The sequence below is a fragment of the Kitasatospora hibisci genome (assembly GCF_043950205.1).
In the GTDB taxonomy this organism is placed as follows: Bacteria; Actinomycetota; Actinomycetes; order Streptomycetales; family Streptomycetaceae; genus Kitasatospora; species Kitasatospora hibisci.
In genome coordinates, this window is record NZ_CP171642.1 from 5,322,935 (window position 1) to 5,407,500 (window position 84,566).

An 84,566-nucleotide genomic window follows, 5' to 3' on the forward strand; every position below is an offset into this window, starting at 1 on the left:
ATGGCGGGGTGACCCCGGTGCCCCGTCCTGCCTCGCCCGCCGTGGTCGCACCGGTGCTGCGTCTCGACGGCCTCGGCTGGGCCGTCCGTGGAGTGCCGATCGTCGAGGACGTCTCCTTCTCGGTCGGGGAAGGCGAGTTCATCGCCTTCATCGGGCCCAACGGCGCCGGAAAGACCTCCCTGTTCAACCTGATCTCCGGCATCTGCCCGGCGACTGCCGGGAGCCTCGAACTCGACGGCGCCGACATCACCGCCGAGCCCGTCCACGCCCGGGCGCGCCGCGGGCTCGGACGGACCTTCCAGACCTCCTCGTTCTGGCCGGGGACGACCGTGGCGGGCCACGTCCGCCTGGCGGCGCAGGCTGCCGCCGGTCCACGGGCCTCGTACCGGATCTGGCGCCGCGCCGACCGCTACGCGGACCGGGTGGCCGAGACCCTGGCGCGTACCGAGCTCGCCCACCGGGCCGGCACCCCGGCGAGTGCGCTCTCCCACGGGGAGAAGCGCAAGCTCGAACTCGCCGTCCTGCTGGTCTCCGACCCGCGGCTCATCCTGCTGGACGAGCCGATGGCCGGGGTCAGCGCGGAGGAGGTACCGGCCCTCACCGAGCTGATCCGCTCGGTGCACCGGGACCTCGGCCGCACCGTCCTGATGGTCGAGCACCACATGGACGTCCTGCTCGGCCTGGCCGACCGCGTGGCCGTGATGCACCACGGCACGCTGCTCGCCCTGGACACTCCGGACGCGGTGATGGCGGACACCACCGTGCAGCAGGCCTACCTGGGCGAGGCGCTGTGAACGACTCCCTCCTGAACGACTCCCTCCTGAACGACTCCCTCCTGAACGCCGCCACCGCCAAGGGCGCCACCGTGAACGACTCGCCGGTCCGTGACACTGCCCTCCTTTCGGTCCGTGATCTGCGGGTGGTCGTCGACGGGCTGCACATCCTGCACGGGGTCGACCTCGACGTGGCGCCGACCGGGGTCACGGCACTCTTGGGACGCAACGGCGCCGGCAAGACCACCACCGTCAAGGCGGTGATGGGCCTCGTGCCGCGCACCGGAAGCGTCCGGTTCGCCGGTGCCGAACTGTCCAGCCTTCCCACGCATCTGGTGGTCCGCCAAGGCATCGGTTACGCCCCGGAGGACCGCGGGATCTTCGCCGGTCTCACGGTCGCCGAGAACCTGCGGCTCGCCGAGCGCGACCGAGGCGCCGAGCCGGACTACCGCCTCGTCCACGAGCTCTTTCCCGAACTCGAACAGCGGGCAGGCCAGTTGGCCGGGACCCTCTCGGGAGGCCAGCAGCAGATGGTGGCCATCGGCCGGACCCTGCTCAACCGGAACCGGCTGATCATCGCCGACGAGCCCACCAAGGGCCTGGCGCCGAGGATCGTCGCCGAGGTCGCCGACGTGCTGGCGAGGGCGGCCGAGGCCGTGCCCGTCCTCCTGGTCGAGCAGAACCTCGCCCTGGTCCGCCGGCTGGCCGGCACCTGCGCCGTCCTGTCCGACGGCCGCACCGCCCACCAGGGCGACACCGCCGAGCTGTTGGCCGACGAGGACGCCGCCCGCCGCCTGCTGGGCGTCGGCGGCCGCCGCCCCGGCCCTCCTGCCGTCACCGAGGAGGTGAACCCCTGATGGACACCGTCGTCCTCCTTTCCTGTACCGGACTCGGTCTGGGAGCGCTGTACTTCCTGGTGGCCTCCGGCCTGTCGTTGATCTTCGGGCTGATGGACGTGCTCAACTTCGCCCACGGCGCCCTGCTCTCCGTCGGCGCCTACGCGACCTGGTGGGCCGGCGCCGAGGCCGGCCTCTCCTTCTGGCTCGCCGTGCCGTTCGGCACGCTGGTCGGGACGGCCGCCGCCGTCCTCCTGGAGCTCTTCCTGATCCGGCCGCTCTACAGCCGGCCGCGGGACCAGATCCTCGCCACCGTCGGCGTCGGACTGGCCGTGCCCGCCCTCCTGATGGGCGTCTGGGGTGCGGACGCCCGCCCCTTCCCGCAGCCGGCCCTGCTCTCCGGCACCTGGCACGTGCTGGGCGCTACAGTCCCGGTCAACCGCTTCGTGCTGGTGGCCGCGGCCGTGCTGCTGCTGCTCGCTCTTCGGTTGTTCCTGGCCCGCACCCGCTACGGGCTGATCGTCCGGGCCGGCGTCGAGGACCGGGCGATGGTCACGGCGCTCGGCATCGACGTCCGCAGGGCGTTCACCCTCGTCTTCGCCATCGGCGGTGCCGCCGCCGCGCTCGGCGGGGCTCTCGGCGGCCTCTACTTCGGTTCGGTCAATCCCGGCCAGGGGACCGGGCTGCTCATCTTCGCCTTCGTCGTCGTCGTGATGGGCGGCACGGGCTCCGTCGCCGGCGCCGCCGTCGCCTCCGTGTGCGTCGGCCTGGTCCAGCAGTTCGCCAACTACTACACCACCGCGGGGCTCGGCGACCTCTCGGTCGTCGTCCTGCTGGCCGTCCTGCTCCTGGTGCGACCGCGCGGACTCACCGGGAGGCTCGCGTGAGCACCGACACCTCGGACACGAGCACCGGCGGCACCGCTGCCGACCGCACTGACGCAACCTCAGCACAGCGCACCGACAGCGAACCCGGAATTCGCCCCGTACGGGTGATCGAGGCGGGGATGTTCGCTCGAACTGGTGATTCATTGGCGCGGCGCTCGACATTCGTGCACGGATCACTACGCTGGTGGCCGATCGCCCTGCTGATCCTGCTCCTTGTCATCCCCTACAGCGCGCTTCCCGTCCCGGGACTGCTCGACGGACCGCTCGGCAGCCCGGGAAGCCTCCAACTCATCGCCCTGTGCCTGCTCTACGGGGCTCTCGCCACCGGTTACGACCTCCTGCTCGGGCGGGCCGGACTGCTCTCCTTCGGCCACGCGCTCTACTTCGCGACCGGCCTCTACTCCACCGACCTCGGCATGCTGGAGCTCGGACTGCCGTTCGCCGCGGCGGCCGTCTTCGGCGTCGCCTGTGCCGTCGCGCTGGCCCTGCTGCTGGGCTCGGTCAGCCTCCGCGTCACCGGCATCGGGTTCTCCATGGTCACCCTCGCCTTCGCCCAGGCCGGGTCGATCCTCGTCCAGCGCAACCCCGGCGGCATCACCGGCGGGGAGGAGGGCCGGTCGGCGCCGGCCGGGCGGCTGCCCTCCGCCCTCCTGGGCATCGAGAACACCGCGAACCTCTACTGGATCGCCGTCGCCTACCTGGTGCTCACCCTCGCCGCGGTGCACTGGGCCGTCGGCTCGCCGATCGGGCGGGTCTGGCAGGGCATCAAGGAGAACGAGCGCCGGGTGGAGGTGCTCGGACTCCGCCCGTACGGCTACAAGCTGGTCGCTTTCGTCCTCGCCGGAGCCCTCGCGGGGGTGGGCGGGGTGGTCTACCTCCTGCTGACCGGCGGCGCCACGCCCCAGGCCGCCACCTCCGACGCCACCCTCTCACTCCTGGTGATGGTCGTGCTCGGTGGTTCCGGCACACGCTGGGGTCCGCTGCTCGGCGGTGTCCTCTACACCTGGGCCGGCCACCGCCTCGGCGACCTCGCCAACTCCGCGTCCGTCGCCGACCTGCCCGCGGTCCTGCGGGTTCCGCTCTCCCAACCGCTGTTCCTGCTCGGCGGCCTCTTCGTCGCCGTCGTCTACCTGCTGCCCGGCGGTCTGGCCCGGCTGCCGGGCCGAATCCGCGCCGCCCGATCCGTCCGCTCGGCCCGGTCCGCCGGCCCGGCCGGTGCGGGCGTGCGTCCCACTGGAGGGAGTCCCGCGTGAGCAAGTCGTTCCCGCAGCCCGAGCGGCTGACGGTCCCCGTCCCCGGTGGGGACCTGGCCGTGTTCCGCTGGCCCGCCACAGTTCCGGCGGCGCCGACCGTCGTGGCGGTGCACGGCATCACCGCCAATGCCCTCGCCTGGTTCGAGGTGGTCCGCACGCTCGCGGGCCGGGCGACCCTGCTCGCGCCCGACCTGCGCGGGCGGGGGGCCAGCCGTGCGGTCGGCGGGCCGTACGGCCTGGCCCGGCACGCCGACGACGTGGCCGCCCTGATCACCGCGCTCGACCTGGGGCCGACGGTCGTGGCAGGGCACTCGATGGGTGCCTGGATCACCGCGTTGACCGCGGTCCGCCACCCCGGGCTGGTCAGCCGGGTGCTGCTGGTCGACGGCGCGGTCAGCTTCCCGCTGCCCGAGGGCGTCGGCGAGGAGGACGCGCTGGCCGCGGTGCTCGGCCCGGCCCTGGCCCGGTTGTCGATGACCTTCCCGGACCGTGCCGCCTACCGGGCGTTCTGGCGGCAGCACCCGGCCTTCGCCGCCGACTGGTCGGACGAGATCGACGCGTACACCCAGCGCGACCTCGTCGGCGTGGAACCCGAACTGCACTCCGCCTGCGTGCTGGAGGCGGTCCGGACCGACGGCGCCCAGGTGCTCCTGGACCGGGACGCGGCGACGGCCGTCCACCGGCTGCCCTGCCCCGGTGACCTGCTCTGGGCCGAGCGCGGGCTGTTCGACGAGCCGCAGGCACTCTACGACGAGCAGCGGATCGCGCGGGCGGGGCTCGATCCGGACCGGGTGGTCTCGGCCTCGCTGGTCCCGGACACCAACCACTACTCGATCCTCTGGGGCCGGACCGGAGCCGAGGCCGTGGTGCGGCGACTGCTCGCCGCCGCCGCCGTCACCGAGTAGTGGTCGGCCCGGTCGGGGCGCCGGCCGCCCGACCCGGGGCCGACACCCACCGGGCCGACACCCGCGGTCGGCACGGTGGCCGCGGCAGGTGCCGCCGGTGCGGTCGCAGCGGCCGGAGTCCGCCGTCTCAGCCGGCCGTGCCGAGGAAGGACTGCCACCCGCCGCTCGGCGCCTGTCCCACGTTCAGCGACCGCAGCTTGCGCAGGGCCGACTGGTCCTGCACCTCCAGCCAGTCGACCAGTTGCCGGAACGAGACCAGCCGGACCTCGGGCTTGTCCGCGATGGTCTTGAGGGTCTCCTCGACGGCGTCCATGTAGATGCCGCCGTTCCACTGCTCGAAGTGGTTGCCGATGAAGAACGGCGCCCGGTTGCCGTTGTAGGCGCGGTCGAACCCGGCGAGGTAGGAGTCCCGGGCCTGGGTGCGCCAGTCGTTGAACTTGGCCGGATCGCCCTTCGTGCTGCCGGACGACTGGTTGGCGAGGATGTTGTAGTCCATGGAGAGCACCTGGAAGGTGTGCCCGGGGAACGGGATGCTCTGCAGCGGGAAGTCCCAGATCTTGCCGTCCTGCACCTTCTGCGGCCAGATCTGCAGACCGCCGGAGGAACTGGCGTCGTACTTCCACCCCATCCTGACGGCGGTCGGCAGCAGTGCCTTCTGTCCCTCCAGGCACGGGGTGCGGCCGCCGATCAGCTCCTTCTTGTAGTCGAAGGGCAGCGGGTCGACGTCGGTGAAGCCGGTGTTGGTCCGCCACCGGGTGACGAACGAGATCGCCTGGTCGATCTCGCTCTGCCAGTCCTCCGGCGTCCACTTGTTGACGCCGTTGCCGTCCGAGCGGGTCGAGCAGAAGTGCCCGTTGAAGTGCGTGCCGATCTCGTGGCCGGCCAGCCAGGCCTGGCTGATCAGCTTGAGCGTGGCCTTGACCGCACCGTCCGAGAGGTAGGGGATGTCGGACGCGCCCACCGAGTGCTTCGGCGGGTGGTAGAGGTCCGATTTGCCCTTGGGCAGGGCGTAGATCCCGGAGAGGAAGAAGGTCATCGAGGCCTTGTGCTCCTCCGCCAGCTTGAGGAAGCGGGGGAACTGGCCGTCGTCGGTGCCGCCGGCACCGTCCCAGGAGAACACCACGAACTGCGGCGGCCGCTCGCCGGGCTTGAGCTTCTCCGGCTTGGGCTGCCTGGGCTGGGGGCCGGTGTCGGAGGTGGAGCCGTCGCCGATCGGAGGCCCCTTGGGTATGTCGGTGCTGGGGCTGGGAGTGCCCGGCTCACCGGTACCGGCGCCGGTGCCGCTGCCTCCCGAGCTCGGTGAGGTCCCGGAACCGGATCCGGCCGCCGAGCCACCGCTGGAACAGGACGCCACGGCACCGAGGGCCACGGTCGCGGCGGTGGCGCTGAGCACGGTCCTGCGCGAGATGCTGGTCATGGTCTCCCCTGGGTGCCGCGCTGGCCGGGTGTCGGCGGCGCCGAACGGCCCTACCGATCAAATCGGGCAACTGATGATTATTCCGTCAATAGGATGTCATGCGGATGTAGGGGCACCAAGGGTGCCCAGGTCCGCCTCAGTCAATACGCGGATCGGGAGTATTCGGGCTGCGGCAATCGGCGTTCTGTTGCCGTCCTGTGACGCTCGGCGGCTGTCGGCGTTTCACCTCGGCCGCCCACCGGCCCACCGGCCCGCCGACCGGTCGATCGCCGGCGGTCGTCAGGCGCTCGCCGCTCGCTCGCAGCCCGGTTGCCGGTCGCGCTGCCGGCGCGTCAGAGCGCGGCGAGCCGGCGGTTACGGCGGACGATCCGGGCGATGGCGGTGCTGACCGCCGTGGCGGCCGTGCAGGAGACCGCGAGGCTCAGCCAGGCGGTGTCGAACCAGTGGCTGTTGAGCCAGCCCAGGGTGACGATGTACGCGGCCCAGACCAGCGCCGCCACCGCCGACCAGCGCAGGAAGCGGTGCGGATGGCCGGGGGAGTGGCCGATGGCCAGGTCGAGGACCGTCCGGCCGGCGGGCACGAACCGTGCCACCACCACCATCGCGGCCGCCGCCCCGGTGGTGCGCTCGTTGAGCGCCTGCTGGACCCGCGCCACACTCGCCGCCAGCTTCGGGCGGTGTTCGAGGCGCCGCTGCACCGACGGGGCGCCGCGCCGGGCCAGCCGGAGCAGCAGCAGGTCGCCCAGGAACGACGCCAGCGCCACGCCGAGGCCGAGCAGCACCGGCGCGCCGCTCGTCTGCGACGTCTTGAGCACGGCCAGGATGACCAGCGTCCCACTGGGGATGAAGGGGAGGAACGCGTCCCCGAGGACGGCGCAGAGCGCCAGGGCGCAGATCCACGAGGATCCGATCACCGTCGCGATGTCCACGACCCTTACTCCCTCCAAGCTGCCCGGAGGAGCAGACGGCTGCAGGAGCCAACGCTAGCGCCTCGACTTTTCATGCCATGAAGCACCCCGGGTATGCGGCACCTCGCAATGGCGCAAGCCCCTGGGGCGGGGTTGCCGCTCCAGGGGCTCACGGGGATCGATCGGCGCTGGTCCAGCCCGATGACCTTGCTGGCGAGGCGAATCCGGTTGGCTGATCCGCTCTGGGGACCAGCCTGCCGGACGCCACCCGCAGATCGCGAGACCTGCGGCTGGCGACTTCCCGCGCTGGCGTGAAGTCGCCACGCGTATCCGTCCGCTGGCTCTGAGTCATCCGAAGGGTCGGTCGGGGGGCAGCTGCGCACCGGGGCGGACCGCCGAGAAAGGGCGAACTCCCGGGAACACCGGGAGTGATGGCGTGGTTGTCCTCCGTCGGCAGCCGCGACCCGGCCATCGGCGCGGTCGCTCACGGCTGCCGACAGGACCAACGACCACGCGAGCGACCAGGACTGCCAGGAGGGCGGACGGCATGACCACCGAGGAGCAGCAGAACAGCGGGCCCGAGCCGCAGGACACTACGGCGATACGCGGCGCCGTCCGCGGCACGGCGCCGGTACCGCTCTCCATCCTGGACCTGGCGACCGTCGGCGTCGGCTACACCCCGGCGGAGGCCCTCGCCGCGACCACCCGGCTCGCCCGCAGCGCCGAGGAGTGGGGCTACCACCGGTTCTGGGTCGCCGAGCACCACGGCATGCAGGGGGTCGCCAGCTCCAACCCGGCCGTCCTGCTGGCCCATCTCGGTGCCCACACCACGACGCTGCGGCTCGGCTCCGGCGGCGTCATGCTGCCCAACCACGCCCCGCTGACCATCGCCGAGCAGTTCGGCCTGCTGGAGGCCCTGCACCCCGGGCGCATCGACCTCGGGCTCGGCCGGGCCCCGGGGACGGACCCCGCGACCGCCCGCGCACTGCGGCGCGGCCTCGCCGAGGGCGCCGACGACTTCCCGCAGCAGCTCGCCGAGCTGACCCACTTCCTCGACGGCGACTTCCCGGGCGGCCATCCGTACGCGCGGCTGACGGCCGTCCCCCAGGGCGACGGGCGGCCCCCGATCTGGCTGCTCGGCTCCTCCGGCTTCAGCGCGCAGCTGGCCGGGCGGCTAGGCCTGCCGTTCGCGTTCGCGCACCACTTCAGCAGTGCCAACACCATCCCGGCGCTCGACCTCTACCGCTCCTCGTTCCGGCCCTCCGCGGTGCTCGACGAGCCCTACGCGCTGATCGGCGTGGGCGCCGTCGCGGCCGACGACGAGGCGGCCGCCCGTCGGCTGGCGCGCTCGGCGGCGCTCGGGATGCTCCGGGTGAGGCGCGGCAACCCGGCCCCGATCCCCACCCCCGAGGAGGCCGAGTCCTACCCGTACAGCCCGGTGGAGGCCGACTTCGTCTCCGACTGGATGGGCAACATGGTCATCGGTTCGCCCGGCGAGGTGGCCGACGGCCTGGAGGCCCTGCGCAAGCGGACCGGCGTGGACGAGCTGATGGTCACCTCGCACATCCACGGCCACGAGGCGCGGCACCGCTCGTACGGCCTGATCGCCGAGGCCTACGGGCTGACCGCCGGGGTCGCCACGGTCTGAGCCCGCGAACGGGCGGCCGGCCCGGGGCAACCGCTCCGGGCCGGTGGGGCGTCCCGCGCGGGCTGCCGCTACCGGCCCCGCGGCCCGAAGCGGTTCTCCCGGAGTATGGCCGCGACGCGCTCCGCCTCGCCGGGCCGGGCGAAGTACCAGCCCTGGGCGGTGTCGCAGCCGGTCAGCCGCAGCCGCTCGGCCTGGGCGGCGCTCTCGATGCCCTCGGCGGTGACGGTCAGGCCCAGGGTGTGGGCCAACTGCACCATGGCGCCCACGATCTGCTCGTCGGCGTCGCTGCGCCGGGAGCTGAGCGCGGCGAGTTCGGGCCGTCCCGCCGGAGCCGGGTCGCGGAACCCCTCGATGAAGGTGCCGTCCAGCTTCAGCACGTGCACCGGCAGGCGGGAGAGGTAGGCCAGGTTGGAGTAGCCGGTGCCGAAGTCGTCGATGGCGATCCGGACGCCCATGTCGGCGAGGGCCTGCAGTGCCTGGAGCGGGCGCCCGCCGGGGCCGAGCAGCGCGCTCTCGGTGATCTCCAGCTGCAGCAGCCGGGCCGGCAGACCGGTGACCTCAAGTGCCCGGGCCACGTCGGCGACGATGTCGGAGTCCCAGATCTGGCGGGCGGCCAGATTGACGCTCACGAAGGTCTCGGTGTCGGGGAACTCGGTCAGCCACCGCTTGGCCTGGCGGCAGGACTCCTCCAGGACCCACTTGCCGAGCGGCACGATCGCCCCGGACTCCTCGGCGAGCGGGATGAAGCGGTCCGGCGACAGCGTCCCGTAGCGGGGGTGGCGCCAGCGGACCAGGGCCTCCGCGCCGTGCACCGCCCCGTCGGCGAGCCCGACCAGCGGCTGGTACTCGATGGTGAACTCGCCGCGCTCCAGGGCCGGTCGGAGCGCGGTGGCGAGCAGCTGGCGGGTCAGCTGGTGGGCGCCGCGGTCCGGGTCGTAGAGGGTCCACCGGGCGCGGCCGTCCGCCTTCGACCAGTAGAGGGTCGCGTCGGCGTCCTTGACCAGGTCGGTCGGCGTGGTCTCGTGCACGGACCGCTCGACGACGCCGACGCTGGCCGTCACCACCAGCCGGTGCCCGGCCACGTCGAAGGGACGTTCCAGCGCCTCCAGGATCCGCGAGGCCAGCGCGGTGAGCTGGTCGCTGCCCTGACTGTCGGTCACCAGGACGGCGAACTCGTCGCCGCCCATCCGGGCCACCAGCCGGGCACCGGGCTCGGAGAAGCCGCGCTGCAGCCGGGTGGCGACGGCGATCAGCAGCTGGTCGCCGATGTGGTGGCCGAGCGTCTCGTTGATCGCCGCGAATCCGTCGAGGTCCAGGTAGCAGACGCCCACCCGGCGCTCGCCGGGCACGCCGCCCAGAGCCGCCGGCCCATCGGCGCCCGGCGGTACGCCCCGGTCCGGCCCGGCGCCGGCGGCCGCACCTTCGCCGGCGACCGCACCCGGGTCGCCCGTGACGTCGCCTCCGACCGGGCCGGCGATCGCGAGGCAGGCGGCGTCGAGGCGCTCGAAGAACAGCGTCCGGTTCGGCAGCCGGGTCAGCGGGTCGTGCAGGGCCTGGTACTCCAGGCGGTCGCCGAGCCGGCGCTGCTCGGTGATGTCCTCGACCATGGCGAGGGTGTAGAGCGGGTCGCCGGAGCCGTCCCGGATCAGCGAGATGGTCACCTTGCTCCAGACCGTGCGTCCCTCACGGTGTTTGAGCTGCTTCTCCACCCGCAGCCGTTCCCGCTTGCCGCGGACCAGTTCCGGGAAGAGCCGGTCCGGCATCCCGTCCGCGTCGACCACCTCGTGGATGTGCGTGCGGACGAGGTCGCCGGACGTGCAGCCGACCAGGGCGGCGAAGGCGGGGTTGACCTCGATGATCCGGTCGTCGGAGTCGATCAGGGCCATGCCGATGCCGGCGTCGCAGAATGCGGCCCGGAAGCGGGACTCACTGGCGCTCAGGGCGGCGAGCAGGCGGTCGGTCCCCTCGGCCGGCAGGCCTGGGCCGTCGGTCGGTCGGTGCGCGCCGGTCGCGAGCGGGGCGGAACAGGTCGGGCAGAGCAGGAGGTCGGTGCCGACCGCCCCGCCGGTCACGTCGACGGGTGCGACGGTGCCGTGGGTGCCGGGGAGGTCGAAGGCTCCGAGTCCGTCGCGCAGTCCGTCGCGGAGCGCGCCCTGGCCGTCGCGGGCACCACCGGCACCACGGGGATCACCGGCGCCGAGGGCACCGTCACGGCCGGGGGCACCGTCACGGCCGGGGGCACCGTCGACGTCATGCGAGTCGTCCAGGGCGAGAGCGGTGGTGCCGTCGGAGGTGGCGCCGCTGGCCGGACGGCGGAGCGCGGACAGCCGGTGGACGTGCTGGTGCGGTTCCTCGTGCCGCACGCCCGAGTGGTGTGCGTCGGCCCCCTCGTTCTGGCCCGGCACGGCATACTCCCGTCCGCTGCTGACGCTTGATGCTTGACGCTGGTCCGGCCGATCGCCCGCGACTGCTGCGGCCGGCTCCCGCACTCTGTCGAGGTCCTCGCAGTCCGGTGGCACGCTCGCGTGGAACGTCCGCGTGGGGATCCGCGTGAAGAACAGGGCGCTGCGGCCGATCATAGGACGCGACGGCAACGCGCGGTGACCGCCGCCAGGGTGATTCGCCCGCTTTCGGATCCTGTGCGGTGATACATGCAGACGCCCCCGGTACACATCACATGATGTGCGCCGGGGGCGTGTGCCTCTGCCGTGCGCCCTCGGGCGCTGGTCGAGCGCCGGGACGCTCCGAGTCCGGTCCCTGCTCGGGCCGACCGGACGGGGTGTCGGTCCGTCGGAGCGTCAGGCCAGCTTGGCCGTCAGGGTGATGGTCGTGCCGGTGAGGGCCTTGCTGACCGGGCAGTTCGCCTTGGCGTCCTCGGCGGCCTTCACGAAGCCGGCCTCGTCGAGGCCGGGCACGTCGCCGGTGACGGTCAGGTGGACGCCCGTGATGCCGGTCCCGGGCTGGAAGGTGACGTCGGCCTGGGTGTCCAGCCTGGCGGGCGGGTTGCCCGCGCCGGCCAGGGCGTGCGAGAGGGCCATCGAGAAGCACGAGGAGTGCGCGGCCGCGATGAGTTCCTCGGGGCTGGTCCTGCCGTTCGGCTCCTCGGCGCGGGACGCCCAGGTCACCGGGTACTCGCCGATGCCGGACGAGGCGAGGGTCACCTGGCCCTTGCCGTCGAGCAGGTTGCCTTCCCAGGCGGTGCGTGCGGTGCGGGTGGTTGCCACGATCGGTACCTCCATCACTGAGGGACAGCTGATTCGTCACTTCCGGCCATGCCGCGCACCAGCCTACGGGCAGACAGATGCCCCGGGCGGCACACCGGTCCGCGGGGTGTCCGGATCGTGGGACGGATGGGCCGAATGGTGCGGTTCTGCGACGTGTGCCCTGTTAGATTTGCGCGGGCCTGACCCCCGGCCCGCCGACGGCCGGGCGCCCATCACCAGAGAGCCGCGGAGCCGCCCCGATGACGGATCACCCCACGACCCCCGATACCGGATCGCTCGACGGGATCGACGAGGCCGTACGGGCCGAGCTGACCAGCCTGCGCGAGAGCATCGACAACATCGACGCCGCGGTGGTCCACATGCTCGCGGAGCGGTTCAAGGCGACCCAGCGGGTCGGCCGGCTCAAGGCCGAGCACAAGCTGCCCGCGGCGGACCCGGCGCGGGAGCGCGACCAGATCAGGCGGCTGCGGGAGCTGGCCGCCGGGGCGCACCTGGATCCGGTCTTCGCGGAGAGCTTCCTCAACTTCATCATCGCCGAGGTCATCCGGCACCACGAGAAGATCGCCAGCGACACCGTGACCGGTCGGAACGAGCCGGTCTGACTCCGCGCCGCCCCGGGTGGAAGATCGCTCCGGCGAGCCTCGGGCGACCGTCTCCCGACCTGTCGTAGCCGCGGGGCCGCCTGCCCCCCGCCCGCCGCTTCGGGCGCCGTCCCGCCGTCGGCGCGCCGGGCGGCCCGTGGCCCACGGTCCTGCCGCCCCGCTCGCCGGTCCGCCCCCGGTCGGCACCCGCCCGCCGCCGCTGCCCCGCCGCACCCCGGGTACACACCGGCTTCGCGCCCTTGTGCACACCGGCTTCGGCACCCGCTTCCGCGCCTGCCCCCACGCTCCCGGCCAGGCCCCGGCGGCGGTGGAGCTCCGCTGTGGCTCCGCCCGCCGTACCCTGGGTGGCATTGCCCAGAGCGCCGTCCCCCGACCGCCTCGCTCCCGCCCCCTTCCCCGCGGTGGTGTCGGCGGTCGTGTCGGCTGAGGGTAAATGCCCGATTTCGTGAGGCTTCGCCGGTGGCGTAGCGTGCAGGTTTCCCGGCCGGAGAGGTGGAGCAGCGACGATGGCGGTGAACCTGCCCGACACGCACAGTGATGCCGGGGTCGGTCCGGTCCCGGCTGCGGGCGTCGGTCACGGCGGCCGCGCAGCCGCCCGGCGGGCGCGCTCGCGGAAGGCGGGCAAGGCGGGCAAGGCGGAGACGGCCGGCCACGGTCCGGGCAGGGGTCTCAAGGCACGGCGGGCGGGGCGCCGCCAGCGACCGTGGTGGATCGAGATCCCCTTGATGGCGGCCGTCGGCCTGGTGGCCGCGCTGCTGATCAAGACGTGCCTGTTCCAGGTCTTCACCATCCCCTCGGGGTCGATGGAGAACACGCTGCGGATCGGCGACCGGGTCGGGGTGAACAAGCTCGCCCCGCTCACCGGCTGGGAGCCGGAGCCCGGCCAGCCGGTGGTGTTCAAGGACCCGGGCGACTGGCTGCCGCCGCAGCCGACCGACGGGAACCCGGTCACCCGCGCGCTGAGCTCCGCGCTCGGCTTCATCGGCCTGGTGCCGCCGAAGGACGACAACTACCTGGTGAAGCGGGTCATCGCGACCGGAGGCCAGACCGTCCAGTGCTCGGGCACCACGCTCACCGTCGACGGGGCGAAGGTGGACGAGCCGTACCTCCACCCCGGGGACGACTCCTGCGCGGGGCTGGACTTCGGCCCGGTGACCGTGCCCAAGGGCTACGTCTGGGTGGAGGGTGACCACCGGAGCGACTCCGCCGACTCCCGGTACCACCAGCGCGGGCCGGGCGGCGGCGCCGTGCCGGTGGACAACGTGGTCGGACCGGTCTCGGGCGTGGTGTGGCCGCTCAACCACCTCGACTGGTTCGGCTGGGTCGGTCGCTGACCCCGGGCCCGCCGCCCCCGGGCCCGGCCACCGCACGGTCCTCCGCGCCCGCCTGGCCGGCGGCCCGTGCCGACCGCGCGCCCAACGCCGTGGCCCCGGCGAGGTCCGCTGCGGTAGACCGGTCGTCCATCGACCGGACGTCGGCCACGTCACCGTCGGCCACGTCGCCGTCCGCCACGCCACCGTCCGCCCCAGCCCCGTGCGCCGACCCGGTGTCCTCGGGCGCGGCTCCGGGCTTGCCGGCCTGGGCCGCGAAAGCACCGGCCAGGACGAGCAGGCCGCCGGCCGTCTGCGGCAGGCCCAGGTGCTCGCCGAGCAGGATCCAGGCCAGGACGGTGGCGACCACCGCCTCCAGGTTGGCGACCACCCCGGCGACCGGGGGCGACAGGTGCCGGACGGCGATCACGCCGGTCAGGTAGGCGAGCACGGTCGCGATCAGGACCATCCAGGCGGCCGGGAGGAGCGCCGGGACGGAGTGCCCGTTCATCAGGACGTCGCCGCCGAGCACGCCCCAGTCGGCGGTCCAGGGGTGGGTGAACGCGGTCAGCAGGACCGCGCCGATCAGCAGGCCGTAGGTGCTCACGGCGAGGGGGTCGATCGGGCGCTCGCCCCGGCTCCCGGCGTCGGCCAGGACGAAGTAGCCCACCTGGCAGCAGGCCGCACCGAGGGCGAACACGACACCCAGGGCGTCGAAGCTCAGGCCGTTCCAGACCTCCACCACGCAGGCCAGACCGGCCACGGCCACACCGGCGCCGATCGCCGAGCCCCGGCTGATCGGCCTGCGCTGGACGAACCGCACGTAGCCGATGAGCAGCGGCGGTCCGAGGTACTCGATGAGCAGGGCGACGCCGACCGGGATCCGGGAGATGGCGGCGAAGTAGCAGGCCTGGACGCCGGCCACGGCGAGCAGGCCGAAACCCAGCAGCAGGCCGGGCCGCCGGAGCACCGCTTCGCGGTGGCGGTAGGCGAGGGGGAGCAGGACCACGGCGGCGCCGGTCACCCGGAGCCAGACCACGTGCAGCGGGGAGAGACCGGCCTCGATCAGCGGCTTGGCGGCGGTGCCGGAGCCGCCGAAGGCGAAGGCGGAGACCAGCGCCAGGGTGAGTCCGAGGGTCTTGGCCGACGGCCGGCCGAGTGGGGGGATTGAGCTGTGCACCGAGGCATTGTGACAGTCATGTCATCGGTTCGGTAAGGCGCCATTCCGTCATTTGGTCCTGCCTCCAACTGTGCGCGACGGCAGGTTCACGCACGCCCGCCGATCGGCTACGGGTCACCATCCCCGACGGCCACCTCGCCCACCCCGACGGGCCGCCGCCACCGCCCCACCGCCCCACCGCCCCCGGGCGGGCTACTGCCCGGCCACCGGGGCCGCGGCGCCGGAGCCGCCGCCCGAACCGGTGCCTCCCGTCGGCTGCGGCGCCGTGCTGGGCCCGGTCGTCGGGGCGGTGGTCGGCCCGGTGGTGGGAATCGGCGGCTTGGGAGGCCGGACCGTCGGCTGCGATGTGGGCTGGGAGCTGGGCTGGGCCGTCGGCTGCTGCGTGGGCCCGCCGCTCGCCCCGCCGTCGCCGGGTCGCGAGCCGTTCCGCCCGTTCGACGAACCGGGACCGCCCGGGCCGGACCGGGCGGAGCCGTCGCCGGAGTCGTTCGGCGAGGCGCCGGCTCCCGGCCCGTTGCCGGAGCCGCCCGGGGAAGCCGGTGCCGAGGCCGGCCCGGACGGGGCCGCCGGGCTGTCCGAGCCGCTCGACGGGGAGGCGTCCGACCAGGTGTCGACCCGGCGCGAGGGCGAGGCGAAGTCGGTGACCGGCCGGCCCTTCAGCGCGGCCTTCATGTAGCTGGTCCAGATCTGCGCCGGGTACTGGCCGCCCGCCGCGCCGTCGATGCCGCCGGTGCCGCTGAGGCTGACCTGGGCGCCGGTGCCCGGGTCCTGGCCGAACAGGGCGACCGAGGTCACCAGCTCGGGGGTGTACCCGACGAACCAGACCGACTTCTGGTCGTCGGTCGTCCCGGTCTTGCCGGCCGCCGGGCGGCCCAGGGCCTTCGCGCGCCAGCCGGTGCCGCCGGGGTCGCTCACCACGCCCTCCAGCATGGCGGTCACCCTCCGCGCGGTGTCCTCGCCGATCGCCCGGGTGGCCTTGTGGGCAGGCAGCTGGAGCGACTCGCCCTCGCGTTCCACCGACTGCACCAGCCAGGGGGTGATCTGCTTGCCGCCGTTGTCCAGCGTCGCGTAGACGCCGGCCAGGTCGAGGACGCTCGGGGTGGCGGTGCCGAGCGGGATGGACGGCAGTGGGTCGAGCCCGGGGGTGTCGCCGGGCAGGCCCAGCGCGACGGCGGTATCGCGCACCTTCTGGAGGCCGGTGTCCTGGGCGAGCTGGGCGAACGCCGAGTTCACCGACCAGTCGGTGGCCTGCTGCAGGGTGATCTGGCCGTAGCTCTTGTCGCCCTCGTTCGGCGGCGCGTACGCGGTGCCCTTGCCACCGCGGACCTTGCGGCCGCTGGTGCCGTCGTAGACCGTGCGCGGGGTGATGGTCTGGCCGGACTGGGTCTTGGCGTTGCTCTCCAGCGCCGCGGCCAGTGCGATGGCCTTGAAGGTGGAGCCGGCCTGGTAGTCCCGCCGGGTCGCGTTGTCGATGTAGTGCTTGGTGTAGTCGACGCCGCCGTAGAGGGCGACCACCGCACCGGTCTTCGGGTCGACGGAGACGGCGCCGGCCTGGGCGGCGGCGTCCTTCTTCCGCTTGTCCGGGTTCAGGGTGTCGTGGAGCTGGGCCTGGACGGCGTCCTGGAGGGCCGACTGGCGCCCCGGGTCGACGGTCAGCTTGATCGTGTAGCCGCCCTTGGCCAGCTCGGACTCGGTGATGATCCGGTTGGCGGTCAGGTACTCGGTGGCCGCGTTGACCAGGTAGCCGGCCTGGCCGGAGAGGCCCAGCTGGGCCTGCGGGTCCCGGACCTCGGGGAAGGCGGTGGCGGCCCGCTCCTCGGCGGAGAGCCAGCCCTCCTTCACCATGCCGTCCAGCACGTAGTTCCAGCGGTTGACCGCGTTCTGCTTGCCCGCCGGGGTCGCGGTCGCCACGTCGTAGGCGCTCGGCGCGTTCAGCAGGGCGGCCAGGTAGGCGCCCTGGGCGGGGGTGAGCGCGGACGCGTCGACGCCGAAGTACTGCTGGGCGGCCGCCTGGATGCCGTAGGCGCCGCGCCCGTAGTAGGAGGTGTTCAGGTAGCCCGAGAGGACGTCGTCCTTGGTCTCGGTGGCGTCCACCTTGATCGCGATGAAGAGTTCCTGCACCTTGCGGCTGATGGACTGCTTCTGGCTCAGGTACGTGTTCTTCACGTACTGCTGGGTGATGGTGGAGCCGCCCTGGGTGCCCTCGCCCTTGACCGTGTTGACGGCGGCACGGACCAGGCCCTGCACGTTGACGGCGCCCTCGTCGTAGAAGTTGCGGTCCTCGGCGGCCAGCGCGGCGTGCTGCGCGGCGGGGGAGACCTTGTCCAGCGGGACGTTCTGCCGGTTGGTCTGGCCGGTCCGGGCGATCACCGAGCCGTCCTGGTAGAGCCAGGTGTTGCTCTGCGCGGTCGCGGCGGCGTGCGCGTCCGGCACCTTCACCAGGGTGATCCCCAGGGCGAACAGGCCGATGCCGAGCAGCAACGCGGTGACGAGACCGGCCAGCGTCATCCGCCAGGTCGGGATCAGCCGGCGCCATCCGGTGCGCTTCGCGCGGCGGGGCCCGGTGCCGCCGGTCCCGTCGGCCGGGCTCGCGCCGGAGCGCTTCAGGCGGTTGACCGGGCGGAGGAGGGCGGACGGCATGCGACGGCCGTTCTGGGTGTCTCGGGACAAAACGGCGGCCTTTCCTGCGGGCGGACCGTGCGGCCTGCACAGCGGGGGACTTCGGCGGTCGGGATCGATCATCCCGTTTCCGGTCGTACAGCCCAAAACGCACCGATCGGGGCAGTTGGCTCCACCGGGGCGGCAAGCGAGACCGACATCACACACAAATCGGACGCGGAAGGGCAAAAAACTGGGGAGCCTCCCGCTACTGCGAGAGGCTCCCCAATGTCTGTGCGCCGCCAGGGACTCGAACCCCGGACCCGCTGATTAAGAGTCAGCTGCTCTAACCAACTGAGCTAGCGGCGCCTGCTGACCTGAAGAACAATACACGGTTCGGAGGGGTGGCCCGCACCATTGAGGCGTCCTGCAGGCTCGGAAGTCGCGCCGGACGCCCGTTTCCGCCCGGTTGGGGTGGAGTTTTCCGGCGGCTAGGGTGGGAAACGTGCCCGGCTCCGACCCCGCCGGCCGCCGGGCGGCCCGGCTCGCGGCCGCCGCTACGGGCGGGAGCCACCGGGTGGGCACCACCGGGCGGAGCGCGTGGGACGGGGACGACGGGAGCGGCGACACGAGACCGGCGCGACGGGGGCCGCGGACGGGACGGGTGAAGGAGTGGAACCTCGATGACCGGGCCGGGGGAGGCGGGGCAGGCAGGGCGCAGGGGCGCCGGCGAGCGGTCGGGCGCCGGGGGAACGCCGGCCGCGGTGGCGTTCCTGCACATCGGCGGCACGCCGCTGCACGTCCGGACCGAGGGCGGCGGCCCGGTCGTCCTGCTCGCCGGAGGGCTCGGCAGCAGCTGGTTCGACTGGGATCTCGTGGTCCCCTTCCTCACCCCTTACCGCACCGTGGTCCGCTTCGACCGGCCCGGCTACGGGCTGAGCGGCTCGGAGCCGGCCGACCGCCCCGGCCCGACCGTCGTCGGCGAGGCGGAGCGAATCCGGGCGGTGTTGGACGGGCTCGGGTTGAGCGGGCCCTGCACGGTGGTGGGCCACTCGCTGGCGGGCTTCCACGTCGAGGCCTTCGCCCGGTTGAACCCGGAGCGGACAGCCGGGCTGGTCCTGCTGGACGGCAGCGTCGAGTCGTCGCCGCGCCCCCGGTCGGCGCCGGAGCTGCGCGACCTGGCGGCCCGGACGGTCGCGGGCGTGGCGACGGCGCTGGCGGTGCCGTACCTCCTCGGGCCGACCGTGCGGCGGCTGGTCGCGCGGGCCGCTACGGTGCGCCGCGAGGACCTCGCCCCGCGACCGCTGGTCCGGCACTGCTACCGGACCGGGCGGGTCCTGCGCGCGGTGCTCCGGGAGAACGCCCGGTACCTGGACGTGGCCGCCGAGCTGGACGAGCTGCGCGGCGTGGTGCCGCTTCCGGAGGAGCTGCCGATCACCGTGCTCGCCGCCGACGACGGGTGCCGCACCCGCCGCACCGAGGAGTGGCTGGCCCGGCAGAGGGGGCTGGCCGCGCTGCTCGGGGCCGACTTCCGGACCACCGCCCCGGCGGGGCACCTGCTGATGTTCGACCGCCCGGACGCGGTGGCCTCGGCGATCCTCGACACCCGCTGAGCGCCGCCGGTACCGCGGCCGGCCGCCGCCCGGTCCCCCCGCCGCCTGGTTGTCCCCTGCCGGTCGCCCCCCGCCGGTGGACGCCTGCCGCCCTCCGCGGCTCAGGAGGCTGTGCTCGCCGACATCGCCGAGATCGCCCGCCGGACCGCGCGGGGGACCGGAAGCTCGTTGGCCAGCCGGCGCGCGGCGCGCCGGGTGGGGGCGCCGGCCGGGCCGGGGTAGAGCCGGCGGTGCAGTCCCGCCGCGAAGATCAGGCCGGCCAGCTGACGGTCCCGGTCGGCCGGCCGGCGGTCCCGATCGGCCTCGGCGGTGGCCGCCCCGACCGTACCGGAGCCCTCGCCGCCGGCGGACGAGGCGTCGGCAGGAGCCGCCTCGGCGGCGGGGGAGGAGGCGGGGGCGGCGGACGGTGCGGTCAGGGCCGACCCGGCGTCGTCGGAGGTCAGCGTGGCGGCCACCCGGGCGGCGATCTCCTGCCCGATCCCCGGCGGCACCGCCGTGTAGCGCCGGTACGGCAGACCGAGGAAGCTCCGTCGGTCGACGGTGAGGACACCGTCGGCGATCAGTCGGTCGAGGAACATCTGTTGTGTCGGTTTGCGCGGGATCCGGCGCATGGCCAGGTCGAGACCGAGCCGGTGCTTGCGCTTGCCGGCCTCCTCCAGCCGGGTGAGCACCCCGGCCGCGATCTCGTCCTGGGAGCCGAGGGGCTGGAAGCCGGTGATCCGCCGGCCGTCGACGGTGATCCCCCCGCTGAGCTGCAGTTCGGCGAGGACGCTGCCGGGGACGGCCCAGTAGAGGGAGGACTGCGGGATCCGGAGCCTGCCGCGCACCGGTTCGGCGCAGAGCAGCAGCAGCTCCTCAGGGAGCGAGCGAGTGTCGAGCGGTGCCATGGACGGGGAACCCCCAGCGGTCGCGGACGGGGCGCGTGAGGCCGCGCCGTCCGCGCAAACCTACCGTGGTCCGGAAACGCCGCCGGCCGCCCACCGGAGTGGACGGCCTGCGACCTTGCCATGTGCGCCGCCAGGGACTCGAACCCCGGACCCGCTGATTAAGAGTCAGCTGCTCTAACCAACTGAGCTAGCGGCGCCTGCTGACCTGGAAGACATTACACGGGGCCGGGCCGATCCGCCGAATCGCGACCGCGCGGGCACTCCCGGTGACCGGCGGTGCCGTTCCCGCAGCGGTCCGGCCCGGCCCGGGGCGCAACGGCCCGGGCCGGGCCGGTCACTCCGGGAAGTGGCACGCGGCCTGGTGGTCGGCGCCCGGCGCGGGCCCGGTCAAGCCAGGGGCCTCGTTCTCGCAGCGGACCCTGGGCCCGGCGTCGAGCCCGGCGTAGACGGGGCACCGGCTGCGGAAGCGGCAGCCGGTGTGCCGGACGGTGGGCGAGGGCGGGTCGCCGGCCAGCAGGATCCGGCTGCGGGCCCGCTCGGCGGCCGGGTCCGGGAGCGGGACGGCGGAGAGCAGCGCGCGCGTGTACGGGTGGCGCGGGCGGTCGAAGACGGCGGAGACCTCGCCCTGCTCGACGGTCCGGCCGAGGTACATCACGCTGACCCGGTCGGCGAGGTGCCGGATCACCGACAGGTCGTGCGAGACGAAGAGGTAGGAGAGGCCCAGCTCCGCCTTGAGCGACTGGAGCAGGTTGAGCACGCCCGCCTGGATGGAGACGTCCAGCGCGGAGACCGGCTCGTCCAGGACGAGCAGCTTCGGCCGGACGGCCAGTGCCCGGGCGATCGAGATCCGCTGCCGCTGCCCGCCGGAGAACTGGTGCGGGTAGCGGACGGCGTGGGCCGGGTCGAGGCCGACCTGCCGGAGCAGTTCGGGCACCCGGCGGGCGATCTCCTCCCGGGCGGCGCGCTGGGCGCGCAGTGGTTCGGCGACGATGTCGCCGACCGGCATCCGCGGGTCGAGGCTGGCCATCGGGTCCTGGAAGACGATCTGCAGCCGGGCGCGCATCCGGTGGGCATCGGCCCGGGAGAGCTGGGCGGTGTCCTGCCCGAGCAGTGCGATCCGGCCGGACTCGGGGGCGGCCAGCCGCAGCAGCTCGAACAGGGTGGTGGACTTGCCCGAGCCGGACTCGCCGACCAGGCCGAGCGTCTCGCCCTGCCGGATGTCCAGCTCGACGCCGTCCACCGCGTGGACCTCGCCGATCCGGCGCTTGAAGACGGTGCCCTTGAGCAGTGGGAAGGTCTTGGTCAGGCCGGTGACGGCGAGCACCGGCGCGCGTTCCTCGCGCGGCACGGCGACCGCGGCGGGCGGGACCGGCGGCACGGGGTACACCTCGCTCGGTGCGGGGCGCCGCTCGGCCAGCTCACCGGCCCGGACGCACGCCGCCAGATGCCGGCCCGAGCCCCCGGCCCCGTCCGGATCCGCGGTGCCGTGCGAGCCCACGGATCCGTCCGGACCCGCAGGCCCGCCCCGTCCTGCGATCGCATCCGTACCCCCGGCCCCGTCCGTACCCCCGACAGCCGCCGAACTCGCGGGCTCCGCGCCGCCCGTGAGCGCGGGTTCGGCCGTCCGGCACCGCTCCTCCACCAGCGGGCAGCGGGTTGCGAACGGGCAGCCGACCGGCAGCTCGGCCATCGGCGCCGGCACGCCCGGGATCGGGACGAGCGGTCCGCCCCGGCCGTCCAACCGCGGCACGGCGCCGATCAGTCCGAGCGTGTACGGGTGGCGGGGTGCGGTGAACAGCTCGTCCACGCCGGCCGTCTCGACCACGCGGCCCGCGTACATCACGGCGACCCGGTCGGCCATCCCGGCGATGACGCCGAGGTCGTGGCTGACCAGGACGAGCGCGGCGCCGGTCTCCCGCCGGGCGGTGCGCAGCACGTCGAGCACCTGCGCCTGGATGGTGACGTCCAGGGCGGTGGTGGGCTCGTCGGCGAGCAGGATGTCGGGGTCGTTGGCGATGGCCATGGCGATCATCGCACGCTGGCGCATGCCGCCGGAGAACTCGTGCGGGAAGCTGTCGAGCGCCCGCTCGGGTGCCGCGATGCCGACCAGGTCGAGCAGTTCGGCGGCGCGGGTGCGCGCGGCGGCCCGGTCGAGCGACTGGTGGATGCGCAGTGCCTCGACGATCTGGTCGCCGATCCGGTAGACGGGGGTGAAGGCGGAGAGCGGGTCCTGGAAGACCATGGCGACCCGGCGACCGCGGACGGCGGCGAGTTCGCGGCCGGGCAGGCCGACCAACTCGCGGCCGTCCAGCCGGACCGAGCCGCGCACCCGTGCGGTGCCGGGGAGCAGGCCCAGTACGGACAGTGCGGTGACGGACTTCCCTGAGCCGGACTCGCCGACGATGCCCAGGGTCTCGCCGCGCCGCAGCGTGAGGTCGACGCCGCGGACGGCGGGGACGGCGGTGCCGCGCGGGCCCGCGAAGTCGACCCGCAGATCGCGGACGTCGAGCAGCGGGGCCGTGGTCGGCGGGGTTTCGACGGCGGTCGTCACCGGCTGCCACCCTTTCTGCGGGCCGAACGGTCGATGCCGGGCGCACCGGCCGCCGTCGCCGAAGCCGCCGCACCGGCCGTCGCGGCCTGCGCCGAACCGGCGTCGCCCGCACCGTCCCTCGGTGCCCGCTTCCGCGTCCGACGGGGACCGCGGCGGGTGCGGGCCGCGTCGGCGGTGGGGTCGAGGGCGTCGCGCAGCCCGTCCCCGATCAGGTTGACCGCCAGGACGAAGAGCACCAGCAGCCCGGCGGCGAAGTAGAACAGCCACGGGAAGACCGGCGCGTCGTTGGTGCCGGCGGCGAGCAGCGTACCGAGCGAGACGTCGGGCGCCTTCACCCCGAAGCCGAAGTAGGACAGCGCGGTCTCGCTCATCACGGCGCCGCCGACGGCGATGGTGGCGTCGATGATGAGGAAGGACGCGACGTTCGGAAGGATGTGCCGGGTGATGATCCGCAGCGGTCGCACGCCCATGAACCGGGCCGCGCGGACGAATTCGCGGTCGCGCAGCGAGATGGTCATGGAGCGGACCACCCGGGCGGTGATCATCCAGTTGAAGAGGGCCAGCAGCAGGACGAAGGCGAGCCAGCCGGCGCCCTTCAGCCGGGGCGAGACGATGGTGATGACCAGGAAGCTCGGGAAGACCAGCATGAGGTCCACCACGAACATCAGGATGCGGTCGGTCCAGCCGCCGAAGTAGCCGGCGCAGGCTCCGAACAGTGAGGCCAGCACGGTCGAGAACAGCGCCACCAGCAGCCCGATGACCAGCGACTTCTGCAGTCCGCGGACGGTCTGCGCGAAGACGTCCTGGCCGACCCCGTTGGTGCCGAACCAGTGCGTGGTGGAGGGGGGTTGGCGCAACGCGCTGTAGTCCGGGGCGGCGTAGTCCCAGCGAGTGAGGTACGGGCCGCCGAAGGCGAGGACGAACAGCAGCAGCACGACGACGGCGCCGGCCACCGCCCAGCGGGCGGCGAGCAGACGGGTGAGGACGAGCCGGCCCCGGCCTGCCGCCTCGGGGGCGGGCCCGCCGGGGGCGGGGGCGGGTGGGGGCGCGGAGGGCTCCGCGGCGACGGCGGTCACGGCAGTCTCCTCCGGTCAGGACCGCACACGCGGGTCGAGGATGGCGTGCAGGGTGTCGGCGAGGAAGCCGGAGGCGAGGACGACCACCGCGGCGAACAGGTTGACGGCGACCACCGAGTTGACGTCCTGTTCGTTGATGGACTGGATGAACCACTCGCCCATGCCGTGCCAGCCGAAGATGGTCTCGGTGAAGGCGGCACCGGTGAAGATGCCGAGGAAGCTGTAGGCGAACATCGTCGACATCGGGATCACGGCCGTCCGCAGCCCGTGCCTGACCAGGGCGCGGCCGCGGGTGAGGCCCTTGGCCTCGGCGGTGCGCAGGTAGTCCGAGCCGAGCACGTCGAGCATGGTGCCGCGCTGGTAGCGGCTGTAGGTGGCGAGGCCGCCGAGGGCCAGCGAGAGGGTGGGGAGCAGCAGGTGCAGCGCCCAGTCGGCGAGGTGGGCGCCGATGCCGCCGGTCAGGCCGGGGGTCTCGTACCCGGTGAAGGGCACGACCTCGTGGCCGGCGACGTCCTTGGCTGCGATGGCGCCGTTCTTGAGGAACAGTGCCACCAGGAAGACCGGGGTGGAGAGCAGCACGAACGAGAATACGGTGAGCAGCCGGTCGGAGATGCGGTACTGGCGCACCGCACTCCAGGCGCCGGCCGCGACGCCGAGGGCCATGCCGAGCAGGCTGCCGAGAAGCAGCAGCCGCAGCGAGACCCAGACCCTGCGGCGGAAGTCGTCCGTCACGGGGGTGTCGTGGATGGTGCGGCCGAGGTCCCCGTGGAGCAGGTCGCCGGCCCAGCGGCCGAAGCGCTCGACGACGGGGGTGTGGTCGTTCAGGTTGAGGTCGTCGAGCTGCCGCTCGACCGATGCGGCGGCCGGGCGCGGCACCTTGGCCTCGAAGTAGGTACGGGGCCGGAGCGCGGTGGCGGAGAGGGCGTACGCCAGGAAGACGGCGACGACCAGCAGGACGGCGTAGTAGCTGAATCGTTTCGCCAGGTAGCGGAGCATCAGCGGCCGCCCGGGGTGGGGGCGGGCCCGACGCGTCTGGTGGGCATCGGTGGGTGGCCTTCGGTCGGTGGCCCGGTTCGGGCCGGGTGGCGGGAGGTGCAGGTCAGGAGTCTGGCACCGGCGCACGGCCGGGGTGTTGCGGCCGTGTTGCCGCCCGCTGCTTCTGGATCAGGCCTGAACTACTCCCCCTGGTACTGGATCTGATCGACTGTTACTTTCGCTCCTCGGGCACCGACTTGGCTGCCCACGTTCAAGCCTCGCCACACCTCGCGGCGCCCAACCCTTGTCGCATTCCAGATCTTCTGGGGGACCCTCATGGACGCATCCACCGTCAGGCCCGTCCGCCGTCTCGGCCGGGCCGCCATCCTCGTCCTCGCCGCCGCGCTGGCGGCGACCGCCTGCAGCTCGGGTGGCGGCTCGGCCGACAACGCGGTCAAGAGCGAGCCGCCGAGACAGGGTTCGATCGACATCAACGCCAAGCCGGTGGACCAGCTGAAGGACGGCGGCGAGGTCCGGTTCCCGCTGTACCAGTGGATCACCCAGTGGAACCCGTTCCAGGTCGACGGCCGCTACGGCGACGCGGTCGAGATCATGCGGGCGCTGGAGCCGGAGCTCTTCACCACCGACGAGGCGGGCGCCTTCAAGCCGGTCACCGACTACCTGCTGGGCGCCGAGGTCACCTCCACCTCGCCGCAGGTGGTCACCTACAAGCTCAACCCGAAGGCCAAGTGGTCGGACGGGAAGCCGCTCGGCTACCTGGACTTCAAGGCGGACTGGGAGGCCAGCAACGGCAGGAAGGACGGCTACAACATCGCCGACTCCGCCGGCTACGAGCTGATCTCGGCCGTGGAGCAGGGCGCGGATCCGGCCGAGGTCAAGGTGACCTTCTCGGAGCCGTACGCCGACTGGCAGAACCTGTTCCGCCCGCTGATCCCGGCGGCCGGGATCGCCACGGCGGACGACTTCAACAAGGGCTGGGTGGAGAAGATCCCGATCACCGCCGGAGCCCTGAAGGTGGGCACGGCGGACAAGACGGCGCAGACCCTCACGCTGGTCCCGGACCCGACCTGGTGGGGCGCGAAGCCCAAGGTCGAGAAGATCACCTTCCGGGTGATGTCGCAGTCGGCGACCACCCAGGCGTTCCTGAACAACGAGATCGACTTCGCCACGGCGGGCACCGCGACGGCGTACGGGCAGCTCAAGGACGCCAAGGACGCGGCGATCCGGAGCGCCAGTCCGTGGGACGAGGTGCACATCTCCTTCGGTGGCGGCGGGGCGCTGGCCGACCAGAGGGTGCGCCAGGCGCTCGGCAAGGCGCTGGACCGCTCCGCCCTGATCAAGATCGCAAACAACGGCGTGCCGGTGGAGTTCAAGCCGCTGGGCAACCACATCTTCATGCCCAACCAGACCGGCTACCAGGACAACTCCGGCGAGTGGGCCAAGTTCGACCTGGCCGCCGCCAGGGCGGCGCTGGACGAGGCGGGCTGGAAGGAGGCCGGCAGCGGGCAGCCGCGGACCAAGGACGGCCGGTCGCTGACCCTGCACTGGGTGTTCAGCGAGTCGTCCGCGCAGGCCCAGCTCGACCTCGCCACCGCGGCCCAGGCGATGTGGCTGGCGGCCGGTGTCAAGGTCGAGCTCGACAAGGTCCCGAGCAACGACTTCTTCACCAAGTACGTCAACCCGGGCAAGTTCGACATCGCGAGCTGGCGCAACACCGACTCGTTCCCGCTCTCCAGCAGCCTGCTCAACTTCCGCCTGCCGCAGGGCGACAACGTCTTCGGCAACTTCTCCAAGCTCGGCACGCCGGAGATCGACGACCTGCTCAAGAAGGCGGCCGGAACCACCGACCCGGTGGCGGCGGCGAAGCTGTACAACCAGGCGGACGCCAGGATCTGGGAGCTCGGGCACACCGTCGAGCTGTACCAGCGGCCGACGGTGGTGGCGGTCCGCAAGGGGCTGGCCAACTACGGCGCGTTCGGCCTGGCCGGCGTCGACTACGCAAAGGTCGGCTGGGAGAAGTGACCGGCGCCGGAGCGGCCCCGGCGGCTCGATCGTCCTCGGCGGCCGTCGCGTCCGCGTAGGCGGCGGAAGGCGCGGCACGGCAGGCGCTGGCGAGCAGCGCGGTGATCACGAGGCCGGTGGTGCGGACGCGGGGGAACGGCTCTGCCGCCCCCGCCGTCCCTGCCGCCGGCCTTGACCTTCCGCGTTGCCCGCAGGCCGCCCGTGTCGTGGGGTCGCTCCGGACCCACTCGCTTCCAACCGGGGAAGAATCTAGCGGGCGATCCCGGCCGCCGTGCCGTACGGCACGGGCGCGCCCGGAAACCCGTCCCGCTGTCACCCGGTTCGCGCACCCGGGCGTCAACTCTCGCTGACGGAAGGGCATATCGGTCGAAGACGGGCGCAGAATATCGGACCAAAAGGGAATGAAGGGCGCGTTTCGCCACCGCGCGCCGGTGCGTGCGCCCGGCCCGCGCCGCTGCCAGGATGCGCTGGACGGCGCAGCAGGCCGTCCGGCAGCCCGCCGTCCCGCAGCCCGGAGATCCGACCATGAGCAGCGAATCCGCCGCGGCCCCCCGGGGCCCGCATCCCGTCGACAGGCGCGCGGTGCGCCCGATGGTCCCGCGCAGCCGGGACGAGCCGCACCGGGCGGCCACGCCGCTGGAGCTGTTCTTCGACCTGTGCTTCGTGGTCGCGGTCGGCCAGGCCGGCCGCGAGCTGGCCCACGACCTCGCCGCCGGACACTACGGCGACGGGCTGCGGGGTTACGTCTTCGCGTTCTTCGCGATCTGGTGGGCCTGGATGAACTTCACCTGGTTCGCCTCGGCGTACGACTGTGACGACGTCCCCTACCGGGTCACCACGCTGGTGCAGATCGCCGGTGTGCTGATCCTCGCGGCCGGCGTGCCCAGGATGTTCGCCGACCAGGACCTGACGCTCTCGGTGGTCGGGTACGTGGTGATGCGCCTGGCCATGGTCACCCAGTGGCTGCGTGCGGCGGCCGGGGAGGAGGGCGCGGCGCGCGGGGTGGCCCTGCAGTACGCGGTGGGGATCACGCTCTGCCAGGTCGGCTGGGTCGTGGTGCTGCTGCTGCCGGAGTCGGTCCGGCCGTACGTGATCCCGCTCGGCATCCTGGCCGAGCTGTCCGTGCCGGTGATCGCCGAGCTGCGGCTGCGTACCAGCTGGCACCCGCACCACATCGCCGAGCGCTACGGCCTGTTCACCCTGATCGTGCTGGGTGAGACGGTGGCGGCGGCGACCGTCGCGGTGCAGTCGGCGGTGGACGAGCACGAGGGGCTCGGCCGGCTGCTGCCGGTCGCCGCCGGAGGTCTGCTGATCTGCTTCTCGGCCTGGTGGATCTACTTCGCCCGGGAGGTCCACCAGCACCTGCGCTCGAACCGGCAGGCCTTCCTCTGGGGCTACGGCCACTACGTGGTGTTCGGGTCGGCGGCGGCGATCGGCGCGGGGCTGGAGGTCGCGGTCGAGTCGGCGGTGCACAAGGCGCACATCTCCGAGACCGCCGCCACCGCGACGGTGACCGTGCCGACGGCGGTCTACCTGTTCACCGTCTGGCTGCTGCACGCCCGGCACGTCAAGACCGGCGTCGAGCAGGCGCTGCTGCCGATCGCCTCGCTGGCGGTGCTGGCGTGCACGGCGGCCGGCGGTTCGGGCGTCCTGGTGGCCGGCCTGGTGAGCGCGGCCACGGTGGCGGTGGGTGTCACGCTGCACGCCCGCGGCTGACCGGCGGTGGGGAGGGGCTCCCGCGGCTGCCCGTCGCGGGGGTCCTCCGGGGGGCCGGGTCCCAGCAGGTGCTGGAGGGCGTGGTCGTGGCGGGCCAGCCAGGCCCGGTAGGCCGGGTTGCCCCGGGCCAGGTCCAGGTAGGCGGCGCGCAGCTCGCCGTAGAGGACGTCCAGGGCGGGCGGGCTGAGCGCCCGCGGTCGCCAGGCGAGCAGCAACCGGACGGCCAGCGGGTCGCCGTGCACCGGCCGGACGACGGTGCCGGGTCCCGGTGTCGAGGTCGGCTGGCAGGGGCGGACGGCCTCTCCGGAGGCGACCAGTTCGGCGGCGGTGGCGTTGTCGCGCACCTGCACCACCCGGGGGTTGAGCCCGGCCGCGGTGAAGACCCGGCGCATCGCCGCGTACTCGTGGTCGGCGGTCGGGTCGACCATCCAGGTGTCCTCGGCGAGGTCGGCCAGGTGGACCACCGACCGGGCGGCGGCCGGGTGGCCGGCGGCCAGGGCGACGAACTGCGGCTCGCGGGCCAGCAGCACCCGGTGCTCGGCGCCGAGCGGCACCCGGAGCGGGAATCCCTCGCTCTCGTGCACGAAGGCCACGTCCAGTTGGTCGGCGGCGACCATTCGCAGCAGGGCGTCGGCGGAGATGTCGATGTGGATGGTGGTGTCCGTCTCCGGCAGCCGCTCGTGCACCCGGCGCAGCCAGGCCGCCACCGCCCGGCTGCCGACGCTGCCGATCCGCAGCCGGCGGGAGCGCTCGCCGCCGGCCGACTCGCGGGCCTCCTGCCGAGCGGCGGCGATCAGGGCGGTCATCTCGGTGATCACCGGCCGGGCCCGCGACAGCACCGAGTGGCCGAGCGTGGTCGGCCGGCTGCCGGTCTGCTCGCGGGTGAACAGCGGGCCGCCGACGGTGCGTTCGATCCGGCGCAGCTGGGTGGTGAGGGAGGGCTGGGTCATCCCGAGCTGCCGCGCGGCCTTGCGGAGGCTGCCGGTGTCGGCGATGGCGCACAGCACCCGCAGGTGTCTCACGTCGAGCTCCATTTCGGGAGCATAACGAGCGAATGGGTTGTTACGCCAGGGACATGACAGGCTGTCGGGCCGGTCCGGCGCCCCGCCGGACGGCGGGGATTGGTCCGCGCTATCGCCGGTTGACATCATCCGCCGGGCCGTCGACCTGACCGAAGCTCTGGGGCAGCAACCTTCATCCGATGCCCGCGGCCGGCCCCCACCGCCGCGGCGCACCCGCGAATCGGAGCCCCCACATGAAGCGCATCCCGCGGATGCTCTCCGCTGCCGTCGGTCTGGCGCTCGCCGCCGGACCGGTCGTGCTGCCCACCACGGCCTCGGCCGCGCCCGCCGACCCGTCCGCCGCCGCCCGGCACTACACCCCCTCGGTGTCGGCCCAGCGGAGCAGCGGGAAGGCCGACAACCAGGCCTTCTACGAGGCCGTCATGAAGTCGGCGCGGGCCAAGCAGGCCGCGGCGCCGTTCCTCAAGGCCGTCGTGGTGACCTACGACCCCGGCAACGCGCCGTCCTTCTCCGGGGAGATAGCCCGGGCCGCGCAGATCTGGAACGGCTCGGTCGCCAACGTGAAGCTCCGGGCAGGCTCCGACGCCGACTTCTCCTACTACGAGGGAGACGACCCGGGCAACGGCTCGTACGCGAGCACCGACGGGCACGGCCGCGGCTACATCTTCCTCGACTACACGCAGAACCAGGAGTACGACTCCCTGCGCGTCACGGCGCACGAGACCGGTCACGTCCTGGGCCTGCCGGACCACTACTCGGGCCCGTGCAGCGAGCTGATGTCCGGCGGCGGTCCCGGCCCGTCCTGCACCAACCCCTACCCGAACAGTGCCGAGCGCAGCCGGGTCAACTCCCTCTGGCGGTACGGCCTCGCGGGCTGACCCGCGCGCCGCTCCACTCCGCAGTACCGGTTCCCCTCTTCCCTCCGTCACCGCGGTCCCCCATGGCCGCGCCCCCGCGAACAGGAGCCCCACGTGAACCGCATCGCCCGCACGCTCTCCGCCGCCCTCGGCCTCGCCCTCGCCGCCGGCGTGGCCGTCCTGCCGACCGCCGCCGCGGCCGCCCCGGCCACCCAGGGCTACACCGCGAACGGCTACGCAGGCTCGGCCGCCGAGGACGCGGACAACCAGGCGTTCTACGAGGCCGTCATGAAGTCGGCGCTCGCCAAGCAGGCCGCGGCGCCGTTCCTCAAGGCCGTCGTGGTGACCTACGACGCCAGCAGCGCGCCGACCTTCCGCAACCAGATAGCCCAGAGCGCGCAGATCTGGAACGGCTCGGTCGGCAACGTCCAGCTGCGGTCCGGCACCAACGCCGACTTCCGCTACTACGAGGGCAACGACTCGCGTGGCTCGTACGCGAGCACCGACGGGCACGGCCGCGGCTACATCTTCCTCGACTACGCGCAGAACCGCCGGTACAACTCGACCCGGGTCACCGCCCACGAGACCGGGCACGTGCTCGGGCTGCCGGACCACTACTCGGGCCCCTGCAGCGAGCTGATGTCCGGCGGCGGCCCGGGCACCTCGTGCACCAACCCGTACCCGAACTCCGTGGAGCGCAGCCGGGTGAACTCCCTCTGGGCCCGCGGCTGATCCACCGTGACACCGGCCCGGCCGCTCCCTCCCCCCGGGGCGGCCGGGCCCCCGCCGTCCCCGCCTCATGAGCGGTGCGCTTGACGGGCGTGCGCTTCACGGGCGGCGCCACTTCATGAGCGGCCTGACCGTCGGTGCCGCGTGGGACCATCCGGGGCGAGGACCGTCCCCCGACCGCGAGGTGCCACCCGCCATGCCGCTCTCCGTCCCCGACCGCCTGGGCGACCTGCCGTACGCCCACCTGCTGACCCCGCACACCGGCCCGCTGCGCAGCGACGAGCGCTACGACACCGTGCACTTCGACGGCGGCGAGCACCGCGACGAGTCGGCTGCCGGCGCCGTCTTCCTGGAGTGCGCCTTCACCGGCGTCGCGCTCGACGGGGTCCGGCTGCGCCAGGCCCGCTTCACCGAGGTCTGGGCGCAGGCCGGCCGGTGGGTGGGCTGCGACCTCGCCGAGAGCGAATGGCAGGACAGCGCGTTCACCGGCGGTGTGCTGGCCGGCGTCGCGGCCCACGGCTCGGCGCTGCGCCGCACGGTCTTGCGCGGCTGCAAGCTGGAGGCGGTCAACCTGCGGGCCGCCGTCCTGCGCGACGTGGTCTTCGAGGACTGCCTGCTGCGGGACGTCGACTTCGGCGACGCCAGGCTCACCGACGTCTCCTTCCCCGGCTCGACCCTGGAGGAGGTCAGGCTGCGCGGCGCCAAGCTCTCCGGGGTCGACCTGCGCGGCGCCGCCCGGCTCGGTCTGCCCGACGGCCACCAGGGCCTGCGGGGCGCGGTCATCAGCTCCACCCAGCTCCTGGAGCTCGCTCCCCAGTTCGCCCACGCCCTGGGGATCACGGTGGAGGACTGAGGCACCGGCGTTCAGCCGGCCGTCGCTCGGTGACGGCGGGGCGAACAGTCCGCCAACCCTGCTCCGGCCCCCTGGTGGGGCCGTTCGGAGCGGGTGGATGATGCTGCGCGATCGATGGGCCCCAACTTGTGTGCACAACATCGCCAGTGAAGGGACGGGCTGGGCTGATGGCCGAGCTGAGTCGTAGGAAGTTCGTCGCGCTCTCCGGAGCGGCCGCGGCCGGCCTGGCCGTGGCCGGCACCACCGGTGCCGGTGCGGCGCCGGGCGCGCCCGAGTCCGCGCCGTCGGCGGCGCTGTCGCAGACCGGCACGATCACGGACGCGAAGCACATCGTGATCCTGATGCAGGAGAACCGCAGCTTCGACCACTACTTCGGCATGCTGCGCGGGGTGCGCGGCTTCGCCGACCGCAGCGCGATCCAGATCGCCGGCGGCTACAGCGTCTTCAACCAGCCCAACGGCCTGGGCCGCCAGTACCCGTGGCAGTTCAGTCTCACCAAGCCCGCCGGCGGGGCCGACCCGCAGCGGCTCGCGCAGTGCAACGGCGACCTCGCGCACGGCTGGAACGACCAGCACACCGCCTGGAACGGCGGCAAGCTGGACTCCTGGGTCCTCGCCAAGGGCAATGTGCGCACCCTGGGCTTCCTCACCCGCCAGGACATCCCGTTCCACTACGCGCTCGCCGAGAACTGGACCGTCTGCGACGCCTACTTCTGCTCCGTCATCGGCGCCACCGGCCCCAACCGCACCTACCACTGGTCCGGCCAGATCGACCCGGACGGCAAGGCGGGCGGCCCGGCGTACGACGGCGGCGACGAGAAGGGCCTGCGCTGGCAGACCTACGCCGAGGCGCTGGAGAACGCCGGCGTGAGCTGGAAGGTCTACCAGAACGCGGCCGACAACTACGGCGACAACGCGCTCGCCTACTTCACCCAGTTCGCCAACGCCCCGGCCGGCAGCCCGCTCGCCGTCAAGGGCACGGGCTCCGTCCCCAGGGTCACCGGCCGCACCCCGGACGACATCGTCGCCGCGATCAAGGCCGACGTGCTGAACGGCACCCTCCCGCAGGTCTCCTGGATCGTCCCCAACCAGGAGGTCTCCGAACACCCCTACGCCACCCCGGCCGACGGTGCGCACTTCGTCCACAACGTGATCGACGCGCTCAACGCCGACCCGGACGTCTTCGACTCCAGCATCCTCTTCCTCAACTACGACGAGAACGACGGCTTCTTCGACCACGTCCCGCCGCCGGCCGCCCCGGCCGGCACCCCCGGCGAGTTCTACGGCGGCAAGAACATCGGCCTGGGCTTCCGCGTCCCGATGATCGCCATCTCGCCCTGGAGCCGCGGCGGCTGGGTCAACTCCGAGGTCTTCGACCACACCTCGGTGCTGCGCTTCCTGGAGAGGTGGACGGCCGCCATCGGCAAGCCGGCCACCTGCCCCGACATCAGCGACTGGCGCCGCCGGGTCTGCGGCGACCTCACGGGCCTGTTCGACTTCGCCAACCCGGTGTACGGCCTCCCGGCGCTGCCCAACACCGACGCCACGATCGGCCTGTCGACCTGCGGCCCGCTGCCCAACCCGGCCCCGGTGGACAACAGGCTGCCCGTCCAGGAGGCCGGCACCCGCCCGGCCCGTGCCCTTCCCTACCAGCCCAACGCCAACCTGGACCGCCTGGAGTACGGCTCCGCCGGCGCGATCAAGGTCTGGCTGAAGATGGCCAACGAGGGGCCGCAGGCGCAGAGGTCGGCCCACTTCGCGGCCTACGCCAACGCCTACCGCAGCGGCGGCCCCTGGCAGTACACCGTCGACCCCGGCGGCAACCAGAGCGACTTCTTCAACTGCGGCCTCGGCTTCGGCAGCGGCCCGTACGACCTCTCCGTGGTCGGCCCCAACCGCTTCCTGCGCCGCTTCAGGGGAGACGCCAACAAGGCGGGGAGGAACGCCTCGGTCACCGCGAGCTACGCCGTAGAGCCGGGCACCGGCAAGCTCGCGGTGTACTTCAAGCTGGCCAACGCCGGCAGCACGCCGATGACCTTCACCATCGCCTCCGACAACTACCGCACCGACGGCCCCTGGACGTACCACGTGCCGGCCGGCGGCAGCGTCAGCGACTACTTCAACGCCGTCGCCTACACCAACGGCTGGTACGACTTCACCATCACGGTGGACGCCGACTCCAGCTGGTCGCAGCGGTTCACCGGGCACCTGGAGACCGGCGTGCCGAGCATCAGCGGCTGACACCCGCCGGGCGTGTCCCGGACGCCCGACGGCACCGCGGACGCAGGTGCACGGGGCCAGGACGGCCGTCCGTCACGGCAGGTGCCACTGGCGGCCCCGGGGGAACCACGGATCGTGGACCTCCCGGGGCCCGTCCGGCGTCAGCAGCGTGAGGGTCGGCGCCCCGCTCGCGTACTCGGCGAGCAGCACCGCCCCGTACCGGGTCTCCAGCTCCGCCTGCACCGGGACGGACAGCCGGTCGAGGGCCCGCCGCAGCATCAGCGCGTCCCGCCGGCTCACCGGCTGCGGAGCGCGCAGCACCAGCCGCAGCGGACTCAGCGGCCCGGTCACCGGGACGCCCGTGCCCAGCTCGTAGCCGACCGCGCCGATCGGCCCCCAGGCCAGCCGGTGCTCCGCGACCAGCCGCCCGGCCGCCGGCAGCGCCGCGAGCGCCGGGACCGCCGTCACCCGCCGGGACGGCAACAGCCCCTCCCGGCCGACCAACTGCTCCGGCCGCAGCGTTCGGGCCACCGCTGCCCGGGGCGCCAGCGCGTCCAACCGCCGGCCGCGCTCCGCTCCGCGCACCGTCACCGGCAGCCACTGCTCCGGCGCGGCCTCGACGTCCCGGGTGCAGCGCACCGGGGGCGGGGTGTCCGCCGGCCCGCCGAGCACGGCGGGCGCCCGGCCGACCGTCACCCACGGGTGCACCCGCAGCACCGAGCGGGCCCAGTCCGGCAGCTCGCCGCCGCCGACCGGCCGCAGAGAGCCGGGGCACTGCATCAGCAGCAGGTCGTGCGGGCCGGCCAACCGACCGCCGAGGGCGGCCAGCGGCCCGACCAGGCGGCGCGGACCGCCGTGGTGGTCCTCCGCGGTGCGGTGGGCGGGTGCGACGGTCACGGCAGGCCTCCAACGGTCACGGGGACTCCGGGGACGGCGCGGATCGACCGGCCGACGCATCCACCCTCCGCCGCCGGTCCGCCGCCCGCCACGGCCGTTGGACGCCCACCGCCCGGGACCTTGGGCCCGTCTTCGAACCCCCGCCGGCGGGGCGACGCGTCCCGCCCAGCGGATGCGCCGGGGGGACGCCGGTGTGAGAGTGGGGGCAGCCCGGAATTCGTCCGAGGAGGAGTCATGGGCATCTTCGACAGGTTCCGCCACAAGGCGCACCACGCCGACGAGGAGGCCAGGTCCTCCCTCGGCGGGAGCCACGAGCAGGACACCACCGCGATGACGGACGCCGCCCAGCGCGCCGCCCTCGCCCACGACGAGGCCGCCGACGCGTTCGGCGCCGAGGCCGAGAAGGCCCGGGAGGCCCGGGAGTCCGCGGACCTCACCGAGCGGCAGGCCGAGCAGCGTGCCCGGGAGGACATGACGGCCGAGGGCGACCCCTGGGACTGACCTCCACGCACATCGCACGGCGGCGGGCGCGTCCGGAACACGGACGCGCCCGCCGCCGTTGCCGCTCCGCGGCTGCGGCCCGCCGCCCGCGCCGCTCCGTTCACACGGCGGGCCGGTTCACCCCCGGAGCGGCCGCGCCCGTTGATCCGCCCGGCGGGCCGGTTCACCCGCGTGGCGGAAGCGGCGGCCGGCGCAGGTCCGGGCGCGGCGTGTCGTCCGGCGGCGGGACGGCGGCCGGGGCGTCCTCCAGCAGATCCAGCGCCAGCCGCACCGCGGTGACCAGCTCGGGGTGGAGTCCGCGGGCCCAGTCCCGCGGGCTGCGCAGCACGTGCACGTCCGGCTCCGCACCCTGGTTCTCCACCGACCAGCCGAGCCCGCCGGTGAACCAGGAGGCGTTCTTCGGCACCGAGATCTGCGTCCCGTCGCCGAGGGTGTGCCGTCCGGTCATGCCGACCACCCCGCCCCAGGTGCGGTTGCCCACCACCGGGCCCAGCCCGAGCAGCTTGATCGCGGTGATGATGACGTCGCCGTCCGAGCTGGTGGCCTCGTCGGCGAGGGCCACCACCGGCCCGCGTGGCGCGTCCCGGGGCCACCGGACCGGGTGCCGGCCCCGGCTGAAGTCCCAGGCCAGCACCCGCCGGGTGAGTTTCTCCAGGACCAGCTCGGACACGTTGCCCCCGGCGTTGCCGCGCACGTCCAGCACCAGCGCCGGCTTGTCGAGCTCGCGCCGGACGTCTCGGTTGAACTGCGCCCACCCGGAGCCGCCGAGGTCCGGGATGTGCAGGTAGCCGCACCGGCCGTCGCTGAACTCCCGGACCAGCGAGCGCCGTCTGACCACCCAGTCCTGGTAGCGGATGGGCCGCTCGTCGGTCAGCGGGGTCACCGTGATCCGGCGGATCGGCCCGTCCGGACCGCCGGTGCGCAGGGTGAGCTCGACGGTGGTGCCGCCGGTGCCGACCAGCAGCGGGGACGGGCCGCGGACCGGGTCCAGCGGGCGCCCGGCCACCGCCAGCAGCTCGTCCCCGTTCCGGACCCCGTGGGTGGCGAGCGGGGCGCGGGCCCGAGGGTCGGAGGACTCGCCGGGCAGGATGCGGTCGACCAGCCAGCGCCCGTCGGAGGTGCGGTGCGCGTTGGCGCCGAGCAGGCCGAGCGGCTGCTGCGCCGGTGACGGGCCCTCGCCACGCCGGGACGGGGTGACGTAGGCGTGCGAGGTGCCCAGCTCGCCGAGCAGTTCGCGGAGCAGGTCGGCGAAGTCGTCCGGGCTCGCGATCCGTGCCAGCAGCGGCTCGTACTGGGCCACCAGCGCCGGCCAGTCCAGGCCGGACATCCCGGCGTCCCAGAACTGGTCCCGGACGATCCGGGCCGCCTCGCGGTACGCCTGGCGCCACTCGGCGGCCGGGTGCACGGTGTGGGTGATCCGGCGCAGGTCCACACCGGTGGACGCGGAGGGCGCGGTGACCGGGACGATCCGCAGGGTGCCCGCCGAGTAGACGGCCACCGAGCCGCCGTCGCCGGAGACGGCGTAGCCGTCCAGCTTGTCGGCGAGCGTGCTGCGGCTGCCCCGGGCCAGGTCGAAGTACTCCAGTGACGGGCGGCCCGAGGTGTCGTCCGGATTGGTGAAGGTCTGGCCGAGGGTGCCGGAGATCGGCCAGCGCAGCCAGACCAGCCCGCCGCGCACGGCGTCGGTGGCCGAGTACTTGGAGGCGATCACCGGGAACGGGATCAGCCGGTCGCCGATGCCCTCGGGGTCGACCTCCACGGTGCCGTCGCCGCCGCCGTCGCCGCGCGGGGCGCCGTCCTCGGCTGAGGCGGAGAACGGCGAGGGGGTGTCGGCGGAGAGCGGGACGAGGTAGGGGCGGCAGCCGAGCGGGAACGAGAGGTCGCCGGTGTGCACGTCGTGGACCGGGTCGAAGCCGCGCCAGGAGAGGAAGGCCAGGTAGCGGCCGTCCCGGGTGAACACCGGCTGCTCGTCCTCGAACCGGCCGTCGGTGACGTCGGTGACCGGCGCGAGCCCGTCGGCGCGGGTGAGCCGGATCCGGCGCAGCGAACGGCCGGCCGCGGGCTGGGACCAGGCGATCCAGTGCGAGTCGGGGGAGAAGCGGGCGCTGGAGACGGGTCCGTGGCCGGAGGCGGCCAGTTCGCGCACGTCGCCGTCGGAGGTGGCGAGCAGCAGCAGCCGGCCGTCGGAGGTGGCGGCGGCCAGGTGGGCGCCGTCGGGGGAGGCGGTCAGCTCCAGGACCCGGCCGAGCCGGCCGGCCGCCAGCACCCGGTGCCCGTGCTGGGCCGGGGCGGCCCGGTGACCGGGCAGCGGGACGATCTCGACGGCGTCCTCGCCCTCGGCGTCGGTGATCCAGGCGGCCTCGCCGGTGTGGTCCAGCACCACCGGCAGCCGGGTGCGGACGCCCGGGGTGTCGGCGAGCACCCGCGCGGGGCCGTCGCGGTGGGTCAGCCAGTACTGGCTGCCGCGCACGGTGATCACCCCGGCGCGGCCGGTCTGGTCGCAGGCGAGGTCCTTGACGTGCGAGGCGGCGCTCACCGGGTACGGCCGCCGGCCGGCCCGCGCGCCGCCGAGCGGGACGCTCAGCCGGCGCGGGCCGGGGGCGTCCAGACTCTCCAGCAGCCAGAGGTCGCCGCCGTGCTGGTAGACGATCCGGGTGCCGTCGCCGGCGGCCTCGCGGGCGTAGTAGGAGGCGTGGTCGGTGTGCCGGCGCAGGTCGGTGCCGTCGGGGCGGCAGGAGTAGAGGTTGCCGATGCCCTCGTGGTCGGAGAGGAACGCGATCCGGTCGCCCTCGGCCGCGGTGACCGGCATGGGGGAGGCGAGGTGGCCCCGGTGGCCGGCCAGGATCCGCTCGCCGTCGACCCAGAGCCGTCCGAGGGCACCGCCCCGGTACCGCTTCCAGGCGGCGGGCTCGTGCGGGGCGGCGCCGGTGAGCAGCACGGTGTGCGAGCGGTTCACCTGGGCGTCCCCGACCGGGCCCCAGGGCATCCGGCGCCCGGGCGCGCCGTCCGGTGGCAGGGCGTGCGCCCAGGTGTAGTGGCCGAAGGGCTCGTGGAACGAGGTGACGGCGAGGAGCTCGCCGTCGGGCAGCCAGCCGCGCAGCCGGGTGTCCTGGCTGCCCCAGTGGCTCAGCCGGGTGGCCGCGCCGCCGTCGACCGGCGCGGTCCAGATCTCCGGGGCCGGGCTCTGCCAGGCGGTCCAGCCGAGGGTGCCGCCGTCGGGGGAGAGCCGGGGGTGGCTGACCCGGGTGCGGTCGCAGCTGACCCGCCAGGCGCGGCCGACGGTGCCGTCCGGGTCGAGCGGGGCCACCCAGACGTCGTCCTCGGCGGCGAACGCCAGCAGGTCCCCGCGCAGGTGGGGGTAGCGGAGGTAGCCGGGCGAGGTCACCCCTCCATGGTTCGACGGGGTGTCACGCCCGGCAACCGGACGCCGGGCGCGGACCGGCCGAGGCCGGTCCCGGCCATTGACACCGCACCGGCGGATCCACTTCAGTGGTCTAGTCCAACTAGGGTGCGCGGTCGGGCCGAACCCCCACTGGCGCGTACCTCCGGCGTGCCCTCGGACGTCCCCCACGATCCGCGCTTCCGCAGGAGCCCCCGCATGCGCAGAACACCCGTACCCGGCGCCTCGCCCGTCGGCGCCTCGCCCGCTCGCCACCGGCGCAGCCCCCGCACCCTGGTCGCCGCGGGCACCGCCTCGGCCGTCGCCGCCGCCACGGTGGTCGGCCTGACCCTCGGACTGGCGCCCGCCGCGTCGGCCGGGGAGTTCCTGGTCAACGGCGGCTTCGAGAGCGGCGTCCTGAACCCCTGGAGCTGCGGCGGCGCCGGCAGCGTCGTCACCGGCCAGGCCCACGGCGGCGGCCACGCTCTCGCCGGAGCGGCCTCGGCGAGCGACAACGCCCAGTGCACGCAGACCGTGACGGTCGCCCCCAGCACCACCTACACGCTCAGCGGGTGGGTGAAGGGCTCCTACGTCTACCTCGGGGTGACCGGCGGCGCCTCCACCTGGACGCCGGGCACCGGCGGCGCCTACCAGAAGCTCAGCGTCAGCTTCACCACCGGTGCCGCCCAGACCAGCGCCACCGTCTACACCCACGGCTGGTACGGCCAGGGCACGTACTACGCGGACGACCTCTCCCTGGACGGCCCGGGCGCGCCCTCGCCGACCGCCTCCCCGACCGCGACGGCGACCGCGACGGCGACCGCGTCCCCGAGCCCGACGGCCACGCCCACCGCGACGGCCACGCCCACCGCCACCCCCACCACGCCGCCGTCCGGCGGCCACGCCCTGGTCGGCTACCTGCACGCCAGCTTCGCCAACGGCGCCGGCTACACCCGGATGGCCGACGTCCCGGACTCCTGGGACTTCATCAACCTCTCCTTCGGCGAGCCGACCTCCGTCACCTCGGGCGACATCCGGTTCGACCGCTGCCCGGCCACCGAGTGCCCGACCGTGGAGTCCGACGCCGACTTCAAGGCCGCGATCGCCGCCAAGCGTGCCAGGGGCAAGAAGGTCCTGATCTCGATCGGCGGCCAGAACGGCCAGGTCCAGCTCACCACCACCGCCGCGCGCGACGCCTTCGTCGCCTCGGTCTCGGCGATCATCGACAAGTGGGGCCTGGACGGGCTCGACATCGACTTCGAGGGCCACTCGCTGTCCCTGCAGGCCGGCGACACCGACTTCAAGAACCCGACCAGCCCGGTCGTGGTCAACCTGATCTCCGCGCTCAGGACGCTCAAGGCCAAGTACGGGCCGGGCTTCGTCCTCACCATGGCGCCGGAGACCTTCTTCGTCCAGCTCGGCTACCAGTACTACGGTTCCGGCCCCTGGGGCGGCCAGGACCCGCGGGCCGGCGCCTACCTGCCGGTGATCCACGCGCTGCGCGACGACCTCACCCTGCTGCACGTCCAGGACTACAACTCCGGCTCCATCATGGGCCTGGACAACCAGTACCACTCGATGGGCGGGGCCGACTTCCACGTCGCGATGACCGACATGCTGCTCAAGGGCTTCCCGGTCGCGGGCAACACCGCCAACGTGTTCCCGCCGCTGCCCGCAGGCAAGGTCGCCATCGGCATGCCGGCCACCACCAACGCGGGGAACGGCTACGTCGCCCCGGCCGAGGTCGACAAGGCGCTGGACTGCCTGACCAGACTGGCCAACTGCGGGAGCTACGTGCCGAAGGCCGGCGCCCAGCCCGACCTGCGCGGGCTGATGACCTGGTCGATCAACTGGGACCAGTTCGGCGGCCGGGAGTTCTCCCGGAACTTCGACGGCTACTTCCGACGCTGACCGATCGCCGCCGACCGCTACCGGGCGGACCGCTGCACCGCCGACCGCTCCGCCGGGTGCCGGGTGCGTCCGGGGGCCTGGCCCCGGGTGCACCGTCCGGTACCCGGCGGAGCTCACACCCCGACGCGCACCGCCGCCAGGTACTCGGCGATGGCGTCCCGGTTGCGGGTGAGGCACTGGATCCGCCGCGTCATGCTGGTGAGCTCGTGCTCCAGGGTGGCGAGCATCTCCGGGGTGGCGTCCCCGAAGTGGATGGTCCGGGGCTTGCTCAGGCAGGGCAGGATCTGCTTGATGATCCTGGTCGGCAGCCCGGCGTCGAGCAGGCCCCGGATCTGCAGCACCCGGTCGACCGAGGGCTCGTCGTACGTGCGGTAGCCGTTGGCGCAGCGCTCGGAGAAGATCAGGCCCTGCTCCTCGTAGTAGCGCAGCAGCCGCCGGGACGTTCCGGTCCGCTCCGCAAGCTCCCCGATCTGCATGTGGCCCACCTCATCGCCGGTCGCGTACGGCCCTGACACCAGTGTGCGTTCCCGAGCATAGCCGCGGCGGCGGCACGGCGGCCCACGATCCGGGCAGCGCGGGAGCGGCGCTCCTGACGGTCTATCATCCGGTCATGGCAACCGCAGAGTTGATCCGCATCGTCTCCCGCTCCTCGCCGATGGCCCTGGCCCAGGTCGAACGGGTCCGCGCCGAGCTGGCCGCCCTGCACCCGGAGGTGCGGACGGAGGTGGTCCCGGTGACCACTTCGGGGGACCGCTGGATGGGCGACCTCGCGCGGCTCGGCGGCAAGGGCGCCTTCACCAAGGAGGTCGACGCGGCGCTGCTGGCCGGTGAGGCGGACCTCGCGGTGCACTGCCTCAAGGACGTGCCGGCCGACCGTCCGCTGCCCGCCGGCACCGTCTTCGCCGCCTACCTGCGCCGCGACGACATCCGCGACGCCCTCGTCCACCCGGGCGGCCTGACCCTGGGCGAGCTGCCGCCCGGCGCCCGGATCGGCACCTCCTCGGTCCGTCGCCGGGCCCAGCTCGCCGCCTCCCACCCGCACCTGGAGTGCGTGCCGATGCGCGGCAACGCCAACAGCAGGCTGGCCAAGCTGGCCGCCGGCGAGGCGGACGCCCTGCTGCTCGCGGTGTCCGGGTTGGAGCGGATCGGCGAGCCGGAGCGGATCACCGAGGTCCTCCCGCCGGAGACGATGTGCCCGCCCATCGGCGCCGGCATCCTCGCGCTGCAGTGCCGGGAGGACGACGCCGCCACCATCGAGGCGGTCGCCGGTCTCGGCGACCACCCCACCTGGCGCGAGGCGAGCGCCGAGCGGATGTTCCTGCACGTCCTGCAGGGCCACTGCAACTCGCCGATCGCCGGCTACGCCAAGGCCGAACCGGACGGTCGGCTCTCGCTGCGCGGCCGGGTCTTCTCCCCGGACGGCAAGCAGGTCCTGGACGCCCACGAGTGGGCCGGCTCGCTCACCCCGGAGGACCTCGGCACCGCGACCGCCCTGGCGCTGAAGCGGCAGGGGGCGTCCGAGCTGATCGCCGCCATCCCGCACTGAGGCCGCCGGAGCCTGTGCCGCCTCGGGGACAGTCCAGCCCGCGCCCGGGGCGGCGGGCCGTGCGGCCGCAGGGCCCGCCGCCCCGGGAACGCCGGAAGGCCCCTCGCTCTCGCGAAGGGCCTTCCGGCTGTCTGTGCGCCGCCAGGGACTCGAACCCCGGACCCGCTGATTAAGAGTCAGCTGCTCTAACCAACTGAGCTAGCGGCGCCTGCTGACGTGGAGAACATTACCTGGTCAGCAGCGGAAACACACAATCGGCCCGGCCGGCCCGTTCAGGGCGTGAGCACGACCTTGCCCCGGACGTGTCCGGTGCCGACCGTCCGGTGCGCGTCCGCGGCCCGCTCCAGCGGGAAGGCCGCGGCGATCTCCACCCGCAGCCCGCCCGCCTCCCAGAGCTCCACCAGCTCGGCCAGCCGGGCCGCCGACCGCTGCGCGCGCAGCTGCCGCAGGCCGAGCCGCGCGGCGGTGGCGTGGTCGGTGACGGTGCCGATCCGGTCCCGGTCGGCCACCAGTTCGACGGACGCCTCCAGCGCGCCGCGCCCGGCCGCGTCGAAGGCGGCGTCCACGCCCTGCGGCGCCACCGCCCGCACCCGCTCGACCAGCCCCTCGCCGTACGCCACCGGGACGGCGCCGAGCTCCCGCAGGTAGTCGTGGTTGCGCGCGCTCGCGGTGCCGATCACCGTGGCGCCCCAGGCGCGGGCCAGCTGGACGGCGGCCGTGCCGACCCCGCCGGAGGCGCCGTGCACCAGCACGGTGTCGCCGCGGCCCACCTTCAGCTCGGTCAGGGCGGTGTGCGCGGTCTGGCCGGAGGCGGAGAGCGCGCCGGCCTGCTCCCACGGCATCGCGGCCGGCTTGGCGACCAGGTGGGCGCCGTCCACGGTGACGAACTCGGCGTGGCTGTCGAGCAGGCGGAAGCCCAGCACCTCGTCGCCGACCTCCCAGCCGAAGCTGCCCGCCCCGAGCTGGTCGACCACCCCGGCGAACTCGTTGCCCGGCACCACCGGCGGCTTCAGCCGGGTGCCCGGAGGGCTCCAGCCCTCCCGGACGGCGAGGTCGGCGGGCTGCACCCCGGCCGCGCGGACCCGGACGCGCACCTCGCCCGGCCCGGCGGCGGGGGTGGGCACCTCGGCCACCCGCAGCACCTCGGGGCCGCCGAACCGGGGGACGGTGACTGCCTTCATCGACTTCCTGCCTGTCTGTCGGGCCGCTGATCGGTCCTTTCGATGATCAGACCTCAAGCGCGGTTGAGGTCAAGCGCCGTCCGGCGCGCTGCGACAGTCGGGTGCATTGTCAGATTTATCCTGAACGGCGGCCGGGGCCGTGCGCTCCGACCGCCCCGGACCGTCCGTCACCGAGAGGAACCTCCCGTGGGCCAGCTGCCCCTGCTCTTCCTGGTGCTGCTCGCCTCCGTGGTGACCATGCCGCTCGCCCGGCGGACCGGAGTGCCGCAACCCGTGCTGATGACCCTGCTCGGGATCGTCATGGCGCTCGTCCCGCAGATCCCGGACATCGCCCTCGACCCCGATCTGATCCTGCCGCTGGTCCTGCCGCCGCTGATCTTCGCCGTCGCGCGGCGCTCCTCGGTCCGCTACTTCCGGGCCAACGCCCGCTCGATCCTGCTGCTCGCGGTCGCCCTGGTGGTGGTCACCACCGCGGCGGTCGCCGGGGCCGTGCACTGGCTGCTGCCGGCCCTGCCGATCGCGGCCGCCGTCGCGGTCGGCGCTCTGGTCTCGCCCCCCGACCCGGTCGCCGCCGTCGCGGTGGCCGGCAGCGTCGGCCTGCCCCGCCGGCTGGTGGCGATCCTGGAGAGCGAAGGCCTGTTCAACGACGTCACCGCGATCGTGATCTACTCACTGGCCATCGAGGCGGTGGTCGGCGGCGACTTCACGGCCGAGAACGCGGTGCTGCGCTTCGTGCTCTCGGCCGTCGTCGCCGTCGTCATCGGCGTCGCGCTCGGCTGGGCCAACACCAAGATCGCCTCCTACCTGGAGGACCCGACCCAGCAGGTCGCGCTCAACCTGCTGGTCCCGTTCGCCGCCTACAGCCTGGCCGAGGAGATCCGCGGCTCCGGGGTGCTGGCCGTCGTGGTCTGCGGGCTCTACCTCGCCGAGCGGGCCGCGGACGCCGACGCCGTCTCGTACCGGCTGGTCGGCAACGCCTTCTGGGAGATCGTCGAGATCCTGATCACCGGCGTGGCCTTCGGCCTGATCGGGCTGGAGCTGGCCACCGTCCTCAAGGAGGCGGGCGACGGCTGGACCGCCATGATCGGCGACGCGGTGGCGGTCATCGGGGTCGTGGTCCTGGTCCGGCTGCTCTGGCTGCTCCCGGCCGGCTGGGTCTCCAGGAGACTGCGCGCGGGGGACGAGGAGGACACCCCCATCAGCTGGCAGGAGACCGTGGTGCTCTGGTGGTCCGGGATGCGCGGGGTGGCCACCGTCGCGCTGGCCCTGGCCGTCCCGCTCACCCTCGACTCCGGCGAGGCCTTCCCGGAGCGTGGCCGGCTGGTCTTCATCGCCTTCAGCGTCGTCCTGTTCACCCTGCTGGTCCAGGGCCTGACGCTGCCCTGGCTGGCCAAGCGGCTCCACCTGGACATCGACCACGACCGGCACGAGCAGGCCGTCCGCCAGCTCTGGTGGCGGGCCGCCAAGGCCGGGCTGGAGCGGCTGGGCGAACTGGAGCGGCTGGACCGGCTGCCCGCCGAGGTGGCCGACCGGCTGCGGGACCGTCAGCACGACCGGCTGGCCCGCCTCTGCCCGGAGAAGTACGCCGAGGAGGAGGCGGCCGAGGCGAAGCAGCGGCTCAGCCAGTGGCGGGCCGCGTACAGCGTCGAGCAGGAGATGATCGCCGCCTCCCGGCGCGAGATGCTGGCCGCCCGCAGCGAGGTCGGCGCCGACCCCGAGCTGGTCGACCAGGTGCTGCGGGGGCTCGACCTGCGCTCCGAGCGGAAGTGACGCGCCGTCGGTGCGGGGCGCCGGCCGCCGCCGACGGAGCGTCCGCGAACGGAATGTGCGCGGCTGGTCCCGACGTTGCATAGGCTGGCTCCGGGCAGGCCGTCAAAGGAGTCGGCGCACCACCCGTACCCGCTCGACCTCGCGAAACCCTCACCGCCTGGCCCTGCCGGTATCTGCACCCAGATGAATCGAGGAGCCACCGATGTCGGAGACCCGTGCCGACGCCCGTACCCCGCTGGACCGCACCCCGCAGTGGGCCGCCCTCGGCAAGCACCGGGAGGAGCTGGGCGACACGCACCTGCGCGAGCTGTTCGCCGCCGACCCGGAGCGCGGCCGGCGCTACACCCTCCAGGTCGGCGACCTGCACGTGGACTACGCCAAGCAGCTGGTCACGGACGAGACCCTGGCCCTGCTGCGCGAGCTCGCCGCGGCCACCGGCGTGGCCGAGCTGCGGGACGCCATGTTCCGCGGCGAGAAGATCAACAACACCGAGCACCGCGCCGTCCTCCACACTGCGCTGCGCGCCCCCCGCGGCGCCGTGATCGAGGTGGACGGCGAGAACGTCGTGCCGGCCGTCCACGCGGTCCTCGACAAGATGGCGGCCTTCGCCGAGCAGGTCCGCGGCGGCGAGTGGCGCGGCCACACCGGCAAGCGGATCCGCGCCGTCGTCAACATCGGCATCGGCGGCTCCGACCTCGGTCCCGCCATGGCCTACGAGGTGCTGCGCTCGTACACCGCCCGCGACCTCGACGTCCGGTTCGTGTCCAACGTGGACGGTGCCGACCTGCACGAGGCCGTCCGCGACCTCGACCCGGCCGAGACGCTGTTCATCGTCGCTTCCAAGACCTTCACCACGATCGAGACCATCACCAACGCGGTCTCCGCCCGCGACTGGCTGCTCGGTGGCCTCGGCGCCGGCAGCGAGGCGGTCGCCAAGCACTTCGTGGCGCTCTCCACCAACGCCGAGGGCGTCGCCGACTTCGGCATCGACACCGCCAACATGTTCGAGTTCTGGGACTGGGTGGGCGGCCGCTACTCGTACGACTCGGCGATCGGCCTCTCGCTGATGATCGCCATCGGCCCGGACGCCTTCCGCGAGATGCTGGACGGCTTCCACCTGGTGGACGAGCACTTCCGCACCGCGCCCCCGGAGCAGAACGTCCCGCTCCTGCTCGGCCTGCTCGGGGTCTGGTACGGCGCGTTCTTCGACGCCCAGGCGCACGCCGTGCTGCCGTACTCGCACTACCTGTCGAAGTTCACCGCCTATCTCCAGCAGCTGGACATGGAGTCCAACGGCAAGTCGGTGACCCGTGACGGCGCCCCGGTCACCTGGCAGACCGGTCCGGTGGTCTGGGGCACCCCCGGCACCAACGGCCAGCACGCCTACTACCAGCTGCTGCACCAGGGCACCAAGGTCGTCCCGGCCGACTTCATCGGCTTCGCCGAGCCGGTCGCCGACCTGCTGCCCGGCCTGGTCGCCCAGCACGACCTGCTGCTCGCCAACTTCTTCGCCCAGACCCAGGCGCTGGCGTTCGGCAAGACGCCGGAGGAGGTCGTCGCGGAGGGCGTGCCGGCCGAGCTGGTGCCGCACAAGACCTTCCGGGGCAACCACCCGACCACCACCATCCTGGCCGCCGAGCTGACGCCGTCGGTGCTCGGCCAGCTGGTCGCGCTGTACGAGCACAAGGTGTTCGTCCAGGGCGCGGTCTGGAACATCGACTCCTTCGACCAGTGGGGCGTCGAGCTCGGCAAGGTGCTCGCCAAGCGGATCGAGCCGGTGCTGCTGACCGGCGAGGGCGCCGACGCGCTGGACAGCTCCACGGCGGAGCTGGTCGCCCGCTACCGGGCGCTGCGCGGGCGCTGAGCCCGTTCGACGCGGGCCGTCCGCTCCGGCGGCGGCCCGCGCCGGCCCTTCCGCAGTGGTGTCCCGCGGGCCGTGCTCCGGACGGTCCCGGATCGTGCCGCTGCCGTCGGACGGGCCGGAGACGCCGGAAGGCCCTTCGCTCTCGCGAAGGGCCTTCCGGCTGTCTGTGCGCCGCCAGGGACTCGAACCCCGGACCCGCTGATTAAGAGTCAGCTGCTCTAACCAACTGAGCTAGCGGCGCCTGCTGACAGGGAAGACTCTAGCAGTGGCCCGGGGTGCAGCCAAAATCGAATACCCGGGGCCCGCGACGTCGGTCCCGGTCGGGTCCCGGTCGGGCTCAGCAGGACGGCACGGCCACCGGCTCGGCCCGGTCGGACGGCTCACGGGTGGCCCGGACGCAGGCCCAGAGCACCACCGAGGCGCCCGGCAGCCAGGGCTCCCGTTCCTCCGGTGCCACGATCCACCGGCCCGAGCCCAGACCGGGGGAGTCCGGGCTGTTCACCATCCGCTGGACCGGCGGGACGGTCACCGCGTCGCCCCGGCCGTGGCAGAGCAGCGGCGGGACGTCCCGGGCCCATTCCTCCCAGGCCAGCAGCCGGCGCAGCCGGGGCGCCGTGCCGGGCTGGACGAACAGCAGGGTGCGTCCCCGGTAGACCGCGACCGGGCCGCAGCCGGGCCCGGAGGTCCACAGCTCGTCCAGTACCCGGCGGCCGAACAGCGCCGGCATGCTGATCACGTCGAAGGCGCGCCCGCAGGGCAGCACCGAGGGCGCCCACGGACGCGACTCCCACAAGGCGCGCATACTGCGCGGGTACTCGCTGGCGGAGGCAAGCCAGGCCTCCCCGGCCACGGTGACGTACTCCACCGACTGATACGTCCAGATGTCCACGGACAGCAGCCTGCGGGGTCCGGGGCGCGGCAGGGAGGGAAAGCGCTGTTTGCCGGACAGCGCGCGGAGGAGCGGCGTACCCTGCCCCGCGCATATGCCAGTGGCGACGCCGACCGCCGGTGGGCGGGGGCGGTCAGTCGTCGTGGCGGCGCGGCTGGAGCAGGCCGCGGCCGTACTCGATCATCTTGGCCGCGTAGTCCGCGGTCCAGTCCGCCCGCTCCGCGATCTCGGTCTCGGAGAGCGCGTCGAACCGGCGGGTGTCCGCCAGCTGCGCGGCCGCGACCGCCTGGAAGTCGGTCGCCCGCTCGGCCGCCGCGCGGAAGGCCAGCGCCAACTCGGTGGAACGGCGCAGCAACTCCGCCGGGTCCTCGATCGACTCCAGGTCGAAGAAGCGTTCCGGCTCCGGCTCGGCGGCCTGCGGCTCGAACAGCAGCTGCGCGGGACGCCGGCGCGGGGCGGGCGCCTCGCCGGCACCTGCACCCGGCCCGGCCGGCGCGGTCGAACCGCTCGGGTCGGACGCCTGGGCGTGGGAGTCGGGCATGGACGGACACCTCCAGGTGGTCGGTGGGGCGGACGACGGCTCCAGGGGACACCGCCGCCCGGTCGTGGCCGTCGTCCATTGTCTCGCGGGCGCGGCCGGTAACGGAACGGTGCGCATCGGGGCGCTATTCCCGGCCGGTACGCCGGGGGCGTGCCCCGGACGCCGAGCCCGGCCCGCGGCGTCCGAGCCGGCGCCTGGAGTCGCACGTGGTGACGGGCGGTGGCTCCTCGTGCAGCCAGCCGGGGCCGGGCCCGCGGGCATCACCCCAGCCGGACGCGGTGTCCGGCGAGGTGCTGCAGCACCTGGTGATTGGCCTCCCAGCCGTCCGGGAACGCGACCGAGACGCCCAACTGCACCGGCTCGGTGGACGGGTGTTCGTCCAGCAGTTCGGCGATACCCGCCCGGGCCACCACGATGCAGGCGTGCCGGTGTCGGGAGGCGAGTACGCAGAGCCGACCCGTCTCCAGGTGGAAGGCGGTCGCATCCGGCCGCCCGGAGAGCGGGTGCAGCACCACCGTGACGTCGTACTCCCGCCCCTGCAGCCGGTTGGCGGTGTCCACCGTCACGGCCGGTCCGGCACTCGGATCGACCGGGACCCCGGCCCTGACCAGCGCGGCCCGGACGGCCGCCGCCTGGTCCCGGTGCGCGGTGCCGACCGCGATCCGCCCCGGGGTGAGCGGCGCCGCGCCCTGCTCGGAGTGGGCCGTCAGCCCGCGCTCCAGCAGGCGGCGGACGGTGGCGGCCACCGCGGCCACGGCCTGCGGATCGGTCCGGACGGTGTGCCGGGGCGGCAGCTCCAGCAGCGCCCAGCCGTGGTCGGCGGCCCGGTCGATCGCCGCGTCCAGCGCCGATCCGTCCGGCCGCACCGAGGCGGTGAGCCGCCGCTCTCCCGGGCCGGTGCCGGAGCGGAACGGCGTGAACGGGTAGAACGCGTCCGAGATCAGCGGTGCCGCGCTGGCCGGCAGCCGCCAGGAGACCGGCAGCCGGTGCGGCTCGATCTGCGGGTTGTGCGCGAGGAGCGTCACCACCGCGCTGCTGGACGGGTCGTACGACAGGCCGGCCCACTGCTCGGTGCCGACCACGGTGAACGGGTCCAGCTGGCCCGGGTCCCCGACGAACAGGGCCCGCTCGAAGAGCCGGGCCACCGCGAGCAGCGCGTCCGAGCGCATCTGGTACGCCTCGTCGACGATCGCGTGCCGCCACGGCGCCCCGGCCTTCACCCACTGCCACTTCGCCGCGGTCGAGATCACCACGTCCAGCTCGGCGAGGTCCGCCACCTTGTCGGAGGGCGTGACGTTGGCGTGCCGCAACACCTCGGGCCCCGGCCGGGAGTCGGCGGCGTGCAGCCGGCCGATCGTCAACTCCGGTGCCTTGGCGGCGAGCCGGTCGACCAGGTCGTCCACCTGGCCGTTGGTCTGGGCGACGATCATCAGCCGCTCGCCGGACTCGACCAGCTCCCGGGCGGCGCGCACCACCAGGGTCGACTTGCCGGCGCCCGGCGGGGAGTCCACCACCACACCGCGCGGCGCCCCGGGGGCCGGACGGACGGTGGCCTCCAGGATGCGGGCCACCGCGGCGTCGGCGGCCGCGCCGGGGGAGGGGACCCGGGTGGGGGCCGGGGACGGGGCCGCGCCGGGGCCCTGCTCGCTGCTCACTGCCGGATCACTCCCATTCCTCGAACACCGCCGACGCGGTGGCGGCCGGTCCCGCCACGGGCACGGCGGCCGGCGTCCCGGTACCGGGCGGCCCGCCGTGCGTCCACGGGGTGTCGTCCGGCTCGGGCAGCGGGGCGGACTGGCGGACCGTCAGCTCGAACAGGGTGAAGGTGACCGTCTCGCCCGGCTCGGGCAGGCTGCCCGGCTCCGGCTCCTTCTTCCGCCCCATGCCGGAGAGCACCCGCAGCGTGATGGTGCCCGCGGCCGCGTCGACGCCCGCGATCACCGCCTTCTGTGCGGTCGGGCTCCCCCCGTCCGGCCGGGGGGACGCCCAGACCCGGTGGGCCTCCCGGCCGAGGTCGGCGTGCGGCCGGTCGGCGGTGCGGAGCGTCACCAGTGGCCGCGGCTTGGGCGACCGGCCCGAGGTGTCGTAGTCCGGGACCACCTCGGTCACCACGCCCGCGAACGCCTCGCCGGCCAGGCGGTGCTCGGCCATCGCCAGCGGGTCGTCCAGCGCCTCCTGGACGTCCAGCCGGGCCTGCTCGCGCTCCCGCTGCGCCAGCTTCCGGGCCGCCGTCACGGCGTCGTCCTGCCGGGGTTGCGGCGGCTCGCCGGCGGCCAGCCGGTCCCGGTGACCGGTGTAGGACCAGCGGTCGCCGGTCCAGCGCTCCTCCAGGTGCCCGGCGGGCGGCAGGGCGCGCAGCAGGTCCAGGCCGGTCCAGACGTCCTGCCAGGTCGGCAGCAGGACCTCCGTCAGCTCGGCGCGGAGCAGGTCGACGGCGGCCCGGACGGCTGCCCGGGCCTGGTCGGCGGCCGCGGAGTCCGGCCGTCCGGCGTGCTGCTGCAGGGCCGCCACGGCGGCGTCGTAGCGGGTGATCGCCGGGCCGAGCACCAGCTCGTCGAAGCGCGGATCGGTGGCCGGACCGGCCGGCGGGTGGAGCAGCTGACCGCGGCCGTCCCGGGCGGACTCGGCGAGCCCGGCGGCCTCGGCGCCGGAGAGGCCGGGCGGCGGCGCGTGCCAGGCCAGCCGGGCGGCCAGGTGCTGGTCCTCCAGGTGGCTCTGCCCGGTCGCCCAGTGCCGGGCGAGCAGCCCGGTCATCGGCAGCAGCATGCTGGCCCCGGGGACCTGCGCCCGGTCGGTGAGGTGGGTCAGCCAGCGGCCGAGCAGCGGCACCCGGGCCGGCGCCGGGTACGGGCCCGGCTCGTCGTCCTCGACCGTGCGGCGGAACCTGGTCGAGCGGCCGATGAGCGCAAGGTGGTGCACGCCCCCGCTGTTCGGCACGATCAACTGGGGCGCGTCGGCGCAGAGCTCGCGGAGTACCTGGGCCTTCTCCCCGGTCTCCGGGTCCTTCTCGGAGCCCTCGATCTGCTCCACCTCGTCGCCGAAGGACTCCAGGTACGGCAGCAGGTCGGCGGCCAGCTCGGCCAGGAAGTCGAAGCGGAGCGTGCGGTTGAGCGGCTGCGGGACGACGTGCAGGCCGGGCGCGGACCGGTCGGTGCCGAGCATGACGGCCAGCGGCGCGCCCGCCTCGCCCGCCGCGGTCAGCGGGACGACCACCATCGGGCGGTCGGAGAGGTGGCGGTGCCGGACGGTGGCCAGCGGTTCGGCGCGGCCGCTGCGGACGGCCTCCAACCGGGCGAGGGTGCCGAGCAGGCTCATACCGCGGCCCCGGCGCCGACCGCCGCCTCGACGGGCGCGGGCGCGGGCGCTGCCGCGGGGGCGGGTGCCGCGGCGGTGCGGCCCAGCGCCTCGGCGCGGAGCGCGGCGGCGTACGCCAGCCGGGCGGCGGCCTCGTCGGCATCGGCCCGGGTGTCGTCGGCGTCGCCGCCGGGGGCGGGGGCCGGGCGGTCGGCGTCGGCGGACTCGGCCGCGGCGAGCGCCGCGGTCACCGTCCGGATGCTGCCCAGCTCGCCGCGCACACCCCGGCCGAGCTGCTCCACCCGGTCGTCGCACCGGGCCTGGGCACGGCAGTGGAAGCCCAGCTCGCACGAGGAGAGGCAATCCGGGCTGTACGAGGCGGGCACCGAGGCGACCGAGCTGGTCAGCTCCTCGGCGGACCGGGAGGGCGTGCCGTCCTCGTCGGCCGCGAGGTCGAAGCCGGTCCCGGGCGGCAGCGTCTCCAGCAGTCGGCCGATGCCGGTCATCCGGCTCAGCTGGCGGCGGGTGGTGGCCAGCTCCCGGCGGACGTCCACCGGCACCGCCGTCGGTCGGTTGCTGAAGTCCTTGGGGCAGACCAGCAGCACGCTCAGCCGCGGGCTGCCCGGCAGCCGCTGCTCGGTGTACGGGTCCGGGTCGACCTCCCGGCCGGCCGACGCGGCCGCCGTCTCCTGCAGCGCCAGGACGTAGACCGCGGCCTGGCGGGCGGCGGCGCCGACCTTGGCCGGGTCCGCGCTGCCGTCCAGCACCGGGAAGGACTTGATCTCGACCACCGTGCACCGCCCGCCGTGCACCACCACGGCGTCCGGCTCCAGGTACGCGGTGCTGCCGGCCACGGTGAGCCGCAGCAGCGGGTGGTCCAGCAGCGTCCAGGCCGCCGGGTCGGCGGCGGCCTCGGCCAGCGCGGCCGTCGTCCGCTCGGCCCGGACGGCCGGGCCGGAGCGGCGCAGCAGATCGGGCACGGTCAGCCGGGAGCCGCCCTCCGTCGGGAGGCCGAGGTGGCGCCGGAGCGGCTCCAGAAGCGCCGCGTAGCCGTCCTCCTTCAGCCGGGACTCGAAGATCACGCCGCGTGCGATGGCGAACGGCGACTGCCCGAACGGTGCGGGGCGGCCGAGCCGGGCGGCCAGGGCGGACTTGTCGACGCCGGCGGCGTCGAGCACGGCGCGGCGGTGGCAGCCCGGGTTGGCGGCGAGCGCGGCGAGGGCACGGGCGTTCAGGCTGCGCTGCGGGGCCGGACCGCGCAGCTCGGCGAGCCGTTGGGCGAGCGGCTCAGAGTGCCCGCTGGACGTGACGTTCGTCGAGACGTTCATGGTGCGGCCCAGTGTCGCATCCGGGTCCGACAATCCGGTCCGGCCCGGCGATTCGCGGCGATTCCGGGCCGTGCCGGGTTGCGCTCCGCCGTGGGGCTCCGGGGGCCGGGGCCCGGGATCGTGGCCGGTCGGTGTGTGGGGGATCATGGAGTACCGGTGCTCAATGGTGAGACCGCCCGTTGCCACCGCCCCGCCGCGAGGAGCCCCCATGCCCGCCCGAATCGTTCTCGTCCGCCACGGTGAGACCGAGTGGTCGGCCACCGGCCGCCACACCGGCCGAACCGACATCCCGCTGACCGGGGAGGGCCGCGCGATGGCCCGGGCGCTCGGCGCCCGGCTGGCCAAGGCGCCCTGGAACGGCCTGCCGGAGGCCGTGGTCCTCACCAGCCCGCTGGACCGCGCCAGGGAGACCTGCGCCCTGGCCGGCTTCGGCGACCGCGCCGTGGACCGCCCCGAGCTGCTGGAGTGGGACTACGGCCAGTACGAGGGCCGGACCGGCGCCGACATCCGCGCCACCGACCACCCGGGCTGGCTGATCTGGCGGGACGGCGTGCCCGGCGGCGAGAAGCTGTCCGACGTGGCCGCCCGGGTGGACGCCTTCCTCGCCGACCTCAACGACGAGCACGGTGTGCCCGAGGCCGACACCACCGTGATGCACTGCGCCGACCGCGACGTGGTGCTCTTCGCCCACGGCCACCTGCTGCGCATCCTGACCGCCCGCTGGCTCGGCCTGCCGCCGGAGTTCGCCCAGCGCTTCAAGCTCGGGACGGCCGCGCTCTGCGTGCTCTCCTGGGAGTACGGTGCCCCGGCGGTGGAGGTCTGGAACGACCTCAGCCACCTGGAGGGCCTGAAGCACTGACCCGCCGCGCCCTCCCGGGCGCTGCGGCGGACGCGCCGCCGGGGAGGGCGGGCCCGCCGGGACGCCCTCCCCGGCCGTGCCCGACCCCGGGCGTCCGTCGGCTCAGGCCGCGGCCGCCAGGTCGTACCGGACCAGGAAGCGGCCGACCTCCGGGACGTTCCGGTGTACGCGCAGCCGCTCGGCGGTGTCCGCCAGCATGCTGCGGATCCGGGCCGAACGGACCTCACCGAACAGCGCTACGGCGGCGTCGCCGTGGTGGGCCGCACCGGCCAGGTCCCCCCGGCCGAGCCGGTCGTGCGCCAACTCGGCCGTGTACAGCAGCCGGTTGCGGACGAAGTGCGGCTCCTGGAGCGCTATGGCCAGCCCGGCCTGCTCGCTCGCCCGGTCCCAGTCGCCGAGGGCCGACCAGCACTGGGACTGCAGTCCGGCGATCTCCGCCTCGCCGAAGAAGGACATCCACTCCGGGTCCGCCTCGGAGGGGCCGCGGTCGAACAGCGTGTACGCGCGGGACAGCGCCCGTTCGCAGGCGGTGCGGTCCTGCAGCAGCGCCCAGCCGCCGGCCTCGCGCATGGCCAGCAGCGCGAGCAACCGGTCGGAGTCGAGGTCGCGGGCGGCGGCCTGCCCGGCCTGGGCGGCGCGCAGCGCCTCGCGCGGCCGGCCGGCGTCCCGGGCCAGGAAGGCGCTGTTGCAGAAGACGTGTGCCTCCAGGGCGGCGTCGCCCGCCATCCGGGCGGTCGCCAGCGCCTCGGCGTAGAGCGAGCGGGCGTCCGCCGGCCGGTTCGAGTCGTGCGCCAACCAGCCCACCGAGATCGCCAGTTCACCGGCCCCGGCCTGGAGCCGGCGCTCGGTCTCGGGGCCGTACTCGCCGTCGTTGAGCATCAGGTACGCGGTGCGCAGCGACTGCCCGGCCTGCTCGAACAGGGCGTCGGCCCCGTGCGCGTCGTCCGCCAGCCGGATGTCCCGGACGGCCTGCTCGACGCCGAGCACCTCGGCCGTGCCGACCTTGCGCGGCGGCGGGACCGGCCCCGGCCGCCCGGGGACGAAGGCGGCGTCGGGCTCGAACAGCGCCGGTCGGGTGCCGAACCGGCCGGCCCCGGGCCCCGCTTGGGCCGGGATGAAGCCGCCCGCCGCCCTCGTGGCGGCGCCCGCACCCGGGGCGGGGCGGGCGGCGGGGGCGTCGACCGGGCGGTCGAGGCCGATCACGGTGGCCAGCGCGGCGGAGCCGCCGGCCAGCAACGTACGGCGACGCACGTCGTCGTTCTCCTCGTCGAGATGGTGCGGTCCGGCGGGCCCCCCGGGCGGCGCCGCGGGCCTCGGCGGCAGGGGCCCGTCCGGCGGGGGCGCCTCCGTGTACGGCGAGGCAGCGTACGGGGGCCGGGTGGAGAGCGGTGATCGGGGGGCTGGCACGGGCGGGAACGAAGGGTGGAGCGGGGGTGGTTCGGCTCCGGTGCCGTTCGCCGGACGTCGGCGGACGGCGGTGCGGGGGGAGAAGCCGAGGTCGGCCAGCGACCGGTCCGGCCACATGTGCCGGAAGACCCGCTCGTACGCGTAGTTGGGGCAGCGGATCTCGCCCGCCTCGACCCGTCCGACGTAGCGGGCGTCGCAGGAGACGTGCTCGCCGATCTCGCGGGCGGCCCGGCGCACGGCCACGGCGAACTCGCCCGGTGAGCGGTCGCCGCGCAGCGCGCGCATCACGGTGTTGGGCGACGGGCGGTTCGGCTCGGCCGGTGGGGTGGCTGCCATGGTGCGCTCCGTGGTCGTGCTCGGTGCTCGCTGCTCGGTGCTCGTGCGGGGTGGCGGGTCCGGATCGTGGACGGCTGTGGAGGGGCCCGGCCGGGGTGGGACGGACCACCGGGCTCGCCACAGACAGTACCCGGAGTCACCGAGGCGCTACGGCGAGTTTGTGGCTGATGTGATGACAATTCGGTGCAATCCGGGCATGATTGCCGGGATCTGCCATGAAATGCCATGCCTTGCTGTAAGTCGCCCCGTGGCCTGGGCCGCATCCTCGGCGTTGTCCTGATACGTGGAAGCCCCGCCCGCCCCGCCGTCGCCGCGGCGCCCCCGGCCCCCGGGCGGCGGTGCTTCCGACCGGACGAGGTGACAGGAGGGCCCGTGATGGCCGCCGGACTACCGCAGTACCGCCGCCTGGTCGCCGGGGGCGTGCTCGCCGACGCCGCGCCCGCCCTGTTGCCCGAACCGGCCGACGAGCGCGGGCCGGTCCGTGGCTCCGCCGCCGGCGGCCGCGCCCCGTGCGGCGGCGGCAGCACCCCGCTCCGGCGCATCGGCGCGGACGACGCCGGTGCCGGCGGCGTGGTCGTCGCCGGCTACGACACGGTCACCGTCGCCCTGCGGCACGGTCTGGAGACGGTCGACATCCTGCGGCTGCGCCGGGCCTGCGGCGTGGTGCTGCAGAGCCGCAACGGCAGCACCCTCTCCTTCTTCGTCCCGGCCGGCACTTCCGCCACCTGGCACCTGCCGGGCAGCTCCTGTACTGCCGGAGCGCTGCTGCTGCCCGCCGCCGACCCGCGCTGGGTGATGCCGCCCGCCGGGGCCGGCTGCGGCGCCCGCCCCACCGACGCCTGGGTCCTCCGGTCGGCGCTCTGTGAGGCCGCCTGCACCCTCACCGCCGGCGGCCTCGGCCCGTTCTGAGCCGCGGCCCCCGCGGCCCTCCGCCCCCGCCCGCAGACCGCCTCCCCCCGCTGCTCGGCCATCCCGGCCCGGCTCAGCTGCGGAACCCTCCCGCGCGGCGGCGATAATGGCCGGCATGGGACGCAGCAGCAGGGCCGGCAGCGGCAAGGACCGAAGCCGAACGGCGGCCGACCCGCAGCCGGCGGCCACCGGCCCCGGCGGCCGGACGCACGCCCAGGGGCCGCTCACCCGTCCCGTCGACTCCGGACTGGCCGAACTCCGCCCCGACCGCGACCGCCCCGCCGCCTGGTCGCTGCTGATCGACGGTGCGCCACAGTCGATGGTCGACCTCGCCGACCCGACCCACCTGGGATTCGAGTACCAGCGCCGGCTCGGCCACCTGATCGACCTGGCCGCCCCGCCCGGTCGCCCGCTCACCGTCCTGCACCTCGGCGGCGGCGCCCTGACCCTGGCCCGCTACGTCGCGGCCACCCGCCCGCGCTCCCGCCAGCAGGTGGCCGAGATCGACACCGCGCTCACCGCACTGGTGCGCACCGAGCTCCCGCTGGAGCGGAGCTGGCAGATCAAGGTGCGCGCCGCGGACGCCCGCAGCGTGCTGGAGCGGGCCCCCGAGGCCGGCGCCGACCTGGTGATCGCCGACGTCTTCTCCGGGGCCCGGGTGCCGGCCCACTGCACGACCGTCGAGTTCACCGCACTCGCCGCGCGGGCGCTGGCCCCCGGCGGCCGGTACGCGGTGAACATCGCCGACGGCGCGGGCCTGTCGTTCGCCCGCTCGCAGATCGCGACCCTCGGCGCGGTCTTCCCCGAGCTCTGCCTGCTGGCGGACCCGGCGGTGCTGCGCGGCAAGCGCTTCGGCAACCTGATCCTGGCCGCCGCGCACGCGCCGCTCCCGCTGGCCGAGCTGGGCCGCAAGGTGGCCACCGACGCCGCGCTCGGGCGGGTGGAGCACGGCCGTTCCCTGGCCGACTTCGCCGCCGGCGCCGCACCCGCCACGGACGCCACCGCATCCCCCTCGCCGTCCCCGCCCCCGGGCGCCTTTCTCTGACCGCACGGCGTCCGCGGCGCCGGTCCGACGGCGCTGGGCCGGTGCGGAAAAGCGCTTGGCCGCGGTCGGCGGGGCGTCGAGAATGGGCACTCCATCCGGAATGCGGACGGCCGTGACCGGCCGGGGGGACGTGCGATGAGGATCAGACCGGCTCGACCGGAGGAGGCGGCGCTGCTCAGCGCCATCGCCCTGCGTTCCAAGGCGTACTGGGGCTACGACGAGGCGTTCATGGCCGCCTGCCGGGAGGAGCTGACCCTGGACCCCGCCGCGGTCGAGCGGCGGCGGACGGCGGTGGCCGAGGCCGGCGGGCGGGTGCTGGGCTTCGTCACCCTCGTCGGGGCGCCCCCGCAGGGCGAGTTGGGCATGCTCTTCGTCGAGCCCGACAGCATCGGGCGGGGCGTGGGCCGTCGCCTCGTCGGCCACGTCCGCGAGCGGGCCGGGGTGCTCGGCTTCCGCCGCCTCACCATCGACGCCGATCCGAACGCCGAGCCGTTCTACCTCGCGATGGGCGCGACCCGGATCGGCACCACCCCGTCGGAATCGATACCGGGCCGCGAACTGCCGCTGCTCGCGCTGGAGATCGCGGCGGGCACGGGGGCCTGAACGGGCGGGGCCGCGGTCAGTGGCCGCGGGGCAGCCCGCGGTGCTTGCACATCGCGGCCCCGGTCAGCAGCAGCCCGGCCGCGATCGGGGCGAGGACGGCCGTCCCGGTGCCCGCGAGGCCGTGCCCGACCGGATCGGCGGCGACCACGGCCGGATCGACGGCGGCGAGGTTCTCGTGCGGTGCGGAACGCTCCGCGGCGGCGGCGCCGGGTACGCCGGTACCGCCCGGTCCGGACGGACCGGCGGTCGGACCCCGCCGCTCGGCACTTCCCTGGACGGGGGGTGGGGCGGCCGGGCCGTGCGGCCCCGCGGGCGGTGGCACGGGCCGTCCCGCGGCGGTGCCGGAACGGCCGGACGGCGCCACCGACTCCACGAATTCGCCCTCCCGGGCGGGGCCTGCCTGAGCGGTGCGGGCCTGCGCGGGCACGGCGCCGAGCAGCCCGGAGGCGATCGCGAACGCGTCCGGGACGGCGGCCGGCTGCCCGGGCAGCGGCAGGCCGCCCGCCATGATCCGGCCCTGGAGGACGTCGCCGACCCGCGCTCCGGCCGGGCCGGAGCCGGGGGTGGCGGCGGCCGCGGCGAGTCCGCCGAGCAGCCCGGGCGAGCCCGGTTCGCCGTCGCCGGCCGGCGCCCGGCCGGCGGCATGGGGCTGCCCGTGGGCCGATGCCCCGCCCCGGTCCCGGCCCGTGCGGTCGGAGTCCTCGCCCCCGCCGCCCGAGCCTTCGCCCGGTCCGTTCTCCCGTTCCCCGCCGGCGGGCCGCTCGGCTGACCCCTCGTCGGGGGCGCTGCCGCCGCCCAGGGTCCGGCCGACGGTGCGACTCACCGGCTCGGGCAGTGGTTCGGCGGTCGCGGCGAGCGCCCCCGGCGCCCCCAGCCACCAGACCTGGGCGAGGAGCGCTCCGCCGACCGCGACCGCCCGCCCCCGGGTCGGCCGCCGGCCGTCCGTGCGCCGCGTGAGGCCGACGCCGCGTCGGACGGGTTCCGGTGCCATGGTCGCGTGATTGGCTCGCACGTGAATCGAGAACGAGCGGACGGGCCGTGAGGTCACGGTGACCGTTACGGACAGTCATCGTCGCGAGCCGTGACCGCGCTCCCGACCGGCCGGCCCCAGGCCCGGACGCGCCCGGTGGTGGTCAGGAGTTGGGGCGCAGGGTCCAGATGACGGTCATGACGCCGGTCACGGCCCCGTCGGCACGGGTGATCTCGACCGTGACCGGGAACTCCGGGCGCTCGCCCTTGTCCAGCTCGGCGACGATGTCCGCGGCCGGGCGGCCCAGCACGGCCGTCGCGGTGACGGCGCCCATGGCCAGCTTCTTGTACGCGATCTCGGCGCTGACCGCGAGCGGCACCGCGCGTGAGAGCTGGTCGCCGAAGGCGCCCAGGACGATGCAGCCGCTCGCGGACTCGGCGAGGGTGAACATCGCGCCGGCGTGCGGGCCGCCGACGTGGTTGTGGTACTCGGGCTGGTCGGGCAGCCGCAGCACGGCGCGCTCCGGCGTGGTCTCCAGGTACTCCAGCTTGAGGGTGCGTGCCATCGGCACGGTCGAGTCCAGCAGCTGGCCGATCGAAGGTGTCGTCATGGCGGTCAGGTTACTAGCCGGTAGCTTCTAGCGGCAGACCCGCCGGCAGATCTCACACCCCGGATCCGCCTCGGCGGACGCGGCCAGCGGCTCCCTCCGGCCGCTTCCGTTGCGGTGGGGCGCCGGTTGCGGGTGGGGAAGACCCGGGGTGCGGAAGTCCCGGGGTGTGGAAGTCCCGGGCACGCGAAAACGCCTGAGGGCCGATCTCTTCCGAGATCGGCCCTCAGGCTCTGGGGTGAGTGACGGGACTCGAACCCGCGGCCACCTGGACCACAACCAGGTGCTCTACCAACTGAGCTACACCCACCATCTGTCCGGCCCGTTCCCGCTCCCGCGTTCCCGTTCCGACAGGAAGAACTCTACAGGATCCGAGAGGGTGCTCGCGCCAGGGTTTCGACCGGGCGTCCGTAGGCACCGTCCGGCGCGTTCCGGGGGCCCCGACCGGGGGCCGCCGGAACGCGCCGGGGAAGCCGGGTCAGTCCGTCGACGTCGGGGCCTGGTACTTCTCGGCGATCGCCCGGGAGGTGTCGGTGTCCGGACCGGGCTGGGGGACGAACACCGCCTCGCGGTAGTACCGCAGTTCGTCGATGCTCTCGCGGATGTCGGCGAGCGCCCGGTGGTTCCCGCCCTTCTGCGGGCTGTTGTAGTACGCCCTCGGGTACCAGCGGCGGGCCAGCTCCTTGATCGAGGAGACGTCCACGATCCGGTAGTGCAGGTGCCCCTCCAGGGCCGGCATGTCCCGGGTCAGGAAGCCGCGGTCCGTCGCCACCGAGTTCCCGCAGAGCGGCGTCCGCCCGGCCTCGGGCGCGTACTCGCGGACGTAGGCGAGGACGAGGGCCTCCGCCTCGGCGAGCGTGACGCCGTTCTCCAGCTCGTCGAGCAGGCCGGAGGAGGTGTGCATGGCGCGCACCACCTCGGGCATGTTGGCCAGTGCCTCGGCGGGCGGGCGGATGATGACGTCGACGCCCTCGCCGAGGACGTTCAGCTCCGAGTCCGTCACCAGCGCCGCGACCTCGACCAGGGCGTCCCGGTCGAGGTCGAGGCCTGTCATTTCACAGTCGATCCATACCAAACGGTCATTCACGCCACTCACCCTACGGCGCGATCGCGCGCCGCGGGCACCGGAGGAGTCGAGCGCGGCGCCGGGGCGCAGGCCTCGGCGGCACGCTCGCCCTGGCCGTGGCCGTCCGGCTCGTGCGACTCGCGGGCCGGGCCGGCCTGGCCGACCGGGTGGGACTGGTGGGCGTCCCGAGCGGCCCTGGTCTCGCGGCCCGGGTCCGGGGCCGCGGCCCGCCCGCCCTGCGGACGCACCTGGGGAGCCCGGGCCTGCCGGGCCCGGCCCTCCGCCGAACCGGTCGCAGGAGCCGGTACCCGGCCGGCGGGCGCACCGTGCCCGCGACCGCCACCCGGCCCGACACCGGGCACGCCGCTCCCGCCGGCCGGGCCGGAGTCGTCCGACGCCTGCTCGGCCGCGGCGCGGTGCCCCTGGCCCTGGCCGCGTGCACCGGGCTGGGGGTGGCCGTCCTCCGCGGCGGCGTGCTCCGCCGTACGCGCCGGACGCCCCGCCCCCGGACCGGCCTGCGGCGGGACCAGCGGCGACCGGACCGGACCCCGCCCCGCCCCGGGCTGCCCGGGGTGCGGCTGGTGCGGGTACGGCTGCGCGGCGCGGGCGTGGAACCCCTGTGCCACGGGCTGCCCGTGCTGGCCCGGGTGCCCGTGCTGCCCCTGGTGCCCGGAGCCGCCGGTCGCCGGGAACGCGGCCCCGGCCGACTGCCCGTGCTGCCCGAGCAGTGCCCCGCTCGCCGCTGCGGCCGCCGCAGCGGCGGCGTGCGCGCCGGCTGACTGCGCGGCGGCGCCCACCGGCCGGAGCTCGCCCGCGTGCACCGGAACCGGCGCGGGCGCGGCCGTGCCGGGCCGCCGGGCCCGGTAGCTGGTCCGGTAGGCCGCCGGCGAGACCCCGAGCTGGCGCCGGAAGTGCCCGCGCAGCGCGACCGGCGACCGGAAGCCGCAGCGGCGCGCGACGTCGTCCACCGACAGCTCCGAGGTCTCCAGCAGCCGCTGCGCCTGGAGCACCCGCTGGGTGATCAGCCACTGCAGGGGGGCACTGCCGGTCAACGTGCGGAACCGCCGGTCGAACGTGCGACGGCTCATGTAGGCGCGGGCCGCCAGCACCTCGACGTCGAACTGCTGGTTCAGGTTCTCCAGCGCCCAGGTGACCACCTCGGCCAGCGGGTCGTTGCCGATCTCCTCCGGTAAAGACTGGTCGATGTACTGGGCCTGTCCGCCGCCGCTGCGCCGGCTCGGCACCACCAGCCGGCGGGCCAGCGCGTTGGCGGCCTCGGCGCCGTGGTCGCTGCGCACCACGTGCAGGCAGAGGTCGATGCCGGCGGCCGTGCCGGCCGAGGTCAGCACGTCGCCGTCGTCGACGAAGAGCTCGCGCGGGTCGACGTGGACCCGCGGGTAGCGCTTGGCGAGGGTCGGTGCGTACATCCAGTGCGTGGTGGCCGGTCGGCCGTCCAGCAGGCCGGCGGCCGCGAGGACGAACGCGCCGGTGCAGAGGCCGATGATCCGGGCGCCCTCGTGGTGGGCCTTGCGCAGCGCGGTGATCGCCTCGACGGGAGGCGGCTGGGAGATCGAGCGCCAGGCCGGGACCACGATCGTCCCCGCCCGGGCCAGCGCCTCCAGCCCGTACGGCGCGGAGAGCGTGAGTCCGCCGGTGGTGGCGAGCGGTCCCTCCTCCCCGGCGCAGACCAGCAGGCGGTAGCGCGGGACCCCGGCGTCCTGCCGGTCGACCCCGAAGACGGAGAGCGGGATCGAGCTCTCGAAGATCGGTGCACCGCCGAAGATCAGCACGGCGACGGTCTCGCGCCGGCGCCGGCCGGACAGCTTCCGGGGCGCGGTGGCCATCACGGGCGCGGAGGTGCCGTTCGCCCCGTGGCCGGTGACGCCGTGGCCGGTGACGCCGTGGCCGCCCGGGGCGTGGCCGCCCGGGGTGTGGGAGGCCGGGGCGTGGCCGCTCGGGCTGTGGCCGTTGGCTCCGGCGGTGACGCCCTGGCTCGCCGCTCCGGCGGGGAGCCCGCCGGTGGGGGTGGGCGCCGGGCCGCCGGAGAACGCCGGGAACGCCGCGTCCGCCGCCGGCTGGCCGGGGGCCTGGCCGTACGGATGCCCCTGGCCGCCGTGCAACGGTCCGCCGTACACATGGCCGCCGTGCTGTCCGGCGTGCTGGCCGCCTGTGTGCGAAGCGGCGACATGGCCGGGAATCGACGGGCCGGCATGGCCGACCGCCGCTGCGCCCTGGTTCGTCACATGACTGACGGACAGTCGGCTGACGGTGCGTCCACCGTGTTCCGTCGCGGCCGAGTAGGCCGGCGATCCCGCCGCCGCGGACGGGGCGGTGGCCGGGGCGGACGGGGCCGGAGCGGCCGCAGGGCTGTACGAGGGGTACGGGGCGGCGCTGGAGCTGCCGGAGAGGCGGGTGTTGGCAGCGGCGGAGGCGGCGGCTCTCGCGGAACGACCCGCGATGCCGGCCGCCGGCTGGCCGCTGTCAGGACCCGCGTCGCTCCTGCTCACCCTGCTCAAGGCGCTCAAGCCCCCTCGGTGGTGTGGTGTGGTGGTGCGGCACTGCTAGCCAAGATCGAATCTATCGGGTGGACCGTTGCCGTTGTGACAAGTTCACCATCCGACGCTATGTCGACATGGCAATTTGGCGTGATGCATTCGATCACGAAGCGTGGCACCCGTCGACCCTTCTGGGAAGGGGGCCTGTGCAAGGGTGGCTGGTTGTCGCGGGACCGGTCCTGGGGCGTCAGGTTCCCGCGCGCCCGGTCGGCGGGTCTGGGCTGCGGCTTTGCCCAAGGCCGGGGGAGTCGCCCGAGATTGGCCGAATATCGACGGTGCACATGCGGGCGCACGGGCGGCGAAGCGTGCGCCTCCCTGGCTTCATCCGGCCAGTGCCGGGGCGGGTCGGCGACGGTCGACCGCCCGGCGCTAACGTCCAGCCGTGAAGACCATCAGCCGGCTCGAACAGGCCACCGACAACGCTGCCGAATTCTGGCTCGCCCAAGCCCGCGCCCATGGTTGGCAGCGGCTCGTCGACCCCCGATTCACCGCGGTCCGCTGCGCCCGCACCCCGGGGGACGCCCACCGCGTGGTGGTGACCCGTCCCGGCGGGGACAGAGTCGCACTGGAGGACGACGTGGCGGGCCTCGTCCGGGAGTGGGGCAGCATCGCCGTGACCGTGGAAGACCCTTACGGGATGCTGGACATGACCCGCCACGGACTCGGCCACGGCCGTGCGATGGCCGTGATGACCCGCGAGCCGGGCCCGCTGGAGAACCCGCGCTTCGGTGTGCAGGCGGCCGCTTCACCGCCTGACGGCAATTCACCGGCGCGGGCGGGGAGCGGATCGGTGGCTGCCGGCTCCGTGGCGTCCACCGGGAACGGCGGCGGCTGGTCCCTGACGGTCGATGAGGTGCTGGGCGCGGACGGCTTCGCCGAGGTGGAGCGCGCCGTGGTCGAGGGCTTCCCGATCGAGGCCCGCCAGCCCTGGACGCGCGGGGGGATGCTGCCGGAGGCGCTGCTGGACGAACCGGGCCTCCGGGCCTGGCTCGGCCGGATCGACGGTGCACCGGCGGGTGCCTGCCTGACCTACGACGACGGCCGGGCCACCGGGGTCTACTGGGTCGCGACGCTTCCCGAGCACCGCTCCCGAGGGGTGGGCCGTGCCGTCCTGGAGACCGCACTGGCCGGCGCCCACCCGGACCGCCCGGCGACCCTGGTCGCCACCGTGCTCGGCGAACCGCTCTACCGGAAGCTCGGTTTCACGGAGCAGGGTCGTACGCACTGGTGGACGCTGCTCGCGCCTGCGGTCGAATAGCGGACCGGGTGGCCGGTCGGGTCGCCGGTCGGGTCCGGTCGTCGGTGCGGTGGGCCCCGACCGTTCGGCCGTGGGCGGGCGGCGACCGCCGGAGGGGCGGTGGTTCCGGCCTCGACCGAGGCCCGGTCGGTCACCCGGTGCGACTCGCCTCAGGACCGGACGGCCGCCGCCCGGGCCGTGGCCTCGCCCGTGCCCTGCGGACCGGCCAGGGCCGGCCGCGGACCGAACCGGGCGGCCGGGGTCGCGAACAGCGTCCGAGCCGGGCGTTCGCCCGCCGGGCCCTCTGCGGTGCGGCGCCCGCCCCCCGGCAGGCCGATGCCCGTCCGTGGTTCCGCCGGGACGGACGGGAGGCCCGACGCGACCGCCAGACCGACTGCGCCCGTCAGGGCCACGGTGCCGGTCAGGGCCACCGTGTTGGAGGGGACCACCGTGGTGGACGGGCCGGCCGGGACCGGCAGGCCCGCGGCATCCGTGGAGCGCGCGCCGCCGGCCACGGCAAATCCACCGGACAGGTTTCGGACAGCGATCTCCGCCGTCGAGGCCGCGAGCCCGTTCCACGCCGTGCTCCCGGCATCGGGCGCATGCACGCCGTCCGGGGCGGATATCGGAAACTGTGCGCCGGGTCGCGCGCCGGGCCGCGCCGTCACCGCGCGGGCGCGGCCAGGGAGGGGTCCCGGAGTCGCGACCGAGGGGCGGCGCCGGGCGGCGCCGCCGGCCCGGATTCCGGGCCGAAGGCCCGGTGCGCCGCGGGCGGACAGCACCTGCCCGATCGCCTCCGGCAGCCCGGCCGCCTTCAGTGTCGGCCGGTATCCCGGCTCGGCCCAGGGCCGGCCGTGGTGCAGCCAGACACTGCGCAGCCCCGTGAGCTCCGCGCCCGCGATGTCGGCGGGGGCGTGGTCGCCGATCATCCAGGTGTCCGCCGTCCAGTCGCCGGTCGGCGCGATGCCGCATCGCTGGGCGGCGATCTCGAAGATCAGCGGGTCGGGCTTGACGCAGTCCGCCTCCTCCGAGATCACCCAGCCGTCGACGAGCGGCCCGAGGCCGGTCCGGCGGATCTTCTCCAGCTGCGGCCGTGTGCCGCCGTTGCTGACGATGCCGAGCGTCCAGCCCGCCTCGCGCGCCGCCCGCAGTGCGTCCACGTGCCGAGGCGGGCATTGGATGTGGGAGTTGATGCCACGCCGGTAGTGCGCCAGCAGTAATTCGAAGGATTCGTCCAAGCCGTAGCGGCGTCGGACGGCGGACAGTACCGTGCTGCGCGGCACGTAGCCGCCGCCGTCGATCGTGACGAACCAGTCGACGTCGCCGGGCGGCAGGTCTCGTTCGGCCAGAAGATCCTGAGCCCAGGCCCGGAAAGCGGCATCCCTGGGGAGCAGCGTGTTGTCGAGGTCGAGCAGGAGCAGGGGCATGCCGAGCATGGTGCCAGCGGGCATGGGTATGCATCTGGCAAATGCCAGAGGCCGTCGCGAACCGGCATGGAATGGCTGAAACCGGTAGCGGCTCGCACCTCCCGGACGCTCCGGCGACGGGTCCGGGGAGGCGGGTACGTCGTGCGGTCTCCGGCCGGTCGGACGGGTACGTCGTGCGGTCTCCGGCCGGACCGCCGCGCGGCAGCGCGCGGTGACGGGCGGCAACGGATCGTCGTCGATCAATGACAGTCCGGTCACGGTGTCCGGGGGGCCTGTTGCGCCGCCCGGTCCGCTCAGTCAAGCTCCAGAGAACCTCCTTTGCCAGAGGGGGCGCGACCGCGCACACGACGGGCGCACCGCCGCCGGCGGGCGCATCCTCCGTTCGCGGGAACAAGGGTGATCCGGGGCTCCGCAGCTGGGCTGAGCCTCTCGCCCGTCGTACTCTGAAAGGACTAGGTCACAAACGGTGGTGCTCGGCGCAGACCGACGTCGTCCCGTGGGCGGCCCTGCTGCCTGGGCAGCGTTGTCCTCTCCTGTCGGCCCATCTCCTGCGAAGAGCCTTGAGCCATGGCTGGTTTTGAGTCCTCCCGACCGGTTGAACCGGACGCGCCCCGGATCGGCGGCGCATCGGCCGGGGGAGACGACCGCCGGAGCGCGGACGGCGTCGAGGTCCGGCCTCCTGCGGTGGGCGCCGGCGCCCTCTCCCGTGCCCTCCGCAACATCGCGCGCCGCAGCCGCCCAGGCTCCCGCCAACGCCGCGAACAGCACCGGTCCGACCCTGTGGAGCCGGCCGTGAACGGACGCCTGGGGCCGGGCGCCGAGCGCCCGGGCGTCCCGGGGCTGTCCAGCGCAACCGGCGAGCCGACCGCGCAGGAGGCTGCCGCCCGTGCCTGCGACCCGGCCTTCCAACACGGTGTGGTGGTCGGTTTCGACGGCTCCCTGTCGAGCGAGCGCGCCCTTGCCTACGCGGTGGGCATGGCCCGTCGCTCGCAGTGCGGACTGGTGATCGTGCACGTCGCCAACCGCCTGCCCGCGACCGTCTGGGCGGGGTGCGAGCCCCCGGTCTTCGTGGACCTCCCCGACCACCGGACCGAGGTCCTCGGCCTGGAGCTCGCCTGTGCGGACTTCCTCGCCGGAGTCCCCTGGATCCTGGTCGAGCGGGGCGGTGACATCTGCCACGAGATCGAGGAGGTCGGCCGCGAGTACGCTGCCGACGCCATCGTGGTCGGCAGCACTCACGGCCTGCTCGGCAAGATCTTCGGATCGGTCTCCGGGCGGTTGGCCCGTCGCGCCAACCGCCCGGTGATCGTGATTCCCTGACGTTCCGTCCTGGCGGCGCGCTGCAGCTGCCGCCGGTTCCTCCCGGCCTCTCGCAGGCCCCCGTGCGCACCGACCGTGTCGGAGCGGTGCGCAGGAGGGCCCGCGGACGGGCGTGCTTCCGTGAGGAGGTGGGTGCGCGTCAGACGACGCCGAGCTCACGGGCGATGAGCATGCGCTGGACCTCCGAGGTGCCCTCCCCGATTTCGAGGATCTTGCAGTCGCGCCAGAAACGCGCCACCGGGAACTCGTTCATGAAGCCGTACCCGCCGTGGATCTGGGTCGCCTCGCGGGCGTTGTCGACGGCGGCCTCGGACGAGTACAGCTTCGCGATCGCGGCCTCCTTCTTGAACGGCTCGGCCTGCAGCAGCCGGGACGCGGCGTCCCGCCAGGCCAGGCGGGAGACGTGCGCGCGCATCTCCATGTCGGCGAGCTTGAACTGGATGGCCTGGTTGGCACCGATCGGCCGGCCGAAGGCGCGGCGCGTACCGGCGTAGCTGACGGACTGGTCGACGCACCCCTGGGCCAGGCCGGTGCCCAGGGCGGCGATGGCGATGCGGCCCTCGTCGAGGATCCGCAGGAACTGGGCGTAGCCGCGGCCGCGCTCGCCCAGCAGGTTGGCCGCGGGGACGCGGCAGTCGGTAAAGGACAGTTCGCGGGTGTCGGAGGCGTTCCACCCGACCTTCGAGTACTTCTTCGAGACCTGGAAGCCGGGGGTCCCGGTGGGCACGATGATGGACGAGATCTCGCGCTGCGGCGAGGAGAATTCGCCTCCTTCACCCGAACGAGCGATCGGTTCGGTGAGGGCGGTGACGGTCACCAGGCCGGTGATCTCGGTGCCCGAGTTGGTGATGAAGCACTTGGTGCCGTTGATGACCCACTCGTCGGTGTCCTCGTCGTACCGCGCCGTGGTGCGGGTCGCGCCGGCGTCGGAACCGCCCTCGGGCTCGGTCAGGCCGAACGCGCCGAGCAGTTCGCCGGAGGTGAGCCGCGGCAGCCACTCGCGCTTCTGCTCCTCCGTGCCGAAGCGGTAGATGGGCATCGCACCGAGCGAGACCGCGGCCTCCAGGGTGATCGCGACCGAGGAGTCGACGCGGGCGAGCTCCTCCAGGGCGAGGCAGAGGGCGAAGTAGTCGCCGCCCATGCCGCCGTACTCCTCCGGGAAGGGCAGGCCGAAGAGGCCCATCCGCCCCATCTCCCGCACGATCTCGTAGGGGAACTCGCCCTGCTCGTAGAACTCGCCGATCTTCGGTGCGACCACGTCCTGGGCGAACTCGGCGACGGTGCGCCGCAGTTCCTCGTACTCGCTGTTCAGCCGGTGGTCGAGCATGGTGATCCTCCTGTGGCCCCGGCGGGGTGGCCGCGGGCGTGAGCGGGGCGACCGCGCGTCCGCCCGACGGTGTGAGGGCGTGACGGCAGCACGGTCTGTTGAGAGTGACGGTCGGTTCCGTCGGTGTGTCGTCGGTGCCGGCCGGACGTGGTTCCGGCCGGCGCCGCGGGTCTGTGCGGGGCGGCGGCCACCGGGCGCCCGGGGGACGCCCGGTGCCGCCGGTCAGGCCCGGGCCGCGCCGAGCAGGGCCTGGACGGTACGGGAGGGGCTCGGCCGGCCGAGCCGCTGAGCCATCCAGCCGCTGGTCGCGACCAGGGCGCGGAGGTCGACCCCGGTCCGGATGCCGAGGCCGTGCAGCATCCAGACCAGGTCCTCGGTGGCCAGGTTCCCGGTGGCGCTCTTGGCGTAGGGGCAGCCGCCCAGACCGCCCGCGGAGGCGTCGACCGTGGTGACGCCGGCGCGCAGGGCGGCCAGGGTGTTGCTGAGCGCCTGGCCGTAGGTGTCGTGGAAGTGCACCGCGAGCCGCTCGGCCGGGACGCCCGCCCGGGCGAAGCCGTCCAGCAGGGCGGTGACCTGGCCCGGAGTGGCCACGCCGATGGTGTCGCCGAGGCTGAGCTCGAAGCAGCCCATCTCCAGCAGCCGGACCCCGAAGCCGACCACCTGGTCGATCGGGACCGGGCCCTCCCACGGGTCCCCGAAGCACATCGAGAGGTAGCCGCGGACCCGGATCCCGGCCTCCGCGGCGCGCGCCACGACCGGCCGGAACATCGCCATCGCCTCGTCCGCCGAGCGGTTGAGGTTGCGCCGGGCGAAGGTCTCGGTGGCGCTCGCGAACACCGCGATGTCGGCGGCGTGGTGGGCGAGCGCCCGGTCGAGGCCGCGCTCGTTGGGCACCAGCACCGGGAGCCGCAGCCCGGGGTGGCGGGCCGGCAGGTCGGCGAGCCGGGGCACCAGCTCCTCGGCGTCGGCGAGCTGGGGCACCCACTTCGGGTGGACGAAGCTGGTCGCCTCGACCGTGCCCAGGCCGGCGGCCGCGAGCCGGGCGATGAACTCGGCCTTGACCTCGACGGGGACGAGGCCGCTCTCGTTCTGCAGTCCGTCGCGCGGGCCGACCTCGTGGATCCGCACCTGCTCGGGCAGGCCCGGGTCGCGGACGGGGTCGGGCAGACCGAGGTCGAGCGCGTCGGGCTCGTGCGCGGGGGAGGCCGCGGGGGCGGTCACGACGCCACCCCGGCCGCGGCCGTCCGCTCGGCGGGGCCGTCCTCGTCCGGGGCGACCACGACCAGCAGCTCCTCCATGGCGACGGTGGCGCCGGCGGTGGCCCGCAGCTCGGTCACCGTGCCGTCGTGCGGGGCGGCGATCACGTGTTCCATCTTCATGGCCTCCAGGACGAGCAGGGGTTGGCCCCGGCGGACCTGCTCGCCGGCCGCCGTCTTCACGACCGTGACGGTGCCCGGCATCGGGGCGGTGAGCGCGCCGTGGTGGGCGGCGCCGGCGGCGGCGCTCTCGCCGACCGGGTCGTACGCGTGCAGCGGCCAGGCGTCGCCGTCGATGCCGAGCCAGGTGACCGGACCGCCCACCGGGTTGGGGGCGCCGTCGGCGGCCAGGGCGAAGGCGGTCTGCAGGCCGGCCGCGGTGAGGTGCAGGCGGTCGCCGGTGCGCACGGCGCGGGCGCGGTGGACCGGCCCGTCGCCGAGCCGGACCTCCACCTCGGGAGTGACGCCCGGCCGGTTGTCAGTGGGCTCCGCTACGTTGCCTGCAGTGATCGGACGGACGCTCACCGTCACCGGATCCTGGCCGGAGGCGCGGAGGCGGTGGGTGGTCCAGGCGGCGTCGCCCCCGAGGCGCCAGCCCGACGGAAGGGAGAAGGGGTCGGTCCAGCCGCCACCGTCGCTGGCGGGGGCGAGGTCGAGGTGCCGCGCGAGCGCGGCCGCGTAGTAGAGGAGGTGCGCCGGTGACGGAGTGTCGGCGGAACCGGCGGAACCGGCGGAACCGGCGGAATCGGCGGAACCGGCGGCGGAAGGAGTGACGGAAGGAGCGACGGAAGGAGTGACGGAAGCGGTGTCGGCGGTCCGGGCCGGGGAGTAGGCCGAGGCCAGCAGTGCGGGCTGCTGCTGGGCCGTCTGCTCCACCAGGCCGGTGTCGAGGCGGCCGGCGGCGACCTCGGGGTGTGCGAGCAGTCGCCGCAGGAAGCCGGTGTTGGTGGTCACGCCGAGGATCCGGGTGTCGGCCAGCGCGGCGCGGAGGCGGCGCAGCGCGGTCGGGCGGTCGGGCCCGTAGGCGATGACCTTGGCGAGCATCGGGTCGTAGGCGCTGGTGATGACGGACCCGGCGGTGACGCCGGAGTCCACCCGGATGCCTTCGCCCTGCGGTTCGTCGAGGACCAGGATGCGCCCGCCGGTGGGCAGGAAGTCCCGTTCCGGGTCCTCGGCGCAGATGCGGGCCTCGATGGCGTGGCCCAGGAAGGAGATGTCCGGCTGGGCGAAGGGCAGGCTCTCGCCGGCGGCGATCCGGACCTGCCACTCGACCAGGTCCAGCCGCTGGGGCTGGGCCGGGGCCGTCGCTGTGCCGGGGGGCGGGGCTGTGACGGCGACGGCGAGTTCGGTGACGGGGTGTTCCACCTGGAGGCGGGTGTTCATCTCCATGAAGAAGAAGTCCCGCACCCCCTCGGCGGGGTCGGGGGAGTCCGGGTCGATGCCGGGGACGATGAACTCCACGGTGCCGGCCCCGGTGTAGCCGCAGGACTCCGCGGCGCGCACGGCCGCGGCGCCCATCGCGGCCCGGGTCTCGGCGTTGAGCAGGACGGAGGGTGCCTCTTCGATCAGCTTCTGGTGGCGGCGCTGCAGGCTGCACTCGCGCTCGCCGAGGTGGACGGTGGTGCCGTGGGCGTCGGCCAGCACCTGCACCTCGATGTGGCGGGGCCGGTCGACCCAGCGCTCCAGCAGCAGGGTGTCGTCGCCGAAGGCGGTGCGGGCGACCCGCCGCGCGGCGGCGATCTCGGTGGGCAGCTCGGCCGGGTCGCGGACCAGGCGCATGCCCTTGCCGCCGCCGCCGGCGGACGGCTTGAGCAGGACCGGGTACCCGATCTCGGCGGCGGCCGCGACGAGTTCCTCGTCGGTCGGCGCGGTCGCCTGGCTGCCCGGGACCACCGGGACGCCGGCGGCGCGGACGGCCTCCTTGGCGTTGATCTTGTCACCCATCAGCTCGACCGCGGCGGGCGGAGGCCCGATGAAGACCAGGCCGGCGTCGGCGCAGGCGCGGGCGAAGGCCGCGTTCTCGGCGAGGAAGCCGTAGCCGGGGTGAACGGCCTGGGCGCCGGTGCGGCGGGCGGCGTCGAGGATCTGGTCGGTCCGCAGGTAGGTCTCGGCGGCCGAGCTGTCGCTGCGGTCGGCCGGTCCGAGCCGGACCGCGGTGTCGGCCTCGCGGACGTGGGGTGCGTCGGCGTCGGCGTCGCTGAACACGGCGACGGAGCGCACGCCGAGCCGCCGCAGGGTGCGGATCACCCGGAGGGCGATCTCGCCGCGGTTGGCGACCAGAACTGTGTCGAACATGGGAGGCGTTCCTCCGGGTCGAGGGGGCCGTACGAAGGAGGTGGTTGGGAGGGGCGGGGGCCGGGTGGCCGGGGCCGGGCGGGGCCGGCCCCGGTGCGGGTCACATCCGGAAGACGCCGTACGGGCCGGGTGCCGGGAGCGGGGCGTTGGCGCAGGCGGTGAGGGCGAGACCGACGACCGTGCGGGTGTCCATCGGGTCGATCACGCCGTCGTCCCAGAGCCGGGCGGTGGCGTAGTACGCGCTGCCCTGGCGCTCGTACTGCTCGCGGACCGGGCGCTTGAACTCCTCCTCGGCGGCGGTCGGCCACTCCTCGCCGTGCGCCTCCAACTGGTCGCGCCGGACGGTGGCCAGGACGGACGCGGCCTGCTCGCCGCCCATGACGGAGATCTTGGCGCCCGGCCACATCCAGAGGAAGCGGGGCGAGTAGGCGCGGCCGCACATCGAGTAGTTGCCGGCCCCGTACGAGCCGCCGATCACCACGGTCAGCTTCGGGACGCGGGTGCAGGCGACGGCGTTGACCATCTTGGCGCCGTGCTTGGCGATGCCGCCCGCCTCGTACTGCCGGCCGACCATGAACCCGGTGATGTTCTGCAGGAAGAGGAGGGGGATGCCGCGCTGGTCGCACAGCTCGATGAAGTGGGCGCCCTTGACGGCGGACTCGGAGAAGAGCACGCCGTTGTTGGCGACGATGCCGACCGGGTGGCCGTGGATCCGGGCGAAGCCGGTCACCAGGGTCGCGCCGTAGTCGGCCTTGAACTCGGCGAAGCGGCTGCCGTCGACCAGCCGGGCGATCACCTCCCGCACGTCGTACGGGGTGCGCGGGTCGACCGGGACGGCTCCGTAGAGGCCGGCCGGGTCGACCGCGGGCGGCTCGGCCGGTTCGAGCGGCCACGGCTTCGCCGGGCGCGGGCCGAGCCCGGCGACGATGGTGCGGACGATGGACAGCGCGTGGGCGTCGTCCTCGGCCAGGTGGTCGGTGACCCCGGAGGTCCGGGAGTGGAGCTCGCCGCCGCCCAGTTCCTCGGCGGTGACCACCTCGCCGGTGGCGGCCTTCACCAGGGGCGGTCCGCCGAGGAAGATCGTGCCCTGGTTGCGGACGATGACGGCCTGGTCGCTCATCGCGGGGACGTACGCGCCGCCCGCGGTGCACGAGCCGAGCACGGCGGCGATCTGCGGGATGCCCGCGGCGGAGAGCCGGGCCTGGTTGTAGAAGATCCGGCCGAAGTGGTCGCGGTCGGGGAAGACCTCGTCCTGCATCGGGAGGAAGGCGCCGCCGGAGTCCACCAGGTAGATGCAGGGCAGGCGGTTCTCCAGCGCGACCTCCTGGGCGCGCAGGTGCTTCTTCACCGTCATCGGGTAGTACGTGCCGCCCTTGACGGTGGCGTCGTTGGCGACGACGACCACCTCGCGTCCGGCGACCCGGCCGATGCCCGCGATGACGCCCGCCGCCGGGGCGGCGCCGTCGTACATCCCGTCGGCCGCGAGCGGGGCCAGTTCGAGGAAGGGGGACGCCGGGTCGAGCAGGGTGTCGACGCGGTCGCGCGGGAGTAGCTTGCCCCGGGAGGTGTGGCGGGCCCGGGCCTTGGCCCCGCCGCCGAGCGCGGCCGTGCCGAGCTTCTCGCGCAGCTCGGCGACCAGGGCCCGGTGGGCCTCGGTGTTGGCTCGGTAGGACTCGGAGCCCGGATCGACGGCGGTGCCGAGCCGGGGCGCGGGAGCCGCGGCCCCCGGCGCGACGGACCCGGCGACCGCGCCGCCCGGGCCGGAGACGCCCGCGCCGGGCGTGCTGCCGTTGACGCCGGTGGGTACGCCGGCGGTGGAGATGACCATTCCCAAGAGCTCCCTTGCCCTCGGCACCAGGTGGGTGGCAGAGCCGGGTGAGCCCGCGACCCCCAACGTTAATGAGCGTTAACTCGTGCCGCCCAGGTTAACGGTCGATAACCCGACTGTCTACGATGGGCAGCATGCCGAACGTCCCCGCCGCATCCGCGCTCCCACGCCGTGACCAGATCCGCAGGGAGGCGGCCCGGCTGTTCGCCGCCCGCGGCTTCCTCGGCGTCGGCGTCGACGAGATCGGCAAGGCCGTCGGCATCAGCGGGCCGGGCCTCTACCGGCACTTCGCCGGCAAGGACGCGATGCTCGCCGACCTGCTGATCGGGATCAGCGAGCGCCTGCTGGAGGAGGGACGCCGCCGGGCGGGCAACGGCGACGGCGCGGCCGAGGCGCTGGACGCGCTGATCGGCGGCCACGTCGAGTTCGCGCTCGACGACCGCGACCTGATCACCCTGCACGACCGCGAACTGCTGAACCTCAAGGAGGAGGACCGCCGCACGGTCCGCCGGCTCCAGCGCGGCTACCTCGAACTGTGGGTGGACGTGGTCCGGCGCGCCTACCCGGCGCTGGCCGAGTCCGCGGCCGAGCCGGTCGCCCGGGCCGCCGTGCACGCCGTCTTCGGGTTGATCAACTCGACCCCGCACAGCCTCGGCCCGAACCCCGCGCAGGACGACCGGGCCGCCGGCCTGCAGCGCGACGGCATGGCGGCACTGCTGCACAGCCTCGCCCACGGCGCCTTCTCGGCGGCGGCCGGCGCCGCTGCCTCGGGTGCCGGGGCCTCCGGCGCCGAGGTCGACGTCGCCGCCGACGCCGGGATCCCCGCCGACGCCGGGATCCCCGCCGACGCCGGCGACTGACCGGCCCGGGAGCCGGCCCTGGGTGGTTCCGCGGCGGGGCGGCGGCCCCGGGGCGGGCCTGGCCGGCGGCTGCGCCGGTGGCGGGTGGGCGCGGGGCGCATCGTCGTCCACCCTGGAAGTCGGCCGCTCCGGCGACGCGGCCGTGGCGGCGTGCGGTCGGGAATCACCGAGGGCCGTGGGCTGTTGGCTCCTCCGCCGGACCGGACGCCCGGCACGCTCTGGCCGGACGGTCCCCGGACAAAGCCATGGCGGCCACCCGACGGAATGGTTAGCATCCCTAAATATGCCTGAGACTCACGGATCTACGGTGGAGCTTTCCCCGAGCGGCACCCGAACCGGCGCCCAGGGCACCCCGGGCGAGCCGGCCGGCACCGATGCGCCGCGGGACGGCAGAGGCAGACCCGCGGGCGGTACGCCCGGCGGCCCGGTGCCCGGCGACGGCGCACCCGGCAGCGGCGGGCCGAAGGACGGCGGAGCCGACGGCCCGGGTTGGCTGCGGCGGCTGATCGGCTACTGCTGGCGGTCGCGGCGCAGCGTGCTGCTGGCCTTCGGCGCCTCCCTCGTCGGCATGGCCGTCACGGCCCTGGTCCCGCTGGTCACCAAGCTGATCATCGACGACGTCATCACCGCGCACACCCGGTCGCTGGCCCCGTGGGCGGTCGTCCTGCTGCTGGCGGCGGTGCTGGTGTTCGCCTGCACCCAGGTGCGCCGGTACTACGGCGGTCAGCTCGCCCTCGACGTCCAGCACGACATGCGCAGCGACCTGTTCCGCTCGCTCGGCCGGCTCGACGGCCACCGGCAGGACCGGCTGGACACCGGCCAGGTGGTCGGCCGCGCCACGTCCGACCTCCAGCTGATCAACGGCCTGCTGTCGATGCTGCCGATGATGACCGGCTACCTGCTGATGTTCGTCATGTCGCTGGCCGTGATGATCTGGCTCTCGCCGCCGCTCACCCTGATCGCGCTGGTCATGGGCCCGGCACTCTGGTGGGTCTCGGTACTGAGCCGCAAGCGCCTGTTCCCGTCCACCTGGGCCGCCCAGCAGGAGGCCGCGGCCGTCGCGGGCGTGGTCGACGAGGCGGTCGGCGGCGTGCGGGTGGTCAAGGGCTTCGGCCAGGAGGCCCAGGAGCTGGACAAGCTGGAGTCGGCGTCGCGCAACCTCTTCGCGGCCCGGCTGCGCTCGATCCGCCTGAACAGCCGCTACAACCCGGCGATGCAGGCGATCCCGGCGCTGGCCCAGGTCGCGGTGCTGGCGTTCGGCGGGTGGCTGGCCGTGGACGGCCGGGTCTCGCTCGGTACCTTCGTGGCCTTCTCCACCTACGTCGCCCAGATGACCGGCCCGGTCCGGATGCTGACCGTGGTGATCACCGTCGGCCAGCAGGCCAGGGCGGGCGTGGAGCGGGTGCTCCAGCTGATCGACGAGCGGCCGCTGGTGCAGGAGCACCCGGGCGCGGCGGTCCTCGACCTCGCCGGGGCCGCCCCCACCGGGTCCGACGCCACCGGCGCGTCCGCCGTGACCGGCGCGGCCACCGGCACCGGCGCTTCCGACCCGGCCCCGCGGGTGGTCGGCGCCCGCACCTCCGACGTGGCGCTGGAGTTCGACCGGGTCGAGTTCCGCTACGACCCCGAGCACCCGGCACCCGTGCTGCACGGGCTCGACCTGAAGCTCGCCCCCGGCGAGACCCTGGCCCTGGTCGGGGCGTCCGGTTCGGGCAAGTCGACGGTGGCGCAGCTCGTGCCGCGGTTCTACGACCCGGCGGCCGGTGCGGTCCGTCTCTACGGTCACGACCTGCGCGACCTCACCCTCGACTCGGTCCGGGCGGCCGTCGGCATCGTGCCCGAGGAGAGCTTCCTGTTCTCCGAGACCGTCCGCACCAACATCGCCTACGGGCGGCCCGACGCCACCGACGAGCAGGTCGTGGCGGCCGCCCGCGCGGCGCAGGCCGACGAGTTCGTCCGGCAGCTGCCCGACGGCTACGAGACCAAGGTCGGCGAGCAGGGCCTCACGCTCTCCGGCGGCCAGCGCCAGCGCATCGCCCTGGCCCGGGCCATCCTCACCGACCCGCGGATCCTGCTGCTCGACGACGCCACCTCGGCGGTCGACCCGCAGATCGAGGCGGAGATCCACGACGCGCTGCGGTCGGTCATGGCCGGCCGCACCACCCTGCTGATCGCCCACCGCCGCTCCACCCTCCAGCTCGCCGACCGGATCGCCGTCCTGGACCACGGCCGGCTGCTGGACATCGGGACGCACGAGGAGCTCGACGGCCGATGTCCGCAGTACCGGGCGCTGATATCCGACCACGAGACCGACCGCACCGGCGGCCGGGCCGTCCCCGGGGCGGTCACCGCCGGGACGCCGGTCGGCGCAGCCGCCAACGGTTCCACCGGCGGACCCTCCACCGGCGGACCCGCGACCGCCACCGCAGCCGTCACGGCGACCGGCGTCTCCAGGGCCACCCCGGCCACCACCACCGCCGAGCCGACCGCGCCGACGACCGGGAACGCCGCCGCCACCGCGGACGCCCCCACCCCGGAGCCCGCACCCGACCTGCCGACCGCGGCCCTGACCAAGGCGGCCCGCACCGCCGCCCCCGACCTGATCGCCAAGGTCGCCGCGCTCCCGCCGGCCACCGACACGCCCGCGATACCCCGTGCCGAGGCCGAGGCCGGCGACCCGGACTTCACCCTCCGCCGCCTGCTGCGTCCGTTCCGTCGTCCACTCGCCCTCGCCCTGCTGCTGGTCGCCCTCGACGCGGGCGCCAACCTGGTGCTGCCGGTCCTGATCCGGCACGGCATCGACGACGGTGTGAGCAAGGCGCTGATGTCGGGCGTGACCGTCGCCGCGCTGACCGCGCTGGTGGTCGTCCTGTTGGACTGGCTGGTGCAGAGCGCCGAGAACCGGGTCAGCGGCCGGACCGGCGAGCGCGTGCTCTACACCCTCCGGCTCAAGATCTTCAGCCACCTCAACCGGCTGGGCCTCGACTACTACGAGCGCGAGCTGTCCGGCCGGATCATGACCCGGATGACCACGGACCTGGACTCGCTGACGTCCTTCCTGCAGACCGGTGTCGTCACCGCCGTGGTCAGCCTGCTCACCTTCTTCGGCATCTTCGGCGCCCTGCTGGTCATCGACGCCGGCCTGGCCCTGGTGGTCTTCGCCGTGCTGCCGCTGCTGGTCGCCGCGACGCTGGTCTTCCGCAAGAAGTCCAAGGCCCAGTACGAGATCTCGCGCGACCTGATCAGCACGGTCAACGCCGACCTGCAGGAGAACGTCGCCGGCATGCGGATCGTCCAGGCCTTCCGCCGGCTGGACGCCAACACCGACCGCTTCGTCGCCCGGGGCATCGCCTACCGCGATGCCCGGGTCCGGGCACAGCTCTACATCTCGCTGTACTTCCCGTTCGTCCAGTTCCTCTCCAGCGTGGCCGCCGCGCTGGTGCTGATCGTGGGCGCCGAGCGGGTCGACTCGGGCACCCTGACGGTCGGAGCCCTGGTCGCCTACCTGCTCTACATCGACCTGTTCTTCGCCCCGGTGAACCAGCTCTCGCAGGTCTTCGACGGCTATCAGCAGGCGGCCGTCGGCCTGGGCCGGATCCGCGAGCTGCTGCGCACCCCGACCACGACGGCCGAGGCCGCCGACGCGGTGCCCGTGCGCGAGCGCCTCCGCGGCGAGATCGACTTCGAGGACGTCAGCTTCGCCTACAACGGCGGTGCCGACGGGGCCCCGGACGTGCTCACCGGCGTCACCCTGCACGTTCCCGCGGGGCAGACGGTGGCACTGGTCGGCGAGACGGGGGCCGGCAAGTCGACGCTGGTCAAGCTGGTCGCCCGGTTCTACGACGCGACCGCCGGCACCGTGCGGGTGGACGGCGTCGACCTGACCCGCTACGACCTGGCGCAGTACCGCCACCGGCTCGGCGTGGTGCCGCAGGAGGCGTACCTGTTCGCGGGCACGGTGCGCGAGGCGATCGCCTACGGGCGGCCCTCGGCCTCGGCGGCAGAGGTGGAGGAGGCGGCCCGCGCGGTCGGCGCGCACGACATGATCGTCAAGCTCTCGGGCGGCTACGACCACGAGGTCACCGGTCGCGGCAGGAACCTCTCGGCGGGGCAGCGCCAGCTGATCGCGCTGGCCCGGGCCGAGCTGGTCGATCCGGACGTCCTGTTGCTGGACGAGGCCACCGCGGCGCTGGACCTGGCCACCGAGGCGGCCGTCAACCACGCGTCCGACCGGCTCAGCGGCGGCCGCACCACCCTGGTGATCGCCCACCGACTCACCACCGCCGAGCGGGCCGACCGGGTCGTCGTCCTCGACCACGGCAAGGTGGTCGAGGACGGCACGCACACCGAGCTGCTCGCCCGGGGCGGCGTGTACGCGCGGCTCTGGCAGGCGTTCATCGCCGACGGTCACCCCGCCCCCGCACCGGTGGCGGCGCCGGTGGCGGGTTACTGACTTCAGCGCCGAGGTCGGTGGGCACCCCGAGGCGGGTCCGGTCACCCCGGTCGGGGCCCCGGACCCGCCCGCTCAGACGGCGAGCAGCGCGGAGAGCAGTCCGGTCACGTCGCCCCCGCGCGGCAGGCCGCTGACCTGTCCGTCGCCCACCTCCACCACCCGCCAGCCGGAGCCGTCGGCCCGGCTGGCGAGGTCGGTGGTGACGAAGCGGCAGCCCAGCGCGCGGACCGGCGGCCTGACGGCGGTGAGATCCGGCTCGGCGGACTGCTCCGGAGCGTCGGGGTGGGGTCCGACCAGGACGGGCTCGCCGTCCAGCCACCACACCCGGGCCTCGACCGTCCGGCCGTTCCCGCCGGCCCCTCTCGCCGCCGACGTGCCGCCCGCCGGCTCGCCGCCGCTCGGCCCGTGCGCGCCGACGACGCTGGTGCTGTCGACGGCGGTGTCGTCGGCCCGGGCGAACTCCTCGAAGCGGCGCAGCACCACCCCGCCCGCCAGGAAGTCGCCCTGCAGATCGACGAAGCGCGCCACGACCCGCCCGACCGCGGCCGGATCGGCCAACTCCGGGATGTAGCAGGCCTCGTCCCACTCGTCCTTGCGGGACTTCACGTAGTCCTTGACGATCGCCGGCCCGTGCCCGCCGAGCCGCGCCACGGCGGCCGCCAGTTGCTCGGGGCCGGGCCTCGCGGCCGTCGGGGCCAGCGGGATCCAGACGCTCTGCGGGGTGGCCCCCTCGAACACGCCGTACCAGCCGGGCAGTTCGTGCGCCGAGGCGTAAGCGGGGGCGCTGGTCAGCAGGCTGGCGCCGCGGCCGGCCAGCGTCCGGGCGAAGGCGGCGTAGTCGGCGGACGGCATCATCCAACCCCGGTACCAGACCGGGCCGCAGTCCCGCGGCACCCGCCGGACCGCGTCCTCAGCCTCCCCGGCGAGCAGGGCGTCGTGGTCGACGAGGTACTGCTCGCCGCCCAGCTCGCGCAGCGTCCGGGCCTCCCAGGCGAAGTGCGGGTCCGGTCGGCGGGGGTGGAGCGGGTCGGCCGGGAAGATGATTCCTGGTGCAGGCATGGGCGCCACGGTACGGGTGGGCGCGGTGAGCGGTGACCCCAACACCCGTGCGTCCGGAGGAATCCGGTCGACGCTCCGGAGGCGGCGCTGCGAGAGTGGCCCGATGCGAAACCTGTTGCGCACGAAGCGGACTCCCCGGCGGGCGGCCCGGACGGTGGTCCTCGACGAGAGCGGCTCCGTCTTCCTCCTCCGCTCCGACAACATCGAGGTCGGCGTGCACTGGACGATGCCCGGCGGCGGCATCGAGGCGGGCGAGACGCCGTGGGCCGGCGCGCGGCGCGAACTCTGGGAGGAGACCGGCTGGACCGACCTCGAACCCGGTCCGCTGCTCTGCACCTGGGAGCACGACTTCACCTGGCACGGCATCCGAGTCCGCCAGCACGAGCACATCTACCTGACCAGCGGTCCGCACCGGGGGCCGGTCGGAGACGTCAGTGCGGTGCACGCCGCCGACCTGATCCTGGACTGGCGCTGGTGGACACCGTCCGATCTCGCCGACCCGGACGCGGACGCGCTCTGGCCGCCCCGGCTCCCGGAGCTGCTGGCCGACGTCCGGGACGGCTGGCTCTCCGACCGGCGCGAACCGGTCCCCGTGCACCTCGGCTACGTCCCCAACGCCCCGGCGCCGACCGCCTGATCACCCGGTGCCGCTGCGGTGGGCCCCGCTACGGCGTCGGCCGCGGGCCGCGCCGGCCGGGTCGCCCGGCCGGTCCGGCCTGCCAACCGTGCAGGTCCAGCTCCCGGTCGTGCAGCGCATCGGGGTTGATCAGTACCGACAGCTGCGTGCCCGCCAGCCGGTCGAACCCCAGGCCGGTGGCGTGCAACAACTGCTCCGTGGGCACCGAGACGGCGATGGCGGGCCGCCACGCGGGCAGTACCACCAGGACGGTGCCGCGGCCGACCTTGACGAGTTCGGCCGTCACCCGGATCGCCCGACGCGCCTCGGGGAGGTTCGGCGTGCCGCCGATCAGGATGCCCAGCGGCGTCTCGGCACCCGCCGGCGCGGCGCTGCCTGCGGCGGGCCCGCCTGCACCACCGGCCCCGGCCCCCGGTCCCCTGCCTGCGGCGCCTGCCGCCCGGTCGACGGTCGCGTCTCCCGAGGCGGCCGTCGCGGCCGACGCCCACGTCGCCCCCGGCTCGCCGACGCCGGCGCGGCTCGCGGGTGCCGTCCCGGGGTGCATCCGGCGCAGCCGCCGGGAGGGCGAAGGCCTCCTGGTGGGGACCGCGCGCGGCTCCTCCTGCGCGGCGCGCAGGACGGGGACCGCCCGGTCCCGGGCGGGTTCGACGGGCGGCTGGAGGTGCACGAAACGGAGGGCGCCGTCGGCCGGCTCGCCACGGCCGCCGTCGTCCTCGTGGCCGGCGCTGCTGCGCGGCCGGGGCACGCTGTCCGCTCGGGCGGCACCGCCGTTCCCGTCGTCCGCCCCCGTGACCGAGCAGCGCCGGGCGGCCTCGCCGGCCGGGCCGGAGGCCGCGGACGTCGCCGCGGCGGCCGAAGGTACCGGGGGGGAACCCACGTCGGCGGGCGCGGACGGGCCGGGCGAGGGCAGCTCGGGAGCGGTCGCGGTGTGGTCGAGCGTGGTCATCGGCACGGGCCCTTCGCGGTGCGGTCCCGACGATCCTCCCGCACCGCGCGACCAGCTCCAAGCGGCTCTCCGCCAGGTGTGCGCCACACCACCGCTCCCTCCCTTCCTTTCGGACACCGCATTCTCCCCGGCCGCCGCCGAGGCGGTTCCCGGTCCGGCCGGAGTTCTCCCACGGCAGGACCCTGCGCGGGAAACTCCCTCCCTCGTCGCGGAGGATCGACGCTATGCTCGGCAGCATGAAGCGCTTCGCAGGTCTCAACTGGTGGCCGTCCTAGGACGGCCACCAGCCACGCCTGACCAGGGCCGTCCGGACGGACGGCCCTGACGCGTCTTCCGACGGAACGGGCCCGAGCCCCGGACGGCCGTGAACTCACCGCCGTACCGAGGAGAACCCCGTGACCGTCGCCACCACCGCCATCGCCGCCGAGATTCCCACCGCCACCGAGGCCACCGCATCCGCCGGCCTCGACGAACGGATCCGCCGCAGCCCGGGCGCCCACCGCGTCCTCACCGGTGACCGCCCCACCGGCCCGCTCCACCTCGGCCACTACTTCGGCACGCTGCAGAACCGGGTCCGCCTCCAGCGCCTCGGGGTCGAGATGTTCGTCGTGGTCGCCGACTACCAGGTGATCACCGACCGCGACATCGCCGACCGGCTCGCCGAGCACGCCGAGAACCTCGTCCTCGACTACCTCGCCACCGGTCTCGACCCCGACCGCGCCACGATCTTCGCCCACAGCGCAGTCCCCGCCCTCAACCAGCTGCTACTGCCCTTCCTCAGTCTGGTCAGCGTCTCCGAGCTGAGCCGCAACCCCACCGTCAAGGACGAGATCACCCACTCCCGCCAGGCCGCCGTCAGCGGGCTGATGTTCACCTACCCCGTCCACCAGGCCGCCGACATCCTCTTCTGCAAGGCGGACGCGGTCCCGGTCGGCCAGGACCAGCTGCCCCACCTCGAAGTCGCCCGCACCGTCGCCCGCCGCTTCAACGAGCGCTACCCGCACCCGGACGGCACAGCGGTCTTCCCCCACCCCGAGGGCCTGCTCTCCGCCGCCCCGCTGCTGCTCGGCACCGACGGCACCAAGATGAGCAAGAGCCGCGGCAACGCCGTCGCCCTCGCAGCCGACGAGGACACCACGGCCCGCCTGATCCGCTCCGCCAAGACCGACACCGAGCGCCGGATCAGCTACGACCCGGTCGCCCGCCCGGAGGTGTCGAGCCTCGTCCTGCTCGCCGCGCTCTGCCAGGACCGCCGACCGGAGGAGGTGGCCGAGGAGATCGGGGACGGCGGCGGCGCCGCGCTCAAGCGGACGGTGACCGAGGCCGTCAACGAACACCTCCGCCCGATCCGGGCACGCCGCGCCGAACTCGCCGCCGACCGCGGCTACGTCCGGCAGGTCCTGCGCGACGGTGCCGAGCGCGCCAACGCCGTGGCCGACGCCACGCTCGACGAGGTCAGGGCGGTGATGGGATCGGTCTGAAGAGCACGGGGCATACCTACTGCGGGCGGCACCCCAGACCGGGCACGGACCACTCCGGACCCCGGCGGTGCCCCGTTCCGCCGCAGCGCGCCCCTCGCCCCGTCGCACCCCACCCGGGCTCGTCGCGCCACCCGCACCCTGGAAGGATCCCGGCCATGGACCAGCACCCGACCTCGCCCGGCCGAGGGCTGACCCGCCCGCCGCACCTCCGCCCCGGGGATCACGTCACCGTGGTCGCCCCCAGTAGCCCCATCGACCCCCAGCGGCTCACCGCCGGGACCGAGATCCTGCGCTCCTGGGGGCTGCGGGTGACCGTCGCCCCACACGTCCTCGACATCCACCCCGTCCTCGGCCACCTCGCCGGCACCGACGCCGATCGCGCCGCCGACCTCCAGACCGCCTGGCTCGACCCGGCCGTCGACGCGGTGATCTGCGCCCGCGGCGGCTACGGCGTCCACCGCATGGTCGACCTGCTCGACTGGGACGCGATGCGCGAGGTCCCGCCCAAGGCGCTCGTCGGCTTCAGCGACGTCACCTCCCTGCACGAGGCCTTCGCCCAGCGGCTCGGCGTCGCCACCCTGCACGGTCCGATGAGCGCGGCCGCGTCCTTCCTCACCGACGGCCCGACCGCCGAGCACCTGCGGCGCACCCTCTTCGAGCCGGCAGCCACCACGGTCCTCACCTCGCCCACGGCCACCACGCTCGTGCCCGGGCGGGTCCGGGGCACCACCGCCGGGGGATGCCTCACCGTCCTCACCGCCGAACGCGGCACGCCCGCCGCCCGGCCCTCCTTCGCCGGAAGCATCCTGCTCCTGGAGGACGTCAACGAGCACCCGTACCAGCTCGACCGCCTCCTCACCCAGCTCCTGCGCTCCGGCGCCCTGGACGGCGTCGCCGGCA

Annotated in this window: 62 protein-coding genes, 5 tRNA genes and 2 pseudogenes (2 of these 69 running past the window's edge); 32 read left to right on the plus strand and 37 right to left on the minus strand. The window is 74.4% G+C overall.

Annotated features, from left to right (window positions below; translation table 11 throughout):
- From ACF9IK_RS23365 to ACF9IK_RS23390, 6 genes are all read left to right on the plus strand, one after another.
- Nucleotides 1-12, plus strand: partial view of a substrate-binding domain-containing protein gene (locus tag ACF9IK_RS23365; protein WP_395296071.1) — the final stretch only. It extends 1,263 nt beyond the left edge of the window; only the last 12 of its 1,275 coding nucleotides appear in the window; its start codon lies beyond the left edge, outside the window; it ends in the stop codon at nt 10-12.
- A gap of 5 nt (nt 13-17) precedes the next feature.
- Complete coding sequence (locus ACF9IK_RS23370) at nt 18-794, plus strand: ABC transporter ATP-binding protein (RefSeq protein ID WP_395296072.1); 777 nt, start codon at nt 18-20, stop codon at nt 792-794.
- 71 nt (nt 795-865) lie between these two features.
- The gene (locus tag ACF9IK_RS23375; RefSeq protein ID WP_395298662.1) at nt 866-1,630 is read left to right on the plus strand and encodes an ABC transporter ATP-binding protein; all 765 of its coding nucleotides are present in this window, start codon (nt 866-868) and stop codon (nt 1,628-1,630) included.
- Entirely contained in the window at nt 1,630-2,496 is an 867-nt protein-coding gene (locus ACF9IK_RS23380) for a branched-chain amino acid ABC transporter permease (RefSeq protein WP_395296073.1), read from the plus strand. The genes ACF9IK_RS23375 and ACF9IK_RS23380 overlap by 1 nt, the downstream gene beginning before the upstream one ends.
- Before the next feature lie 164 nt (nt 2,497-2,660).
- Entirely contained in the window at nt 2,661-3,749 is a 1,089-nt protein-coding gene (locus tag ACF9IK_RS23385; protein WP_395296074.1) for a branched-chain amino acid ABC transporter permease, read from the plus strand.
- On the plus strand, nt 3,746-4,654 hold the full coding sequence (locus tag ACF9IK_RS23390) for an alpha/beta hydrolase (protein WP_395296075.1): 909 nt from the start codon (nt 3,746-3,748) through the stop codon (nt 4,652-4,654). The genes ACF9IK_RS23385 and ACF9IK_RS23390 overlap by 4 nt, the downstream gene beginning before the upstream one ends.
- Before the next feature lie 127 nt (nt 4,655-4,781).
- On the opposite strand, the gene ACF9IK_RS23395 is transcribed toward ACF9IK_RS23390, so the two are convergent.
- Nucleotides 4,782-6,071, minus strand: a complete 1,290-nt coding sequence (locus ACF9IK_RS23395) for a hypothetical protein (RefSeq protein WP_395296076.1) — start codon at nt 6,069-6,071, stop codon at nt 4,782-4,784.
- 332 nt (nt 6,072-6,403) lie between these two features.
- The gene (locus ACF9IK_RS23400; protein ID WP_238862726.1) at nt 6,404-7,000 is read right to left on the minus strand and encodes a DedA family protein; all 597 of its coding nucleotides are present in this window, start codon (nt 6,998-7,000) and stop codon (nt 6,404-6,406) included.
- Nucleotides 7,001-7,526: 526 nt separating this feature from the next.
- Here ACF9IK_RS23400 and ACF9IK_RS23405 point away from each other — a divergent pair.
- The gene (locus ACF9IK_RS23405) at nt 7,527-8,627 is read left to right on the plus strand and encodes an LLM class flavin-dependent oxidoreductase (protein WP_395296077.1); all 1,101 of its coding nucleotides are present in this window, start codon (nt 7,527-7,529) and stop codon (nt 8,625-8,627) included.
- A 68-nt stretch (nt 8,628-8,695) separates the two neighbouring features.
- On the opposite strand, the gene ACF9IK_RS23410 is transcribed toward ACF9IK_RS23405, so the two are convergent.
- Nucleotides 8,696-11,032: a putative bifunctional diguanylate cyclase/phosphodiesterase gene (locus ACF9IK_RS23410; protein WP_395296078.1), complete on the minus strand. Its 2,337-nt coding sequence runs from the start codon at nt 11,030-11,032 to the stop codon at nt 8,696-8,698.
- Between the two features lie 393 nt (nt 11,033-11,425).
- Entirely contained in the window at nt 11,426-11,851 is a 426-nt protein-coding gene (locus ACF9IK_RS23415; RefSeq protein WP_395296079.1) for an OsmC family protein, read from the minus strand.
- Nucleotides 11,852-12,090: 239 nt separating this feature from the next.
- On the opposite strand from ACF9IK_RS23415, the gene ACF9IK_RS23420 reads away from it, so the two are divergent.
- Both ACF9IK_RS23420 and lepB read left to right on the plus strand, forming a co-directional pair.
- Nucleotides 12,091-12,453: a chorismate mutase gene (locus ACF9IK_RS23420; RefSeq protein WP_395296080.1), complete on the plus strand. Its 363-nt coding sequence runs from the start codon at nt 12,091-12,093 to the stop codon at nt 12,451-12,453.
- A gap of 506 nt (nt 12,454-12,959) precedes the next feature.
- The gene (lepB, locus tag ACF9IK_RS23425; RefSeq protein WP_395296081.1) at nt 12,960-13,787 is read left to right on the plus strand and encodes a signal peptidase I; all 828 of its coding nucleotides are present in this window, start codon (nt 12,960-12,962) and stop codon (nt 13,785-13,787) included.
- On the opposite strand, the gene ACF9IK_RS23430 is transcribed toward lepB, so the two are convergent.
- The 3 genes from ACF9IK_RS23430 to ACF9IK_RS23440 form a co-directional block, all read right to left on the minus strand.
- Entirely contained in the window at nt 13,750-14,943 is a 1,194-nt protein-coding gene (locus ACF9IK_RS23430; RefSeq protein WP_395296082.1) for an EamA family transporter, read from the minus strand. The genes lepB and ACF9IK_RS23430 overlap by 38 nt on opposite strands.
- 192 nt (nt 14,944-15,135) lie before the next feature.
- Nucleotides 15,136-17,583: a transglycosylase domain-containing protein gene (locus tag ACF9IK_RS23435; protein WP_395296083.1), complete on the minus strand. Its 2,448-nt coding sequence runs from the start codon at nt 17,581-17,583 to the stop codon at nt 15,136-15,138.
- A 253-nt stretch (nt 17,584-17,836) separates the two neighbouring features.
- Nucleotides 17,837-17,910 (minus strand) — tRNA-Lys (locus ACF9IK_RS23440).
- 314 nt (nt 17,911-18,224) lie between these two features.
- Between ACF9IK_RS23440 and ACF9IK_RS23445 the strand changes: the two genes are divergently transcribed.
- Nucleotides 18,225-19,154 (plus strand): alpha/beta fold hydrolase, encoded by a 930-nt coding sequence (locus ACF9IK_RS23445; protein WP_395296084.1) that lies wholly within the window; start codon nt 18,225-18,227, stop codon nt 19,152-19,154.
- Nucleotides 19,155-19,255: 101 nt separating this feature from the next.
- Here the strand turns inward: ACF9IK_RS23445 and ACF9IK_RS23450 are convergent, their stop codons facing one another.
- The 5 genes from ACF9IK_RS23450 to ACF9IK_RS23470 form a co-directional block, all read right to left on the minus strand.
- On the minus strand, nt 19,256-20,041 hold the full coding sequence (locus ACF9IK_RS23450; protein WP_395296085.1) for a GOLPH3/VPS74 family protein: 786 nt from the start codon (nt 20,039-20,041) through the stop codon (nt 19,256-19,258).
- 123 nt (nt 20,042-20,164) lie between these two features.
- Nucleotides 20,165-20,238 (minus strand) — tRNA-Lys (locus ACF9IK_RS23455).
- Between the two features lie 137 nt (nt 20,239-20,375).
- Nucleotides 20,376-22,592: a dipeptide ABC transporter ATP-binding protein gene (locus ACF9IK_RS23460; RefSeq protein ID WP_395296086.1), complete on the minus strand. Its 2,217-nt coding sequence runs from the start codon at nt 22,590-22,592 to the stop codon at nt 20,376-20,378.
- On the minus strand, nt 22,589-23,668 hold the full coding sequence (locus tag ACF9IK_RS23465; protein WP_395296087.1) for an ABC transporter permease: 1,080 nt from the start codon (nt 23,666-23,668) through the stop codon (nt 22,589-22,591). The genes ACF9IK_RS23460 and ACF9IK_RS23465 overlap by 4 nt, the downstream gene beginning before the upstream one ends.
- Before the next feature lie 15 nt (nt 23,669-23,683).
- Complete coding sequence (locus ACF9IK_RS23470) at nt 23,684-24,664, minus strand: ABC transporter permease (RefSeq protein ID WP_395296088.1); 981 nt, start codon at nt 24,662-24,664, stop codon at nt 23,684-23,686.
- Between the two features lie 315 nt (nt 24,665-24,979).
- On the opposite strand from ACF9IK_RS23470, the gene ACF9IK_RS23475 reads away from it, so the two are divergent.
- Together ACF9IK_RS23475 and ACF9IK_RS23480 are read left to right on the plus strand one after the other, a co-directional pair.
- Nucleotides 24,980-26,686, plus strand: a complete 1,707-nt coding sequence (locus ACF9IK_RS23475; protein ID WP_395296089.1) for an ABC transporter family substrate-binding protein — start codon at nt 24,980-24,982, stop codon at nt 26,684-26,686.
- Between the two features lie 525 nt (nt 26,687-27,211).
- Nucleotides 27,212-28,402 (plus strand): low temperature requirement protein A, encoded by a 1,191-nt coding sequence (locus ACF9IK_RS23480; RefSeq protein ID WP_395296090.1) that lies wholly within the window; start codon nt 27,212-27,214, stop codon nt 28,400-28,402.
- A 74-nt stretch (nt 28,403-28,476) separates the two neighbouring features.
- Here ACF9IK_RS23480 and ACF9IK_RS23485 read toward each other — a convergent pair.
- Nucleotides 28,477-29,436 (minus strand): annotated as a pseudogene (locus ACF9IK_RS23485) (LysR family transcriptional regulator); the annotation flags it as partial.
- Nucleotides 29,437-29,657: 221 nt separating this feature from the next.
- Here ACF9IK_RS23485 and snpA (ACF9IK_RS23490) point away from each other — a divergent pair.
- From snpA (ACF9IK_RS23490) to ACF9IK_RS23505, 4 genes are all read left to right on the plus strand, one after another.
- A complete protein-coding gene (snpA, locus tag ACF9IK_RS23490; protein WP_395296091.1) occupies nt 29,658-30,302 on the plus strand; it encodes a snapalysin in 645 nt (214 codons plus the stop codon).
- Between the two features lie 93 nt (nt 30,303-30,395).
- On the plus strand, nt 30,396-31,013 hold the full coding sequence (gene snpA, locus ACF9IK_RS23495) for a snapalysin (RefSeq protein WP_395296092.1): 618 nt from the start codon (nt 30,396-30,398) through the stop codon (nt 31,011-31,013).
- A gap of 193 nt (nt 31,014-31,206) precedes the next feature.
- A complete protein-coding gene (locus ACF9IK_RS23500; protein ID WP_395296093.1) occupies nt 31,207-31,863 on the plus strand; it encodes a pentapeptide repeat-containing protein in 657 nt (218 codons plus the stop codon).
- A gap of 167 nt (nt 31,864-32,030) precedes the next feature.
- Nucleotides 32,031-34,103 carry a phosphocholine-specific phospholipase C gene (locus ACF9IK_RS23505; protein WP_395296094.1) on the plus strand — a complete coding sequence of 691 codons (2,073 nt, stop codon included), beginning with the start codon at nt 32,031-32,033 and terminating at the stop codon, nt 34,101-34,103.
- A gap of 72 nt (nt 34,104-34,175) precedes the next feature.
- Here the strand turns inward: ACF9IK_RS23505 and ACF9IK_RS23510 are convergent, their stop codons facing one another.
- Nucleotides 34,176-34,979: a phosphoribosyl-dephospho-CoA transferase MdcG domain-containing protein gene (locus ACF9IK_RS23510; protein WP_395296095.1), complete on the minus strand. Its 804-nt coding sequence runs from the start codon at nt 34,977-34,979 to the stop codon at nt 34,176-34,178.
- A 234-nt stretch (nt 34,980-35,213) separates the two neighbouring features.
- On the opposite strand from ACF9IK_RS23510, the gene ACF9IK_RS23515 reads away from it, so the two are divergent.
- Nucleotides 35,214-35,480, plus strand: a complete 267-nt coding sequence (locus ACF9IK_RS23515) for a hypothetical protein (RefSeq protein WP_395296096.1) — start codon at nt 35,214-35,216, stop codon at nt 35,478-35,480.
- A gap of 163 nt (nt 35,481-35,643) precedes the next feature.
- On the opposite strand, the gene ACF9IK_RS23520 is transcribed toward ACF9IK_RS23515, so the two are convergent.
- Entirely contained in the window at nt 35,644-38,865 is a 3,222-nt protein-coding gene (locus ACF9IK_RS23520; protein WP_395296097.1) for a S41 family peptidase, read from the minus strand.
- 213 nt (nt 38,866-39,078) lie between these two features.
- On the opposite strand from ACF9IK_RS23520, the gene ACF9IK_RS23525 reads away from it, so the two are divergent.
- Nucleotides 39,079-40,770 (plus strand): chitinase, encoded by a 1,692-nt coding sequence (locus tag ACF9IK_RS23525; RefSeq protein ID WP_395296098.1) that lies wholly within the window; start codon nt 39,079-39,081, stop codon nt 40,768-40,770.
- Between the two features lie 113 nt (nt 40,771-40,883).
- On the opposite strand, the gene ACF9IK_RS23530 is transcribed toward ACF9IK_RS23525, so the two are convergent.
- Nucleotides 40,884-41,246, minus strand: coding sequence for a MerR family transcriptional regulator (locus ACF9IK_RS23530; protein WP_395296099.1), 363 nt, complete (start codon nt 41,244-41,246; stop codon nt 40,884-40,886).
- A gap of 134 nt (nt 41,247-41,380) precedes the next feature.
- Here ACF9IK_RS23530 and hemC point away from each other — a divergent pair, with 134 nt between their 5' ends.
- Nucleotides 41,381-42,316: a hydroxymethylbilane synthase gene (gene hemC / locus ACF9IK_RS23535; protein ID WP_395296100.1), complete on the plus strand. Its 936-nt coding sequence runs from the start codon at nt 41,381-41,383 to the stop codon at nt 42,314-42,316.
- A gap of 134 nt (nt 42,317-42,450) precedes the next feature.
- Here the strand turns inward: hemC and ACF9IK_RS23540 are convergent.
- Nucleotides 42,451-42,524: transfer RNA gene (locus tag ACF9IK_RS23540), tRNA-Lys, on the minus strand.
- A gap of 64 nt (nt 42,525-42,588) precedes the next feature.
- Nucleotides 42,589-43,497, minus strand: coding sequence for an NADP-dependent oxidoreductase (locus ACF9IK_RS23545; RefSeq protein WP_395296101.1), 909 nt, complete (start codon nt 43,495-43,497; stop codon nt 42,589-42,591).
- Nucleotides 43,498-43,683: 186 nt separating this feature from the next.
- On the opposite strand from ACF9IK_RS23545, the gene ACF9IK_RS23550 reads away from it, so the two are divergent.
- Both ACF9IK_RS23550 and pgi read left to right on the plus strand, forming a co-directional pair.
- On the plus strand, nt 43,684-45,267 hold the full coding sequence (locus tag ACF9IK_RS23550; protein WP_395296102.1) for a Na+/H+ antiporter: 1,584 nt from the start codon (nt 43,684-43,686) through the stop codon (nt 45,265-45,267).
- A gap of 202 nt (nt 45,268-45,469) precedes the next feature.
- Nucleotides 45,470-47,131, plus strand: a complete 1,662-nt coding sequence (gene pgi, locus ACF9IK_RS23555) for a glucose-6-phosphate isomerase (RefSeq protein ID WP_395296103.1) — start codon at nt 45,470-45,472, stop codon at nt 47,129-47,131.
- Between the two features lie 167 nt (nt 47,132-47,298).
- On the opposite strand, the gene ACF9IK_RS23560 is transcribed toward pgi, so the two are convergent.
- The 6 genes from ACF9IK_RS23560 to ACF9IK_RS23585 all read right to left on the minus strand — a co-directional run bounded on the left by ACF9IK_RS23560 (nt 47,299) and on the right by ACF9IK_RS23585 (nt 53,183).
- Nucleotides 47,299-47,372: transfer RNA gene (locus ACF9IK_RS23560), tRNA-Lys, on the minus strand.
- Between the two features lie 96 nt (nt 47,373-47,468).
- Complete coding sequence (locus tag ACF9IK_RS23565; RefSeq protein ID WP_395296104.1) at nt 47,469-48,020, minus strand: bifunctional DNA primase/polymerase; 552 nt, start codon at nt 48,018-48,020, stop codon at nt 47,469-47,471.
- A 133-nt stretch (nt 48,021-48,153) separates the two neighbouring features.
- Nucleotides 48,154-48,561 (minus strand): hypothetical protein, encoded by a 408-nt coding sequence (locus tag ACF9IK_RS23570; RefSeq protein WP_395296105.1) that lies wholly within the window; start codon nt 48,559-48,561, stop codon nt 48,154-48,156.
- A 260-nt stretch (nt 48,562-48,821) separates the two neighbouring features.
- Nucleotides 48,822-50,216 (minus strand): AAA family ATPase, encoded by a 1,395-nt coding sequence (locus ACF9IK_RS23575; RefSeq protein ID WP_395296106.1) that lies wholly within the window; start codon nt 50,214-50,216, stop codon nt 48,822-48,824.
- A gap of 7 nt (nt 50,217-50,223) precedes the next feature.
- Complete coding sequence (locus tag ACF9IK_RS23580) at nt 50,224-51,876, minus strand: hypothetical protein (protein ID WP_395296107.1); 1,653 nt, start codon at nt 51,874-51,876, stop codon at nt 50,224-50,226.
- Complete coding sequence (locus ACF9IK_RS23585; RefSeq protein ID WP_395296108.1) at nt 51,873-53,183, minus strand: hypothetical protein; 1,311 nt, start codon at nt 53,181-53,183, stop codon at nt 51,873-51,875. Before ACF9IK_RS23585 ends, ACF9IK_RS23580 begins: the two co-directional genes overlap by 4 nt.
- A gap of 208 nt (nt 53,184-53,391) precedes the next feature.
- On the opposite strand from ACF9IK_RS23585, the gene ACF9IK_RS23590 reads away from it, so the two are divergent.
- The gene (locus tag ACF9IK_RS23590) at nt 53,392-54,042 is read left to right on the plus strand and encodes a histidine phosphatase family protein (protein WP_395296109.1); all 651 of its coding nucleotides are present in this window, start codon (nt 53,392-53,394) and stop codon (nt 54,040-54,042) included.
- 102 nt (nt 54,043-54,144) lie between these two features.
- On the opposite strand, the gene ACF9IK_RS23595 is transcribed toward ACF9IK_RS23590, so the two are convergent.
- Nucleotides 54,145-55,785, minus strand: coding sequence for a tetratricopeptide repeat protein (locus tag ACF9IK_RS23595; protein ID WP_395296110.1), 1,641 nt, complete (start codon nt 55,783-55,785; stop codon nt 54,145-54,147).
- A 375-nt stretch (nt 55,786-56,160) separates the two neighbouring features.
- Here ACF9IK_RS23595 and ACF9IK_RS23600 point away from each other — a divergent pair, with 375 nt between their 5' ends.
- From ACF9IK_RS23600 to ACF9IK_RS23610, 3 genes are all read left to right on the plus strand, one after another.
- Entirely contained in the window at nt 56,161-56,694 is a 534-nt protein-coding gene (locus tag ACF9IK_RS23600; RefSeq protein WP_395296111.1) for a hypothetical protein, read from the plus strand.
- A 106-nt stretch (nt 56,695-56,800) separates the two neighbouring features.
- Nucleotides 56,801-57,739: a spermidine synthase gene (locus ACF9IK_RS23605; RefSeq protein ID WP_395296112.1), complete on the plus strand. Its 939-nt coding sequence runs from the start codon at nt 56,801-56,803 to the stop codon at nt 57,737-57,739.
- 135 nt (nt 57,740-57,874) lie between these two features.
- Entirely contained in the window at nt 57,875-58,342 is a 468-nt protein-coding gene (locus ACF9IK_RS23610) for a GNAT family N-acetyltransferase (RefSeq protein WP_395296113.1), read from the plus strand.
- Nucleotides 58,343-58,358: 16 nt separating this feature from the next.
- On the opposite strand, the gene ACF9IK_RS23615 is transcribed toward ACF9IK_RS23610, so the two are convergent.
- The 5 genes and pseudogenes from ACF9IK_RS23615 to ACF9IK_RS23635 all read right to left on the minus strand — a co-directional run.
- Nucleotides 58,359-59,333: a hypothetical protein gene (locus ACF9IK_RS23615; RefSeq protein ID WP_395296114.1), complete on the minus strand. Its 975-nt coding sequence runs from the start codon at nt 59,331-59,333 to the stop codon at nt 58,359-58,361.
- Nucleotides 59,334-59,475: 142 nt separating this feature from the next.
- Nucleotides 59,476-59,922, minus strand: coding sequence for a DUF4442 domain-containing protein (locus tag ACF9IK_RS23620; RefSeq protein ID WP_238862693.1), 447 nt, complete (start codon nt 59,920-59,922; stop codon nt 59,476-59,478).
- Between the two features lie 231 nt (nt 59,923-60,153).
- A tRNA-His gene (locus tag ACF9IK_RS23625) sits at nt 60,154-60,229 on the minus strand.
- Nucleotides 60,230-60,397: 168 nt separating this feature from the next.
- A complete protein-coding gene (gene orn, locus ACF9IK_RS23630) occupies nt 60,398-61,006 on the minus strand; it encodes an oligoribonuclease (protein ID WP_395296115.1) in 609 nt (202 codons plus the stop codon).
- A gap of 820 nt (nt 61,007-61,826) precedes the next feature.
- Nucleotides 61,827-62,829: pseudogene (locus tag ACF9IK_RS23635) on the minus strand (helix-turn-helix domain-containing protein); the annotation flags it as partial.
- A gap of 1,093 nt (nt 62,830-63,922) precedes the next feature.
- Here ACF9IK_RS23635 and ACF9IK_RS23640 point away from each other — a divergent pair.
- Entirely contained in the window at nt 63,923-64,798 is an 876-nt protein-coding gene (locus ACF9IK_RS23640) for a GNAT family N-acetyltransferase (RefSeq protein WP_395296116.1), read from the plus strand.
- A gap of 149 nt (nt 64,799-64,947) precedes the next feature.
- Here ACF9IK_RS23640 and ACF9IK_RS23645 read toward each other — a convergent pair whose 3' ends face one another.
- A complete protein-coding gene (locus ACF9IK_RS23645) occupies nt 64,948-66,228 on the minus strand; it encodes an HAD-IA family hydrolase (RefSeq protein WP_395296117.1) in 1,281 nt (426 codons plus the stop codon).
- Nucleotides 66,229-67,044: 816 nt separating this feature from the next.
- Here ACF9IK_RS23645 and ACF9IK_RS23650 point away from each other — a divergent pair.
- Entirely contained in the window at nt 67,045-67,524 is a 480-nt protein-coding gene (locus ACF9IK_RS23650; RefSeq protein WP_395298663.1) for a universal stress protein, read from the plus strand.
- A 139-nt stretch (nt 67,525-67,663) separates the two neighbouring features.
- On the opposite strand, the gene ACF9IK_RS23655 is transcribed toward ACF9IK_RS23650, so the two are convergent.
- From ACF9IK_RS23655 to ACF9IK_RS23670, 4 genes are all read right to left on the minus strand, one after another.
- Nucleotides 67,664-68,851, minus strand: a complete 1,188-nt coding sequence (locus ACF9IK_RS23655) for an acyl-CoA dehydrogenase family protein (protein WP_395296118.1) — start codon at nt 68,849-68,851, stop codon at nt 67,664-67,666.
- A 222-nt stretch (nt 68,852-69,073) separates the two neighbouring features.
- Complete coding sequence (locus ACF9IK_RS23660) at nt 69,074-70,072, minus strand: hydroxymethylglutaryl-CoA lyase (protein ID WP_395296119.1); 999 nt, start codon at nt 70,070-70,072, stop codon at nt 69,074-69,076.
- Nucleotides 70,069-72,402, minus strand: coding sequence for a biotin carboxylase N-terminal domain-containing protein (locus ACF9IK_RS23665; protein ID WP_395296120.1), 2,334 nt, complete (start codon nt 72,400-72,402; stop codon nt 70,069-70,071). The genes ACF9IK_RS23660 and ACF9IK_RS23665 overlap by 4 nt, the downstream gene beginning before the upstream one ends.
- Nucleotides 72,403-72,502: 100 nt before the next feature.
- On the minus strand, nt 72,503-74,230 hold the full coding sequence (locus tag ACF9IK_RS23670) for a carboxyl transferase domain-containing protein (RefSeq protein ID WP_395296121.1): 1,728 nt from the start codon (nt 74,228-74,230) through the stop codon (nt 72,503-72,505).
- A gap of 134 nt (nt 74,231-74,364) precedes the next feature.
- Between ACF9IK_RS23670 and ACF9IK_RS23675 the strand changes: the two genes are divergently transcribed.
- Complete coding sequence (locus ACF9IK_RS23675; protein ID WP_395296122.1) at nt 74,365-75,090, plus strand: TetR/AcrR family transcriptional regulator; 726 nt, start codon at nt 74,365-74,367, stop codon at nt 75,088-75,090.
- A gap of 283 nt (nt 75,091-75,373) precedes the next feature.
- Nucleotides 75,374-79,543, plus strand: coding sequence for an ABC transporter ATP-binding protein (locus ACF9IK_RS23680; RefSeq protein WP_395296123.1), 4,170 nt, complete (start codon nt 75,374-75,376; stop codon nt 79,541-79,543).
- A 72-nt stretch (nt 79,544-79,615) separates the two neighbouring features.
- On the opposite strand, the gene ACF9IK_RS23685 is transcribed toward ACF9IK_RS23680, so the two are convergent.
- Nucleotides 79,616-80,602: an ATP-grasp domain-containing protein gene (locus ACF9IK_RS23685; RefSeq protein WP_395296124.1), complete on the minus strand. Its 987-nt coding sequence runs from the start codon at nt 80,600-80,602 to the stop codon at nt 79,616-79,618.
- Nucleotides 80,603-80,705: 103 nt separating this feature from the next.
- On the opposite strand from ACF9IK_RS23685, the gene ACF9IK_RS23690 reads away from it, so the two are divergent.
- Complete coding sequence (locus ACF9IK_RS23690; RefSeq protein WP_395296125.1) at nt 80,706-81,239, plus strand: NUDIX hydrolase; 534 nt, start codon at nt 80,706-80,708, stop codon at nt 81,237-81,239.
- Between the two features lie 28 nt (nt 81,240-81,267).
- On the opposite strand, the gene ACF9IK_RS23695 is transcribed toward ACF9IK_RS23690, so the two are convergent.
- Nucleotides 81,268-82,185 carry a hypothetical protein gene (locus ACF9IK_RS23695; RefSeq protein ID WP_395296126.1) on the minus strand — a complete coding sequence of 306 codons (918 nt, stop codon included), beginning with the start codon at nt 82,183-82,185 and terminating at the stop codon, nt 81,268-81,270.
- Nucleotides 82,186-82,613: 428 nt separating this feature from the next.
- Between ACF9IK_RS23695 and trpS the strand changes: the two genes are divergently transcribed.
- The gene (gene trpS, locus ACF9IK_RS23700) at nt 82,614-83,666 is read left to right on the plus strand and encodes a tryptophan--tRNA ligase (protein ID WP_395298664.1); all 1,053 of its coding nucleotides are present in this window, start codon (nt 82,614-82,616) and stop codon (nt 83,664-83,666) included.
- Nucleotides 83,667-83,821: 155 nt separating this feature from the next.
- Nucleotides 83,822-84,566: the 5' portion of a S66 peptidase family protein gene (locus ACF9IK_RS23705; RefSeq protein WP_395296127.1), read on the plus strand. Its footprint extends 257 nt past the window's final position; 745 of the gene's 1,002 nt are visible here — the first part of the coding sequence; its start codon is at nt 83,822-83,824; its stop codon lies off the right edge, out of view.

Coding starts and splice junctions, on each gene's coding strand:
- ACF9IK_RS23380 (WP_395296073.1), top strand. CDS start 1,630: ATGGACACCGTCGTCCTCCTTTCCTGTACCGGACTCGGTCTGGGAGCG.
- ACF9IK_RS23395 (WP_395296076.1), bottom strand. CDS start 6,071: ATGACCAGCATCTCGCGCAGGACCGTGCTCAGCGCCACCGCCGCGACC.
- ACF9IK_RS23405 (WP_395296077.1), top strand. CDS start 7,527: ATGACCACCGAGGAGCAGCAGAACAGCGGGCCCGAGCCGCAGGACACT.
- ACF9IK_RS23420 (WP_395296080.1), top strand. CDS start 12,091: ATGACGGATCACCCCACGACCCCCGATACCGGATCGCTCGACGGGATC.
- lepB (WP_395296081.1), top strand. CDS start 12,960: ATGGCGGTGAACCTGCCCGACACGCACAGTGATGCCGGGGTCGGTCCG.
- ACF9IK_RS23435 (WP_395296083.1), bottom strand. CDS start 17,583: ATGCCGTCCGCCCTCCTCCGCCCGGTCAACCGCCTGAAGCGCTCCGGC.
- ACF9IK_RS23445 (WP_395296084.1), top strand. CDS start 18,225: ATGACCGGGCCGGGGGAGGCGGGGCAGGCAGGGCGCAGGGGCGCCGGC.
- ACF9IK_RS23450 (WP_395296085.1), bottom strand. CDS start 20,041: ATGGCACCGCTCGACACTCGCTCGCTCCCTGAGGAGCTGCTGCTGCTC.
- ACF9IK_RS23470 (WP_395296088.1), bottom strand. CDS start 24,664: ATGCTCCGCTACCTGGCGAAACGATTCAGCTACTACGCCGTCCTGCTG.
- ACF9IK_RS23475 (WP_395296089.1), top strand. CDS start 24,980: ATGGACGCATCCACCGTCAGGCCCGTCCGCCGTCTCGGCCGGGCCGCC.
- ACF9IK_RS23480 (WP_395296090.1), top strand. CDS start 27,212: ATGAGCAGCGAATCCGCCGCGGCCCCCCGGGGCCCGCATCCCGTCGAC.
- snpA (WP_395296091.1), top strand. CDS start 29,658: ATGAAGCGCATCCCGCGGATGCTCTCCGCTGCCGTCGGTCTGGCGCTC.
- ACF9IK_RS23500 (WP_395296093.1), top strand. CDS start 31,207: ATGCCGCTCTCCGTCCCCGACCGCCTGGGCGACCTGCCGTACGCCCAC.
- ACF9IK_RS23505 (WP_395296094.1), top strand. CDS start 32,031: ATGGCCGAGCTGAGTCGTAGGAAGTTCGTCGCGCTCTCCGGAGCGGCC.
- ACF9IK_RS23515 (WP_395296096.1), top strand. CDS start 35,214: ATGGGCATCTTCGACAGGTTCCGCCACAAGGCGCACCACGCCGACGAG.
- ACF9IK_RS23525 (WP_395296098.1), top strand. CDS start 39,079: ATGCGCAGAACACCCGTACCCGGCGCCTCGCCCGTCGGCGCCTCGCCC.
- ACF9IK_RS23530 (WP_395296099.1), bottom strand. CDS start 41,246: ATGCAGATCGGGGAGCTTGCGGAGCGGACCGGAACGTCCCGGCGGCTG.
- hemC (WP_395296100.1), top strand. CDS start 41,381: ATGGCAACCGCAGAGTTGATCCGCATCGTCTCCCGCTCCTCGCCGATG.
- ACF9IK_RS23545 (WP_395296101.1), bottom strand. CDS start 43,497: ATGAAGGCAGTCACCGTCCCCCGGTTCGGCGGCCCCGAGGTGCTGCGG.
- pgi (WP_395296103.1), top strand. CDS start 45,470: ATGTCGGAGACCCGTGCCGACGCCCGTACCCCGCTGGACCGCACCCCG.
- ACF9IK_RS23570 (WP_395296105.1), bottom strand. CDS start 48,561: ATGCCCGACTCCCACGCCCAGGCGTCCGACCCGAGCGGTTCGACCGCG.
- ACF9IK_RS23580 (WP_395296107.1), bottom strand. CDS start 51,876: ATGAGCCTGCTCGGCACCCTCGCCCGGTTGGAGGCCGTCCGCAGCGGC.
- ACF9IK_RS23585 (WP_395296108.1), bottom strand. CDS start 53,183: ATGAACGTCTCGACGAACGTCACGTCCAGCGGGCACTCTGAGCCGCTC.
- ACF9IK_RS23590 (WP_395296109.1), top strand. CDS start 53,392: ATGCCCGCCCGAATCGTTCTCGTCCGCCACGGTGAGACCGAGTGGTCG.
- ACF9IK_RS23595 (WP_395296110.1), bottom strand. CDS start 55,785: ATGGCAGCCACCCCACCGGCCGAGCCGAACCGCCCGTCGCCCAACACC.
- ACF9IK_RS23600 (WP_395296111.1), top strand. CDS start 56,161: ATGGCCGCCGGACTACCGCAGTACCGCCGCCTGGTCGCCGGGGGCGTG.
- ACF9IK_RS23605 (WP_395296112.1), top strand. CDS start 56,801: ATGGCCGGCATGGGACGCAGCAGCAGGGCCGGCAGCGGCAAGGACCGA.
- ACF9IK_RS23610 (WP_395296113.1), top strand. CDS start 57,875: ATGAGGATCAGACCGGCTCGACCGGAGGAGGCGGCGCTGCTCAGCGCC.
- ACF9IK_RS23615 (WP_395296114.1), bottom strand. CDS start 59,333: ATGGCACCGGAACCCGTCCGACGCGGCGTCGGCCTCACGCGGCGCACG.
- ACF9IK_RS23620 (WP_238862693.1), bottom strand. CDS start 59,922: ATGACGACACCTTCGATCGGCCAGCTGCTGGACTCGACCGTGCCGATG.
- ACF9IK_RS23645 (WP_395296117.1), bottom strand. CDS start 66,228: ATGCCCGCTGGCACCATGCTCGGCATGCCCCTGCTCCTGCTCGACCTC.
- ACF9IK_RS23655 (WP_395296118.1), bottom strand. CDS start 68,851: ATGCTCGACCACCGGCTGAACAGCGAGTACGAGGAACTGCGGCGCACC.
- ACF9IK_RS23665 (WP_395296120.1), bottom strand. CDS start 72,402: ATGTTCGACACAGTTCTGGTCGCCAACCGCGGCGAGATCGCCCTCCGG.
- ACF9IK_RS23670 (WP_395296121.1), bottom strand. CDS start 74,230: ATGGTCATCTCCACCGCCGGCGTACCCACCGGCGTCAACGGCAGCACG.
- ACF9IK_RS23675 (WP_395296122.1), top strand. CDS start 74,365: ATGCCGAACGTCCCCGCCGCATCCGCGCTCCCACGCCGTGACCAGATC.
- ACF9IK_RS23680 (WP_395296123.1), top strand. CDS start 75,374: ATGCCTGAGACTCACGGATCTACGGTGGAGCTTTCCCCGAGCGGCACC.
- ACF9IK_RS23685 (WP_395296124.1), bottom strand. CDS start 80,602: ATGCCTGCACCAGGAATCATCTTCCCGGCCGACCCGCTCCACCCCCGC.
- ACF9IK_RS23690 (WP_395296125.1), top strand. CDS start 80,706: ATGCGAAACCTGTTGCGCACGAAGCGGACTCCCCGGCGGGCGGCCCGG.
- ACF9IK_RS23695 (WP_395296126.1), bottom strand. CDS start 82,185: ATGACCACGCTCGACCACACCGCGACCGCTCCCGAGCTGCCCTCGCCC.